This is a genomic window from Bartonella sp. CL63NXGY (genome assembly GCF_042194905.1).
Taxonomy (GTDB): domain Bacteria; phylum Pseudomonadota; class Alphaproteobacteria; order Rhizobiales; family Rhizobiaceae; genus Bartonella.
Genome location: NZ_JBHINK010000001.1, coordinates 1 through 115,343, shown reverse-complemented (window position 1 = coordinate 115,343; position 115,343 = coordinate 1). Strand labels below are relative to the sequence as shown.

The following is a 115,343-nucleotide window of genomic DNA, read 5'->3' as shown; positions in this document are numbered from 1 at the left end:
TGGGCAAATTACGCTTAAATGATGCGAGTTTTTCTTTTGAAATGGAAACATCTGCGGCTTTGGGGTTTGGTTTTCGCTGTGGATTTTTGGGACTTCTGCATCTTGAAATTATTCAAGAGCGATTAGAGCGTGAGTTTAATTTGGATTTAATCGCGACAGCACCTTCGGTTGTTTATCGCATGAATATGAATGATGGTTCTGTTAAAGAGTTGCACAATCCAGCGGATATGCCTGATGTGGTTAAAATTTCTTCCATAGAAGAACCGTGGATTCGGGCGACAATCATGACTCCTGATAATTATCTTGGGTCAATTTTAGAACTATGCCAAGAGCGGCGCGGGGTACAGGTTGGTTTGTCCTATGTTGGAACCCGTGCTATGGTAACGTATGATTTACCACTGAATGAAGTTGTTTTTGATTTTTATGACCGGCTAAAATCAATCTCAAAGGGTTATGCTTCTTTTGATTATCAAATGACAGATTATGCAGAAGGTGATTTAGTTAAAATGTCTATTTTGGTGAATGGAGAGCCTATTGATGCATTATCGATGCTTGTTCACCGCACGATTGCAGAAAAGCGCGGGCGTTCCATGTGTGAAAAACTGAAAGATCTTATTCCCCAGCATATGTTTCAGATTCCAGTTCAAGCGGCTATTGGTGGTAAAGTTATAGCGCGCGAAACGATTCGTGCTTTGCGTAAAGATGTAACAGCGAAATGTTACGGGGGTGATGTTACGCGTAAGCGCAAACTTTTGGAAAAGCAAAAAGAAGGCAAAAAGCGGATGCGCCAATTTGGAAAAGTAGAAATTCCACAATCAGCATTTATTCAAGCGCTCAAAATGAACAAATAATGAAAAAAGGAGTATTTTCTCTCATTGATTGCGCTTTTGCTTTTGTCGATTGGTTCAGGTGTTTAAAGGACACTTTAAATAGAATTGCGCCGTGCTTCATGTTTTTGTGTATTGCGTAAAGGTGTCACTTTCTCATGTAAAACAGAATGCTTTAAACAAAATGCGTTTGTGTTGCATATTTGTGCACGTATTTTAATAAATATCTCTCAATACACTCGACCTCATTTCACGATAGCGTGCGTAGAAAGTATAACGGTAAAGCTTCCGTGAATGACATAAAACTCATAACCATATTTATTGTCATAAAGACACATGGTGCTTGAGAAAATTCATTAAAGACATTTTTATTCTTTTCTTAAAGTGCTTCTTATCCATACACCAACAGTGTTTATGAGACGAGCAGGAAATGATAGTGATTGATTCACTATGAAAGGATTTGAAATGAGAGAATCCTTGTATTCGAGGTTATTATTCAAGTTAAAAAACGATGAAATATTATTATGCATTAATCTTGTGTCTAAGAACGTAAAAGATCATTAATGGATGTTTTTTCTCGTGTTTTTTGATCAACACGTTTTACAATAACAGCACAATAAAGGCTAGGTCCTGCTTCACCATTTGGTAAAGGTTTTCCAGGGAGAGAACCTGGTACAACCACTGAATAGGCTGGTACTTCACCAATAAAAATTTCACCTGTTGTACGATCAATAATCTTTGTTGATTTTCCAATAAAGACTCCCATTCCCAAAACAGCACCTTCACGGATAATACAGCCTTCAACAATTTCAGAGCGAGCACCGATAAAGCAATGATCTTCAATGATTGTTGGATTTGCTTGCAGTGGTTCCAAAACACCTCCAATACCAACACCGCCAGAAAGATGGACATGTTTACCAATTTGTGCACAAGAACCAACGGTGGTCCATGTATCAACCATTGTGCCCTCATCGATAAAAGCACCAAGATTGACAAAGGAAGGCATCAATATAACGTTGGGTGCAATGTAAGCAGAATGACGTACAATGGCTCCAGGAACGGAACGGAAATCAGCACTTTTAAAATCTGCCTCTTGCCAACCAGAGAATTTTGAAGGAACTTTATCCCACCAATGTGTCCCATTGATTCCACCAGTAATAATTTGCATAGGATTAAGCCGAAAAGAGAGTAAAACCGCTTTTTTCAACCATTGATGAACATGCCATTGTCCATTTTTGTGTCGTTCTGCAACACGGATTTCACCTTTATCAAGAAGGTTCAATGCATGTTCAACACTCTCACGTATTTCGCCTTTTGTGGTAGTATCGATAGAATCGCGATCATTAAAAGCTTGTTCGATAATAATTTCAAGTTGTGTGATATGGGTCATGACGAGAGTTCCGTTAAACAAGTTGAAAGCTTCAAGATTTATTCTCTATGAACTACGCGAAGAAATGTGTTCAGTCAATAAAACGATGAGGAAGTAGGACAGGTGTATGAAAAAAAGCTGTAAAGAAAAAAGAAAAGCAGAGCAAGAAAACTGGGCACCACTTCTCCATGCGAAGGATGCTCTACAACAAATACATAAAGTTTCTAATTCAGCACAAATGCGTTCGTCTACTTATCGTTTAGCCTATACCGATCAAGATTTTATGATGCGTCCAGAGCTGCGCTCACAACGTATTAGTCTTGAATTTTTAAAGCCGGAAATAACCCTTAAAGAATATGATATTCAATCAACAGTTGTTTTGTTTGGTGGTGCGCGTATTCCTGAACCTGGGCAAGCAGCGTGGGCTGCAAAAAATGAAATACAAAAGAAAAATTTGCATGCTATGTCACATTATTACGATGAAGCAAGAGAGTTTGCGCGTTTGTGCTCACTTTATTCTGCTACGACAGAATATCGTGAATTTTTGGTTGTTACGGGAGGCGGACCAGGAATCATGGAGGCGGGAAATCGTGGTGCTTGTGATGTTGGTGCCCCAACGATTGGCTTGAATATTATTTTACCACATGAGCAAGAGCCTAATTCGTATGTGTCGCCGCATTTGTGTTTCAATTTTCATTATTTGGGGATGCGCAAAATGCATTTTTTAGTACGAGCGAAAGCCCTAGCCATTTTCCCTGGCGGATTTGGGACTCTGGATGAACTGTTTGAGACGTTAACTTTAGTACAGACAGGGCGTATGAAACAGGTACCAATTTTATTGTTTGGCAAAGAATTTTGGAGCAATACTATCAATTTTGAGTATCTGTCTGCACAAGGTACAATCTCTCCTACTGATGTTAATTTTGTGAAATTTGTTAATACAGCAGCAGAAGCTTTTGAAGAAATTCGTTCTTTTTATAAACTGCCTTAACGACTTTTGAGACGCTCACTCTTGAAGGATCATTAATACTCTACTTTGGTTAAATAAAGTCCTGAGGGGGGGGCAACAACACCACAACGTTTACGATCTTTAGCATGAAGAGCTGCTTCGAGATCTTGAGCTGTCCAACGTCCAATACCCACTTCCATAAGGCTTCCTGCGAATGAACGGATTTGATGATGAAGAAAAGAACGAGCTTGTGCATAAAGAAAAATTTCTTCATCTTCTCTTTGAATATCGAGGCGTTCAAGGGTGCGAATAGGGCTTTTGGCTTGGCAATGTGCTGAACGGAAAGTTGTAAAATCATGTTGTCCTACAAGCTTTTGCGCAGCTTCATGCATGGCGTCAGCATTAAGAGGCTTTGGCAACCACCACACGCGTTTGGCATTTAAAGCTGGTGGAGAGCGACGATTGAGGATTTTGAAAAGATAATGGCGTTTGGTTGCGGAAAATCGTGCATCAAAGTCATCAGGGACATTTTCTACATTTAAGATTGAAATCGCCTCTCCCTGTTTACGTAAAAGAGCATTGAGCGCATCTCGTACAGTATGGGAGAGCCAGTTTTTTTCAAAATCAACATGCGCAACTTGTCCGGTAGCGTGTACGCCCGCATCCGTTCGTCCTGCTGTTGTTATGGTCAATTGTTGTCCACTAAAGCAAAAAATCGCTTGTTCAAGAGCTCCTTGTATCGTGTGAAGTTTTGCTTGACGCTGCCAACCAGCATAATTTGAACCATCATATTCAAGAGTGAGTTTAAAACGTGGCATCTTAAAAAACAGCAGAAATATGAGCACCTCGCAAAAAGGTTGCGCTATCAAGAATTTTACCGCCAGATCTTTGGAGAGAGGTTATTTCTATCCGTCCTTGCCCACAATGGATAATCAAAGAATCTGGTTCTATCCGTCCAATTTCAAGAGAAGGACCTGTTGTTAAGCGACTATCAAGAATTTTTACACGTTCTTCTCGTCCACCGATATTCATATTGCACCAGCAACTAGGAGAGGGAGAGAGCGCGCGAATATGCCTATGAATAAACTCTGCAGGTTTTGTCCAATCAATGCGGGTCTCTTCTTTTCTAATTTTGGCGGCATAGGTGATGCCTTCTTCTGATTGTGGGGTCAGTTTAAGTCGTCCTTTTTCAAGAGTGGATAAAGTCTCTACCATAAGTTCTGCGCCAATATGTGAAAGTCTGTTTGAAAGCTCAGCAGTGGTGGTGTTATCAGTAATGGGGATGGAGCGAGAAAGAGCGATAGGCCCCGTATCAAGTCCTTCATCCATTTTCATGATCATGATACCTGTTTCTTTATCACCAGCCATAATTGCTCGTTGAATAGGCGCAGCACCACGCCAACGTGGTAAGAGTGAAGCATGGGCATTAAAACAACCAAAACGCGGCGTTTCGAGAATAGCTTTGGGTAAAAGGAGTCCATAAGCCACCACAATAGCAGCATCAACAGAAAGTGCTGCAAATTTCTCCTGTTGTTCGATTGTTTTAAGTGTTTGAGGTGTAAAGATGGGAATAGATTTCTCTTTTGCTACGGTGTGAACAGCGGAGGGGATTAATTTAAGCCCTCGACGTCCTGCTGGGCGAGGGGGTTGACTATAAACAGCAACAACATCATGACCTGCATCCAGTAAAGCATGTAAAATAGGAACAGAAAAATCTGGAGTCCCCATAAAACTTAATCGTAAAGCCATTACAAAACTGCTTCCTGCATGTTTTTTTCTTTTGCGCGTTTTTTAAATTTTCGTATCACCATATCGCGTTTGATCTTTGAAATGTAATCAATAAAAAGGCGCCCATCTAAATGATCAATTTCATGCTGCAAGCAAGTTGCCAAGAGATCGTCTGCTTCAATTTCTGTTTGTTTTCCTTCACGGTTCTGATAGCGAACACGAAGGCGTTTAGGACGTTCAACCTCTGCAAAATAATCAGGAATAGAAAGACAACCTTCTTTGTAAATATTACGCTCATCTGAAAGCCATAAAATTTCAGGGTTGATAATAACAAGTGGTTTTTTCTGCTCATTTTCAGAATTTCCAGAGACATCTATAACCAACATACGTAGCGGTATACCAATTTGAATAGCAGCAAGACCAACGCCCTTAGCATTATACATGGTTTCCAACATGTCATCTGCAAGTTTTTGGAGAGATGAATCGACCTGCTCAACAGGTTTGGACACTTCCCGTAAAATCGGATCAGGTAAAGTAATTAAAGATCTCATTGGCATAGGCATAAGTAGAGATTAATCAATGGTTTGTTATTGGTCAATATTGAATAACGGATTCTTGCGTTTTTTTACAATAAGAGCGTTATATTACAATTTATGTTTGATTCGTTTTTTTCCATACTCGCTGGTGATTTTTTTTCTAAACTAGTGCTTTTGCTTTTATTTATACTTGTCTGTTTGGCATTTTTTATGTTGATACATTCTCATCGAAAAAAAGCATTTTTGGAAAATGAAATTGCTGAACGCGCACGTGAGGCACAAATGCAGATGGCTACCTTGCTGAAAACACAAGCTGAAATGCAAGGGCGAATGCAAACGATGGCGGAAATTTTTGGTCAACGGCAGGCTGAATTGAATAAATCACTCAGTGAGCAACTCAATGGGATGACAACAAGCTTAGGCCAAACACTTCAGGTACAGACTAAATCCACTTATGAAAATTTGAATCGTTTGCAAGAGCGTTTAGCAGTGATTGATGCGGCACAAAATAATATTCAATCGCTTACGGGACAAGTTGTTCAGTTACAGTCTATTTTAAGCAATAAGCAGACACGTGGTACTTTCGGTCAGGGGCGGATGGAAGCAATTATTGCCGATGCCTTACCAACAAACGCTTATGCTTTTCAGGCCGTTCTTTCTAATGGAAAGCGCCCAGATTGTCTCATTCATATGCCCAATAAAGCCCCTTCTCTTGTTGTTGATGCTAAATTCCCTCTGGAGGCTTGGAATGCTATGCGTAAGGCAGAATCAGCGCAAGAGCGTCAAGAGGCAGAACGCCAATTTCGTACCAATATGGAAGTCCATATTCGTGATATTGCACAAAAATATTTGATTCCTGGAGAAACTCATGACACTGCTTTCCTTTTCGTGCCATCTGAATCGATTTTTGCAACAATTTATGAGGACTTTGAGGCATTGGTACAAAAATCCAATAGAGCTCATGTGATTATTGTTTCACCATCTTTGTTGATGCTCTCTGTCCAAGTGGTACAAACCATTATGAAAGATGCGCGGATGCGTGAACAAGCGCATTTAATTCAATCAGAAGTAGCAAAATTGATGGAAGATTTTGGACGAATGGATATGCGTGTTCGCGCATTACAGAAGCACTTTCACAAAGCAGGTGAAGATATAGAGGGAATTTTGATATCGTCCTCCAAAATTATGAAACGGGCAAATCGCATTGAAACTGTTGAATTAAAAGAAAATTACTCTGAACCAACAAAAATGACAACATTAGCTCAGTCGCAAACATTGCGTTTTGCTGATGAGGAATAAAGCAAAGCAAGCTTCTTAAATATCACAAGTTAGATCATGTTCTTTATTGATTGGTAATCATTTTTTAGTATCTCTATCTTGTTTTATTTCTTAAACGAGAGGAATAGGAATATGCGACACCTTTTGTTTTTAGGGGCACTGGTGTTTTTGCTAGAGGGATGTGCAACAACCACTCCCATCCACACAAATAATGCTTGTGCTATTTTGGCACAAAAAAATGGTTTTTTTGACAATTGGGGTAAAGTGTCTCAAAGAGCGGAAATGCGCTATGGAATTCCTATGCCTATCATTCTTGCAACCATTAAGATGGAATCGAGCTTTCGTCACAATGCACGTCCTCCACGCAAAAAACTACTTGGTTTTATCCCATGGAAGCGTCGGTCGACAGCTTATGGTTATGCTCAAGCGCTTGACAGTACATGGGCAATGTATCTTCGCTCGACAGGAAAGTCTTTTGCATGGCGTACGAATTTCGCAGATGCTGCTGATTTTGTTGCTTGGTATCATCGCCAAAGTGTTCAACGCAATGGGGTGAGATTTGATGATGCATATAGCCTTTATTTAAATTATCATATGGGACATGGTGCTTATGCGCGTAGTGGCGGGCATGCCACTACGGCACTCTCACAGGCAGCACAGCGCATGGCAAGGATATCGAGGCTCTATGAACAGCAATTAAAAAGATGTGGATGGCATTAGGGAAGATTTTTGAAAATCTCAATCAGGGAATTGATGTGGTAAAATCATTTGAGGGAAAAATTTTTTATGATACGACAAGGCTGTCTCGTTTTTCTGATCATTCAATGAAATAAATTGTTATTTTTTAGAATAAACTCAAGTAACAGAAAGCTTTTGCAATACACAATATATTTGAAGATACTCTCGACATTTTTACCTCCTTTGTTTAAAAAATTTACAATGGAAACTATCTTCTATTTAGCGCTGGCATTTCGCATTGGGCTAAGTACTAGAGGTTATTGAAGAAAAATTTTAAAATATAATATCATTTTTTATTTTCATTATGCGTATTACTGGCTGATTATTATATGAATATTTTCTTTGTTAAGCGTATAAAATAGCAATTAAAACAAATGCAATTCGGGCATCATAAAAAGGGTAAAATATTCAATATAAAAAAACGAGAAATGCATTAAACGAAAAAACGTTGTTTTGTATAAAGAGGGCGCTACAGTCCTCAAAAGAACTAAGTATATTTAGTATTGTATGAAATAAAACATACTCGTCCATCCAGTCCATTTTAATTGAAAGACGTTATCTTATTGTATTGTAAAAACACTATCGTTTATAGGATGATAAGGTATATGCAACTTTACACACAATGAATATTCAGGGTAGGGAGTATTCAGAGAAAGATTTGTAGCGCCTATGAAGTAACAAGTCAGTCTCCAATGTTGTGATAGCTTTTGCATTTGAGAATATTTATGAGAAGCATTTTTATTCTTTTTCTTAAATTGTTTAAGCATATTGATTTATAAAGATAATATATCGTTATTCATATTAAAGTAAGAATTTCGAATGACGTAGGGTTTTATCGTTTCAGATCTCTTGAGGTTGAATCAATAAAACCATTGGTTTGCACATAACAAGCGCAATTGGCATGTGGATAAAAACTGTGAAAGAAAAGACTAAAAATGTTTTTTATGAACATTCTAAAATGTAAGAATTATCGCCAACATTGGGAATTAGCACAATAATGATGGCGCTACTTTGCTCTCACACCTCAACCTTTCTTGTGATGCGCAAGGAAAAAAATAATTGATTCAATATATTATTTAAGCGTTAATATACCTTAGTATTGAGCAGGTAGATGCTAATCAAAGTGAGTAATTTTTTTGGCAGGACATCTGATCAGATTAAAAATACTCAAAAAAAGCTCTAATTTTCAATAATTGAGAAGTATATTTTAATATTTTATTCTCTACTCTTTGTTTAAGTACTTCATACCTTTTAAAAAGATATCGGTAGCCGACATATTATGATTTTGTGGAAATATTGTGGTAAAGGAAATTCAAACTTTGTCCTTTAAGACAAGGCGTAGGTTAAACAGCACATTTTCTATTTCTGTGCAAAACATAAAAGAATTATCTACTTTCACGGTTGCAACAGTAAAATTTTATAATCCAACAAATGATTAAAAACGTATTATAATATCATTAAAATGCAAGGAACAAGCGCTATTGGAATTATGATTAAATAGCAAATAAACCTTTTAAATTGATGTACACATCCTTTATTATAATTGATTCCCTTGATAGAACAGTTTGTCCTTTTGGTGGAGCTAAGCGGGATCGAACCGCTGACCTCTTGCATGCCATGCAAGCGCTCTCCCAGCTGAGCTATAGCCCCTATAAAAACAAATTTTTCCAAAAGGACAGTATACAATTCCAACTTTTCTAGAACGATCAAAGTTGAAGATCAAGAAGAATTTACATTCAATGGAAAAGATGTCCTTTTTTATTTCTCTTAAGCATCGTCATCATTAGAAACACCGCCTCCGAGAATATTAGTAACGTCATCATCTTCATCGTCACCATCATGAGATAAAAATGTATCATCATCATCACCAAGATCTACATCACTATCTTCTAAATCAGGAAGATCGTCATCTTTAGAATCCTCATCATCCTCTTCAAGAAGCATAAAAGCAGATTTTTCAAGTGCTGTATCAAGCTCTTCAGTATCAACTTCTTCCTCATTGTTTGCTTCAGCTGCTGCAACTTCAAAGTAAGAACGCGGATAAGAAATTCCTGTATAGGGCGACACAATAGGATCGCGATTTAGATCGTAAAATTTTTTTCCTGTTTCTGGATCAACACGTTTAGTTCCAAGTTCTTGTTTTGCCATAAACCGTGCCTCTTTGATTAACTATTATTCCATTAAAAGATAAATTTTATGGTGCTTAATCGAAAAATAATACCTTTGTCAAAGATAAATACACTGTTCCACAGTGATTTTTTCATGACGTCTTTTAAAGCATGTGCTAAAGGATGCACAATTTCATAAAAGTTAGATAGAATTAAATAGAATTTCCATGCAAAAAGCAATCCCTATAACCACCTATAAATCGAGTAGTCTCTCTGGAAAAATTCAAATACCAGGAGATAAATCAATCTCTCACCGCTCTCTTATATTGGGAGGATTAGCAAGTGGTGAGACATATATTCATGGATTACTTGAAAGCGCTGATGTACTCAATACAGCTGCTGCTATGCAAGCTATGGGTGCCTGTATTATTAAAAAAGATGACTTCTGGATCATACGAGGAACAGGGAATGGTTGCCTTTTAGCTGCACAAAAACCTTTAGACTTTGGAAACGCTGGAACAGGTGCTCGTTTGGTTATGGGAATGGTTGGTCCGTATCATATGAAAACAACCTTTATTGGTGATGCTTCTCTCTCTAAACGTCCAATGGGACGTATCCTTGATCCACTGCGTCTCATGGGGGTTGAAATTGAGGCAACGCGCGACGATCATCTTCCTTTAACGCTTTATGGTCCGAAAATGGCTAATCCGATTCGTTACCGTGTTCCAATAGCTTCCTCCCAAATTAAATCAGCAATCCTGCTTGCTGGACTCAATACCGCCGGCATTACAACTGTTATTGAACCAGTTCTGACACGAGATCATACGGAAAAAATGTTAAAAGCATTCGGTGCGCAACTTGAAATAGAAAAAGATAACGAAGGTGCGCGTTTGATTCACCTTAATGGTCAACCCCATCTTACTGGGCAAACGATTCATATTCCGGGGGATCCTTCTTCTGCTGCTTTTCCAATTATCGCAGCCCTTCTTGTAGAAGACTCTGATATCACCATTGAAAATGTTTTGATAAATAACTCTCGAATAGGACTTATCGAAACATTGTGGGAAATGGGTGCTCAAATTGAATTTTTGAACCGACGTCAAACAGGTGGAGAGGATGTTGCTGATCTACGAATAAAATCATCGGTCCTTAGAGGCGTTACGGTGCCCAAAGAACGTGCTCCATCGATGATTGATGAATATCCTGCTTTGGCAGTAGCAGCAGCCTTTGCAGAAGGCAAAACAGTAATGCTAGGAATTGAAGAGTTGCGTGTAAAAGAATCAGATCGACTGTCTGCTGTTGCTCAAGGACTCAAAATTAATTGCGTAGACTGTGAAGAAGGTCAAGATTTTCTTATTGTTTATGGAAAAGGTTCTGCCAAAGGTTTGGGTGGTGGACATGTCTCCACACATCTTGATCATCGAATTGCTATGTGTTTTCTCATTTTTGGGCTTGTATCAGAAAAACCTGTTACTATTGATGATAAACGAATGATCGCTACGAGCTTTCCAGAATTTATTCCTTTTATAAAACAACTTGGGGGAAAAATCGCTTGAAGCCTTTTGTTATCGCCATTGATGGACCTGCAGCCTCAGGCAAAGGAACCTTAGCACGCAAAATTGCTGCACATTATCGCCTTCGCCATCTCGATACTGGTCTTACTTATCGTAGTGTTGCTCATACGCTTTTACAACAAAATTTAGCTCTTAATGATGAAAAAAATGCTATTATTTATGCTAAAGAACTTGATTTTAATACCTTAAATCCTTCTCTTCTTTCTTCTCATGAACTTGGTGAAGCGGCTTCAAAAATAGCAATTAATCCTGCTGTACGCAAAATTCTTGTCGAAAAACAACGCAACTTTGCTAAAGTTTTGCCCGGCTGTGTGCTTGATGGGCGTGATATCGGAACTATTGTTTGTCCTGATGCCGATATCAAGTTTTATATTCTAGCCAATGTCCAAACACGCGCCAAACGTCGCTACCAAGAGATTTTAAAAAAAGGTGTTCAAGCAAATTATCATGAAATCCTAGCTCAACTTGAACAGCGCGACAGTCGCGATATAACGCGCAAACAAAGTCCATTAAAACCAGCAAAAAACGCCCACTTGCTTGATACGTCAGAATTGAGTATAGAAGCAACATTTGAAGTTGCATGCAGTTTTATTGATCCAATCATAAAAATGCATATAATTGGATAAATTCGTTAAGGTAACTTCCAGCCTAGCGCTAACTTTTTTTCCTTTATTCAAGGAAAAAGGCTAAGAAGTTGCTTATGTTAACACTAACCCAGCGCTCATACCTTATAATACAAGGTATATATTAGGAGTTCTTATGTCACAATACAATCCCACAACAGCGGATTTTGAAGCCCTTTTAACAGAATCTTTTCAAACTAATGATCTTAATGAAGGATCTGTTGTTAAAGGTCGTGTTATTGCAATCGAAAAAGACATGGCCATTATTGATGCTGGTCTTAAAGTCGAAGGACGTATTCCTCTCAAAGAATTTGGAGCTAAAGCAAAAGATGGTTCTTTGCAAGTTGGCGATGAAGTTGAGGTTTACATTGAACGCATTGAAAATGCGATGGGTGAAGCTGTTTTATCGCGTGAAAAAGCACGGCGCGAAGAAAGTTGGGTCCGTTTGGAGGAAAAATTCAATGCTGGTGCACGCGTTGATGGAGTGATCTTTAGCCAAGTAAAAGGTGGTTTTACAGTCGATCTTGATGGTGCCGTTGCTTTCTTGCCTCGCAGCCAAGTTGATATTCGTCCCATTCGTGATGTTTCACCCCTCATGCATAATTCACAGTCCTTTGAAATTTTGAAGATGGATCGTCGTCGTGGCAATATTGTGGTTTCACGTCGCACTGTCTTAGAAGAAAGTCGCGCTGAGCAACGTTCAGAAATCGTACAAAATCTTGAAGAAAACCAAATCGTTGAAGGTGTGGTGAAAAATATTACAGATTATGGTGCCTTTGTTGATCTTGGTGGGATTGATGGTCTCTTGCACGTTACAGATATGGCATGGCGGCGTGTTAATCACCCATCTGAGGTGCTCACAATTGGCCAAACGATTAAAGTTCAGATTATTCGCATTAATCAAGACACGCACCGTATTTCTCTTGGAATGAAACAGCTTGAAAGTGATCCTTGGGAAAGCATCAGTGTCCGGTATCCGATTGGTAAAAAAATTACGGGTGCTGTTACCAACATTACTGATTACGGTGGTTTTGTTGAAATTGAACCAGGAATCGAAGGGCTGATCCATGTTTCTGAAATGAGCTGGACAAAGAAAAATGTTCATCCTGGAAAAATTCTGTCTACATCACAAGAAGTAGAAGTGGTTGTTCTTGAGATTGATCCTTCTAAACGGCGTATTTCTCTTGGCTTAAAGCAAACATTTGAAAATCCATGGGAAGCTTTTGCCAATAAATTTCCTGTCAATTCGCAAATTGAAGGAGAGGTTAAAAATAAAACAGAATTTGGTCTGTTTATTGGGCTTGAAGGCGATGTTGACGGTATGGTTCATTTGTCTGATCTTGATTGGAACCGTCCTGGTGAACAAGTTATTGATACCTATAATAAAGGCGATATCGTTAAGGCTGTGGTCCTTGATGTTGACATTGAAAAAGAGCGCATTTCTCTTGGAATTAAGCAGCTTTCCAGCGATAAAGTTGGAGAAGCAGCTGCTTCTGGCGAATTGCGAAAAGGTGCTGTTGTAACATGCGAAGTGATTGCTGTTAACGACAATGACATTGGTGTGAAATTGATTGATCACAACCTTGAGACAACCATTCGGCGTGCTGATCTCGCGCGTGATCGTGATGAGCAACGTCCTGAGCGTTTCGCAATTGGGCAAAAGGTTGATGCTCGCATCACAGCATTTGATAAAAAAACACGTAAAATTTCAGTATCGATTAAAGCTTTAGAAATTGCAGAGGAAAAAGAAGCTGTTGCACAATATGGTTCTACAGATTCAGGTGCTTCTCTTGGTGATATTCTTGGTGCAGCTTTGAAAAAACAAGAACAAGATTAATCATCAATCATTAAAGTTAGTGTTATTATTAAGGTCACTCATTTTAGGAGTGACCTTTTTATTTTCTAAAGAAATTGTCTGCTTATTTTTAAATTATTGAAACAAAAATTATAAATGCTTGCAAATAAAAACAAAAAGTTTGTTTTTTGTCTAACAACGGTTCACTATTCAGATAAAATGCTTAAAATTTAAATAAAAAACGATGTAATTGAATAACAATGGGACATTATGACGTGCATAAGACCTTTCATAAAGTGCTTTTTTTCTCAAAAAGAGAAAAAAGACCATTTTATTAATACGGATTTTCCTCTTCGTGCAATTTATAAGGTACAGGAAGATCTTTATAACTTAGGGCATGATATAGCTTCTGGTAAAGAAATTTTACTCCCTGAATATGAAGGAGTAGAAGATTTTCGCAAGAGATTGAATGAAAATGCTAAACTTATTCTTCATGCCTTTCATACCAGTGATTTTGCTGCCCGAAATGATGAAACCATCGCACCATCTGCTCAATGGCTCATTGATAATCATTACACCATTGATAAAACCATACAAAAGCTACGTCGTAATCTACCCAAGTCCTTCATAAAGCAACTTCCTCTTTCTACACACAAAGCCGGCATACCACGAATTTTTGCTTTAACTTGGCTTTATATTGCGCATACCGATAGCAGCTTTTCACAAGAAACACTCACTGCTATGACCAACGGATTTCAAGAAGTTTGTGCGCTCACAATTGGTGAATTGTGGGCTCTTCCTTCTGTTATGCAAATGCTGCTCATTGAAAATGTCCGTCGTCTTTCAGTCCGTATCGAAAAAGCGCGACATATGCGCCGTCTTGCTAGTCAAGTGGCTGATAAAATTTCTCTTGTAGAAAATAAAACAAATCTACACTCTCTTTTTACGCAGTATAAACCATTCACTGTTGATCCAACTTTTTCAGCACATTTATTCTATCGCCTGCGCAGTGCATCTGTCGATTCAACCGTAGCATTAACTTGGCTTGAAAAGCAATTGAAAAGCCAAGGCAGTAGCTTAGAGATTGCAACAGCTGATGAACATACCCGACAAGCAGCAGATGGTGTGACCATGGGAAATATTATCCGTGCTCTTAAAGCTATAGATGATGTTGATTGGACAGCATGGTTTGAAACAGTGAGTTGTGTTGATTCTATTTTGCGTAAAAATAGTGATTTTTCTGAAATTGATTCTCACTCACGCAATATTTATCGACAAGTCATTGAAAAAATTTCACGCTTTTCGCCTCTTAGTGAGCTGGAAATTGCACATAAAGTTGTAGAAATGGCAAATTCCACTTCTAAAGATATGCCTCATCATTCTTGTGTGGGGTGGTACCTTGTTGATGATGGTCGTGGCATATTTGAAAAGGCTTGTGGGTATATTCCGCCCTTTCTCATAAAATGGACACGCGCTTCTTGTTGCTCAAAATTGAGAGTCATCGCCGTTCCTGTCTCTTTTCTGACGCTTGCTCTTTTGCTGGTAATTTACGCCCTTTTACAAATATCTGGCATGACACAATGGATGTCTTTTTGCTTTACTGTATTGGCGCTTTTTCCTGCTATGGATGCTGCTTTTGCTTTATTTAACACTGTTGTTTCGTGGTTTGTCCCATCAAGACAGCTCATTGGTTATGAATATAAAGAAGGTATTCCAAAACATGCACGGACAATGGTTGTTGTACCTACTTTGATGACATCACGCGATGATATTGATGAACAAGTGCGCAATCTTGAAGTGCACTATCTTTCCAATCCTAAAGGTGCCATTCATTTTGCGCTCATTACAGATTGGGTGGATGCTCCATTGAGAGAAACGCAAGATGATCTTGATTTATTGCACTATGCGCAAAAGAGTATTGATAAACTCAATAGTCGTTATCATCGTGATGAACTTCCGCTTTTTTTCCTTTTACATCGCCGACGCCTTTATAATACAAGCGAAAAATGTTGGATGGGATGGGAACGAAAGCGAGGAAAACTTCATGAACTTAATCGGCTCTTAAGAGGCGATAAAAATACAAGCTTTTATCCTCCCAATCCACATCTTCCTATGGATTGCCGTTTTGTTATGACGCTGGATTGTGATACACGTCTTACTCCAGAGAGCGTCGCGAAACTTGTTGGAAAGCTTAACCATCCACTCAATCATCCCGTTTTTGATCCACAAAGTGGAAAGGTTGTAAAGGGCTATAGCATTTTACAACCACGCATTATTCCTTCTCTTACAACAGGAAAAAAAACATCAATTCTCCAACGGGTTTTTTCTATCAACCGTGGCATTGATCCTTATGTTTTTGCTGTTTCTGATACTTATCAAGATCTTTTAGGAGAAGGCACCTTTATCGGTAAAGGTCTTTATAATATTGATGCATTTGAACAAGCGCTTGATGGCAAAATTAAAGAAAATACTATTCTTAGCCATGATCTCTTAGAGGGAGGTTATGCTCGTACTGCTCTGGTAAGTAGCATAGAAGTCATTGAAGACTATCCAACCGCTTACAATATTGATGTTATGCGTTATCATCGTTGGGTCCGCGGTGATTGGCAGCTTTTGCCTTATCTTTTTTCCTACCGTCAAATAAGTTTCGTGACGCGTTGGAAAATGCAGGATAATTTACGTCGTTCTCTCACTCCACTTATGTGGTTAATCGCAGCATTTGCAGGATGGGCTTTTTTGTCTTTAAAGAGTGCAATCGTCTGGCAAATATTCTTGTTGTTTAGCTCCTTCATTTCACCCATTCTATGTGTATTAAAAACGTTTGTCTCATCTAATATAGATCATTCTTTGCGTGGACATTTTCAATTAATTGGGAACAAAATTGCTCTTACAAGCGCTGATATATTTCTTAAAACGACGTTTCTTGCTCATTCGGCGTATTTTATGACCGATGCGATTATTCGTACACTCTATCGTATGACGATTTCAAAACAGCATCTTCTTGAATGGCAAACTTCTGCCGCAACAAAATCAATGCCCAATAGTTTGCGTTTCTATGTTTTTACAATGGCACCAGCATCGCTTATCGGTGTTCTTACTATAGCACTCCCTCTTTTTTCTGATAGTTTTGCAAGCTTGGTTGCTTTACCTTTTGGGATAGCATGGTTTTTTTCACCCTTTATTGCTTGGATTGTGAGTCAACCTTCAACCTTTCAAGATAGCCTTTATCTTTCTTCAAAAGATGAAAAAAAACTCCGCTCTATTGCACGGCGGACATGGCTTTATTATGCAACCTTTGTCAACGAACAAAACAACTATTTGCCTCCCGATAATTTTCAAGAAGATCCTGAACCTCTTGTTGCTCAACGTACATCGCCTACGAATATTGGCGTTTATCTCCTTTCTATTATTGCAGCACGTGATTTTGGCTGGATTGGTTTTGAAGAGACCATCACCCGTATTGAATGTACATTACGCTCTCTTACAAAAATGGAAAAGTTCCGTGGTCATCTCTATAATTGGTATGAAACGGATACACTTAGGCCTCTTTTGCCTACTTATGTATCAACCGTTGATTCGGGAAATCTTGCCGGTCATTTGGTAACACTCTCTTCTGCGTTAAGTGAATGGGCTGAAAAACCGCCTCTTTTTTTTCAAAGTGATCGAGAAGGCTTATCGGATGTTCTTGCTATTCTTGAAGAAACTGTCAGAGAAATTCCAGATCATAAACCCAGTTTACGCTCTTTACGCCAAAAAATCGAAGAAAACATCACTCGTTTTCATGATTCTGTCTTCACTTTTATAGAACAAGAAAATACGATCCCTTCTCACGTCATAAATCTTTCACTTGCAGCCCACGATATTGTGCACTTAGTCGATGAACTTGACCACAAAATTCAAACGATAGAATCTGCTCGTGCACTTTCTTGGGCTAAATGCCTTATCGATACCTGTAACGCTTATCATCATGATGCGACTGCTCATTGTGATACTGAAAAATTACGTAAAAAACTAAACAGGCTGGCTATAGTGGCACGGCAAATAGCCTTTGATATGAAATTTGACTTTTTAGAACAGCCTAAACGGCATCTCTTATCCATTGGATATCGTGTTCAAGAAAACAAACTCGATGAAAATTGTTATGACCTGCTTGCTTCAGAAGCACGTCTTGCAAGCTTTTTTGCCATCGCAAAAGGAGATATAAAACTTAAACATTGGTTTCGTCTTGGTCGACTTCTCGTACCCATAGGTGGGAAAGGTGCACTCCTATCATGGTCTGGATCAATGTTCGAATATCTTATGCCATCTCTCATAATGCATGAACCTTTAGGGTCTCTCCTAGATCAAACAAATCGATTGATTATTCGTTGTCAAATACAATATGCCCATAAACGGGAATTGCCATGGGGTATTTCAGAAGCCGCATTTAATGCTCGCGATCATTTAATGAATTACCAATACGCTCATTTTGGTGTTCCAAACCTCGGACTCCAACGTGGTCTTTCACGCAATGCTGTCATTGCTCCCTATGCCAGCCTTCTAGCGGCACAATATGCTCCTGCTTGCGCTGTCGCTAATTTAAAACGACTTCGTGATCTTGGAGCTTTAGGAACATATGGTTATTATGACTCTGTTGATTTTACCCCTTCACGCGTGAAAACAGGGGAAAAATACGCCGTTGTACGCAATTATTATGCGCACCATCATGGCATGTCTATCCTTGCTCTTAACAATGTTATTTTTCAAGGGCGAATGCGTGATCGTTTTCACCGTGATCCCTTTATTGAGGCAACACAATTGCTCTTACAGGAAAGAGCGCCTCATCTCATTCCTATTATTCATACCAAAGCTGTTAATCGTATGCGCAATAAGTCTCAAGCATTTGATGCAGCCCCTTTGCGCATTATTACAAACCCGTTACTCAAACCACGAGCGACTTTACTTTTGTCTAATGGCTTTTATTCTACCATGTTAACAGCGAATGGTTCTGGTTACAGCCGTTGGCACGATTATGCGATTACGCGCTTTATTCCTGATGCAACAGAAGATCAACAAGGTACTTTATTCTTCTTGCGTGACACGCATAGTGGACGGTGGTGGTCTGTTACTGGTGAGCCAACACGTGTTATTGAAGAAGAAGCTGTCAGCATTTTTACAGATGAAAAGGCTGAATATACAAAAATGGTTGATGGTATTAAATCAACACTTGAATGTCTTATTACATCTGAAGGATGTGGCGAAGGGAGACGTATTCAATTGATGAATACGACAAATAAAGACCGATTCATTGAAGTGACTTCTTATGGTGAATTAGCGCTTGCCACGATGGATACAGACCAAGTTCATCCTGTTTTTTCCCGTATGTTTATAGAGACAGAAATTGCTGAAGAAGGTAAAACAATTTTTGCCAAAAGGCGCAAACGCTCGCCTAGTGATCCTGAAGTCTATGTTGCCCATTTTGTTTCTAGTACAACAGATATTCTCCAAGAGACAGAAGCTGAAACAGATCGCTCTCTGTTTATTGGTCGGGGGCGATCCATTCATCGGCCCGCTGCATTTGACCAAAATGCTCGTTTCAGTAACAGTCAAGGTTGTGTTCTTGATCCTGTTATGTCATTGCGATGCCGTATAAAAATTTCAGCCCATGAAAAAGCAGAACTTATTTTTTGGACCTTTGCTGCTCATACAAAAGAAGCGCTAAATAATCATATTAAACATTATCGACAACCTGATATGTTTCAAAAAGAACTTTCAATGGCATGGACGCGCTCACAAGTCGCACTGTATCAGAGCGGAACCCAGCTTAAAGAAGCTATTATCTATCAAAAATATGCAACACCGCTTATCTATCCAGAAAGAACGTGGCGTCTTCCTTCTGAAATATTAGCAAAAACGCTAGGAAAACAGTCTGATCTTTGGCCCATGTCTATCTCAGGAGACAATCCACTCTGTCTTCTTAGATTAAATAACGAGGGAAATATAACCGTACTGCGCGAGCTCCTTAAAGCACACGAATATTGGTGTATGCGCGGACTCATTGTTGATTTGGTCATTCTTAATGAACAAACATTTTCCTATATACAAAATACACAACGCGCTCTCGAGTGGGTCTGTGAAACTTATTATCACCACACGCAAAAAGCAGATGAACGCCAACATATTTTCATGCTTCGACGCGATCAAATGAGTGAACAGAGTTTTAAAACGCTTCTTGCATCAGCACGCATCGTTCTTGATGCCCAAAATGGCTCTTTATCTGAACAACTTAAACGACTTGATGAGAATGATTTTAATCTCACAATTCATAAAAATTATCAAGAATCTTATGATCAATTAGACTTGCCAAGATATAACGAAGGAAAGCAATTTACAACGCAAACTGAACAAAATCTTTTTTCTTCCATTGGTCTTATTAGCCAACAAAAACCATCCTCTTTTCTCCCAAATGGAGAAGATCTAAGATATTGGAATGGTTACGGTGGTTTTAATCAGCACAATCATTATGTAATACGTCTTCATGGACGTACCACCACACCACATCCGTGGATTAATGTCATTGCTAATCACAGATTTGGTTTTCATGTCTCTGCTGAAGGTGCAATTTTTACTTGGGCTAACAATAGCCGCGATTATCAACTAACTCCTTGGGCGAATGATCCAACGTCTAACCGGCCAGGAGAAGCTCTTTATCTGGTTGATCGCCAGTCTTTAAAACGTTTCTCACCCGTTTCTACTGTTGAATGTGACGAAAATATTGTCTATGAGGCTTGTCATGGGTTTGGATTCTCAACTTTTAAATCAACACATTCAGAAATCGCATTAGAACTGACTCATACACTTGATCCCGAAAAACCTATTCGCTTTTCACGTCTTATCCTTACGAATGAAGGGAAAAAACCACGTAGTTTACGCCTTTATAATTATGTTGAATGGGTTTTGGGAAATATCCGTACAAAATATGCCCCCTTTATTGTTTTCTCTTATGAGGCCAGATGGGGTGCACATTTTATTCAAAATCCCTATCACATCGAGAAATCTCAACAAGTTACATTTTTATCAGCATCCGAAATGCCAACCAGCACTACGACCAATCGCGCTGAATTTATTGGTGAAACGGGAACCGTAACACGTCCAAATGCGATCCGTAAAGCCGGTGCTCTTTCGAATACCATTGAAGCAGGATGTGATCCTTGTTCAGCATTCGCCTATGATATTGATCTTCAACCAGGGCAAACAAAAGAAATCATCTTCTATCTTGGCAGTGCTGAAAATAGGCAAGAAGCTGAAAAATTACTTAATCAAGTACGTGCAAGTGATTTTGAGATTCAGCTCACAAAACAAAAACAGCAATGGAGTGATTTTGTTTCTCCTTTCCAAGTCAAAACACCGGACGCTTCTTTTAATCTTATGGTCAACCATTGGCTTCCTTATCAAATCTACTCATGCCGCATCATGGCACGCGCAGGCTTTTACCAAGCTAGTGGTGCATTTGGTTTTCGTGACCAGTTACAAGATAGCCTGTCTTTGTTATTGCTGGAACCACAATTAGCACGTGAACAATTGTTAAATGCAGCAGCGCACCAATTTCTTGAAGGTGATGTGCAACATTGGTGGTTGCCTGACACAAATGCTGGTGTTCGTACATACATTTCTGATGATATCGTTTGGCTTGCATATGCAACAGCTCTTTATGTCAATACCACTGGCGATAATGCCTTTCTTGATACGCTCATTCCTTTTATTGAAGGTGATGTTCTCAAAAGTGGGCAACAGGATGCTTATTTTCAACCCACCCAATCCTCAAAGGTTGCAACAGTTTATGAACATTGTGCTTTAGCTTTAGACCTTGCCATTAAACGCTGCGGACCACATGGTCTCCCTCTTATTTTAGGTGGGGATTGGAATGATGGCATGAATTTGGTCGGTGTGGAAGGAAAAGGCGAAAGCATTTGGTTAGGATGGTTTCTTGGGCACACATTACAAGCATTTATCTCTTTAGCCAAAAAACGTGGTGACAATAGCCATATGCAAATATGGAGTACGTACCTTGAACATTTAACAAAATCCCTAGAGAAAAATGGTTGGGATGGTGCTTGGTATCGACGTGGTTATTTTGATGATGGAACGCCTCTGGGCTCTAAAGTCAATGATGAATGTCAAATTGATACCATTGCTCAATCTTGGGCTGTCATTTCTCAAATGGCATCGCTTGAGCGCCAAAAACAAGCAATGACATCAATGCTGGAACATCTCTATGATAAAAAAGGTGGACTCATTCGCCTTTTTTGGCCGCCTTTTGATAAAAGTACGCTCGAGCCTGGTTACATAAAAGGTTATCCTCCAGGAATTCGAGAAAATGGTGGTCAATACACGCATGGTGCCATTTGGAGTATTTTTGCGTTGGCTGAAATGGAACAAAACGATAAAGCTTATGCTTTATTTTCTATGATAAACCCAATTACCCACGGACAAGATCCTGAAATTTATCGTGTTGAACCTTATGTGATGGCCGCAGATATTTATGCTGTTGAACCACGATGTGGTCAAGGCGGTTGGACTTGGTATACAGGTTCAGCCGGTTGGTTTTATCGCGCCGCAACACAAGCTATTCTTGGAATACAGCGTCAGGGAGACCTCTTGTTTTTGCAGCCACATTTACCCTCTATTTGGCCAAAATATGAAGCAACAATGAAGTTTTATGATGCCGTTTATAGCATTAAAGTAAAATGGGGACCTAAAAATATGCTCTATGTTAATAGCAAAGAATATACCGAATTTCATACAGGGATAAAGTTACAAAAAACAGGTCAGCATGAAATTATACGTATTGTCAAATATTAAAGATGAAAGATGAAAAAAGAGAGCAGACTTTTTTATTCTTGCCCAAAACTGTAGAGTTGTTATATTGCACCGCCTATATTAGCCGTGTTGGTGCATAATATTTTAGATTTTATGAAACTGAAAGAAAAAGGTTATGAATCATCCGGATATTGCTAGACGTGTTTACAATCATACTTGGAAACTTGATCCCATTATTCGTTCACTTCTCGATACGGATTTTTATAAGCTTCTTATGGTGCAGATGATTTGGGGGTTATATCCTAATGTTGATGTTACTTTTTCCCTCATAAATCGCTCTAAAACAATACGTCTTGCCGATGATATTGATGAGAGTGAATTACGTGCTCAACTTGATCATGCTCTTAGTTTGCACTTTACAAAAAAAGAAATGATTTGGCTTGCTGGTAATACATTTTATGGACGCAAACAAATTTTTGAACCGGATTTTCTTCAGTGGCTTGAGAATTTTCAACTCCCAGAATATGAACTAACCCGTAAAGATGGCCAGTATATTCTTCATTTTTATGGTTCGTGGGCTCATAGCTCTATGTGGGAAATTCCAGCCCTTGCTATTATAAGTGAATTACGTTCACGTGCTGCTCTCAAAAAACTAGATCGTTTTGCTCTTGATGTACTTTATGCGCGTGCTAAAGCAAAAATGTGGAGTAAAGTTGAACGTCTCAAAAAATTGCCTGATATTAAAATATCTGACTTTGGGACAAGGCGCCGCCATTCTTTTTTATGGCAGCGCTGGTGTGTGGAAGCATTAAAAGAAGGGATTGGTAATTCTTTTACTGGAACTTCTAATGTTCTTCTTGCCATGGATACGGATTTAGAAGCTCTTGGAACCAATGCACACGAATTGCCCATGGTTATTGCGGCTCTCAGCAATAACGATGATGAATTACGCAGAGCTCCGTATCAAGTCTTGCAGGATTGGAACCGTTATTATGGTGGAAATCTTCTCATTGTTTTACCTGATACCTTTGGTACAGAAGCATTTTTACGCAATGCACCAGATTGGGTAGCTGATTGGACGGGTTTCAGACCCGATAGTGCGCCCCCTATTGAAGGTGGCGAACGTATTATTCAATGGTGGAAAGAAAAAGGAAAAGATCCATGCAAAAAACTTCTAATTTTTTCTGATGCTCTTGATGTCAATACAATTGAAAAAACCTATCATCATTTCCATGGTAAAGTGCGCATGAGTTTTGGGTGGGGCACGGATCTTACCAATGACTTTACAGGCTGTGCACCTCAGGAAATCGAAACTCTTGATGCTCTTTCCCTTGTTTGTAAGGTGACCTATGCCAATGGTCGACCAGCCGTGAAACTTTCAGATAATCCTGAAAAAACGATCGGTGATTCAAAAGAAGTACAACGTTATATCAATTTTTTTGGTAATACAAAGCGAATTGCTAGACCTATAAAGACGTAGTTTTCGGCTCTTTAAACAAGTATATTGCCTCAACATATTGTTTATAAGATTGATTTTTGTTCTGCCCTAAGGATGAGGATTCTTAACCTTTGCTGGTCTGAAATAGTTCGGCTGTTTTTTGAGCAGATTCTACTTAGTCTATCAACGCATACGCTTCACTTACATAAGGCGCGATAGATAAGACTTAAAAATATTCACTACGCATTAAAAAAATACTTAACGCGCTAGGGAAGTTTAGCCAAGGAGGCTTCCTTATATCATTTGTCATAAATAACAGTGTTATACAGCATAACAAGATACTATCATTTTGCATGTTGAATGAGCGTGCGCGAGTATCATAAGTTTTTCTCATTTCAATCCTGTTAAATCAAGCACACTAATCCCCTTGCATATATGAAGGTTTTCAAGTTTTAAGAGTTATTGTTGTAGTTTGACAGTAGGTTTTATACTAAGTGGAAAGAGGCGGGATTAAGTAGGAATACGTGGTAATTTGTTGTTTTATGTACAATTTTTACCATTAAATGCGCGTTTTATCAAAATAGATTTTGACACCTAAAATTACAAAAATTACCGAAAATCAGAAAAAAGTGCGTTTCCATAGTAAAAATGAGAAAAGGCTTTCAAAACCCTTTGAGAACACCTTTAAAACTCTTTGAAAAAAATAAATTGGTACAAAATCTAGTGTCAAAATATACAAAACCAGATGACAAGCTACAATTGCAACATTAGAAATTACTAAGGCAACATTGGAGGATGATAAATAGCATGGTGACTATCGGTATGCATTTTGCAAGGCAAGGATGATGGTGCTCAAATAGATTTTATACACTTTACAGGAGATTTTACTTTATCCATGTATGGTCTGCTATTATGAAATGAGTAAAGCGTTGAGAAATGTTTCATTAAAATAAATGTGTAAATAACATGATTTGGGAGACCTTTTGTTTTACGTGAGGGGCATGACTTCATTAAAAAACAGAGAATGCAATAATATTTTTATTTCGAATAAGCTTTATATCAAGACAGAGAAATTATTTATTCGCATATTATAATAAGAATGCGTGTATGTATAAACCATTTGAAAAATTCTGTTGTTTCTTATGAATTATTCTTAAGTTAAGAACAGATGTAACCTTAAAGATTGATATAATAGACCGGCTTCTTAACTGTATAAGTATAAAAATGAGGGTATTTAGTAAGCTTTGTATTATATCCTCATTAAGAGATATGAAAACAAACGAAATGTCTATCATATCAATGACTTTTCAATGATGTATATATAGAGATTCATACAAACATGCTTTACAAAAATAATGACTCTCTTCCATGAATGTGATTTCTCATTGTTTACCAAGTGAGAACATTTTGAGTGTTCGTAAACAATCTTCTTTGTTCATAAAAATTATTTCACAAACATATTATTAATTAATTGCGCTCAAAAAGCTTGCTATTTCATATGTATTTTGGATATGGAGAGCTTATATTCAAAACTTAAAAGTCCTCATAGTTTTTACAAATAAGTCGAAGCTAAAAAGAGTATCTCATAAAGCCTTTTTTATCATTAAGAAGATGGACGTGTTACAATATAAATGGCAATCAGCAATAATATAACCGCAACAAGTAAGGAAATCCATAAAGGAGGGTGTAGCATTACGAAAAAGGATAAAAATCCTCCTGTCATACTCATCATTGCAAAAACTTTAACGAATGGAGAGATTGCTTTTTTTTCTTCCCATCGCTTAATAGGGGGACCAAAAATACGATGATTATTCAACCATTGATGAAAACGTGGAGAAGAACGCGTAAAACACCATGAGGCAACCAATAAAAAAGGCACCGTTGGCATAATAGGTAATACGACACCGATAATACCTAATATAACCATCGCCCACCCTGCTATATAATAGCAGATACGTAAAGGGTGCGATATCTTCGAATCTTTTTTCATTCTCTCGTACTATTTTCCTCTACGCAAAACCCTATACAAAAACATTGTATCTGTTTTTTTCTGTTTACATGTCTGAGTGCACAATTACGCTCTACCCCTTCATGCGTAAGTGTCTTTGCTGTTATAAGTTCCTTGAAAATACCGAATAGCTTACACAATATGATAATCATTTTAAATGATTTCAAGAAAAGAGGAGAGATTTTAGAAAAACAAAAAAATAAAAAGGCTGCAGAAGAAATCAATGCAGCCTCTTAATTAAGAATGCAGTGTTGGGGGGGGAGAAAATGTACTGCACTCATCTGCTAGATATTAGGAGGAAAAACAACCTAGCACCCCAGACTCTAATTAAAATAAAAATGAGAAACAATATATAAAAATGCATGGCTGATATGCATGAATTTTAACACTTTCAAGTTTCTTGAACTGTGTTTCGACGAAAGAAAATCATCATGAAAATAGCCATAAAAATCAACGTCAAGATCAACACAATTGTGGAAGCAGAATCAGAGCCGATAAATAAGCTGAGATAAATCCCTAAAAAACCAGAAAAAGCTGCAACAAGTATCGCGATCATTAACATAAAAGAAAACCGCTTTGTGACAAGATAGGCAATTGCTCCTGGTGCTATCAGTAAAGAAATAACGAGCACGATACCGACAGCTTTCAAAGCTGCAACAATTGTAAGAGAAATCATCGTTAGAAGGGTATAGTGGAGTAGAGATATTGGTAACCCCATTGCACGTCCTTGAACTGTGTCAAAAATATACAGCATAAAGTCGCGCCATTTTGCTGCTAAAATAAAAGTGACAACAGCAGAAATGATTGCCGTCTGCGTTATATCAAGCCAGTTAACACCCAAGAGATTACCAAATAGAATATGATTCAAATCTAAGCTACTATAAATAGACGTGGCTAAAACAAGCCCTAAACCAAACATTGAAGAAAAGACCACGCCCATCACCGTATCCTGTTTGATACGGCTATTGCTCCCTAAAAAACCCGTTAATAGTGCACACACCATTCCTGCAACAAAAGCACCGCAAGTAATCAAAGTCATTGTAATATTCTCTGGACGCATATGCTGAAACCAAGCAAATGGCAAAGAAGTTAAAAATGCGATTACCCATGGTGTTGTCATATAACCAACAACAACACCTGGAAAAACTGCATGAGAAATGGCATCGCCTAACAGCGCCCATCCTTTCAAAATAAGAAAACAGGAAAGCATCGCCATGGGAATAGAAAGAATCATGACAATAAGCATACCCTTAAGCATAAAAGAAAACTGAAACGGAAGCAGTAATTGATCAATCATGATAATATTACACCCTTTTTTGCTGCATTTATGCGTAAGCGCGCGGCAATAAACCCATGTTTAGGAGCAAAAATAAAAGCTAAAACAAATAAAGATGCTTGAAAAAGCACAACAACCCCCCCCGTTTGTGCATTCAAAAAATAACTCACATAAACACCCAAGATACTTGTGAAGGTTCCAATTACAACTGCAATAACCAAGATGTTCACGAAACGATCACTTAAAAGATAGGCCGTTGCCCCAGGTGTCACAACAAGACAAATGACTAAGAACGCTCCAACGGTTTGCATCGCAGCAACGGTACAAGCGGCAAGCAATGTGAAAAAGAGAATCTTTAAAAATTTTACGTTTAATCCAATGGCATGCGCATGCGTCTCATCAAATAACGAAACAAGAAGATCTTTCCATTTCAAAAGCAATATAAGCAACGAAACAAAGCCGATAAAAGCCAATTGTAGAATATCTGTTGAACTAACTGCTAAAATATTTCCCAAAACAATCGTATCAATATTAACAGCCATTGGTTTTAATGATTTGAGAAACAACCCAAAGGCAAAAAAGGAAGAAAAAATGAGCCCAATAATGGTATCTTCTTTAAGTTTTGTCCGGTGGTTAAAAAAGAGCATTGCTGCTGCTGCAAGACCACCAGAAAAAAAAGCGCCAAGTGAAAAAGGTAACCCTAAAAGGTAAGCTCCTGCTACACCAGGAACAATCGAATGGGAAAGTGCATCACCAATCAATGACCAACCTTTTAACATCAAAAAAGCCGAAAGAAAGGCACAAACACACCCAACTAATCCAGAAACCCACATTGCATTCACCATATATTGATAGCTCAGTGGCTCAAGCAACCAAGAAATCATGCAACGTGCTCCACTCTTTCAATATCTTCACAAACGGCAGACTGCTTTCTTCCCATGAAAACATCATTTTTTTTTGTGGTTTGAAGATCAAAAATATGGTGGTGCAAAGACCCTCCAAAAGTTTTCTCCAGATTTTCCTTTGTAAAGATTTTTTCTGTTAACCCAGAAGCTAAAACGGTCCCTTTTATTAAAACTGTATGATCACAAAATTCGCGAACAGAACCCAAATTGTGAGTTGAAACCAAGATCACTGCTCCTTCTTTACGAAGATCTTGTAACAAAGCAATGATTTTATCTTCTGTTGTAACATCAACCCCTGTAAACGGCTCATCTAATAAAATAGCTTTTGCTTTCTGTGCAAGAGCGCGCGCTAGGAAAACACGCTTTTTCTGTCCACCAGAAAGTTCTCCAATTTGGCGCTTGGCAAAAGCCAACATATCAACGCGTTCTAAGGCAATACGAACGGCTTCATAATCTTGTGTACGGGCATAGCGAAAGAAATTCATATGACCATACCGCCCCATCAATACAACATCTTCGACCAAGACAGGAAAATTCCAATCAACATCTTCACTTTGAGGAACATAAGCAATGAGGTTTTTTTTCAAAGCTATATCAACAGGTAAATCAAACATGCGAATTTTTCCCTTTGAGGGGCGTACAAACCCCATAATCGCTTTAAATAACGTTGACTTACCGGATCCATTAACACCAACCAATGCCGTAATAGAACCCTTTGGACTTTCAAAATTCACTTCGCGTAAAGCTGTATGTCCATTACGATATGTTACCGTTACTCCTTGGGCAAATATTCCACATTCCGTCATTGGCTTTTTACTCCCTCTACTAAAGCATTGCTAATACGCCCACTCGTGACACGTAATAAATCAATATAAGTGGGTACCTCACCATTTTTCTCACTTAAAGAATCAACATAAAGAACACCACCGTATTTAGCCCCTGTTTCTCTGGCAACCTGCTTAGCAGGCGCAGGGGAAATAGTGCTTTCAGAAAAAACTGCATGAATATTGTATTTGCGAACCATATCAATAACATGCTTGACCTGCTGTGGTGTTCCTTGTTGGTCAGCATTGATGGGCCATAAATAAAGTTCTTTTAGATCAAAATCACGCGCCAAATAGCTAAAAGCCCCCTCACTTGTCACAAGCCAACGTTTGTCTTGCGGTACAGCTTCTAATTCAGCCCTAATTGGATCAATCGTTGCACGAATTTTCTGTTTATAAATTTCAGCATTCTGTTTATAAATTTCAGAATGTTCAGGATCATATTTTACAAAAGCATCGCGAATATTATCAACGTAAATCAAAGCAGAGGTCGGTGACATCCACGCATGAGGATTAGGTTTACCGCTAAAGGGGCCCTCACCAATTTTAATGGGTACAATACCTTTTGAAACAACAACACTTGGAACATCCTTGATATTTTGAAAAAACTTTTCAAACCAAAGCTCTAACTCTAAACCATTCCACAATACAAGGTTAGCTCCCTGAGCACGCATAAGATCGCGTGGGGTGGGTTGATATTCATGAATTTCCGCACCTGGTTTTGTAATGGATTCAACATCAGCGGCATCACCTGCTACATTGCGTGCCATATCAGCAATGATAGTGAATGTCGTAACAGCTTTAAATTTACCAGCACACAAAGCAAAATTGGGTGTAAAAAAAATAACACTTCCAAAAACTATGGTGAAAAACGTTCTTACGTTCATTGATTCTCTCTTTCCTTTATATGCCTTCTTTTTATTGCAAATAATTTGCATTATCATTTAGCAATAGCAGTTATCTTTTACATTTGCAATGAAGGATTAAGAGAAAAATAACTTTTCAAAATGTTTAAAAACAGTTTTTTCATATTGAAAAAATTGATGATTTAAGCAGCTTGTTTTGGTAAGGAGGTCCCCTTTCAAGAAGTTCTATAGCTCTTGAATGCCAAACAAAAAGGGAGCACTCAAAGATGCTCCCACTTCATGTAAAATATCTCATAAAAAATGAGAATACTCAGTAGCGTAAATATGCACCTGTCATTTTGGTAACATTATCCACGATCTTTGAGGCAAGCTTTTCTAAATCTTCATCCGTTAGAGTCCGTTCTATGGGCTGAATAGTTACTTCAATTGCAACAGATTTTTTATCTTCACCAAAGCTTAAATCTTCGAAAACATCAAAAACTTGCACTGAATGAATAAGTTTTTTATCGGCTCCACTTGCCGCCCGAATAATAAGAGAAGAGGCAACAGTTTTATCCGCTATAAAGGCAAAATCACGCCGCACCATTTGAAAAGGTGAGAGTTTCAAAGGAGGACGGCTTTTGGTCGTTTTTTTCTTTGATTCTGGAATTCGGTCTAGAAAAATTTCAAAGCCGCATAAAGGGCCACTGACATCTAACTTTTCTAATGTAGCAGGATGAAAAACACCAAAAAAACCAAGAATAATCTTTGATCCAAGTTTTATGACACCTGAACGACCAGGATGATACCAATCTGGTGCTCCAACTTCAATCTGCACTTTCCCAATATCCATATCACATGCTTCTAAAATAGCTAAAGCATCTGCTTTGGCATCAAAAACATCAACGACGGTTGCATTTCCATTCCAAAAGCGCCCAGCACCTTTAAATTGCTCTGTTCCGCGACGAATCCCACTAACAACACGGTGTTGTTTATCAGGGGTGTCGCCCTCATAAATACTGGAAACTTCAAACAAAGCAAGATCGGAAAAACCACGATCAGCATTTCTTTGTGCCGCCATAATCAAACCAGGTAAAAGGGAAGGACGCATCATTGACATATCAGCAGCAATAGGATTAACCAATTTAAGCTCTTCTTGACCTCCTCCAAAAGCAAGAGCTTGATTTTCAGAAATAAAAGACCATGTTACCGCTTCTTTCATACCGCGTTGCACTAAAGCCAAACGTGTAGCACGTGAACGAATTTGTGCGCATGTTACAATCTGATCTTTTTCTTCTACGAAGTTTTCCAAAGGAATAGGTTTAATTTTATCTAACCCATAAATTCTCATGATCTCTTCCACCAAATCGGCTTTACCCATAATATCAGGGCGCCATGATGGTACTTTTACCGTAACGATATCTCCTTTTCCTTCAACAAAAAATCCAAGTTTTGTTAAAATAGAGATGATTTTTTCAGGCTCTATTTCCAAATTTGTTAAACGTTTAATTTCAGAAAAAGGAAAAGCGATCTGTTTGATTTCTTGTTGCTGATAGCCAACGATCCTCTTCTTAGATACTTCACCACCACAAAGATGCAAGACCAATTCTGTTGCAATCTCAAGCCCTGTTTCTATAAAAGCCGGATCAACACCTCGTTCAAATCGATAACGTGCATCACTGATAAGACCTAATGCTCTTCCTGTTTGTGCAATGCTTTGCGCATCCCAAAGCGCCGATTCAATAATAACGCGATGTGTTGTTTCATCACAACTCGTTCTTTCTCCGCCCATGATACCGGCAATCGAAACAACTCCCTCGTCATCTGCAATGACACAATTCTTAGCGCCCAAATGATAGATTTTTCCGTTCAGGGCTTGAAGCTGTTCTCCCTCACGCGCACAACGTACACACAAATTACCTTTAATTTTATCTGCATCAAAAACATGGAGTGGACGACCAAGGTCAAAACTGATGTAATTGGTCATATCAACAAGCGCATTAATCGGTCTCAAACCAATTGCATTCAAACGCTGTTGCATCCACTGGGGTGATTCGCCATTTTGAACATTGCGTACTTCACGCCAAGCAAAACCTAAACATAATGATGAATCTTGCGAAAAATCTAATGAAACATTGAGAGGTGTTTCAAAGGAAGACTCAAATTTTGGTAAAGACAATTCTTTTAATTGTCCGATTCCTGTAGCGGCAAGATCACGGGCAATACCACGAACACCTGTGCAATCGGAACGATTAGGGGTCAAACCAATATCAATGACCGGATCATCTAAACCAGCATAAGCTGCAAATGAACCTCCAATAGGACTATCTTCTGGAAGTTCAATAATCCCATCATGCTCATTCGATAATTCAAGCTCTGCTTGTGAACACATCATCCCAAAACTTTCAACACCACGGATTTTTCCTACAGATAATGTTACATCAAGTCCTGGAATATAAGTACCTGGTAGTGCCAGAACACCAATAAGACCTGCACGCGCATTTGGTGCTCCACAGACAACTTGAACAGGTGTGGAAGTCCCTGTATCGACGGACAGAATCTGGAGTTTATCTGCATCAGGATGCTTTATTGCTGTTAAAACTTTTGCAATCACAAAACCTTTTAAAGAAGATCGATCATCAACGGAGTCAACTTCAAGACCGATAGCTGTTAGTTTCTCACAAATTTCATCCAAAGATGCATTTGTCTCTAAGTGATCTTTTAACCACGACAATGTAAATTTCATTTTAAAACCTCACATGAAAGCGATGACTAAGATCACACATTATCTATTAGGAAAAAAAGCAGGCATATCAAAGAAACGAAAGCCATAGTGGTCTAACCAACGCAGATCAGCATCAAAAAAAGCCCGCAAATCAGGCATACCGTATTTCAACATGGCAATACGATCAATGCCCATTCCCCATGCAAAGCCTTGATATTCATCGGGATCTAAGCCAACATTTTTCAACACATGAGGGTGCACCATTCCGCATCCTAAAATTTCCAACCAATCCTGCCCTTCTCCGAACTTTACGTCTGAACCAGAACGATCACATTGAATATCCACTTCCATAGATGGCTCGGTAAAAGGGAAAAAAGAGGGACGAAAACGCATTTTTACAGAGGGAACTTCAAAAAATTCTTTACAAAAGGTTTCATGTAGCCACATCATATGGGCAATGGTGGAGGTTTTATCGATGACAAGACCTTCTACCTGATGGAACATGGGAGAATGTGTTGCATCCGAATCCATGCGGTAAGTTTTTCCAGGAATAATGATCCGTATCGGTGCTTTTTGTCTTTCTAGTGTGCGAATTTGTACAGGTGATGTATGGGTCCGCAATAATTTTCGTTCTCCCATTTTATCAACATCAAAAAAGAAGGTATCATGCATTTCGCGTGCTGGATGCCCTTCAGGAAAATTCAATGCCGTAAAATTATAATAGTCTGTTTCAATATCAGGTCCCTCTGCAAGAGAAAAACCCAACTTCGTATAAATGGCAATAATTTCCTCAATCACTTGTGAAATAGGATGAATGCGTCCCCGTTCTATAGGTGAAGAGCGAATAGGCAAGGTAACATCAACTGTTTCACGAGAAAGACGGGCATCCATTGCCTGTCTTTTCAGAAGATCACGCTTTTGCGCCCATAATTCTAAAATACGATTTTTTAATCCATTAAGAACTGGTCCAACTTTATGACGCTCGCCAGCATCCATTTTTCCTAATTCTTTTAATTTTTCAGAGATACTACCTTTTTTACCCAATGCTGCAATACGCACTTCTTCAAGTGCTTTTTCATCACCTGCGGCCTCTAAGGCTAAACAAATTTCTTGTTCCAGACGCTCAATATCATTCATATTTTTGCCTATTTTTTAATAAAGAAAAACCCGCACTTGCAATAGCCAGCACGGGACCTCAAATAAATGAATGCTTTAAGAGAACACGACTGGCTTATTTGACAGCGCCTTCGAAAGCATTAGGTGTCGTATCTTTTAAATATTCTAAAGCTTTTTTTGCCGAAGCTACTAAAGCAGAAAATGCTTCCGCCTCGTGGATTGCTATATCTGAAAGAACTTTACGATCAACTTCAATACCAGCTTTTGATAAGCCATCAATAAAACGTCCATAAGTTAAACCTTCTGCACGAACAGCCGCATTAATCCTCTGAATCCACAAAGCACGGAAAGTACGTTTTCTATTTTTGCGATCACGATAAGCGTATTGCTTTGAACGATCAACCGCTGCTTTAGCTGCACGAATGGTATTTTTACGACGACCGTAAAAACCTTCAGCCTGTTTAAGAACTTTTTTGTGCTTAGCGTGTGCTGTCACACCTCTTTTCACACGAGCCATATTATAATCTCCTCAAAATCAAAAGCGTAAGGTTTAAATACCATTCGGCAAATAATGCTGAATGACTTTTTTAGCATCTTGTTCACACAAAACCATTGTTCCACGTGCATCGCGAATAAATTTATTCGAACGCTTAATCATGCCGTGGCGCTTACCGGCAGCTGCTACTTTAATTTTGCCTGACGCAGTGATTTTAAACCGCTTTTTAGCGGATGATTTGGTCTTCATCTTGGGCATTTTGCTACTCCGTACATTAATTTATTCAATCAAAAAATTTATTCACTCAAGCGGACCAACGCTTGAACAAGCATTTAAACAGCCACGGCATGCCCTGCCGGGCGGCTCTTAAAGACGTTTTCATAAGCTAGTATACACAAAATTGCAAGACCGTATTACAAAAAAATCGGCGCTCCATTGCCTTGAAGCTCAACTAAAGGTGCTGGAATTGCATTTGTTTTGATGGCTGCTTTACATAAATCGGCAATAATGCATTGCGTACATTGTGGTTTACGGGCTTGACAAATATAGCGACCATGTAAAATCAGCCAATGATGTGCATGGCGAATATAATGAACCGGTATAATCTTTAATAATTTTTTCTCAACAATTTCTGGTGTTTTGCCAAGCGCTAAACCAAGACGATTGCTTAAGCGAAAAATATGTGTATCTACTGCCAATGTAGGTTGACCAAAAGCAACATTCAAGACCACATTAGCCGTTTTGCGCCCTACTCCAGGAAGGGCCATGAGTGCTTCACGCGTATCGGGTACTTGACCGCCATAATAATCAATTAAATAGTTGCAAAGCGCATAAACATTACGTGCTTTTGCACGCCAAAGACCAATTGAACGGATATGATGTGCTATTTCTTCTTCTCCTAATGCAACCATTTTTTCCGGTTGATCAGCAAGGCGAAATAATTCTTTTGTCGCTTTATTAACGCTTACATCTGTCGCTTGAGCCGAAAGCACAACGGCAACCAAAAGCGTAAAAATATTTGTATAGATAAGATCACTCTTAGGCGCTGGGCGTTGCACAGAAAAACGGCGAAATATTTCTGCAATTTCATTTTCATTATATAATATACCAGATAAATTTCGCACTTTTGACAATTTTATGGTACGTTGAGGCATTGAACTCTCTTAAATCTTCTCTCTTGAAGTTATCATTCACGCTCGCCATATGAGAGAAATGCAGCGAACACTTTTATAGAGTGTGGTCAAGTAAAGCCGTTTTAAAGAGGATACTCATGAATGACACATGTGACGCCTTTCTCCAATCCCTTTCTTTTAGGGTTTGAAACCGTAGAAAAAATATTGCAACGTATCGGTAAAGCTGATGAGGCTTACCCAGCCTATAACATTGAACGTTTGCATAAAAATGATGATGCAAATCATATCCGGATAACTTTGGCTGTTGCTGGATTTAAGATTAACCATCTTAATATTTTGCTTGATGATAATCAATTGGTTATTCATGGTAAACAAACAGACAACCAAAATCATCAATATTTATATCGCGGTATAGCTGCGCGACAATTCCAGCGAACCTTTGTTCTCGCGGAAGGGATGCATGTTACAAATGCGGAGTTGAAAAATGGTCTTTTATCAATTAATCTGTATCAACCAAAATTAAAAAAAGAAATAAAACAGATTCCAATTAAAGTCAGTAGTGGTGAGTCATAAAAGTTAAGGCGTAAAGGAACAGTGAAATGGGAGAACATAAACAAAACTTGTCGTTTCAGAACACATCCTACTCTGATGCGGGACAGATTGCCTATTTAAAAAAAGTTTGTACAGATGATCTGGCTAAAAACTTTCCAGATCTTCCACCGATGACCCCAGGCATTACGATATGGGCTCTCTTTGGTGAAACAGGTTATCCTATCATTTTATCCGATGAGCGTTCTATCGCTCTTGCTGGAGCCAATGAGCATGAACTACAAATTGTAACTCTGCACTAGATTACCTTACGAGAAAAAGCTGTACTCTTTTATAAATTCTATCTGTTTTTTCGTAAAGGGTGTAATGTGGGTTATAATGAGATTAAGTATTGATTTATATTCATAATTAATTTTTTACAACTGGAATGAGAGTCCCGAATATCATAAGGTTCTCTCATTTGAGATCTTCTTATATTGAAACAATTAAAGTCACTTGCTTGATGTCATAAGCAGGGAGAGCCATGTGGATAAAAACACTTGAAGAAAGGAATAAAAATATCTCTTTTTAATTGTCTCAATTACCAAAGACATTCACAATATGGGGATGAAAAAATGTATGATGGTGTCAGTTTTCTTCTTCATAAGTGTGAAGATGTCCCTTATAGATTTATATTATTCACGAGGGCTGTTATACCATTCATGGGCGCTATCGTGAAATGGGCTCGAGTTACATTGAAAGATGTCTCTTTAAAATGAGTACATAAAGGCTATACAAGTGTATTTTGTTTGGTGTGTTTTGTTCTTCCTGAGGGGAGTAGCTCTATTGAAGAGTGTAAAAACAAAAGCATGAGATAATGCGTCATAATTATTTAAAAGATATTTCTATGAATGCGTTTGAAAGGTGTAAAGCTGAATTGTAAGGAGATGATAGATTTTTACCACGATGCCTTTATATTCTTTCCAAATGAGGCTGTCTTCTTGTTCCAGAAATTACGCAAACAGATAGATGCAATATACTGACCAAATCTGGCATACAAAAATCTGGAACAGTTCGTTCCACACTGAAGCGTTTTGATATTTGTCTCAAACGTGGACTTGCACAGGGATTAGATGTTGATTAACAGGTAAGAAAAAAACAAAGGCTTTATGAAAAAGTTTATACAGGGCTTTTAATTTTGTGCTTCAAATGCCTCAGTACGAGATATTTTGCTCTTTTGAATATTAAAGCTCTTGTTTTTATAATGAAGTTACAGCACAACAAGCAAAATGGAATTATTTGAGGGGAAAAAAATAATGCCTTCTTACCGTTCAAGAATATCAACCCACGGGCGTAATATGGCAGGAGCCCGCGGACTTTGGCGTGCAACAGGGATGAAAGATACTGATTTTGGTAAACCCATTATTGCGATTGCGAATTCTTTTACACAATTTGTACCAGGGCATGTCCATTTAAAAGATCTTGGGCAATTAGTCGCACAACAGATAGCTGTTGCCGGTGGTGTTGCGAAAGAATTTAATACCATTGCTGTAGATGATGGAATTGCGATGGGGCACGATGGAATGCTCTATTCTTTGCCCTCACGTGAGATCATTGCTGATTCTGTAGAGTATATGGTTAATGCACATTGTGCGGATGCACTTGTCTGTATTTCTAATTGTGACAAAATTACGCCTGGTATGTTAATGGCTGCTTTACGGTTGAATATTCCGACAATCTTTGTTTCTGGCGGTCCTATGGAAGCAGGTAAGATTAAATGGAAGGATCAAGATCTAAGGGTTGATTTGGTCGATGCCATGGTCGCAGCAGCTTCAGAACAAAATTCAGAAGAAGAAGTTGCTGAAATGGAGCGTGCAGCTTGTCCTACATGTGGTTCTTGTTCAGGAATGTTTACGGCCAACTCCATGAATTGCTTAACGGAAGCATTGGGGCTTTCTCTTCCTGGAAATGGATCAATGTTAGCAACACATGCAGATCGGCGGATGCTTTTCGAAGAAGCTGGAAAACAGATTGTTGCATTGGTTAAGCGTTATTATGAAAATGATGATGAAACAGTTTTGCCACGCTCTATTGCTTCACGCAAGGCTTTTGAAAATGCAATGACCGTTGATATTGCCATGGGGGGATCAACCAATACAGTACTGCATCTTTTAGCCGCGGCGCAAGAAGGTGAGGTGGATTTTACCATGACGGATATTGATCATCTTTCACGTCGTGTTCCTGTTTTATGTAAGGTTGCTCCTGCTGTTGCAAATGTACATATGGAAGATGTTCATCGCGCTGGTGGTATTATGGGGCTTTTAGGCGAACTGGATGCGGCGGGACTCATTGATACATCAACTTATACGGTTCATGCAAAAACAATGAAAGAAGCTCTTTACCGCTGGGATGTAAAGCAAACTAATGAGCCAACAGTTCGTGCATTTTATCGTGCTGCTCCAGGTGGTATTCCGACACAAACAGCTTTTAGCCAATCTTGTCGCTATGAGACCCTTGATCTTGATCGTGAAAAAGGTGTGATTCGCAATAGAGAACATGCATATTCACAAGATGGAGGATTGGCAGTTCTTTATGGAAATCTTGCAAAAGATGGCTGTATTGTAAAAACAGCAGGCGTTGATCAATCAATTTTAACTTTTAAAGGTCCGGCAAGAATTTTTGAAAGCCAAGATTCAGCTGTTTCAGCTATATTAACTGATAAGATTAAAACAGGTGAAATTGTTTTAATCCGTTATGAAGGTCCACGTGGTGGACCTGGAATGCAAGAAATGCTTTATCCAACGAGTTATCTCAAATCTAAAGGATTAGGCAAGGTTTGTGCACTTGTTACGGATGGACGTTTTTCAGGAGGAAGTTCAGGGCTTTCGATAGGACATATTTCTCCAGAAGCTGCGGAAGGAGGAGAAATTGCGTTAGTGGAAGAAGGGGATATCATAGAAATTGATATTCCAAATCGTAGAATTCATATGTTGGTGGATGACGTTGAGATGAAGCAGCGCCGTGCTAAGATGGAAGCAAAAGGAAAAGGCGCTTGGCAACCGATTGAGAAGCGTCAGCGTAAAGTTTCAAAGGCTCTCAAAGCTTATGCAGCGATGACTACATCTGCTTCAAAAGGTGCAGTACGTAGTATTTGATGAGTTGAATAGAGACAGTACTCTGATTTTTTGCATCTTTTGCACGATATTCTGAGCTAATTATTTTATGAGTTTATGAACTTATCAGAATATTTCGAGTCATGGATGAGTATGATTAAAAAGCTATCAATACAACTAAAAGCAGCTGCGGATTGCTTATTTTAGCAGCTATGTAAGATAGATAAAGATAGATACAGTATCATTACTTTTCATATCATATTCCAATCTTATACGAAATTACAATTTCCTGTTCTCATATTTATGGAAGATATTTATTGTACTGGTGGCATTATCTTGTTGTACCGTAAAACACTGTCATTTAGGACTGTGATATACGGCATCCTCCTTAAATATTAAGTGTTTCTTAGTGCGTGGTGAATATTCTTAGACTTGTTTGTAAAGCTTTTAGTTTAAGTGAATCACATGACTAGGAAATCAAGATAAATTCCTTAGAATCTGGATTGTTTGCAGACTTGATTCGAATGAAAATCTTTATCCTTTGAGATGTAAGAAGGAGTTTAAGGATATTTAGGAAAATAAAATGCTGCTGTGATATATCTGATTATATGTTCCATATGAAAACAGTAAAAGAGCTCTTTATAGCTTAAAATGTGAAGAAAATACGAGACCCATTATCCATGAATTTATTATGCAAAATGGGATGGTATCCCAACACCAACAGCTTTAAACTAGAAATGTTGCTATGATAACAATAATATCGATCGTGAAAAAGCATAATTCACTAAATATGGCGTATTTGCAAGGTGGAGGAGATTTCATGACAATCTTTACAAAAAACGACTATCTTGTAAAAATAGTCGATCTTGACCAATTTTTTGTATAAGAGCCAATATTAATCTAAGGGAATATGAAATATAATGCATATGGTTTTGCTTCTATAGGCAATTATACTTACAAAATATATTATGTAGAAAAGCGATGGGAATATGATAAATAACTGTTTATGCTGTGGTATATCAAAAATGGTTACGTTATCTCCTATTAAGAAGGTTTTTTAATAAAAAATAACATCTGTTTTCTATAAAGGGTTACTCTTTTCAAGCTGTTTGAGGTGGTAAATTGCTTCTAAAGCTTGTTTAGGAGAGAGTTCATCGGGATGAATATTTTTTAAAGCTTCGTGAAGTATACAATGTTTGTTTTTTGCTTCATTGACGGGAGATGTTGCTTTAAGAGAAAAGAGTGGTAAATCATCAATGAGTTTATGTCCTTTTCCAGCCATTTCGCCTTGTTCTAATTGATGGAGTACATCTGTTGCTCGTGTAATAACGGCTGGGGGAAGTCCAGCAAGCTTTGCGACTTGTACACCATAGGAACGGTCAGCGGCTCCTGGTGTGACCTCATGAAGAAAAACTACATCACCATCCCAATTTTTGACTTTCATGGTTACATTATGCAGTCTGTCAAGTTTTTCGGTAAGTGCAGTCATTTCATGAAAATGGGTAGCAAGAATAGCACGACAATGGTTAACTTCATGGAGATATTCAACAGCAGCCCAAGCAATAGAAAGTCCATCAAAGGTTGATGTTCCACGTCCTATTTCATCAAGAATAACAAGGGAATGGTGGCTAGCATGATTGAGAATCGTTGCTGTTTCAACCATTTCCATCATAAAGGTTGAGCGCCCCCGTGCAAGATCATCGGAAGCCCCAACGCGACTAAATAGGCGATCAACGACACCAATATGTGCTGAAGTTGCTGGAACGAAGGACCCCATTTGCGCCATAATAGCAATAAGAGCATTTTGCCGCAAAAAAGTTGATTTTCCTCCCATATTAGGCCCTGTCAACAGCCAGATTGCTGCATATTGCTGATTTTCTTGCACAGAGAGATCACAATTATTGGCAATAAAAGGTTCTGCTGCTTGTTTGCGGAGTGCTTGCTCGACGACAGGATGGCGTCCTGCTGTAATATGAAAGGTAAGTGAAAGATCAATTTTAGGGCGGCAATATCCTTGTTCTTCAGCAAGATATGCTAAAGCGACAGAGACATCTAAAATAGCAAGTGCTTCAGAGGCTTTACGAATAAAATCAACTTGTTCGGTAATTTCCTGAACGAGAATATCAAAAATCTCTAGTTCAAGTGTCAATGCGTGATTGGCAGCATGGGCAATACGGCTTTCAAGGTCAGCGAGCTCTGTTGTCGTAAAACGCATAGCGTTTGCCATTGTTTGCCGATGAATAAAACGCGCTTTAGCTTGTGGATTATTTGTAAGGGAAGATGCTTGTGTGCTGGTTACTTCAATGAAATAACCTAGAATATTATTATGCTTTATTTTAAGCGTCTTAATATCTGTTTCGTGGGCATATTGCGCTTGAAGTTCAGCAATGACACGGCGAGATTCATCACGTAAAGCACGCATTTCATCGAGCTCTTTATGATAATTAGAACGAATAAAACCACCATCACGTTTAAGGAGTGGGAGATCATCAGCTAATGCCTGTTCTAAATGAAAGTATAACGCTGTGGGTAAGTTTGAGAACACCTGTTGTACATCACTTATTTCTTGAGGCAGAAGCTCATTATCAAGAAGTTGATGCAATTCACGAATGATTTCAAAGCCGCGCTGGATTGTCGCCATATCACGGGGACCTCCTCGTCCAAGAGCCAAACGTGAAACGGCGCGGGGCATATCTGGTCCCCCCTTTAAAATAAGCTTTATCGCTTCTGCAAGAGAAGGATTACGTAGAAAAAAATCGATAGAATCCAAACGCGTATCAATAGCCGAAGGAGTGGTGAGGGGAGCAATAAGGCGGTCAATAAGAAGGCGTGATCCTCCTCCTGTTACAGTGCGATCAATAGCTTTTAATAAACTTCCATCCCATTGACCTGATGTCGTACGAATAAGTTCAAGGCTTAATCTGGTTGCGGCATCAATAAAAAGAGTCGCACTTTCATTTTGGCGCTCAGGCTGCATGAGGGGAGGGCGATGCGTGATTTGTGTTTTTTCGATATAACGAATAGCAGCTACAATTGCAGAGAGTTCGGAACGTGAATAATCGGCAACGCCTTCAAGAGTTGAGAGTTTAAAATAATTGCAAATATCGCGTTCAGCGGTGAGTGCATCAAAGAGACAAGCAGGTTGAGGTGAAACGATACGATCAAGAACACTAAAAAGTGACTTGTGAGATTTATCATGAAAAAATGAATCAGCAACAATGATTTCTTGTGGATCAACACGCATAATATCTGCTAAAAGTTTTTCTTGGCGGCTTTCTGTTACACGAAATATGCCTGTTGAGATATCAATCCAAGAAAGAGCAAATTCCTCTCCATCGCTAGTTTTTATACGGGAAAGTGTCATCAAATAATTTGCACGTGTTGGATCAAGGAGCTTTTCTTCTGTTATCGTTCCAGGTGTTACAAGGCGAACAACATCACGCCGAACAACAGATTTTGAGCCACGTTTTTTTGCTTCAGCAGGATCTTCTATTTGTTCACAAACAGCAACTCGGTAACCACAAGCAATCAGTTTTTGTAAATAATCATCAGCAGCATGAACGGGAACACCGCACATAGGAATATCTTGTCCTAAATGTTTTCCGCGTGCTGTGAGTGTGATTCCTAAAGCCTGAGCAGCTTCAATCGCATCATTAAAAAATAATTCATAAAAATCCCCCATTCGGTAAAAGAGAAGGGAATCATGATGGACGGCTTTGATTTCTATGTACTGCTCCATCATAGGTGTAAGACGTTCTTGAGAGGAAGCAGATGAGGAGGCAGGCTGTGGAATTAAATTATTTTTATGATTGTTTTTTTTATCCATTTGTACGAGGCCTGTTTCCTTTAAGTGAAGTTTTTACTCTTTTTTATTTACTTCAATATCTATTTATCTCTAAATTGCAACGCATCATCAGATTTGCTAAGGCAAGAATAGCGATTTCTAATATATGAATCAGATTTAATGACTATACGCATTATCAAGCAAAATTTACACTGTTTTTGGAGAAAATAAAGTGAGATGAAAAAGAGCGAGCAAGATCAGAAAATATCTCAAACTGTTTACAGTGCGAGCGAAAGAGAAGCTCTAGATTTTCATAGTCGTGGTCGACCAGGAAAGCTTGAGATTGTTGCAACAAAGTCTATGGCAACACAGCATGATTTAGCACTTGCTTATTCACCAGGTGTTGCCGTTCCAGTTAAGGCAATTGCTCAAAATCCAGCGCTAGCTTATGATTATACAGCAAAAGGCAATCTTGTTGCTGTTATTTCAAATGGTACAGCTATTTTAGGGTTAGGCAATTTAGGTGCACTTGCTTCTAAGCCGGTCATGGAAGGAAAAGCAGTGCTGTTTAAGCGTTTTGCGGATATTGATTCCATTGATTTAGAAATTGATATAAACGATACAGAAAGTTTTATCAATTTGGTGCGCCATTTAGAACCTTCTTTTGGTGGAATTAATCTTGAAGACATTAAGGCGCCAGAGTGCTTTATGATTGAAAGCCGCCTACGCGAGGTAATGAATATACCTGTTTTTCACGACGATCAACATGGTACAGCAATTATTGTTGCTGCTGGTGTTCTCAACGCTTTGACTTTAACAGGGCGCGATATGCAAAATACGCGGTTAGTCTGTAATGGTGCTGGTTCTGCAGGAATTGCTTGTATTGAACTGATTAAAGCGATGGGCTTTCGTTCCGAAAATATCATATTATGTGATACAAAGGGTGTGGTCTATGAAGGCCGCAAAGAGGGAATGAATCAGTGGAAATCTGCGCATGCTATTCAAACAGATAAACGTACGCTTATGGAAGCAATGGAAGGTGCAGATATATTTTTTGGGGTTTCTGCTAAAGGTGCTCTTACTCCTGAAATGGTAAGATCCATGGCACCCCAGCCGATCATTTTTGCTATGGCTAATCCCGATCCAGAAATTACGCCGGAAGAGGTTATGCAAGTGCGTCATGATGCCATTGTCGCAACAGGACGTTCCGATTATCCAAATCAGATTAATAATGTTCTCTGTTTTCCTTATATATTTCGTGGTGCGCTTGATGTGCGTGCAAGAGTTATTAATGAAGACATGAAGATTGCTGCGGCAAAGGCTCTTGCTAATTTAGCGCATGAAGAAGTGCCTGACAGCGTTGCGGAAGCTTATCATGGAAAGCGATTAAAATTTGGTCCTAATTATATCATCCCTGTTCCTTTTGATCCGCGTTTATTTACGGTTGTTTCAATAGCGGTAGCAAAAGCAGCAATGGAAAGCGGTGTTGCGCAAAAGAACATAGATGATTTAGAGGCCTATGAGCGCGATTTGAATGCGAGACGTGATCCTACTTCCTCGATGATGCGTGGGGTTTATAACCATGTTCGTCAAGCGCCAAAACAAATTGTCTTTGCAGAAGGTGAAGAAGAGCAAGTTATGCGGGCAGCCGTTTCCTATGTCCATCAAAAATTAGGACAAGCGATTTTGGTTGGTCGTGAAGAGCAAGTAAGAGAAGCGGCTGTTATCGCTGGAATTGATCTGGAGCGTGAAGGTATTTCTATTATGAATGCTAAGCTTTCTTGCCGTACAGATGCTTATGCGAATTATCTTTATAAAAAGATGCAGCGTCAAGGCTGGCTGTTGCGTGATTGTCATCATCGTATCAATAATGATCGCAATTATTTTGCTGCGTGTATGGTGGCACTAGGAGATGCTGATGCAATGGTTACAGGGGTGACACGCAATTATGAAACAGCGTTAATCGATATACGTCGTGCAATTGATGAAAAACCAAAAGAACGATTGATTGGTATTTCAATGGCTATTTGCCGTGGACGAATTGTGTTTATTACGGATACAGCCGTTTATGAAAATCCTAATGCTGAAGAACTTGCGGATATAGCGGAACAAGCAGCTTCATTTGTGCGAGGATTTGGATATCAACCACGGGTAGCATTTTTAGCATTTTCTACATTTGCTTATATGAAAGGGCAGACGACGCAGCAAATTCAGGATGCGATTAATATTTTGCATGAACGCAAAGTTGACTTTGAGTTTGATGGAGAAATGAGTGCTGATGTGGCACTCAATTCCAAATTGATGCAGCAATATCCATTTATGGGATTAACGGAGCCCGCTAACATTTTGGTTATGCCTGGATATCACGCGTCTTCCATTGCAAGCAAAATGTTACAAGAACTTGGTGAAGCAACCATCATTGGTCCTATTTTAATTGGATTGGAAAAATCTGTCCAAATTGTACCATTTAGTGGAAGCGATACAGATGTTGTCAATATTGCAATGCTTGCGGCTTATCATGCCGCAAAAGTCGTCTAAAGGAAAAAAGCCCCTACTATACCAAGAATATATCAAGGGGCTTTTTAATAACAAAAGAATAAACTTTTTAAGAGGGCTGTATTTGACTGTCTTTTTGTTCTTCAGAAAGACGCTTTTGGAAGAGTGCTGCAAAATCAATAGGATCAATCCACAAAGGTGGAAAGCCACCGTTTTGAGTAGCATCAGATATAATTTGGCGAGCAAATGGAAATAAAAGACGGGGACATTCAATAAAGACCAGAGGCATAACATGTTCTTGTGGAATGTTTTTAAGGTGAAAAACACCACCGTAAATCAATTCTACATGAAATAAGGTTTCAGTTTCATCATTGGCTTTGACGGAGAGAGACAAAACGACATCATAATTGTCATCACCAATTGGGTTAGCATTGACGTTAATATTGATATCAATTTGTGGTGATTTTTCACGTGCACGCAATGAACGAGGAGCACCTGGATTTTCGAATGATAAATCTTTTAAATATTGAGTTAATACAGCAAAAACCGGCTCTCCACCACTGTTATTCATTTCACCTTCGGCCATACGACGAACCTCTCTTATTATAATATGTATAATTTATTTTAGATCTAAAGACCAGATTGGTTATCACGCCTTGCAAAAGGTTGCAAGAAATGCGCTCTTTATCTTGAATATTTTTTTAGTTTGTTGCAGATTTTTTAGGCATTTCAATGGTTATCATCATTTTTGCGCCATGGAGATTCTGTCGTATCATGAATTGTGTAATCTTCTGCTTTAAGATCAATTATTTTTTCAGAGTCATTTTTTCTTTTAGTATTGGGATTCATTTTGTTTTTTAATGATATAAAGAAATGCCAAGCAACAGAGCGAATTGGTTTAATAAGAAGTAATATTCCCAAGAAATCACTTACAAAGCCGGGAAGAATAAGTAAAATTGCACTAAAGATGATGAAAGCATCATTAATAATATTATTCTCTAATGTGCGTCCTTGGACAAGTTCAGTTTGTATATTTTTTAAAAGGCTAATCCCTTGAATTCGCAATAAAACAACCCCAACTATGGTTGTGAGAATAACCAAAATCAAAGTTGCCAAAATACCAATTTCTTGACCAACAAAGATAAAACCAGCAATCTCGATTAAAAGAATGCAAAGAAAGATAACAACAAAAAAACGAGGATTTATAGAATAAAGTTTTATCACATGAAAATTTCCTTCTGGATGAGTAGGGGGAGAAATTCTTAAGAGCACTCCGTTTAAATACAAAATCTATAAAAATATTTGAATGATAAGATTCCTTATTTTACATATTTATTGATAAATGGTATTGACTGCAATGTTTATTAGAGACTTAAGCTTTGGAGATTGACAGCGCCTATGGAATTTGACGTTATACTTGTCATAGCTCTTGTTGTTATGGTTGTTATTTTTGTGCAACTCCGTAATGTATTAGGGAAACGAATTGGGTTTGAAAAGCCACCCTTTGATCCTTATTCACGTCGTTCTAAAAAACAGGTTGAAGCAGAAACGGCTGATAATATTGTTTCGTTCCCTCATCAGAAAAATTCACAAAAAGACGACTTTAGTGAAATTGATAAAATTTCACCGGAGGGGAGTCTTTTGAATAAAAATTTGCGGGAATTGCATAGAATTGATTCTCATTTTTCTCCTCAACTTTTTATAAAAGGTGCGCAAATTGCTTATGAAATGATTGTAACAGCTTTTGCCAAAGGTGATCGCAATCAGCTTAAAAGCTTGCTTTGTCAGGATGTTTTTGAGAGTTTTTGTACGGCTATTGAGCAACGAGAAAAAAATAAAGAAAGAATAGAATTCACTTTTGTTGGAATTAATAAGATCGAATTTATTGCGGCGGCAATACAAGAAAAGGATGAACTTTTAACGATACGTATTGTCAGTGAGATGATTTCTGTTACTTATAATGAACAGGGCGAGCGTATAGACGGTGATCCTGATGCTATTGTAGAAATCAGAGATATTTGGACTTTTGTTCGCAATAGTTTATCGTCAGATCCCAACTGGAAGCTTTTTGCTACAGAAAATGAAAATTAAAATACTTTTTGTTTTTCTTCCATAAGCATTCAATGATTTATGAGAAATTAAAATGTCCTCAAGTAAATGGAGACAAAAAAGAGATTTATTGGCTTCACAAGATCGCCTTTTATGGGAGATGGTGTGTCGTACGATAACACCGCTTCACGGTAAGATGCTCTCTTCTACTTCAGAAATTATTGCAAATATTAATGATAAAAATCAACCTGTAACTCAAATCTCCTCATTGTCTCAGGAAAATCAACAACCCTCGACAATTATTAAAAGAGAAAAGAGGGCAGTTACACAAGCACAAAAGATTCATTTCTTCGATCATGTTGCATATCGTAAAATTTCCCAAGGTCGTTATCCTCTTGAGGCGCGTCTTGATCTTCATGGTTATATGCAGGAAGAAGCTTATTTTTTCTTAAAAAAATTTCTACAATCCTCTCAGCAGAGAGGATTGCGTTATGTCCTTGTGATTACAGGAAAAGGACGATCCGTTGGGAGTGATGGAGCTTTGTATAGATTTGTTCCGTATTGGTTATCAACACCAGCTTTTCGATATTATGTCCACGCGTTTGAGCAAGCAGCACGTCAGCATGGCGGAGAAGGTGCGCTTTATGTTTGGTTGCGCCGTTTTATGTCGGGAGAAGGAATGTGATGTCATTATGGTCGTTTCAGGTTTAATATTTATTTATACTTATAATTTATTGTTTTCGTATATTTCGTAAGAGCCTTGAATACAATATTCCCTTCGTTATAATTTTTTATAAAGAATTATAAAGATATTATTTTACATTCTACGTATTGCTTCACGCTTTTGTTTATAGCATTCGTTAACGGGGCACATCCCTCACACAAAACAGAACGACATTGAATTGAATATATCCACAGGCTTGTTTTAAAGAAACATCTTTCAACGCTCTCAAGCTTATTTTGCGACAGTATCCGTGAAGAGTATAATGATAAATCCATGAAGCACCCCCCCTATCTTTATGCTTAGTAAAAGAGTAAGCTGGCATCATCATACACTTTACCATCTCCCAATGTTGCAACAACCCTTTAAGTCCTTGGTATTTTAAAGCGTTTATACAGAGGCATGCTTTTCTGTAAGTGTTTTTACTCTCCGCAGTTCTCATCTCGCGCGTGACGCCCAAACGAAAGATTTTGATCGATTCAATATAAGAGGACTTAAAATGAGAGAGATATAGATGGATCTCATTCAGGTTGCAAAGCGATAAATTATTTTTATAAACCACAGCATTACTCTATTAAATACACGAAGAATAAAAACATGAGAAATTGAGAACTGTATTATTCAAAAGACATTGCTATGGATAGTGTTAACAGCAGTACAACTAAATTAAAGAGAATCGTGAAAATAAACAAGAATATAACTTTACAACACATAGCTGCGCAGTAGCATCAAAAGATACAGTTTCGTTGAATAATTTCATGAAGAAATTTTTTCATTCATTAAAAGCTCCATCAAATTTCGTTCTCATAATAATTCGATAATTAAAATTTAATAACGAAGCGCAGAAGACGTAAAATACGAGATTCAATTGAGGATATTACACTCTTATCCGACGTCTTTCAGATATTGGTTGAAATGCTAGCTTAGCATGAAAGGCACAATAGGGGCTACTTTCATCAGAATCTGCACCACAAAAATGAAAATCTGCTGATAATGGATCGCCAACCGGCCATCTACATGTATTTTCACTCAATTGTAGAAGATTAAGTTGACGTGATATAGGCACCACTACATTGGATTTTGTGGACATATCAACTTCTTTTACATCTTCCACTACAAATTCTGTCTTTAAAGCTGTTTCTTCAATACTTACAGATGATGTGTTTACTGGCGATACCGTGGATGTGTTGCGACGCACACGTGGAGATGATGGGCTGCTGCTTCCCACGGGAGTTTTTTGCGCACGCGTGCTTCCTTGAGCTGTCTTACCACGTCCTGGTAACTTTAATCGATGTACTTTGCCGATGACTGCATTTCTGCTGACCCCACCTAATTGAGCAGCAATTTGACTTGCACTTAACCCTTCACTCCAAAGCTTTTTAAGAAGCTCAACGCGTTCACATGTCCAACCCATACCAGCACTCCATTCCGATTACGTCACTAAGATGCTCTCCCCCGTTGCATCTTCAAATGTTTAAATAATGTTTTCATTACGCTGAATGAAAGAACTTTACACTCTAAACAAGCATAAGAAAATCATCCAGCCTGTGGACTTACAAATCAAAACACATCATCTTGCTTATTATATTGTAAATTACAATATGCACTCACTCTATGACAAGAGTCTTTACCTCTTGAAGAGTTTATTTAGAATGTTTTCCCCAACTTGCAAATCAATCATAGGTTAAACTTTCACTTTTGTTTAAGGCTTTTCCCCAAAATGCTTATTTGTAGAACCTTCATTGACTTTTTTTCAATTGGTGTAATGATCTATTCTATAGGTGTAATCACTAATCGTAATGAAATGTTGAAAGCACCGTAACGAAATGTACCATGCTGTTTTATTTGTAGTGTTGCTTTGTATATATATTGAAAAGGTTAAAATATAAAGGGAATTATGATGGATGCTGTCTCTATACAACCACTTTATGAATGCTTCGCACGACGAAATTTGCATTTTGAACAGGGGCATGGTGTATGGCTTATTTCCGATAAAGGAGAACATTATCTTGATTTCACATCTGGCATTGCTGTTAATGCATTAGGGTATTCACATCCAAAATTGGTTGATACGCTCAAAATACAAGCTGAAAAACTTTGGCATGTTTCTAATATTTTTCAATCTCCTGAACAAGCATCTCTTGCCACGCGGCTTTGTGCAAATAGTTTTGCGGATAAGGTTTTTTTCTGCAATTCAGGTACTGAAGCATTGGAGTGCGCATTCAAAACGGCACGTCATTATTACTATGCTGCTGGTCATTCAGAACGCATTGAAATAATTACTTTTGAAGGGGCATTTCATGGACGTACACTTGCAGCACTTGCTGCGACTGGGCATGAAAAATATCTTGAAGGCTTTGGACCTAAAGCTGGTGGATTTATTCAAGTACCTTTTTGTGATGAAATCGCTTTGTGTAATGCTATTAATAAAAATACCGCCGCTATTCTTATTGAACCTATTCAAGGAGAAGGAGGAATACGAACGGTCCCTCATGAATATTTAAGATTTTTGCGCAAAATATGCGATGATAATGGTCTATTATTGATTTTAGATGAAGTCCAAACGGGTATAGGACGAACAGGAAAGCTTTTTGCTTATGAATGGAGTGATGTCACACCTGATATTCTTACCCTCGCAAAAGGATTAGGAGGGGGATTTCCATTAGGCGCTTGCCTTGCAACGGATAAAGTTGCAAAAAGCATGACACTTGGGACACATGGTTCAACCTTTGGAGGAAATCTTCTTGGAATGGCTGTAGGAAATAGTGTTCTTGATATTTTGTTAGAGCCAAGTTTTCTCAACCATGTTCAGCGCATGGGGGATAAACTAAAAAGTGGACTTTTGCATATTCTCAATATCTATCCTGATATTATCCGCGCAGTTCCGGGGATGGGGCTAATGTTGGGTATTCAATGTGTTGTGTCTTCAAATCTTGTCGTTAATGCTTTAGAAAATGAACATCTCTTAAGTGTTGCTGCCAACAACAATGTTGTGCGCTTATTGCCTCCTCTTATCATTAGGGAAGAAGAAATAGATGAAAGTTTGCATCGTATTGAAAAAGCAATAGCTTATCTTTCGCAAGTAAACAAAGAAAGACAAATATCACACACATGACAAATGCTCTTCGTCATTTCACGGACTTATCCATTTTAACGCCAGCAATAGCACGCGCACTGATCGATTATGCGAAGATCCTTAAAGCATCTTTTAAAGCAGGAAAAGGTTCAAAACCTTTTATAGGTAAAACACTTGCGATGATTTTTGAAAAACCATCCACACGAACCCGTATTTCATTCGATATCAGTATGCGCCAGCTTGGCGGAGATACAATCATGCTCACGGGTTCAGAAATGCAGCTTGGTCACAGTGAAACTATAGCTGATACGGCTCGTGTTTTATCTCGTTTTGTGGATATCGTGATATTACGAACAACAAAACATCAACGTATGCTCGAATTGGCACAATATGCACAAATTCCTGTCATTAATGCCCTTACAGATGATACACATCCTTGCCAAATTCTAGCAGATATATTAACCTATGAGGAGCATCGGGGGCCTATTTCTGGTAAAATATTTGCGTGGATGGGGGATGGTAATAATGTACTCCATTCCTTAATTGAAGCTGCAGCTCTTTTTGATTTTCATTTGCGTATTGCTACTCCAAAGGGCAGTGAGCCACAGGAAAAATTTATCCATTGGGCACGTGAACGAGGAGCACATCTTACACTAACCCATAATCCCCAAAAAGCAGCTCAAGATGCTGATTGTATTATGACCGATACATGGGTCTCCATGGGACAAGAATTTCGTGCTCGCAGTCGTTCTACTTTTCAGCCTTATCAAGTCAATGAATCTCTCATGAAATTAGCAAAATCTGATGCTCTTTTTATGCATTGTCTTCCTGCTCATCGCGGTGAAGAAGTTGTTGATTCTGTGATTGATGGACCGCACTCCGTTGTTTTCGATGAGGCTGAAAATCGTCTTCATGTTCAAAAAGCAATTCTTTCTTGGTGTTTACAAGATGCGTTTTTCTCTCCACAATAGCCTCCCTACAACAAATTATATAAAAAAGGCAAAGCTATGAGTGAACAAGCTAAAGATGAAGCCTCTCCCAACAACAACTTCTTGCATGAAGATGATAGTGTTATTCCCTTTCAAGTTGAAGAACTTGATATCCGTGGACGTGCCGTACAACTTGGGGAAACTTTAAATTCTATTCTTAACAGACATCAATACCCTGAACCGGTTTCTTATCTTCTGGCAGAAGCTTTACTTTTAACGGTTCTGCTTGGAACTTCTCTAAAACTTACGGGAAAATTTATTCTACAAACCCATTCCGATGGACCGGTTAATATGTTGGTGTGCGATTTTTCGCCTCCTTCCAGTTTACGTGGATACGCTCGTTTTGATAAAGAACAGCTGAAACAAGCCATAGACAATGGTCAAACCTCTTCAGAAACGCTTTTAGGAAAAGGCACTTTAGCCTTCACAATTGATCAAGGTCCCCATATGCAACCCTATCAAGGGATAGTTGCATTAGATGGATCAAATTTACAAGAAGCTTCTCGTATTTATTTTGATCAATCAGAACAAATTCCTACCGATATCCGTCTGGCTGTTGCTATATTAATTAATCGTGACCAACAAGGAAAACCGCAGAAAAGCTGGCGAGCTGGAGGTATTTTGATCCAACTTTTACCCCAAGAATCGTCTCATCATAAAATAGATGCCCCTCATCAAAAGCGAGAAGAAACGAAAACTCATGCCCAATTGGATAACCAATGGCAGGAATCTAAAATACTCACGGAAACGATTGAAAGTTCAGAATTAACAGATCCCCAAGTCGGTAGTAAACAGCTCTTGTTCCGTCTTTTTCATGAACAAGGTGTTAGAGTTTTTAATCCTTTTTCTCTTGTCGATCAATGTTCTTGTTCACACGAAAAAATTAAAGGAATCCTAGAAGGCTTTTCTATTGATGAACGCAATAAAATGGTTAAAAATAAATATATTTCAGTCACATGTGAATTTTGCTCAAAAACATATTGTTTTACACCGCAAGAATTTTTAGAAGAAAAAACATAATCAAATATTTTTCATAAAAAATGATGATTGCAACAAAAGCCTATTTTATTTGCGTCATAAAAGTTTGCGCATAAGCTCATATGAACTTCTAGAATATTTTTTGTCTTAGAGTTTTTTAATGTATACGAGTGATTTTTCTGTTGAGATCAGTAATTACGTTATAGAGTGCTTAAAAAAGAGTTCTCTGTAAAATATATTTTCTCCTCTCGAAAAAGCTTCTTTTATACTTTTTACATCTCAAAAGTTTATTTCTTACAATGAATTCTTTTATAATGTTCATTGATAGATTGATTATGTATTCATAACTTATCTTCTCTGTTAAATGAGACTTTTTGATTGTAGTCATATTTTCTTACTCGAATTTATCTTATTAAGAGTCAAAAAAGCTCATTAGTTATAATCATAAGAGAAATTATCGATAGAATAAGAATGTATAGACTCAATATGGACTTTATAGAGTCTATTACGAACAGATAGTGTAATGGGAATAAATATAACAATGACGCTGCGAAGGAACGGGTTTGTTATTTTATAAAAAAGATGAGAATAGTGGTGAAGTCCCCTCATAACAATGTGCATTTTAGATAAAAATGCGAAGACAAAATACTATATGACTTTGAAAATAATAGTTGGTTGCTGTCACTAATCTAACGATGGTTCTACAGCAATATTGTTTTTGTCCAAGTAATCAAAAATAAAGCTCCCAAACAGATATTTCTTTACACATGTTTTTGAATCAACAATGGTAATGCTCTTGTAAAATTTTTCTAAGAAGAATGCGGGTCCGTATAAATAAAATAGCATACATAGCATGATAAAACGTTATGTTTTTACAAACCTGCATTATTTTATTTTTCTTCTGTCATAATCGCTTGTTCAATTTTTGGTAGAATTTTTTTTTGATAAATTTGCCACGTTAAGGGACCAACATGTTTGGCAATAATGATGCTCTCTTTATTCAAGAGAAAGGTTTCTGGGGGGCCATATATTCCCCAATCAATGGCTGTATATCCTGAAACATCAAAGCCAATAAATTTAAAAGGATTACCAAAACTGTTTAAAAAACGCAGGGCATTTGTTTTATTATCTTTATAATTAATACCAATCAGATCAAAACGTTTATCTTGTGCAATTTGCATAAGAATAGGATGTTCTTCGCGACAGGGCAGACACCAAGAGCCCCAAAAATTGACCAATGTGACACGTCCTTTAAACTGTTTTGAATTGAGATAACTTTCTTTATCAAGAAGAGGAAGATGAATATTGGGAGCAGGTTTTTCAGCCAATGCGTTTGCGAGAAGAGAAGAATCTTGAAGGTGTTTTTTATCCATAAAGTTGAAAAAAAACACCATGAGAAGAAGAAAAAGAACAAATGGTCCAAAAAAAACAAGTAGAACAGGCAAAGATATATTTTTTTTAAGTTTGGAGGGATGTTTTTCATTATACTTTTCTTTTTGTGACAGCTCTTTTTTGTTTAGTTGTTGGAGAATTTTTTTTTGGTATAGAGCTTTGCAAAGAATATATCCAATAAGACATAAGAGAGATATTGCAGAAAGCACATAGCTTAAAACAACAATTTGCTCGTGTTTAAGGGTGCTAAGGAAAAAATCAATTTTCTGAGATAGATTTCCTAAAAGTCCGCTGTGGATGCCATTTAGGTCGAGCATGATGAAGCGTCCTGTTGTTGTGCACGACGGGATTTTTTAATCTGAAGTATTCGGATATAATGACTATTGATTTCATTTCGCATAGCCATCAAATAAAGCACAATAAACATAAAGATAAAACAAAAGAGCATTGCTATAAGGGGCCATAACATAGCATTGTCGATTGTTGATCCTCCAGCACGTAACAATGATGCTGGTTGATGCAATGTATTCCACCAATTAACGGAAAATTTAATAACAGGGATATTAACAAATCCAACAAGTGTAAGAATTGCAGTCGCACGAGCGGCTTTTACTTGGTTGTCAAAAGCACGCCCAAGCAGGATAATGGAGAGATAGATAAAAAGCAGAATTAAAACTGATGTTAACCGTGCATCCCAGACCCACCATGTTCCCCATGTAGGTCGCCCCCAAAGCGCTCCTGTCATGAGAGCCAAGGCGGTAAAAATTGCCCCAATAGGCGCTCCACATTTAAGTGCCACGTCAGCAAGATGATATTTCCAAATCAGATTTCCTAATGCCGCTGCACTCATCGTTACATAACAGAATGTAGACAACCACGCAAAGGGAACATGAAGGTACATAATCTTAACAGTAATGCCTTGTTGATAGTCATCAGGAGAATGCATCACCAGCATAAGCCCTAAGATAAGGAAACACAATGTTATGCCGGCCAACCAAGGTAAGACGATACTGCTTATTTTCATGAAAAGGGTGAAACTTGCAGGGAGTGACCTGATTTTATATGTACGAGATAGTTCATTCATAAAATTCATAATAGGCAGAGTTTTGCTATGCGGCAATCATCTTTTATTATTCTGATAAAAGTTTAAGCGTTATTGCAGCAACAAAAGAGCTAAAGAGACTCAAAAGAAGTGAAAAAGCACTGAGAAGAGCTAGGGAAGTGAGAAAAGAGGTATTTGGGTTTATTGGGGCTGTAGCAGCCGAAACACCAAAAATCATAATTGGAATGATCCACGGCAAGATAATGATAAAAATAAGCAAAGTACTGTGCAACAATGAGGTTGCGAGTGCAGCACCTATAGCACCAATAAAAATAATAGCTGGTGTTCCGCATAAAAGGGTGAGTATTGTTGTAAAAGTTATTGTTACATCTAAATGGAGCATGAGGGCTAAAATAGGTGTGGCAAAAATAAGAGGAAGCATCGTTCCTACCCAATGGGCAAAACATTTGGTAAAGACAATTAGAGTAAAACTTTGTCTTTGTCCTGAAAGGATAAATTGGTCGAGATTACCATCATCGCGATCGATTTGGAAAAGTTTGTTCAGATTGAGAAGCCCTGCAAGAAGGGCTCCAAACCACAATATACCTGGTCCTATTTGTGCAAGAATTTTGGGGTCTGGCCCAATGGCAAAGGGGGTTATGACAACAACAGCGATAAAAAACAATAATCCTGTTAGTGAAGAGGCTTGTAGCACTAATAATAGTTTAAGATCACGCCAGAACAGTGCTTTCATTTTATTCTCTCCTAGAGAGGTAAAAATTTTTCCAGAGCGATTTTATGGTTTTCTGGAATGCCTATGGAATTATGAGTTGCAGCGATAATCATACCACCTTGATTGAGATGACGCTGGAAAATACGAGCAAGGAGTTTTTGAGCATGGTTATCAAGCCCAGATATTGGTTCATCTAAAATCCAAAGAGGACGATAGGAGAGCAAAAGGCGAGCAATAGCTACGCGTCTTTGTTGTCCAGTTGACAGAGCGTTAAAGGGTAAATGTTCAAGGTTAGAAAGACCAATATCGGCAAGAGCTTCATGCGCAAAACGTAAATGTTGACCGTAAAAATCTGCCCAAAATTGCAAATTATCAATGACAGATAAAAGAGGTTTCATAGCATTTTGAGGACCAAGATAATGACAGGCAGTTGCAACAGGGTATATTTGATCATGGTCTTTAAGTATTATATGACCTTCAGCAGCTTCAAGAAGACCGACAATGATTCGGAGTAATGTAGACTTTCCGATACCATTAGGACCGGTGATTGTCATAAGTTGCTGTGAAAATAAACAAAAAGAAAGACCTTTAAACAGAATTTCTTCGTTTCTGTAAGCGGCTAAATCTTTGCCTGATAACACCATGTGATTGCCTATTTTGTTTTTATTTTCATATTCTTTATTGTATTATAGAATAAAAAACACATTTTTTATGCAATTGTACCTAGAATAGTTCTAGAAATAGTTCTATAAAGGATACCTTACATCAATATCTGGTGTAAAATGGTTTCTGGCGCTGATTTCCGCATTTGCCTATGAGAGGGTGGAGGGGAAATGGATAGCGGAGGTAATTGCGTCTGCGCTCAAGCTGCGACCTTGACTCGTAGTTTGTGTTGTTCATTCCTGGAAATTGGGTGGTTATAGTATTGAGGGTGGACAGTCATGACTCAAATTGATAGCTTTAATTGTCGCAGAGTATTAAATGTTGGTGGCAAAGAATATATTTATTATAGTTTGATCGAAGCGGAGAAGAACGGACTTGAAGGTGTTTCTCGTTTACCGTTTTCGATGAAAGTTATTCTCGAAAATTTATTGCGATTTGAAGATGGTCGCACAGTTAAAAAAGAGGATATCCTCAATGTTGCTAAGTGGTTAAACGACAAAGGGAGTGCTGGGGCAGAAATTGCTTACCGTCCTGCGCGTGTTCTTATGCAGGATTTTACAGGTGTTCCAGCAGTTGTTGATCTTTCTGCAATGCGTGATGCTATGGTTAAACTTGGTGGTAGCGCTGAAAAAATCAATCCTCTCATTCCCGTTGATCTCATCATTGATCACTCAGTTATTGTTGATGCGTTTGGCACTTCCATGGCTTTTAAGGAAAACGTCGAGCATGAATATGAACGCAATGGTGAACGCTATCGTTTCCTTAAATGGGGGCAGCAAGCCTTTCAAAATTTTCGTGTTGTTCCTCCAGGAACAGGGATTTGTCATCAGGTTAACCTAGAATATTTAGCACAATGTGTATGGATGAAGAATGAAGAGGGGTGTGAGACGATTTATCCTGACACCTGTGTGGGAACTGATTCGCATACGACTATGGTAAATGGTTTAGGGGTTTTAGGTTGGGGTGTTGGTGGTATTGAAGCAGAAGCAGCAATGTTAGGCCAACCTGTTTCTATGTTGTTACCTGAAGTGATTGGTTTTCGTCTAACAGGTAAACTTAAGGAAGGTGTAACAGCCACCGATCTCGTATTGACGGTGACTCAAATGCTACGTCGGAAGGGTGTTGTCGGTAAATTTGTTGAGTTTTTTGGTCCTGGTTTGGAGCATATGACACTTGCTGATCGGGCAACGATTGGAAATATGGCACCTGAATATGGAGCAACGTGTGGTTTTTTCCCAATTGATAAGGAGACAGTGCGTTATCTCAATATGACAGGGCGTGATGAAAATCGGATTGCCTTAGTGGAGGCTTACACCAAAGCACAAGGGATGTGGCATGATGAAATGGTAGCTCATCCCATTTTTAGTGATACAATTGAATTAGATATGGGAACTGTTGTCTCTTCTATGGCTGGTCCTAAACGTCCTGAAGGACGTATTGCATTGGAAAACGTTGGGCAGGGTTTTGAGAAGGCATTGGTCGAAGACTATAAGAAGACTTCTGGACAAGATAAGCGTTATCAGGTCGAGGGTGAAGAATATACGCTTGGTCACGGTGATGTGGTGATCGCTGCGATTACGTCGTGTACGAATACATCGAATCCAAGTGTTCTTATTGCAGCGGGTCTTTTGGCACGAAATGCTGTGGCAAAGGGGCTCAAGAGTAAACCATGGGTAAAAACTTCTCTTGCACCTGGTTCACAAGTCGTTGAAGCTTACCTTCAAAATTCGGGTCTGCAAAAAGATTTAGATGCACTGGGATTTAACTTAGTAGGATTTGGGTGCACAACATGTATTGGGAATTCTGGTCCTTTGCATCCAGCTATTTCCAAAACGATTAATGACAATGGTATAATTGCATCTGCGGTTCTTTCAGGAAATCGTAATTTTGAAGGGCGTGTTTCCCCTGATGTGCAAGCGAATTATTTAGCTTCACCACCGTTAGTTGTTGTACATGCGCTCATCGGGACGGTGTGTAAGGATTTAACCAAGGAGCCTCTTGGTGAAGATTCAAATGGCCACCCCATTTATTTGAGAGATATTTGGCCAACTTCTCAAGAAATACAGGAGTTTATCGAAAAAAATGTCACGCGTAAGGTTTTTGCCGAAAAGTATGCAGATGTTTTTAAGGGAGATGAAAATTGGCAAAAAGTTCAGATTCCTACGGGTTCTACCTATTCTTGGGATGAGCGATCCACCTATGTACGCAATCCACCTTATTTCGATGATATGCAGAAAACACCTGATATCTTACCAGATATTAGAGATGCACGGATTTTAGGTTTATTTGGTGATAAAATCACGACGGATCATATTTCTCCTGCTGGTTCTATTAAAGCAGCTTCTCCTGCCGGAAAATATTTAATGGATCATGGTGTTAAAGTAGCTGATTTTAACCAGTATGGAACGCGTCGTGGGAATCATGAAGTTATGGTGCGTGGGACCTTTGCCAATATTCGCATTCGTAATTTTATGTTAGGGGAAAATGGTCGAGAAGGAGGTTATACGGTTCATTATCCGTCAGCGGTAGAACAAACCATTTACGATGCAGCAATGGCGTATAAACAAGAAGGTATTCCGCTCGTTGTTTTTGCAGGTGTTGAATATGGTAATGGATCATCACGCGATTGGGCTGCCAAGGGGACCAATCTTCTTGGTGTCAAAGCGGTGATTGTGCAATCTTTTGAAAGGATACATCGCTCTAATCTTGTTGGTATGGGCATTGTCCCTTTTGTCTTTGAGGAGGGGCTAAGTTGGAAATCTTTAGGCTTAAAGGGAGATGAAAAGGTGACAATTGAAGGGATTCATAACTTGAAACCTCGTCAAAAGACTGTAGCGAAAATTACTTTTTCTGATGGTACGGTAAAAACCGTTCCATTATTATGCCGTGTTGATACTGAAGATGAGCTAGATTATTTGCATCATGGTGGAATTTTGCAATATGTCTTGCGTAAGTTAGCTGTTTAGATTCTTTTGTTTGTTAAGGAATATCTATTATTAGGCTATAAAGTTGCGGATCAAAGAGTTTAGCTTCGTTTTTTTATGACTATCTTTGAAAATCTAATTGACGTTAGCTTTGGGATTGCGTTATAAACCACACAAGTTATAGGCAGCTTTATAGTTTTGCTTGGGTTGGATTTATTTATATTGGTAGAGTTGTTATTGAGACTCATTTTACCAAGGTGTTGAAAGAGAGATTATATTTATGGCGAATACACCTTCTGCTCGAAAAGCGGTGCGCAAGGTTGCGGCGCGCACACAGGTTAATAAGGCCCGCCGTTCACGCGTTCGTACTTTTATACGTAAGTTTGATGATGCTTTGGCGGGTGGCGATAAGGCATCTGCGGAGATTGCATTTAAGAATTTTGAGCCTGAAATTATGCGTGCAGTTTCTAAAGGGGTTTTTCATAAAAATGCTGCTGCGAGGAAAGTATCGCGTTTAGCTAAACGGTTGAAGGCTCTCAGCGTTTAAACTTTTTCTCCTTTAATTGAGAAAAAAGCCAGTATCCATGAGGATGCTGGCTTTTTGTTTATTTTCAAAAAGTTTCTATTGAAAATAAGAATCGATAATGATTCTCCACTTGAAAAAGGAGAGAAAGTTTATAGAGGGGGGTATGGTTATCCACAAGCTTTGTGGATTTTTACAGAGTCTTTTTTGTCAAGCATTTTATTTTTTTTTTTAAATCTGAAGAGATTCTTTAATTATTGGTAAATTTAGAGAAAAAAAATGAATTGAATCAATATTTTTTTCAGTCCTCATTAATATAAGCATTTTTTTGGGGTTTTTTGATTTTATTTTGACCTCTTGCATTTTACCTCTGCTGTTTTGTATGGTTCTTATGAAGACTAAAAAGCATGAAGGGGTCACATCAGCGTATTATTCTGTACTTTGTTGAATACAAGATGTTTTGATTTAGGCTTTTCTAAACTTTTGTGTTGGAGAGGTTTTCTGACGGTTTTTTAGTTTTCTTAATGGATATGTTTACCATTTTAGAAGGGTGGGTCATATCATGAGTGCAAGTAAATCTTATTGGTCATCTTTGTTAGTGGGGTTGTGATGAGGCTATCCTAGGGGAGGGTGAGTAATCTTATTTGGGGTAGGGCGTTTTGCCTTCGCTAGATTTATTTTAGCTGTTTGGCAGGACAAAATTTTATTTTTATCAGGATGGAAGATGGTGGATAAATTGAACTCTAAAGCTAGTTCCTTTAAAAGGGTTTCGGTAAATATCCTGTCGGCAGAGAACATAATAAAGAATAGGATGACGGAGAGTGATGAGAATGTTTGTAGAAGTGCTCCTATAGGGCATTCTATTGTTTCAGAGGAGGAAAGTGCAGCGGCTTTTATACGTGTTATGGCGCAATTAAAGGTACAGGTTGGTGTTGAGGCTTATACCAGTTGGTTTGGGCGCGTGAAGCTTGCTGAATATAGTCATACTCTTGTAAAGCTTTCTGTTCCTACTGCTTTTTTACGTTCATGGATTAATAATCACTATGGTTCTCTTTTGACTCATTTATGGAAACAAGAGAATTCAGCAATTCTTCGTGTTGAAGTTATTGTTCGCGGTATGGAACGCGTTTCAAGAGATGTCGTTTGTAAAAGAAGTGTTCCTTCTGTTGTACTAGAGGAGCAGGCGACTTCATCTTTTGTTGAAAGTTGCGCAGAGCATTCAGTTAAGAGTTCTCAAACGGGAGTTTTTGGATCTCCACTTGATTCTCGTTATACTTTTGAAAGTTTTGTTGAGGGGGCTTCTAATCGTGTTGCTTTAGCTGCTGCGCGTTCTATTGCGGAGGGGCATAAAAGTGCTTTACGTTTTAATCCTCTTTTTATTCACGCATCTGTTGGCTTAGGAAAAACACATTTGCTTCAAGCGATTGCTGCTTCTGCATTGAAGCGTTTAACGTCTGCGCGCGTTATTTATTTAACTGCTGAATATTTTATGTGGCGTTTTGCAACAGCTATTCGTGATAATGATGCTCTTTCTTTTAAAGAACAGCTTCGTGATATCGACCTTTTAATTATTGATGATATGCAGTTTTTACAGGGTAAGTCGATACAACACGAGTTTTGCCATTTGCTTAATATGTTGCTTGATAGTGCAAAACAGGTTGTTGTCGCTGCAGATCGTCCACCAGCAGAATTAGAATCGCTTGATCTTCGCGTTCGCTCTCGTCTTCAGGGAGGGGTGGCCCTTGAAATTGAAGCACCAGATTATGAAATGCGTTTGCAAATGTTGCGCCAGCGGTTGAAGGTGGCACAACAAGATGATGGAATGGTATCAATTTCTGATGATATCTTGGAATATATTGCGAAAACGGTTTTAGGGTCGGGGCGTGATATTGAAGGTGCATTTAATCAGCTCTTGTTTCGTCAATCTTTTGAGTCTGATTTATCTTTAGAGCGGATTGATGAGTTATTAGGTCACTTGACACGTCCTGGTGAACCTAAGCGTATTCGGATTGAAGAAATTCAGCGTACGGTAGCACGCCATTATAATGTTTCTAAACAGGACTTGTTATCTAATCGTCGAACACGTACGGTTGTGAAGCCACGGCAAGTTGCAATGTATTTAGCAAAAGTATTGACTCCTCGCTCGTTGCCAGAAATTGGGCGCCGTTTTGGTGGGCGTGATCATACAACAGTTTTACACGCTGTGCGTAAAATTGAAGATTTGGTTTGTGGTGATCAGACCTTGGCTAAGGAACTTGAATTGCTTAAGCGGTTGATTGGAGAACAGGCTGTATAGTGTTTATCGTTTCTTTCCTTGGAGAGACTTTAAAGAATTTAATGAAAAGATTTATTTTTTCTTATGCAGGAGTGACTTGCCATTTTAAGAGAGGTTTAATAAACTCTAGCAGGCGATTCTTAAAGAGGGTCTATTCTTTAAGTCTAAAGAATTCTTATAGTTTTTAGTAAATCATACGGGGCTTTTATGCGTATTACAGTTGATCGCAGTCAATTTCTCAAGTCTCTTGGTCGGGTTCACCGTGTGGTAGAGCGCCGTAATACTGTTCCTATTTTATCGAATGTGTTGATTGATGCAGAAAATGGCCGTGTACAGTTAAAAGCAACAGACCTTGATTTAGAGGTTATGGAATCTTTTGCAGTTAATGTTAAACAAGCTGGAGCAACAACTGTTCCAGCACATTTGCTTTATGATATCATTCGAAAACTTCCTGATAGCAATGAAGTTGTATTATCCGTCGATGAGAATCAAGCAGGTACAATGTCTGTGGTTTCGGGTTGTGCACATTTTCAGCTTCAATGTCTTCCGAAGTCAGACTTTCCAGAGTCGCTTCCTGGGCAGTTTGGTTATCGTTTTTCTTTATCGGCATCAGGCTTAAAACATTTACTTGATTGTACACAATTTGCTATTTCTACTGAAGAAACCCGTTATTATCTTAATGGTATTTATTTCCATATTATTAATGATGATGTTTTGAAATTGCGTTTGGTTGCAACTGATGGTCATCGTTTGGCACAAGTTGAGATGGAAGCTCCTTCGGGAGTTGAGGGAATGCCTGGTGTTATTGTTCCCCGTAAAGCTGTAGGAGAATTGCAAAAACTTCTTTCAGAAGAAAATGATAGTGATGTGTGTATAGAGCTTTCAGAGACAAAAATTCGTTTTTCTATAGGCTCTGTGATTTTTACATCAAAATTAATTGATGGAACATTTCCAGATTATCAACGTGTTATCCCTCTTGGAAATGATAAAGAATTAATTGTTAATAGGCAGGACTTTTCTTCTGCCGTTGATCGTGTTTCAACGATTTCAAGTGATCGGGGGCGTGCAGTTAAATTAACGATTGAGCATGGACAGTTAAGGCTTGTTGTTAATAGCCCAGATTCGGGCAGTGCAGAAGATCAATTATCAGTAACTTATGCATCTGAACCGCTTGAGATAGGGTTTAATTCACGTTATCTTTTGGATATTGCTGGGCAGCTTTCAAGCGATGAGATGGTTTTTATGTTGGCTGAGGCTGGAGCACCCGCTCTGATTCGTGATAATGATGATGTGGATGTGCTCTATGTACTGATGCCTATTCGCGTTTAGGGGCGGTTGTTTTGCAATGTATGGCCAGTCATGTGCACAAAGTGGCAGTGAGGCAGCTGAAGCTTTTACGTTATCGCAATTATTCTTTTTTCAATATTCATTTTTCTGGTCAGCATGTGGTTTTTACTGGCCATAATGGTGCTGGTAAGACGAATCTTTTAGAGGCGTTATCTTTTCTTTCTCCTGGCCGTGGTTTGCGGCGCGCTGTTTATTCTGACGTTAGCTTTGTAGATGGTGGTGGAGGATTTGTTGTATTTGCGCGTCTTGAATGCGCTCTTTATGGTGAAGTAAAGATTGGTACAGCTTTCGAGGTTAGCGATAACAGTCGAAAGGTCCATATTAATGGTGTGAATGAGTCGAGTGATTGCCTAACAGATTATTGTCATATTAGTGTCCTAACACCGTCTATGGATGGTCTTTTTACAGGTCCTTCACTTGAGCGCCGTAGTTTTTTGGATCGTATGGTTTTGGCGATTGATCCCTTGCATAGGCGCCGCATAGCCGATTATGATAGAGCTATGCGCGCACGTAATCGTTTGTTTTTAGATGGAAATGAAGATTGTGCTTGGTTTGATGCTTTAGAAAAGCAGATGGCAGAACTGGCGACAGCTATTTCTGCGGCGCGTGTTGATGTTATTCGTCTTTTAAATGACATGTTTACGCAAATGCCATCACAGATACCTTTTCCACGAGCTTTTTTGCAAATTGATGGTTTTTTGGAAACAGCTCTTAGTGAAATATCAGCAACTGAAGTTGAAGAACAATTTTGTGATCGATTACGGCATAATCGCGCAATGGATCGTGCTGCTGGTCGGACGTTAGAAGGACCACATCGTGCAGATTTGCAGGTTTTTTATGCTGATAAAAATAGAGCAGCAACATCTTGTTCAACAGGTGAACAAAAAGCGCTGCTGACAGGTTTAGTTTTGTGTCATGCACGTCTAACAGGTATGATATCGGAAAGATCTCCCATTCTTCTTCTTGATGAAATGGCTGCCCATCTTGATTCGCATCGACGTGCTGCTCTATTTGATATTCTTGATGATTTAGCTGTACAAACATTTATGACAGGAACAGATCGTCTTTTATTCGATGACTTAAAAGGACGCGCAGAATTCTTTGAGATTAGGGATGGAGCTTTATTGCCGTAAAAACATGCTAAATATTTTTTTAATAAGTGATAGGTCTGAAAGAAAAGGCTTGCTATGTCAGAGATAATAACAATTTTAAATGGTCCTAATTTAAATTTTCTAGGTCAACGTGAGCCAGAAATTTATGGAACTGAAACTCTAGAAGATATTGAAAAAAGATGCAGAGAATGGGCAAAAAAAAATGATATTATAATAAATTTTTATCAAAGTAACTGTGAAGGGCAATTAGTAGCATGGATACAAGAAGCAATAGAGGCAAGTTCTGGATTGATCATTAATCCAGCGGCTTACAGTCATACATCTGTTGCACTTCTTGATGCCCTAAAAATGTTTTCAGGGCCGAAAGTAGAAGTTCATTTATCTCATATTTATCAGCGTGAAGCTTTTCGTCACCATTCTTATACATCTGCAGGTGTAGACGCTGTCATAACTGGGTGTGGAGGTGATGGATATTGGTTTGCACTTGAGTATATTGCAAAACAATTAAGCAAAACAATTAAATTGTGATAGATAAAGAGTAGGCGTTTAATAAGAGTAATATAGGCATTGAATTCTCTTGATAATTATTTTCAAATCTGTACAATGTGAGGTATATATTTATGACAATTTTTAGTGCGTATGACGGGGGTAAATAAAGGTGAAAAGCTTTGTTAGACAATTAGAAATGCTTGTGATTTTAGGGGGAGCACTGCTTTTGTCTGGTTGTAAAATTGATGTTATACAGCCATCAGGTTATGTTGCACGTCAACAGCTCATTTTGATCGTTGTTTGTGTGGTGGTGATGCTTTGTATTGTCATCCCAGTTATGGTGAGTGTGGTATTTTTAGCTATAAAATATCGTGCATCGAATATGAAAGCCGACTATTCTCCTGATTGGGCGCATTCAAATAAAATTGAAGCATTGATGTGGGGTATTCCAGTTGTAATTGTAATGGTTTTAGGTTCATTAACAGCTTATTATACCTATAAGCTTGAACCTACAAATCCTCTTCCAGTGGAAGTTGTGGGTGAAGGAAAGCCATTACAGATTGATGCTGTTGCTCTTGATTGGAAATGGCTTTTTATTTATCCTGAATATGGTGTTGCATCGATTAATGAGATTTATGCGCCTGAAGGACGTCAAGTTTTATTGCAATTAACGTCAGAGAATTCTGTCAATGCTTTTTGGGTTCCCAAATTGGGTACAGTTCTTTACGCTATGCCGCAGATGAATGCTAAGTTGCATTTGGTCGCTGAAGAGCAAGGAGTATTCAAAGGAGCCTCAGCAAATTACAGTGGTGATGGTTTTTCGAGTATGCGGTTTAAGTGGCATTCTGTGTCTTTGCAGGATTTTGAGGATTGGATTGTAAAAGCTCGGGCTAATGGTCGAGTACTTGATCGTGCATCTTATCGTCAACTTTCTATTGCGCCTCGTATGGGTGATATTGCTGCGAAGGAAAAAGATGCTGAAGTTCGTTATTTTGCACCTGTTGAGAAGCGGCTTTACTATCGTGTTGTTAATCGATGTGTCGATGAAAAGACGGTATGTAATGAAGATTTAATGAAACGTGCTGCTGCTCAGACGCTGTGGGGTGCACTATGTTCAGTATTTGATCCTGATGTTATTTAACAGAGTCAATAAAGTAAAGAGCCCTTTTAACAAAGGTTTCTTTTAAACTTGAATTTCATTTGAAATGGGTTGAGAAATGTTTGGAAGACTTACAGATCCTACGGCAGGTGCTTTTCATGCGCTTGCACATGAACCGATCGTTTTGTATACATGTATTGCGATTGTTTTGGTTGGTTTAATTGCTGTTATTGCTTTAACAGCACTTGGGTGGTGGGGAATTCTATGGCGAAATTGGATTACAACGGTTGATCATAAACGCATAGGTATTATGTACATCGTTCTTGGAATTATTATGCTTGTTCGCGGTTTTGCGGACGCACTTATGATGCGAACGCATCAAGCTTTAGCTCTTGGGAGTGAAACAGCTGGTTATTTGCCCCCTGAGCATTTTGATCAAATTTTTTCGGCGCATGGTACGATCATGATTTTTTTCATGGCCACGCCTATTTTATTTGGTCTTTTTAATTATCTTATACCGCTTCAAATTGGTGCGCGTGATGTTGCTTTTCCCTTTGCAAATAATCTAGGTTTTTGGATTACGGCTGCGGGGGCAATATTAATTAACATATCCCTAGGTGTTGGTAATTTTGGTCGTGGTGGTTGGCTGATGTACCCACCTTTTACAGAATTGCAAACGAGTCCAGATACAGGGGTAGATTATTATTTATGGTCACTTCAGCTTTCTGGTATTGCAACAACAATGGGATCAGTAAATTTTATTGCAACGATGATTAAAATGCGTGCTCCTGGAATGACAATGATGAGAATGCCTATTTTCTGTTGGAGTGCTTTTGTCAGCAATGTTCTTATTTTAGTTATTTACCCTGTCTTGGCTGTAGCATTTGCACTCTTGGCATGCGATCGTTATTTGGGCATGAATTTCTTTTCTAATGTTGGTGGCGGAAATCCGATGGTATGGATTAACTATGTTTGGGTTTTTGGTCATCCTGAGGTTTATGTTTTGGTTGTTCCTGCTTTTGGAATTGTTTCTGAAGTTGTGTCAACTTTTTCTTCAAAGCGCCTCTTTGGTTATACTTCGATGGTATGGGCCATGTTGGTTATTTTGATTCTTTCGCTTCTTGTTTGGGGACATCATTTTTTCACAATGGGTGGCGGTGAAGCTGTAAATACTTTCTTTGGTATTGCGACAATGATCATCGCAGTTCCAACAGGTGTAAAAGTCTTTAATTGGTTGCTTACGATGTATAAAGGTCGAATTCGCTTTGAGCCTCCAATGCTTTGGTGCATGGGCATGATCTTTACATTTGTTGGTGGTGGATTAACCGGTGTTTTATTATCTATTGTCCCTGCTGATTGGCAGTTTCATAATTCGCTCTTTTTGATAGCACATTTCCATCATACAATTATTGGAGGTGTGGTTTTTGCGTACTTAGCGGGGATTGCATTTTGGTTTCCAAAAGTTTTTGGTTATAAACCAAATCGCATACTAGGTATTGCATCTTTTTGGTGTTGGTTTATTGGTTTTTACCTTGCCTTTTTCCCCGTTTATGCGCTTGGTTTAATGGGGGCGACGCGTCGTCTTCAGCATTACATGGAACCTAGTTGGCAGCCGATGTTTATTATTGCTGCATTAGGTGCTTGTATTATCTTACTTGGTATTCTTTGTTTTGTGTTACAGGTTGTTTTGGCGATTTGGTACGGTATTAAGCATAAAGGTCACTTACCGGTAACATTAAATGATTCTTGGGGTGATGCACGTACACTTGAATGGTTTACCTCTTCACCGCCTCCTTCCTATAATTTTGCCCTCCTTCCAAAGATACAGTCTGATGACGCTTATTGGAATATGAAGAAAAGTGGTTATCAACGGCCGACAAGTGGATTTACAAAAATTCATATGCCATCAAATACATCTGCTGGAATTATTGCAGGATTCTTCTCATTAGTTGTTGGTTTTGCACTTGTTTGGCATATTTGGTGGCTTGTTGCGGTTGGATTGGTTGGTTTTATTGCAACGCTTGTGTGTCATTCATTAACAGGTGATCATCATGGTTACTATATTCCAGCTGAAGAAGTGCAAAAAACTGAAGATGCCTTTACGGCTGTTCTTAAAGAACAAGGAGTGACAGTATGAGTGCTGTAACAATGAATAACGCGAGTACTATAGATGAACTTCACCACGATAGTAGCTCGGTAATGACGTTTGGTTTTTGGGTCTATATTCTTTCAGACTTAATCCTGTTTTCGACATTGTTTTCAAGTTTTGCTGTATTTTCTGCTTCTTATGGCGGTGGTAAAGCGGGTAATGAGTTTATAGATTTAAAGTTTGTTTTGGTTGAGACTGCTTTCTTGTTGTTTTCATCCGTCACTTATGGCTTTGCAATGGTACAAGCACATAAAAATAACATCAGTGGTGTGCGTTTATGGATGGCTATTACCTTTGTATTGGGGTGTTGCTTCATTGGTATGGAACTTTACGAATTTCATGAACTTTTGAGTGAGGTTTTTTATTACGATCCAAATGCTTATGCGGGTATTGATCCTGCAACAGGTTTACAGCTTTTTGGACGGGAAATTCTCTCTGCTTATTGGTCAGCATTTTTTGCTTTGGTTGGCACCCATGGACTTCATGTAAGTGTTGGTCTTCTTTGGATGGTTGTGATGTTTTTTCATCTTCGTCGTAATGGTTTGGATCAGAACAATAAAACACGTTTAGCATGCCTTTCCATTTTTTGGCATTTACTTGATATTGTATGGATTGGTGTTTTCACCATGGTTTATCTATTAGGAGCGTTGTGATGAGCGTGCAAAATGAAACACATGGTCCCAGTACTGGTTCCTATTTGGTTGGTTTTATTCTGGCTGTATTTTTCACTTTGGGTTCTTTTGTTCCTGTGATGTATGGAATGATGGAAAGTTGGGCAGTTAGTACAAAGGTTGCGTATCTTATTGGGATGGCGATTATTCAGATTATAGTACAAATTGTTTTCTTTTTGCACTTGAATTCTGGTCCAGACGCCAAGTGGAATTTAAGCGCGTTATGGTTTGCTGCTATTTGCGTTTTTGTTATTATTGGGGGAACTTGGTGGGCTATTTCTCATTTAAATTATAATATGATGGGTGGTTCAGGACGTGTTATTGAACCGGAAATATCAAGTAGAGATGATTCTTCAGTGTCTGAGCAGTTATCAAGCAAAGATATATCCGTAAGAAAACAGCCAGAAAAGATACAGGGTTCAGAAATGCCCATTGGGCAGGATCTAAGTACGCAAACTCCTGTAGATCAAGAAGCTAGTTCAGAAATGCCCATGGGGCAGGGTCTAAGTACGCAAACTCCTGTAGATCAAGCACCTGGTTCAGAAGTACCCATGGGGCAGGATCTAAGTACACAAACTCCTGTAGATCAAGCACCTGGTTCAGAAATACCCATGGGGCAGGGTCTAAGTACGCAAACTCCTGTAGATCAAGCACCTGGTTCAGAAATACCCATGGGGCAAGGTCTAAGTACACAAACTCCTGTAGATCAAGCGCCTGGTTCAGAAATACCCATGGGGCAAGGTCTAAGTACGCAAACTCCTGTAGATCAAGCGCCTGGTTCAGAAATACCCATGGATCAAGATCCAAATACACAGTTTCCTGTGGAGTAGTTGTTAGAAATATCTATGGAGCTGATGCGGCATGTATCAGCTCGTAGAAGAAATTCGTAGGATATAAAGAAGGGAAGAAATACAAGATATCAGTGGATATGAGTATCATTATTTTGAATATACTTTTAATTTAAAAGAGAAAGTCCGTGGGGTATTTAGTCAAGCTTTAATTTTTGAGACAAATAGCTATTTGTAGAATATACAAAAAGTGATGTTTGTAAAATTTACTACAAAGAAAGAGAATGTGAGAAACAAGTTTTTATGTTGTGTGAGATAAAAAAACACGAAGCAGTAATGTTTTTAGATTTACAGAATTTATATTAAAGATAGCATTAAAGTTATTTGTAATAATAATATGCAATTGAAATCAAAAATTTAGAGAATAATCAGAAAACTTAATGAAAACCGTTGCAATGACAGTTATTGGTGCTGGTTCTTTTGGTACTGCATTAGCGATAGCTCTTGCCCGTAATGGTCATAATGTTTTACTTTGGGGATATAGTCCTCAACATATCAAAGAATTACAGGAACAACGTTGTAATCAAGTATATTTACCCGATATTCGATTTCCTGACAATTTATTACTTGAAGCTTCGCTTGAAACTGCAATAACGGCGAGTCACAATATATTAATCGCAGTTCCAAGCCATGTATTTCATCAAGTTTTGTGTAATATTCAGCCTTATTTAGATCAGTATTCACGTGTTATTTGGGCTACAAAAGGTTTAGAACATGGTACTGGACGTTTTTTACAAGAGGTTGCTCGTGAGATTTTAGGTGAAAAAATTCCTTTAGCTGTTTTTTCTGGACCAACTTTTGCTCAAGAACTAGCTATTGGTTGGCCTACTGCAATGACGATAGCAGCTTCTGATGTTGAGTTTGGTAAAGAATTGCAGCAACTTTTTTATTGTGACAAAAGTTTTAGAGTTTATAAAAGTTCAGATATGATTGGTGTTCAATTAGGGGGAGCAGTCAAAAATGTTATTGCTATTGGTGCAGGAATATCAGATGGCATAGGTTTTGGGGCAAATGCACGAATAGCTCTTATCACACGAGGACTAGCTGAAATCAGTCGTTTAGGGGGGGCTATGGGTGCTGAGCTTTCCACATTTATGGGAATGACAGGCTTAGGTGATCTGGTTTTGACATGTACTGATAATCAGTCACGTAATCGTCGTTTTGGAATACTTCTTGGTAAAGGAATAGATATAAAAGAAGCGGAAAAACAAATTGGTCAGGTTGTGGAAGGATACTTAAATACCAAGGAAGTACATACGTTGGCGCAGCGTATTGGGGTAGAAATGCCCATTGTAGAACAAATTTATCAAATTCTCTATTGTGGTAAAAACATAACTGAAGCGGCAAATACATTACTAAGCCGCACCCTCAAGGACGAAATACAATGATATCCTGTTTTTTAATAATTCAAATCGTAAAAAATAGAAACATGCTATGATAGACATATAAAATAGATTTTATTGATGGTTGTATAAGGTAGTCATATTCCAGCAAATTATAGATTCATATCATTCGATTCTTTATGAAACATGGCTGAAATATGAAAGTTTTTGCTTTTATCTAAGAGCTATCTCTTTGAAGATAAATTATCGTTTCCACTTACACATGTTTATGTAATGTAATGAACAAGATATTTCTATTGTCTCTTAAATTCATCTCACAATGATATTTGCAAACAGAATAATACAAGACTCATTAGGTAGAAGCATCTTATTTATGTAACGTATAAGTTAAGAATATCGGGGCAGGGATATTATGTATCTCTGTTTTTGTAATTCTTTAAAACAAGAAGACAATCTGTTTTGGGAAGAAGATGAAATTTTAAAGCTGAAAATCAGTTCCCATTTCTACAATCATTTTTAAATTCAGTTTTACGCTATCTAAAGCAATATCTTTTAAATAATGGAGATTATCTCACACCTTTATTTTTCTCATTTTTTAATGAAAGCATTTCTCTGATGTGTCAGGTAAAATAGAACGCCCAAAAAAACACGATAGCTGTTGTATATTCACGCGCTTGTTTTAAAGAGACCTCTCTTAAAACTTCCAAGTCCACTTCGCGACGGTAACCGTGAATAGTGTAACGATAAAGCTATTGTGCACATCCCCATCTTTACGTTTATGAAGGAGGAAGCCGAGCATCATTACACCCCCCAATGTTGAGACAGCTCTAAGCACTTGAAGCTGTTCAGTAGAAATATTTAAGTCTTTTATTTTCTCACATGTCAATTCTGTTTTTTATATGCAAGAAATGATTTTTGGAATTATAACTTTGAAAGTCTAAGATTGAAAAAAATATTATTGTACTTGTTTGTGGCTGTCATTTACACTGAAAAATAATGTGATTATAAAGATAAAAAATTGATTTATATAAATAATTCATTTTATTTTTGTATTGAGTTAATTAAAAATATGTGTTTGCTTGTCACAAGCGGGTTAGTATGTGGATAAAAATTATTAAAGATACTTCTAATGAATCATCTCAAGTGTCAAGGGTTGTTTCAATATTAGAACATGGCAAGTAAAATGACGGTGTCGGTTTGTCATCTGTATAAACATTAAAATGGTGGTAAAAAAAGGATTTTATGTACTTCACAGGGATTTTTTATACGTTCTACAGGTACCATTGTGAAATGGAATGGCGTGCATTGAGAGATATCTTTAAAAAATGCATGAAGGAGAAACAGCTATAGTGTTTTTGGGTGTTCTATTTTACCTGACACATCAGAGAAATGCTTTCATTAAAGAACAAGAAAAATAAAGGTGTGAGGTAAAGCGTAACCTCCATTATTAAAAAAACATTGATGTACATGCTTTTAAAATCGTAAAGCCTCATTAAAGAATAATAGTAAGATTAATGATTGATTTCTTTACGCCTTCATATTCGTCCTAAATTAGATTGTATTTGCGTTTCAAGAATAAATCAAACGGTAGGAATATTTTTTTCAATTTGCTACACAAAAGCTGAAACTAAGGATTTTAATAATTCTCTAATCTCTGTTTCAAACTACGGTAGCATGAGGGCTGGATATTGATTTATAAGCAACGACAAAAGCGTATGCTTTAGTAAGGTAAATAACGTCATAAAATACACACTTTATCAACCATGGATTGAAGAAATACTCCGGCTTTTTATAAAATATTTTGCGAAACAAGGCATCGTACATCTGGTTTTGTATTGACTTATTCTTACAAACATTTGCACATATGCCTTACGTCATATTATTATAAGTCAATACACTATTATATAGCTGAGAAAGTACTCAATACCCGATTAAAGCACTATGTACATGATTTATTTTCTTTTTTAGTGCAATGAAATAAATTTTATTCTTCTTGGGAATCGTCACTTTTTTTCAGTTCTTCAAGTATTGGCATAGACATGATGTTATAGCCTGAATCAACATAATGGATTTCACCTGTAACACCTGATGATAAGTCAGAGAGTAGATAAAGAGCAGATTTTCCAATTTCATGAATATTTACGGTACGCCGTAATGGGGCATTACGGCGTTGATGTGAAAATATTGCCCGCGCAGCTGCAATACCATTACCTGCTAAAGTTCTAACAGGACCAGCGGAAATCGCATTGACACGGATATTTTGAGGACCAAAGTCCGCTGCTAAATAACGTACCATAGCTTCTAAAGCTGCTTTAGCAACACCCATGATGTTATAATTAGGCACAACTTGCTGTGAAGCACCGTAGGTAAGAGTTAAAAGTGTTCCTCCATTGGGCATAAGCTTACCCGCGCGCTGGGCAATTTCAGTAAAGGAATAAGCTGAAATAACCATCGTGCGTTGAAAGTTTTCACGTGTTGTAACATCAACGTAACGTCCTTTTAGCTGAGTTTTATCTGAAAAACCAATGGCATGGACAATAAAATCAATTGTTTTCCATTCTTTTTCAAGTTGCTCAAAGACGTAATCAATATTTTCACTTTTTTCAACGTCACACTCTAGCACTAATTTGCACCCAAGTTTATCTGCTAGGGGATGAACACGTTTTCCAAAAGCATTTCCTTGATAAGTCAACGCTAATTCCGCTCCTGCTTGTGCGAGCTGACAGGCAATGCCCCAAGCAATTGAATGGTCATTCGCAATTCCCATAATAAGGCCGCGTTTGCCCTCCATCAAACCTTTCATATTATTCTCCGTAAGACCGTACTTTTTTCAATTACTAAGAGCTTTTGTTTATACATAACGTTGGAAAACAAGCGTTGCATTGGTACCGCCAAAGCCAAAAGTATTCGACAATACGGTATTCAGTTGTTGATGATCACGTCGTTCACGAACGATTGGCATATCAGCAAAAGCTGGATCAAGTTCTTCAATATGGGCACTTTCACAAATAAAATTATGATTCATCATTAACAATGTATAGATTGCTTCGTGAACACCTGCTGCTCCCAAGGAATGTCCTGTTAGAGACTTGGTAGCAGAAATGGGGGGACATTGATCACCTGCTCCAAAGACACGACGGATAGCTTCTATCTCAGGAGGATCACCAACAGGAGTTGCTGTCGCATGGGGATTGATATAATCAATTTTATTATTGACTGTTGCAAGAGCCATGCGCATGCACCGCTCCGCTCCCTCTCCTGATGGGGCAACCATATCATGTCCATCGGATGTCGCACCGTATCCAACGATTTCTCCGTAGATTTTTGCACCACGTGCTTTAGCAAGTTCTAAATCTTCAAGGACTAAAACGCCAGCCCCTCCAGCAATGACAAAACCATCACGATTAACATCATAAGCACGTGAAGCTTTGTGAGGAATGTCATTATATCTGCTGGACATAGCGCCCATGGCATCGAATAAAACAGATAGTGTCCAATCCAAATCTTCGCAGCCACCGGCAAAGATGCGCTTTTGTTTACCATATTGAATCATTTCGTAAGCATTACCAATACAATGATTGGAGGTAGCACAAGCTGAAGAGATTGAATAATTGATTCCCTTTATTTTAAAGAAAGTTGCTAATGTTGCAGATGCTGTAGAACTCATCGCTTTAGGGACAACAAAAGGTCCAACACGTTTTGGGCCTTTTTGGCGTGTAATGTCAGCAGCTTCTACGATTGAATGTGTTGAAGCACCTCCAGAACCCATAATAATACCCGTGTGTTCGTTCGATACTTCATGCGGTTCTAGACCCGCATCAGCAATCGCCTGATCCATGGCGATGTGATTCCATGCTGTTCCACGCCCATGAAAACGTAGAGCACGTCGATCTACGAGTTCTTCTATATTAATATCGGGTTTGCCATAAACTCTGCTACGAAAGCCTAATTCGGCATATTGAGGTGCGTAAGAAATTCCGGATTTTGCTTCACGTAAACTGGTTAAAACATCTCTAGGGTTATTTCCAATCGCGGAGACAATTCCCATTCCGGTTACAACAACTCGACGCATTCATACCTCCTCGTTCCATACAGAATAGTGAAAAGTTCTTTCTGACGGAAATAACGTTCAATCTTCTTTGAATAAAGCAACGCGTAAATCATTCGCCTTATAAATAGTCTCTCCATCTGCTTTTAGCCACCCATCAGCTATTCCTAAGACTAAATTTCCACGTCGAATACGCTTAAAATCTATTTCATATTCAAGAATTTTGGTTTGTGGAGTTACCATCCCTGATAACTTTACTTCACCTGTTGATATTGCTCTTCCTTTTCCTGGTTCGCCTAGCCAACCAAGAAAAAAACCTGTTAATTGCCACATACCATCCAGTCCGAGACATCCTGGCATGACGGGATCGCCTATAAAGTGACAATTAAAGAACCACATGTCTGGTGTAATGTCAAATTCGGCGCGAACCATTCCTTTATCGTATTTACCATCAGTTTCACTAATTTGAGTGATTCGATGAATCATCAACATTGGCGGTGCTGGCAATTGCGCATTACCTCTACCAAACATTTCGCCGCGAGCGCAGCTTAGAAGCTCTTCATATGTGTAGCGAGACTTTTGTTCAGCCATTGTTACTCCATTTATTTGCATATATCTTTAATTTCTGCGCTTTTCCCAACCTACTTTTAGAGCAAATTTTAAAGAGAGGGAAATGATTTTATATCATTTTTAATGACAAAAGCCTTTTTTTATGTATTCTACATAGGTAATTATTTAAAAATGGAATACAAGATTACACCATACTATTCCCATTTTTTTGTATTTTGATCTTATTTAGCAGGAATGTATTTGGGTTTGTAATATGTCAGTGAGTGCAGACAATTTAGATATGAATGAAGAGCAACAGTGCACAAAAGAGTGTGGAAAAATGGTGCAATATTATTCCATTTCTATGTTAGAAAAACGTTTGCGTCAAAATGGTCTGCGTCCAACACGTCAGCGGTTGGAACTTGCACATATGATTTTTTCTCAAGGAAATCGTCATATTACTGCTGAAGAGCTCTATGAGGAAGCGGTGAGGGCAGGTGTACCTGTATCTTTAGCAACGGTTTATAATACGCTTCATCAATTTACGGAAGCGGGATTATTACGGATTATTGCCGTAGAAGGCTCAAAAACTTGGTTTGATACCAATACCTCTGATCACTACCATTTTTATATAGAAGGTGAAAATCGTATTCTTGATATTCCTTACAATTTGGAAGAATCTCCCATTATTAGAAATTTGCCTAAGCCACCAGAAGGTATGGAAATTTCACATGTTGATTTAATCGTGCGATTGAAACCAAAAAATCGATCTTGTGATAGGCAGTGAGGATATTCAATAAGGAATAAAATTAAACTTATTGAGTTTGAGTATTCACCAGCCTTTTACTTTTTCATCAGGATAGATTCCCCATAACTGTGGTTGTTGAAGCCATCCGCGCGTATTATTAATATTTAGTTCGCACCATTGTCCATCACATTGGCGGATATTACCAATGACATTAGGTTCTACTTCTGCCACAAGTTCTGCGTTGTCGGTGGGGTTTTTTCGTAGCATCAGTCTTTTAGTTTTATCTTTTTGCCATGGAATAGTTATAGCAGTTCGCTTTCCCGATAAAAGTGATTGATACACCCATCCCTCATCGCCTTCGGCATCACGAATTTTGCGCCATTGATCATATTCTTGAATGATTTCAATAGGTAATCCCTTCTTTTTGTAGGTAAAAATGATAGAATAGTTGCTTCCTGGTCCGACGCGTACATTAACGCTGGTGGGTTTAATCGAAGCAAATCGCGGAAGTGGTAAACCACTGGGCCCTAAATTTTGATTAAATGTTTGTGCATGCAACAAATGAGGTGAACCTAATACAATGACTGTTGCTATTAAGATACATGATGCGAGTATTGAAACGCGAAACCAACGAGAATTTTGCACACCGAACTCCTTTATTTCATCATATATTGGAAATTTAAAATCTGAAAGATAAGACTGGAAACTGATAAAAAGTATGACACACTGCTCGTTAAAGAGATCTAAACGATGAGAAAATTGCTACAAAAATATCAAAATAAGGAAAACAAAAGCTTGTATTTCTTAGTGCGTATCTTGTTTATGAGGGGATAGATATAAATAAACATTGGATTTTTATGTAGCTGTACGCGTGATAAAACAGTAAAGTATTACTGGAGCCTTAGCAGTTTTTGTACAGGAAATTAGGGCTAAAGTATTGCATCTCTTTTCTGAGTTTGTTTCTCGAAGTAAAAGTGCATGTATGCATACTATGAACAAAGAGCTGTTCAGAAAGGGATTTATTGTGTGGCTTGAAAAGAAGTTTTGAATGAACAAAATAATACGATAAATAAAACATTTAAGCGTAAAAATATGAGCGACATTATAGAGTAGATTGATATATGAAGGGCTAATTTAAACAGGACACTTTTTCGTGATAATTCATTTATAAAATTTGCTACACTCTAATCTTATGCCATGATAATGCTTATCCGTATGGTAGATAAGCTGGCTCCATCGTTCTATTCACCAGCTTTCAATGTTATGCAGTTCCTATTATTTATGGTGTTCATAAGAAGCATTTTTGTTTTTTCTTAAATAGCTTTTATTCTATTTGCATACGAATCCCGCTTATGATGTACAAGAAGATAATCTTGATTGATTCAATATGAGAAGGCATTGAGAAACTGTACGTTATTCAGAATTATTAATTAATATGAAAAACAATTACTTATAATAACAAATCACTGCGTTAAAAACTTTAACTCGTTATTTAAATTGTAAAAATATTTCCATCAACAATGGTAATAAAAGGCACATTCATCCATCTTAAAATACAGTGTTTTCTCTATTTATTGTCAAATTTCTTTTTCTCTAACTCAGTATAGAAGAAAGTTGAAAGAAATAGAAGGGCTTATTCGATACAATTATGAGGGTAATTACATAAGTGATGAATAGAAGAAATTTATCAAGAAAAAAGAATTTATAGTTCAGTGGTTGAAATTCGTCATCCTTTAGAGAGACAGAATCAAGAGATATAAAAAGTTATGGAATTATATCGTTTCGTTACATAACTGAAGGGAAAGAGGATTATGAATTTGATATTATATTTTACACACAATCGCATATTGCGATAGTTATTTTTGTTTTGTAATCAGACCTAGGATGATCGAAAGATGTAGAATATTTAATGACAAAAAAGAAGTTCATCATGAAATTTGTACATAAGAAGCAGTGATGTAAGAGATATCCAGAAGGAGAAAATTATAGTGAAAAGTGATAATAAAACACCTCACACTCAATTCACATAGGAAAAAGTCGCTTAAATATCTAAAGTGTAGTTTGTTATCTATTTTTTGAAATATAAGAGTGAAATAAAAACCACCTCTATGATAGAAATCTTATTATTTTCAAATAACTAACATATTAGATAACATTGTACAAAAAAACCTACACACAAGCAATTTATTGCAATCGCCTATGAAGAAAAATTTTCTAGTAGCTTATTACCTATTGGTTATGCAGTTATATAATATCATAAAGTATATTACTTTACCGCAACAGTTCGTCCGTTACTAACAAAACCTTCTCTTTGTGCACGCTTACGAGCAAGCTTACGTGTACGACGAATAGCTTCAGCTTTTTCACGAGCACGCTTCTCAGATGGCTTCTCATAATAACTACGCATTTTCATTTCACGGAAGATACCTTCACGCTGCATCTTTTTTTTCAACGCACGGAGCGCTTGGTCAACATTATTATCACGAACGAGTACTTGCACTATCTATCCTGCTTTTTTCAGTGTCATAAATGATAGGAAAAAACCTACGTCCTTTTAAAGGCATATCCAAAAGGACAAGCACTTATATCATATAAATAAGACATTTGTCTATATCGCTTTTTAAAATTCTATTTTTTTTACAATAAAACGCTTTTTATAATGAATGATAGAATTTACGGTTATAAATTTATGAAAGTCCTTGTATTTGATCATTTTCGTCAAGATGAATTTTTTCAGCCGCGGGATAATGGGGTAGTCCCGGCATGGTCATAACATCTCCACAAATGACAACAATAAAACCGGCTCCCGCACAGAGACGAACTTCTCGTATGGGAATTTCAAAATCAACAGGAGCGCCGTATTGCTTGGGATCAGAAGAAAAAGAATAAGGTGTTTTTGCCATACAAATAGGGTAGACGCCAAACCCCTCTTTTTCCCAAGATTCAAGTTGTTTGAGAATAGGGGCTGAGATGATGGCGCCACGTCCACCGTATAGCTTTGTTATAATACAATTAATTTTTTGAACGAGTGGAATATCATCTTGATAGAGAACTTTAAAATCAGAATCGTGCTTTTCAATCAAGGTAACGAGTTCTTGTGCAAGTTCTATAGCGCCTTTTCCACCTTGTTCCCAATGCTTACAGATAATAGCTTTGTGTCCAGTTGTTGCAACTATTTTTTGTAATGTTTTTATTTCAGCATCGCTATCGCTGTCAAAATGATTGATAGCCACAACACAAGGAATACCGTAGTGCTTCATATTTTTTATGTGTCGTAAAAGATTGGCAGCTCCTTTTTCTAAAGCGGTAATATTTTCTTCTGTCAGGTTATTTTTATCCAGACCACCGTTCATTTTTAATGCACGAATAGTTGCGACGATCACTGTAGCATTTGGTACAATACCTGCTTGCCTACATTTGATATTGAAGAACTTTTCTGCTCCAAGATCTGCTCCAAACCCTGCTTCTGTGACAACATAATCCGCAAGTTTTAAAGCAGTTTTTGTTGCTATAACTGAATTGCAACCATGAGCAATGTTGGCAAAAGGTCCTCCATGAACGAGAACAGGATTATTTTCAATTGTCTGTACGAGATTGGGGTGTATAGCATCTTTGAGAAGAACTGCCATTGCACCTTCCGCATTGAGATCAGCAACGGTGATGGGCGTTTTATCATAACGATAAGCAACAATAATTTTTTTGAGTCTTTGTGTAAGGTTTTCTAAATTTTCAGAGAGACAAAGAAGCGCCATAATTTCTGATGCAACAGTAATATCAAAACCTGTTTGACGTGGAAAACCATTTGTTATGCCCCCCAATGAAATGACAATATCGCGCAATGCACGGTCATTCATATCAAGAACGCGTTTCCAAACAATGCGACGTGGATCAATGTTTAGAGTATTTCCCCAATAAAGATGATTATCTATCATTGCGGCAAGAAGATTATGAGCAGCTGTAATAGCATGAAAATCACCGGTAAAATGTAAATTAAGGTCATCCATTGGAATGACTTGCGCATAACCACCACCAGCAGCACCACCTTTTACACCAAAACAGGGACCTAAAGACGGTTCTCTCAAGGTAGCTATTGTTTTTTTACCAATAAGATTAAGAGCATCACTTAGTCCAACTGTTGTTGTTGTTTTGCCTTCTCCGGCAGGTGTGGGATTGATAGCTGTGACAAGGATAAGTTTACCGTCTGGATTTTTATTAAGCGATTTTATGTATTCAGAAGAAATTTTAGCTTTATCATGGCCATAGGGAATAAGATTTTCATGTGAGATACCAATTTTTTGTGCAATTTCAACAATATGTTGCTTTTTAGCAGTGCGAGCAATTTCAATATCAGTTTTAGGCATGGAAAAATTCTTTAAACTTATCTTTTATTAATATTCGAGATCTGTACCCCATGGGTTAATTAGAAAAATTCATAGAGAACAGAAAATATTAAGATATCATAGAAGTCGATGATATGCCATGCAAGAGATAATGCTAAAGAAGCACAAGAAGAGTTTTATTGTTTTTTAGGAAAAAGAATCACTTTGCTTTTAAGCAGTAAAAATACGTTTAATTCAATTAAAAATATTGCAGAAAGAAGCTGTGGTTTGCAACAAAATGCTGATGATATTAATGGATACCATAAGTGTTTTATAGTGGTACGTTTGAGAAGTAGTTTATTTATTCTTTCCAATAACAGACTGAAAAAGTTTTACATGGTGGTAACCCGGAATTTACGGCGGCACATTTGAAGTCCCTCTTAAGATGGGACTGCTAGGAATAAAATATCCAGCAACATCCAGTTATGGAACAGTTAGAAATAAGAACGTAAAAAATTACCTAACTGATTAGAGAGTATAATCCGGAAGAGACCAAAAACAAGCGCATAGATTGAAAAAAGAAAACAACAATACACGCTACTCATGCAATCGCTACGATTATTAGCTAATAAAAGCCCTTAGGGCTGAATTGAAGGACTCATAACATCTTATTCTAGCAAAATGGCTAAAGAAACGACTCACAACAGAATGAAATAACAAAATACAAAGATAGATAAAAACAAATCACAAAATAAAGAATTTAAAAAGTCTGCTTTATAAGTAAGATATTGATAGATGGCGCACCCGAAGAGATTCGAACTCCTGACCCCCAGATTCGTAGTCTGGTGCTCTATCCAGCTGAGCTACGGGTGCATATATTTCAATTTTTTACATTGTCTAAGACAAAGGGTTCCTAATCGTTTCATTAAAGAAATGCAAGTGAAACTTGGATAGTAATAAAAAAATCTCTCTTTTTTATGAGATATTTTAAAAATATTATGGCTTCAGTTGGTTTTGATATGAACATTTTTTTGTTGTGACCATACAAAGCAATATGAACGATAGTTAACTTGACGTTTTTATAGATGAAAGATAATCAAGCAGAGATGAGATCTGTTTTTTGCGGTGGGGGTAAGACACACACACCCGCTGTTGGGTTTTTGTGTAAAACGCCGATATTACTGTTGAAAACTATTTCAGATAAACATGACACAGCAAGGGCGGATGTATGGCGTTATTAAAAAAGAGCTTTCCATTAGTGTTTTTAATCGTTGTTTTAACGGTTACTTATTGGGCTGGAAAAAAGAGTGCAGAACAACCCATTTCTATGGTGGATAAAACAAAAGTATCAGATAAAACTTCAAATGGAAAAATGGGAAGGCCACCGGTAAATGTTGTCGTTGATCTTGTAAAAATTCAAGATTTTTATGAACAACTTAACGTTTTAGGGAGTGGAAAAGCTCTTGCAGAAGTTGAGCTTACCCCTTTATCCTCAGGTGTTATTGATAAGCTTTTTGTATCAGCAGGTACAAAAGTACAAGCCGATGATGTGATTGCAAAGCTTGATTCTAAAAAAGAAGAAATAGCGGCTGCAAAAGCAAAAGTGCAACGTGATAACAATGCGTTAACGCTTTCGCGCATTCTTAAATTACGCGCCAGCAATACAGCAACGGAAGTTCAAGAAATTATGGCACGCTTAGAGTTGGATAACGCAAATTTAGTTTTGCGTAATGCTGAATTAGATCTCGATCGGCGAACAATTCGAGCACCGATTCCTGGAGTTGTTGGTATTTTGCCCGTTGATGCGGGGAATAACGTGACCCTTAATACTGTAATAGGCCGTATTGAGAATAGAGAACGTATTTTGGTCGATATATGGGCCCCTGAACGATATGTGTCGCGCATCCATAAAGGAGATGAGGTAACGGCAACGTTAGTCGCGCAGCCAGATATGTCTTTTGTTGGTCATATTTATGCGATTGATAATATCGTTGATCCAGAAAGTCGCACACTTCATGTTCAGGTTGAAATCAATAATGAAAAAGATACGCTCATGTCTGGTATGTCCTTTTCTGTTGCCTTGCAATTTCATGGTGGTTCTTTTCCTGTCGTTAATCCTCTTGCAGTTCAATGGAATAGTAAAGGGTCATTCGTTTGGCGTGTGAGAGAAGGGAAAGTAGAGGCTATACCCGTATCAATTATTCAGCATAAAGCAGATCAAGTTTTCGTAAAAGCACCCCTAGAAAATGGTGATCAAGTTGTCATTCAAGGAGTGCAAATGCTTTATCCAGGAAGTAAAGTAACGATTGATGATCCAAAGTCTCATCAACAGCAATTACCAGCAGTTTACGGAACGGATATACAATGAGCCAAGAATTGAGCACAAAACAGCCTACGTCAAAGGTGGAGCAAGGTGGTCTCATTACCTTATTTATTCGCAGACCGGTTTTTACTTTTGTTTTAAATGCTATGATCATCATTGCAGGATTTGCAGCATGGTTAAATGTTGATGTAAGAGAATTACCCGATGTTGATACTCCCGTAACGACGGTTGTGACGATGTTTTCTGGTGCATCGGCAGAAACAATTGATCGTGAAGTTACAAAAGTTATAGAAGATGCTGTTTCTCGTATTTCAGGTGTTAAGACGATTTCTTCAACGTCTTCTTTTGGACGCTCCCGTGTGAAGATTAACTTTAATGTCGGTGTTGATTTGAATGTTGCAGCATCTGATATTCGTGATGCTCTCTCTCGTGTTACCTATTCTTTACCGAAAGATGCGGATTCGCCTTTGATTATTAAAGCAGATTCGAATGCTGCTGCCATGATGTATTTGGTTGTGACGTCACCAACAATGAGTGTTGATGATTTAACCACGATTGTAAACGATCAGATTGTTGATGCTATTTCTGCTGTTGATGGTGTTGGTGATGTACAGGTCGATAGTGCTCGCACAAAGATTTTTCAGATTGATATAGATCAAGCAAAACTTGCAAGTTATGGATTAACTGTAGCAGATATTTCACGTGTTCTTGCTGATATGACAACAGATGTGCCAGTAGGGTCATTACGCAATTCTAAGCAAACTTTAGTTGTACGTGCTACTGCACGTTTAACAACACCAGAATCTTTTGAACAAGTTGTTTTAAAGCCTCATGTGCATCTTGGTGATGTTGCGCATGTTACTTTATCGCCGGATATAGAAACAGTTATTCTTCGTATCAATGGAAAGACAGGTATTGGATTAGGTATCGTGCGTAAAGCACAATCCAACACTCTTAATATTTCTGAAGGTGTGAGAGCCGTTGTTGATAATCTCAAAAGTATTGTTCCTTCTTCTGTACATATAGACGTTATTAATGACGATGCAATTTTTATTAAAAGCGCTCTTCATGAGGTTGAAGTTGCGTTGGTCATTGCTATTTTGAGCGTTATCTTGGTCATTTTTCTTTTTCTCAGAGACATTCGTGTAACGCTGATACCTGCTGTATCTCTTCCTGTCGCTTTGATTGGTACCATTGCGGCTATTTATCTTGTAGGGTTTTCATTGAATATTCTCACATTTTTAGGACTTGTTTTAGCAACAGGGCTTGTTGTGGATGATGCCATTGTTGTTCTTGAGAATATTGTTCGGTGGCGCAACATGGGATTAGGTTCCAGAGCAGCAGCGGTGATAGGAACACGTGAAGTATTTTTTGCTGTTTTAGCAACAACATTGACATTAGTGGCTGTGTTTGTTCCTATTTCCTTTCTTCCTGGGCAAGTTGGAGGACTTTTTAGAGAATTCGGTTTTGTTTTGGCAATTTCTATTTTGCTTTCTTCAGTTGTTGCCTTAACGCTTTGTCCCATGTTGGCTTCACGTTTTCTCAAAGAACATATTGAGGATAAAGAGGAAGAGTCCCATCATTTTGCTTTTTTATATAAATTAGGTACTTTTTTTCATAAGGCATATACTTACAGTTTGCATAAGTGTTTAGAAAAGCCTTGGGCTGTTGTTTTTGCTTCACTTATTTTTGGGGGTCTTTGTGTTGGAGGCTATACGAAGCTACAACAGGAATTAACGCCAGCAGAAGACAGAGCTGTGATCTTTTTGGTTATTAATGGACCACAAGGTATTTCAACACAATATTTGAACGAGCAAATAGAGCAAATTGAAGCAAGTCTACAGCCATTACGTGATGCAGGGGAGATTGCTAACAGTTACTCTATCGCGGGTGCTGGCGGTTCACCCAATACTGCTTTTTTGATTTTATTGCTTTCATCTTGGGATAAACGTTTACGTAGTCAGCAAGAAATCGTGAAAGATATTAATGCAAAGGTTAAACAGTTTCCCGCAGTTTTTGTATTTGCTGCGCAGGGAAATTCTCTAGGTGTGAGCGGAACTGGGCAAGGGTTGCAATTTGCAATTCTTGGCAATGATTATGCAACATTACAACCCATTGCTGATAAGCTGGTGAGTGCTTTACAAGATGATCCGCGTTTTATTCGCCCACGCCTTACTGTTGATGCAACACAACCGCAATTTTTTATTGAAATCAATCGAAAAAAAGCCTCTGATTTAGGGATTGATATCGCCAATTTGGGCGATACATTACAAACAATGTTGGATGGTAAAAAGATTGGTTCCATTAATGTGGATGATCATTCTTACGATGTTAAATTGATATCGCGTACAAATTCTATGAAGAGTCCTAGCGATTTAGAAAATATTTTTTTAAAAACCAAAGACAATCGATATGTTCCTTTATCGGTTATTGCGCGTTTACATGAAAAAGCTATTGCTCCTCAATTAAAACGGGAAAAACGCATGAGTGCTGTTGTTTTAAGCGCAAATCTTGCTCCAGATATCGCTTTAGGGGAAGCTTACCAAACTGTACAGAAAATTGCTTCTCCTTTGTTATCAAAAGGAACCTATTTGGTTCCCTTAGGGGAAGCCGAAACGCTTAATGAAACATCTTCCAATTTTATGATTGTTTTTGGCATTGCCTTTTTGATTATTTTATTGATTTTGGCTGCTCAGTTTGAAAGCTTTATTTCAGGATTCATTATCATGGCCACTGTCCCATTAGGGATTGGTTGTGCTGTAATTGCTATGCTATTAAGTGGTGTGAGTCTTAATATTTACAGCCAAATTGGATTAATTTTGTTAATTGGTGTTATGGCAAAAAATGGTATTCTCATTGTTGAATTTGCAGATCAATTACGTGATCAGGGAAGAAGCGTGCGTGAAGCCGTAGAAGAAGCAGCAAACATTCGCCTTCGTCCAGTTTGTATGACAATGATTTGTGCCATTTTAGGAGGTATTCCTTTGGTTTTAGCCAAAGGTGCTGGCGCAGAAGCTCGTATAGCTTTAGGTTGGGTTATCGTTGGTGGCTTAGGTTTAGCAACTATTTTTACGCTTTATGTTACACCGGTTGTTTATCTTTTTTTAGGGCGTTTTATAAGACCAAAAGCAGAAGAAGATTTACGTTTAACAAAAGAACTCAATCAAGTTAAATGATGTATATGATAGAAAAGATTTGAAAATTTATTCTTGTAAAAATATCATTTTCGGATCTTATCCTTTATATTTTGTATATTCCTTCATTTTTATGTGAGCAGTGAAAATAGCGAGCAATAAAAGAGATGCTTTCTGCTTTGTTATTGTTTGGGCATAGATTTCATTATCAATAACCGTATAGGATAAGCTTATGGGAGATAGCTTTTCGATTCGAAATGAAATGGCTTTTGAAGCCACATTAAAAGCTTTAAGAAACCATGCCGCAAAGGATGGGGTCTATGATATTCGTCGGCATTTTGTAGAAGATGAACAGCGTTTTTCCCATTTTTCCCTCAGACTTGATGATCTTCTTTTCGATTTTTCAAAATGTGGTGTGACATTTAAAACATTGCAACTTCTAGATGATTTAGCGGTCGCAGCAGATGTGTTAGGCCGGCGTGATGCAATGTTTTCTGGTAAGGCGATTAATACAACTGAAAAACGCTCAGTTCTTCATATTGCATTACGTTTACCTGCTGATGAAATTTTCATGTTGGATGGTCATAATCTTATTCGCGATATTCAAGACGTCCTTGAAGATATGGAAAGATTTTCTGAAAAGGTGCGTGATGGAAGCTATAAGGGAAGCAGTGGCGAGAGAATAAGTGATATTGTCAATATTGGTATTGGTGGTTCTGATCTTGGTCCTGCAATGGTCACATACGCTTTAAAACCTTATCATGATGGTCCACAGTGTCATTTTGTTTCGAATGCTGACAGTGCCCATATTTCTGATACTCTCTCTATTTTGAATCCAGCAACAACGCTGTTTGTCATTGCTTCTAAAACTTTTACAACGGCTGAAACAATGGTAAATGCTCAAGTTGCACGTCAGTGGATTTGTTCACATTTAGGAGAAAAAGCCGTTTGTACGCATTTTGTTGCTGTTTCAAGTGCGCTTGATAAAGTGGCAGAATTTGGCATAGATTCCACAAGCGTTTTTAAATTTTGGAATTGGGTTGGAGGACGTTATTCAATTTGGTCAGCCATTGGACTTGTTGTTATGTTTGCAATAGGTGGTGGAAATTTTCGCAAATTTCTCAACGGTGCTTTGCAAATGGACCAACATTTTAAAACTATGCCTTTGCATAAAAATATTCCTATTCGTTTTGCTCTTTTAGGATTTTGGCATCGTGTTATTTGTGGTTATTCATCACGTTCGATCATTCCTTATGCACAGCGTTTAATACATTTTCCAGCTTATTTACAACAGCTTGATATGGAATCAAATGGTAAGCAAGTCTCGCTGGATGGAAAACCATTAAGTTTTTCAAGTGGTCCAATTGTTTGGGGGGATTCAGGAACAAATAGTCAACATGCTTTTTTTCAGCTTCTGCATCAAGGAACAGATATTATTCCTGTAGAATTTATTTTATTTATAAAAGGGCATGAGAAAAATTTACATTCTATGTATGAGATGTTGCTAGCAAACGGTTTAGCACAATCAAAAGCATTGATGAAGGGGCGTAGTATTGAAGATGCTCGGCATATCTTGATAAAAAATGGAGTTGGTGAGGGTGAGGCAGATCATCTAGCACTTCATAGAAGTTTTAAAGGAAACCGTCCTAGCATTACGTTGGTTCAAGATTTATTAACACCTTTTGCACTCGGTCGTCTTATTGCACTTTATGAACATCGTACTTTTGTTGAAGGGATTTTAATGAATATTAATTCATTTGATCAATGGGGGGTTGAACTTGGTAAAGAATTAGCAAACGAGTTACTACCAATTCTTCGTGGAGAAAGTAAAGCGGATAATCGCGATAGTTCAACATTAGGGTTGCTAGCACATATTCAAGCAAGACGTGCAAAATAAATATAATTTGACAGTAGGTTTTGCACTAACTAAGCAAAAGTAGAATGAGAGAGAAATATGAGATAATTCTTTAATTTTACTATGCGTTCTCTTATTATCTGAACTAGATTTATGTAACAGAAAATAAAAAAAGTGCAAAAATTGTAAAAAGGAGAATTTATTCGCAAAAACGATAAAGACCTTCGAGAGGTCTTTGAAGACCCTTTGAGCCCCCCTTAAAATCCTTCGAAAAAAATAAAATGGTACAAAATCTGCTGACAAGCTACAACCGGCAAACTACGATTAAAGACATTTTAATAATATCGTTTTATAAATTAATGGCGGAGAGAGAGGGATTTGAACCCCCGATAGAGTTGCCCCTATGCCGCATTTCGAGTGCGGTGCTTTCAACCACTCAGCCATCTCTCCATAATAAAGTGAAACAAAAATCGGCACTATTTGAGTGTATAAGGGGTAGATAACCTTCAATTGTTTTTGGTACAACCTTTTTTTCTTTTTTATGGGACTTTATTGACAGAGAATAGAAATTCCTTCATATATACAAAATATAAGCGTGGGGAAATCTGCGCATATTTGTGTTGAAGAAGGTTTTATCCTTCTTTGAGATTTATTACGACTGATAAAAAGCAGCCTATTTTCCCTTATTTCAAGGCAGAAATTAAATAAGAGCTGGAGTGAACGGAAGGATAAAAAATGTTCGCAGTCATTAAAACTGGTGGTAAGCAATACCGCATTGTTGCTAATCAAGTGGTAAAAGTTGAAAAAGTTAGTGGAAATGCGGGTGATGTTGTTGAATTCAATGACATATTAATGGTTGGGCAAGAAGGTAATGCGGTTATTGGTACCCCTGTCGTTGCTGATGCATTGGTGACAGCTGAGATTTTAGAACAGGCACGTGGGCGCAAGGTTATCGCATTTAAGAAGCGCCGTCGTCAAAATTCTAAACGCACGCGTGGCCATCGTCAAGAATTTACGAGGCTTCGTGTTTTAGAAATTTTAATGGGTGGTTCAAAACCTAAAAAAGTTGCTGCGAAACCGATAAAAGAAGAAGCAACTACACCACAAGAAACAAAAGCTGCTGCTTCTGTTGAGAAGACGGCTAAAAAAACGGTTGAAAAAAAGACTGCGCCGCAGAAGAAAGCGTCTGTAGCATCAAAGAGTAAGAAAGATTAAAGGAGAGCGTCTATGGCACATAAAAAAGCTGGTGGTTCCTCGCGTAATGGTCGTGATTCAGAATCGAAACGTCTAGGCGTTAAAAAATTTGGTGGTGAAACCGTTATTGCCGGAAATATTATTATTCGCCAGCGTGGTACACGTTGGCATCCTGGTAACAATGTTGGTATTGGAAAAGATCATACGCTTTTTGCATTATCAAATGGAAAGGTTTCTTTTCAACGCAAAGCGGGTAATCGTTCCTATGTTTCAGTCATTCCTATGCTGGAGGCAGCAGAGTAATCTGTAACACTCTCTAGCAATCAACAGGATTTCATTGAATTATAGTTGTGGTTTTATAAGTATTAAAAGGGAAAGATAGAGACTTATCTTTCCCTTTTTGCGTTGGTACTATAATAAATGTAGAAGATATACGAAAAAGGTAGAATTGAGGAAATGGCTTTTCTCAATGAGGGAAAAAGTTTGTGCGATGTTATGTTAGTATTTAGTACTGAACATATTGATATTATGATAGAATTTGTTGATAAATTTCTGTATAATAATAGTGAGAGAGACTTTCTTTTTATGCATGAAGAAGTGTCTAGTGATTTCTTATAAGAGAAGCAGTTTGTTTTCAGAAAATTATGAGAAATTTAATGAGAGCATTCTTTATGTAATCATTTTGATAAAGATGGGTCTTTTTATCGGCATTGTGGTATTGATGAGTTGTCATACTGTTTTTAGGTGGTAGTGTGGATAGGTGTGGCTATTCATTTAAAAAGACATAGGGATAAAAAATCCATAAGAAGGCAGCCAAAACTACTTTGAAAGTGACGTGCATTAAGGAATTTTCGGTAAATCAAGAGTGAAATTATATTTTTAAGGAGGACGGTGTTTAAAGATATAAAAATAACCAACGTGCAATCAGCGCCCTTCAAGAATATTTTTTCTGATTTCACTATTATTGTGTATTGTTGAAAATAAATAAGCATAAGAGCTAGAGCTAAGGCAATAATTGCTTTTCATTTTTTACTTTATTTATCTTATTTGTAGAGTTTTTCTTTATTTTAGTAATTGATGATGGTGCTTGGGGGGATGTTCGTACTTTGCAAATGTGCGACAGAGAGTATTGTGTATTTGCGATATTGATTGAAGTAAAGGTGTAGCTTAAAATATATAAATATTATATATCGAGGGTTTGATATCATAAGATGGGCAGCACGGAATTTTAAAGATGATAAGTTGCATGGAGCAATTTGTAATTATGTAATGAATTTATAAAGAGGGATAATAGGTTAAATAAACTTTGAGGAATCAATCAAAATATTAGCTGAAGTTACGGATGATTGGGAAGGATGCTTTCTTGTAGGAAAAATAATGAAAAGTTATGTTGAATAACTTAGGATAATGAGAGCGTTTCGAAAACATAGTTTTTCAGGTGATTGGTTCTGTAGAAAATGGGGTTTTGTCTTTGTAAAGTAAAAGAGTAAGAGGCAGATTTGCTTATAATGGTTTTAAGCACTTCGCTAGATAATAATATCCAATTGTTTTATCGGTTATATTGAGGTATTTAAGCACCTCACTTAGCTATATTCCGTAAAATATAAATAAAGCTGTGGTGGTATTTATAGCTTGTATTTTGGGAAATGCAGCTTTGAAAAGGAATGTGTCAGAGATATTGGTGTTCAAATGTGAGGCAATTTGAATTCATGATGAGATATGAGAAAGCAGAAGCAATGAATGTAGATTTTGCTGATGGTGAAATCTTGTCTATAAGATCTGTACAACTTGCAGCTGCTTTTGATCATAAAAATGATGCAATTTATGCTGCTGCTGAATTGCTTGTGCAGGTTGGTGCAGTTGATAAGTGTTATCTGGCAAGCATGCTTGCACGTGAAGAAACAACCAATACTTGGCTTGGAAATGGTATAGCCATTCCTCATGGTATGGCTGAAAATCGTGATTTAATTATCAAGGATGCTGTTGCTGTTATACAGGTTCCTGCTGGTGTTGAGTGGCAGGATGGCAAGAAAGCATATTTGGTTATTGCCATTGCAGCGTGTCCAGATCGCTATAGAGAAATTTGTAAAAAATTGACGTCTCTTTTATTTGATAAAAAACAGCTTGAAGTACTTGCAACCACTATGGACAAACAACAAATTGTTACAACTTTGTTTGACCAAAATATGAAGATAGAAAAAACTTTTATTGGTGACCTTTCTGTGTGTCAGGAATGGACTTTAGATTATCCAAGTGGTCTTCATGCACGACCAGCTTCTCTTTGGGTTGATTTTGCGAAAAAGGCTCAAAGTTCCATCAGAGTTCGCCATGGTCAATATACCGTTGAAATGAAAAATTTGGTTGGTTTATTGCAATTAGGAGCAAAAAACGGTGATGTTCTGATTTTTTCTACAGATGCTTCAGAAGGAGCACAACTTCTCAATGATGCCATTGCTATTGCAAAAAAAGTGAGTATTAGTGAAAAATGCCTGATGAGAGCAATGGAATCTCAAACAAAGGCTTTTCATGGTTGGTATCCACGCTCTATGCAAAAAGGCATTTCTGGTGTTGGAGCGAGTTCAGGATTAGCATTTGGTAAGATTTTTGTTTTAAGGCAAAATGATATTTCCATAATAGACCAGCCAATTGATTTTGCAGCTGGTGCAGCATGTCTTGAAAATGCTCTTACAAAAACAAAACATAAAATGGCATCTGTAATTTCTGATATTACAGTGCGTATGGGAGCAGATTCTGCTGCAATTTTTTCTGCGCAAATGGTTTTGCTTGACGATGAAAATTTAATAGCTCAAGCTTGTCGTTTTATAGCGGAAGGTCATGGTGTCGCTTGGTCTTGGGATAGAGCGGTTCGTCAATTTTCAGATATGTTTTTTAAGGTAGATAATCCTTTGTTAGCAGCACGTGCTGTTAATTTAGTTGATGTTGGTCGACGTGTTTTAGGTGAAATCAATCCATCCTATAGATCGTTCTTTTTAAATGATATTCCACATGGTGTAATTCTGGTTACAAATGACCTTTCTCCTTCTGATGTAGCACAACTTGATTGTACAAGGGTAAAAGGATTAGCAACAGCATGGGGAGGTCCATTATCTCATACAGCTATTTTGGCGCGTACTCTTGGTATTCCAATGGTTGTTGCTACAGGTGATGATATTTTAGCGATTCAGTCTGATATTCAGGCTATGATTGATGGCGATAACGGGTTTATTTACCTTGATCCTACGCTTGAAGACGTTAAAGATGCTCAAAGGCATATTGATACTGTTGCGCAAAAACGTGTCAGTGAAATAAGTGCGTGTAGATTACCAGCGCAAACGATAGATGGTCAAAGAATTCGTATCATGGCCAATGTCAACTACGCAAATCAGGTTCCTGTTGCGCTTGATTTGGGGGCTGAAGGTGTTGGACTCATGCGCACGGAATTTTTGTTTTTAGAGAATCCACATATTCCGGATGAAGAGCTACAATTTAATATATATCGGACGATGATTACAGCTGTAGGAGATAAGCCATTAATTATTCGTGCACTTGATATTGGTGGGGATAAACAGGTTACGCATTTACATTTATCTAAAGAGGACAATCCTTTTTTAGGTGTTCGAGGAACGCGGCTTTTGTTACGTCGACGTGATCTTTTGGTGCCTCAATTACGTGCTTTATATCGAGCAGCAAAAGAGGGCGGAGATCTATGGATTGTGTTTCCGATGGTCATGTCTGTTTCAGAGATTGTCGCTATAAAAAAGATTGCAGAGGAAATCCGCAACGATATTGATGCACCAAAATTAAAACTTGGTATTATGATCGAAGTTCCAGCAGCGGCCATTATGGCAGATGTATTGAGCGCCCATGTTGATTTTTTTTCAATTGGAACCAATGACCTAACACAGTATACAATGGCTGTTGATCGGCAAAATCCGTACCTTGTGTCTGAAGCTGATAGCCTTGATCCAGCAGTTTTGCGTATGATTTATCAGACTATTCAGGGAGCTGCACAAAATAAGTGTTGGGTTAGTGTATGTGGTGGTATGGCTGGAGATCCTTTTGGTGCAATGATTTTGACTGGATTGGGAATTAATGAGCTTTCTATGATATCTTGCGATATTTCTCCAGTAAAGGCGTGTTTACAGACTCATAGTTTTGAAGATATGAAAATTTTAGCACAAAAAGCATTACAATGTGAAACTGCACGAGCTGTACGTGCTCTAAGCAAGGATATAAGGTGATAGAGAACATTAAGGGGAAAAAACGAGCTCATTTTTCAGACTAATCAGATCTTTAGTGTTGTAAAATATTATCCTTTAGGACAATTATAAGCAGCATATTAATTTGTAATGGTAATTTATCGTGTTACATAATGAGAGCCTTAAATATTGTAGGGTTTTCTCGTTTTAAATTTCTCTATATTAAATTAATAAAAATTATTCTTTTATACATTACAAAGAGGAGTAATGTATGGATAAAAACACTCTAAGAAAGAATAAATGCCTTTTATGCATTCTCTCAAATCGCAATGGATGTTGTAATATTAGGTGATAAATAGCGTGATGGTACTTGGCTTTTACTTTTTATTTAAGGAAAGATGATGCTATCCAATAGATTTTATACCATTCATAGACACCGTATGAGGTAGATGTGACAAGCTTTAAGAGATGTTTTTTAACAAACGTGTGGATGAGAAAGAAAATAGTATTTTTAGAGTATTCTGTTTTGTTATGAGACCATATCCCACTTAAAGAATGCGATAATCAAAAGTATGAAGTAATACGTAATCTCTTTTAAATAATAGAGATTACTTTAGATATTTTGAAAACTGTAAAGCTGAATTTAAAAGTATATGGTAAAAATGAAAACAGGTTTGCATTTTTATGATTTTGTATTTGACCAAAATGACTATTTTTTCATTTCAGAAAATAAGATATATTCATACATATTAAATTAAAAATGCAAAGGTTTTTTTTGTCTGAATTTTATTTTCTTTAGTATCAACTAAATATAGAAGTGTGAAATTGAATAGAGGATTTAGAGTAGGGCTTATTCTGTAATCCTATGAAAGAGGAAACTGACACCATCACACTATTTTACAGCCCTCAATGTTGCAAGAATTCGTGCTATTTGAAAAAATACATAAGAGGCACTTATCCTCTCTTAAAATGTTCTTCCTCCACATACCATCCCCGCTTATGACGTATAAACGATAATTTATTATTATAAATCAATATTTATATATTATCTGAAACATAAAAGTGATTAGCAGGTAGATCTCATTTCAAGAGAGAGTTGTTTGTAATCAAAGTTACAGTGATTAAGTATTTTCATCCTTGGAGGCAAGAAGAAGGTTGAAAACGATTTTTATTGAAATGAAATTTATTATCTGAATAAACAATTTTAATATTATATACATATAAGAAGTTCATATCGTTATTATTCTATTTATTATTAGGGTAATCAATGGTGTTAAGTGAGAGATATTAATTATTTGGTTATGCAAAACCATGGACTGTATGCCAATTTTAAGAGAAGTATTTTTTTGTGAAGCAGAAAGTGCGTAAATGAGTATGAAAATTTATAACTGGTGACAATCTTTTTATTCCCATTATTGTATTCTACAAACCTATCCACGAAAAAAGTTTTTTCTTAAAAAGAAGGGATGTGCTTGTTATTCAACAGATATAAGCTCTTACTTTAATAAATGAATTTATTTTTTGGGTTTTGAATGTATAGTTTAGACTTGCACGTTATTTCTTTCTGGGTATAGTGCAAACTTCTGGAGAGGTGGCCGAGTGGTTGAAGGCGCACGCCTGGAACGCGTGTATATGGGAAACCATATCGAGGGTTCGAATCCCTCTCTCTCCGCCATTAATTTAAAACGAACTTTCATATGCTTGATATGACATAGTTTAAAAAGCTCAGCATTTGCAGGATTTTTTGCTGTTGCAATTGACCAGTTCGCGCCAATCTATACCTGTCATTATGTACACCTGGAAATTGCTGTTGAATTTCCATGAATTTTACACTTTTTAAGCTCCTCTCCTCTCGATCTTGAGATAACCTGATCTAGCATAAACGATCTCTTCAAATATCATTAAAGGATTTTTGCCATTATCACTAACTTCTGGTAGAGCTTTTAGAATTAATGGTGATCATAGTGCTATTTGCAATTTCGTTGCTTAACGGGCTAAATGCGTTTTATCCACATGAGAGGTAACAAACACCTCAGCTTTTCTCACGCAATGTGCTTATTTAAAATTAATGTCATGAATATTTGTACAACATTTTTATCTATACGATAATCAAAAAAAGGCTAACATAATATAATAATTGAATATCATTCATGCGGCGCTTTCTTTTATCTTTAAGCTTTGTATGTAAATAGATAGTCCGTGCAAAATAAATAAAGGGGCGCAAAAGCCTATAAATACACATAGGACGTATAATATAGAAAATGAAAAAAATTTTCCTGCATATAAAAGCACAATAGAGAATAAAGCTGTTATGATGCGTACACTGGCATCGCCTGCCAAAATCACCTCGGCTAAATTTTCATTAGGTGTGATAGCTTGTCCAATTGTTATTCCCGATATCCTAAAATAAAATTGCCCAATACCTAATAAAAACCCCATAATATAAAGGGAATATTGAGTAAAATTTAAATATAAAACAAAAGAGATTGCGATCACGGCAAAAGCCGGTGCCCCCCATACAAAAAAACGAATTAAAGATGGAAATTTCTGTAAATAATAAGATGAGATAAGACCATTGATCACAAAACCCAGTGCTGACAAAGCAAAAATAGAATTTTGAATAGCTGTAAATTTTATATTATCTGATGTTATAGAAGCAAGCACAAGTGGCAATAAAACAATAGGCCCCGTATAGAGAGAATTATTCAAAATACGATTAATCGTTAAAAAACGCAACGCAGAAATCCGCCAAAGGCACCTGAACCCAACTCCATAAGCTTTTTGAGATGGCTTTTTAATAGCTCTTTTACTCTGTTTAGTTGTTGTATAGACTTTATACGAAACCATAAGCAGGCATTCAAAAGATAGATAAATACAATAAAGGCTATGGCTATTTTGTGCCCCAAATGCGCAATTATAAAATATATAAGCAATGGGGATATAATAACAAAAAACTGACAGCAACTAGTGTAAAATGCAAAAATTCCAGCTTTTTGTTTGGGAGCTGGAACCAGCTGATTCAAGGCACTATTGTTATTTGGGTTATCAGCCCCCATCAAGAGAGCAAGTAAAAAAAATACAAATAAAATAAGTACTGGATTGTTCATAAATAATAAGAAAGACAATAAACAAGCGCAAGTAATTTGACTATAAAACCCAATTATAAAGCCTTGATAGTGCGCCAACACGTTTCCCAAACATAAGCCAGCAATTCCAATTGCGATTAAATTAACGACATTTAAAGTAGCAGACGCTTCTCCCGTTGTATCTTGGAATTGTAACAAAGAAAGGCCAATAGATAATACACCACTAGCACAAAAACTCGTCAAACAACCAATCACAATCATAAGAAAAACAGAATTACGCAATAGCCTCTTTCCTTTTAAACAGAGACTCAAGCCATTTTATGATTTTCTCCATTGTCGAATATGGTTCGGTACTAAATTCCAGTTTTTCATAAAAGTTTAGTTCAAATGCGTTATAGGCACTTATTTTTTGAAAGTCATCTGTCAGCATGAATTCTATACTTGGCAACGTTGTACCCATAGATTGAGATAAATAATAGGAAATTACTTTCCAATACATATAGGTATGCTCTCTTGCCAAATAATTTTCCAAGGCATATTTCAAGTGACAACCACTTAAAATATATTTCGGACAATGGTGCAACGGATAATAAATACAAATAGCACCGGCTTCATGTCTGGGACAAGAAGAAATATTAATATTTTTATCATTTCATAATATTATAAAAACGCTCAGTGAGCAGATCTTCCAAATTTAGTCTAGTCACAACAAGATTGGTTGCTAATTTTTGAGAGACATGAGACCAAGCCAATCTTACTACTAAAGTTCCAATAACCTTTAAGTCAGATTCTGGATAAGCTTTTTTAAAATTTTCCACCCATATGTCTCTGTGACATATAATAATTGGCTCATCTCGTCTGAATGAACAAGATGTAATTCTAAACCAATATTATCACAAAGTTTTGAGCTCTTGAATTCTCCGTATCCTAATCTGGTATTCTTAAATCATCATAGGAACTCAGAATTTTTAAGTATTCCAACTTTTATTAAACTTTGTAACAATCTATTGGAATCTCCCCTTCACTGACTTCGACAATTATTTTCTCACCACTACAAGAACAAAAAATTATCTTTGAATTTGTTTATTTTTAGAAAGAAAAATGAGCAACACTCTTTCTTAACTAAAAGAAACACGCTCTCTACCTTTTTCTTTATGATTATCAAAAAACTATCCCGTTATAATTTAACCATCCATTATTAGGAGAATATTCTGCGTTTAGCCTAATAAACTGTTATAATCAATGTTTCTCTCTGTTCTAAAAATCAGAGTTTTTTCTCCTAGAGATACTCATAATTTCTGTACAATCTTTCCAAAAAAAGCCCCCTTAAACATTGCTATTAACACGATCATCCTGAGAAGTTTTATACATACACACTGCATTCTATGTATTTTTTGGAAAATCCCTTTGAATCTCTATCGAGCCTTGTTTTGGCAGTATCATTTTTAATATATCATAAATATTTTTATTTAATTTAATTTTAGAAAACTTAGTCATTATCGTGTTTCATTAGATGATATGAGAAAGGTAGGGATTCAATAGTGTTGTCTTGCAGAAAATATTGCGTCCATTCTCTATTTTGGAGTTTGCTATATTTTCTTAAAAAAGGAGATTTTGTGATAATATCAAAAGGTTCAGGCCTTTTTCCTACAACGAGAATACATTTTGTTCTGTAGAGAGAAGACTTAGAAAAAACACTTAAGCTGGAAAGTTAACATAAATATAGAACTTACTTAATTCTGTTTATATGAGACGGGACATTGCAAGCTATAAACATAGGTTCGCCATGAAAGCAGAACTCTCATAGATGATTGTACATATTTTTTTGTATATGCTTAGGTCACTCTCGGTTGTCAAAAGCTCGCAAACTTTTAAGTGTAGACCAGAATTTTTCTCTATAAACTTCGATACTTTGTATGGGGGCAGGCTCCTCGAATGCAACAAAAGATGTGTTCTTTCCAAAACTTTTATAATTATCGCAATAAGTTATCAGGTCTTCCATTATATTTTTTGAGGTCAGCTTGTTGTAGAACCCAAATCTAAGCATATTTTTTGAGTATCCATTTACACCGAATAGGCAGAAAAGGCCTAATTGTGTTATTCATGGTTGCATTGAATTCTTTAAAAATGACTTGCTTCCATTTTTAATATTTGTCTATATTTTCAATTATTTGCGCTTCTGAATCCATTTTTTCTTCCCAATTGCTATATTTTATAAGAAATTGCTACGAATGATCCTCTCCAAAGCTGATAATTCATCATCACTGTGTCCCCAAATTGCTATAATAGCTGGGCAGGTATTTAAATCGATGGTTAGGGGGAGGGGCTCGTTTTCTTTAAAAAAGAGCGTAAAATGAACCACATTTTCCCAAGAATGAAGCTTTTGCCGCCATACGTTAACATCTTTTATAATATGACCGTCGATCTCGTTGATAAGGAAGATAATACGCCCTTTTTTCTTAAAGCGACTTGGGGTTTGCGAAAACACGCCTGCAATAAGGTTAACGGAGCTTTCAAGTAAACCATCTTCATAGCAATGCGCGAACAAGGTGGGTGCAATTCCTCCGTGGAGGCGGGCTCCTACTTCGATCATCACTGGACCACGAGCTGTTTGCATGATTTCCATATGCGCAGGTCCATATTCAATCCCCAGTGCGCGAATGCATTGTTTTGCATAAGAGATAAGAGGGGCATAAGAGGGATCTTGAGCATCAAGCACATCAACCGATTCATAAACAAAAGTACTTCCATTATGAATACCTTTTTTATATCGTGACAAACTACATATTTTTATAGCCTCTCCCTTTACAACGGCATCGACGATGTATTCCTCTCCCTCCAATCTTTCTTGGAGCAAATAGGCCTCGTTAGGTGCGCCAAAAATATTTTTTTTCTTCCAGTCGATTTCAGAGGTCCACGTTACTACTTCCTCAAGATTAGAGAAAAACAAAACACCATCACTCCCTGCAGAATCATTTGGCTTTACCACATAGCCGCTGTGGCTTTCAAAACCATCGAGAGTACAATCGTTTTTTGTAAGAATTTTTGATCGGATGTAAGATAAACCATTTTCACAAAGGCGTTTTTGCATCGCTGCTTTTTTCCGTCGCCAATCGGTAGTCAAGGGGTTATTCCCAAGACAACCATAATAAGCCGCCAATTGCTCTGCACAATAGATACCTCTTTCGGCACCCGCTATTACAGCCTCTATCGTGCCGATAGGAAAGCGTTTCTTTATCTCATCTACACTATGAAGCTTCGCTTCTGCCATGCCCTTTCCCTGATAAGAAAGCATAAAGTGTGAAAAAGGAGCTGCTTGAGAGACAACACCATAACAAGCATAGCCTAATTTTTGCAAAGCAGGGCCATAGAGGGCACCCGTGGAGAAAGGGTCGACAATAAGAATAGGTTTTCTCATACTTTGTTCCGCTGTGATAAAAGGAAAAGAACATAAATAAAGATTATTAGCCCTATAAGGGGCAGAAGATAAACAGCTGCTTGAGGACCCATAAGGGCAGAGCTTGTAAGAAGACCAAGAATGACATAACCTGCCGATTGGGAGAGAGTATAAAGCATACCGCTATAGCTTCCCACCAGCTCTGCTTGAGCCTCTGTTTTGGTTGCTTCAATCGTATGTTTGCGGGCATTAATTCGCATGGTATTCATTGAAAAGCCAATAAAAAAGCAAAAGACCACAGCCAAATAGGGTGATTGTGTGGTGCTAAAAATAAGATCAGCCATGCTCAACATAAGGGCTGGGAGAATAAATTCAAAACGAGGGATTTTGATAAAAGCAGCTAAAAAAGCGCCCACGCCCGCAACCGCACTGCAAAGCCCATAATATTCAGAACCAAAATTTTTCACACTCTGAAAAAGAATAGTTGCCAGCGTATTATAAGCGCAAATATGAAAGCCAATAAGTCCTATGCAGACGCATAAAAGTTTAAGTTCACGGGAGAGCTCATCCGCTTGCGGTGTAGGCGCTGTCTTCTTACCAGTTGCAAGTGTTGTGGTATCTGTGGCGTTATATTCATCGCAAAAGATAATATATCCGGCTATAAGGCTTATAATGATGTCAAACACACAAAGTGTCACAATCAAACCATTATAACCGATTTCAGCCGCTGCCCCTCGAGGGCTGGTCGCTTCTAAGAGATAACCACTCAGTGCTGCTCCCAAAAATGCGCCAATTTGCACCACTGTTTGCATAATGCGGGAAGCCTTTTGGGCGCTAATATAACCACTAAGTGCTAGTTTAGTATTATAAGTCTCGAGAGTGCTTAAGGTAATCAAAGAGAGATAGCCGATAGAGATAGAGACAACGATAAAACCAAAGGGGGAATCAGCGTAATGGAAAAGTGCAATCAATAAAAGAAGGCTATAGATAATGATTCGCCTTTTGTATAAATCGACCAACCGCAGTGAGGCTTTAATGCGCACAAGACCGCTTTTTTTCAAAAGATAGGGCATAAGGGTGCCCAAAGCCATGGTTACGCCTAGGAAAACCGATGAGGATGTTATGCGATAAGCATTCCAAAGATTACTTAAAAATAAAACCATATCAGAAAGATACAGCAGGACAACAAGCCCATAAAACCGAAACATCCGTTGTTTGTGCACATTATCCCCCCCCCATTTCAGAATCTCTTAAAAACACACAGTATTATAAATCAGCACACATGTTTACAAATAATAAATACACACACATATTACTGGGCATGTCAAGTTTTTTGGTAGGGAAAATTTGAACGCTGATGTTTATGGTAGTGATAGCTTATTATTCAGGAGAATGAATAGCGATAGAGGCTGGTATTTTTACTGCGTCTGTTGCGGGAGGCTTGCCAATAAGGGGAAAGCCAGATAACGAATATAACTATGTCCTAGAGATATATTTTGCGCTTTCAAGTTGATTTTATTTATACTCAAGGTTGAGGTTTTTCTATTGACCGTTGTTAGATGTTGTTGTGACAATAAACTTCGTTATCTATCAGAAACATTTATGGCATTAGCGCTAAGGTATTGTATTAAAGCCTTTACATAGTAGTCTGTCTGATAGAGAGGTATTATTGGTTCAGTTTTAGGAGGCTTTATTACGGCTGATTTGGGCGTCGTCGTTGTTTGAGGTCTTATTATAATATTCTTAATTTCAGTTTATGAATATACCGAAAAATATAGTGAAACATTTGATTTAAACGCTTTTGCAAGGCATATTTCAATATCTCAGCGATGTTTTCCAAGAATTGCTCTGCTGCTTTTTGACGGGATCGGATATCAAATGCTTATAGCGAGGGCAGTGGTTTGAGAAAAGATAGAGTTGATTTCATTAGCTTCCTATGGAGCGCAATCTAGTAGTAGCTCTTAAGGGACAATAATATACTGAGATCGAACTCATTTCTATACACTTACACGACGCTATAGGAGTAATCCTCAGAAACTCTACTAGAATTCGTCAAAAAATGACAGGTTATGGAGTGTGAACAAAAAAATATATTTTTTACAAATACTTAATCTCATTTTAAGTTGTCTAAAATATAACCTTATCTTAAAACTAAGTCTATATACTACCATTTATCATAAAGTTATACAAAATGCGGGAGTATTGTGTTTTTCTGTTTAGAGACGAGTTAAAAAACACCTTATTAAACATTAAGAGATTTCAGACATAAAACAATTTAACTTATGGAAAGTATATAGACAAAATGTATCTTGATAAAAAAGTTTATAATTCCATGGGGTCTCCAAAGAAATTTTCTGGTTCTTTGATTGTCTTATGCGGGTTTGAAGGGAGTGGAAAGACAACACAAACAAAAGAAATTGCTCGCCATTACTCAACAGAAAAACATATAATAAAAACTTTTCAACCCAGTTATTGGTATAGAAATAATCCAGAAATTAGAGATTACTTAGATAATGGAAAAGCAATTGATCCGTTGCTTTTAGCACTCTTATCAGCGACAGATAGACGCAAACATACGCTTGAAATTATTGAACCTTACTTCACGTCATCGCAAAATTTATTAATTAGCGATCGATATGTTTATTCTAGTCTTGCTTATTTTTATGCGCGAGAGCTTTCTGTTGAAAGTGTAGTTAAATTAAATCAAATCAATCTATTCCAAGACCTCATATTACATTTTATCTTCATTTACCGCCCACTACTATACTAGAGCGGTTGCAGAAAAGGGATGGTTTAAACTTAAAATACGAAGAAAAACTCTCTTTTATTGAAAAAGTTTACAAAGTATACAAAGTTTTATCAGAAATAGATGAGCGGTTTATAACAATTGATGGAACTGCTTCTGTTTCTTTAATTCATCATCAAATACGACATCATATAGATGAAGTTTGTTTTTTATTATGAATAAAATCATTTATTAATCAATTTATCCACGATAGATCCTCCTTTATGTATTCGTACTCTAAATCTGAAACTTTAGAGATATGATTGCAATAATTTAACTGTTCAGGAAAAATATCACGTTATATATTTTAATTAAAAAACTAACTGTAATGAGCTTGTTTTAAAAGATTTAGAGAAGGGGAGTAGAAAAGTTAGCAATATTTATTGTGAGGATAATAGTATGTTTATTCTTTTAGAGACGAAGTGTGGTGATAGAAGAACGACATGGAGGAATATACTCGAGCATATTTTAGTAGTGCACGGAATAATAAGGACAATAATGTGAGTGAAGCTTCCATACCGTAAAATTGTTTCACATATGTATAAAGGTGTAGCTTCTGAATAAAACGCACATAAAATATTAATTTTGTTTTTGTCCATAAATGTTCCGTTTTCATAGAAGAATTAATCATAAAACAGCACAAAGATTGTAAAAGCCTCAAAAAAGAAATTTTGCTTTCTTAAATTTAATGATCTAAAATGAAAATTGTAAGAATGCCTGTTTTTAAACAGGATGTATCATGCATATCGACTGGTATTCATTTTAGAGGATAATTTATGTTCACTTCAAATTTGAAGGAACGCATTGCTTTATTTGAAAATAGAACTTTTCTCTATTTTACTTTGAGCGGCTTATTTGCTACATTTGGAAGTGGACTAAATTATATTACATTGTCATGGCTCGCTTACAATCAGACGGGCTCAATCCGTGGTGTAGCGTTGATGATGCTTTTTCTTTGGACGCCTGGCATTATTTTTGCGCCTATTTTTGGCATATTGGCAGATAAATATAATCGTAAAACGCAGATTATTATTTCAAATCTTGTGAGAGGTTTGGTAATTGTAAGCTGGGTAATGCTTTGGCATTTTGGTATAGAAATTGAATTGATGGTCTTATCTGCTCTTTTGGGTATTTTTATCCCTTTTTATATGCCATCAGCTATTTCTTTAATTCAAAGTATTGTGCTGAAGGAACAGCTCATCAATGCAAATGCGACCATCGATATGGTTTATGAACTTGGCACTATCGTAGGTATGGGCTTAAGTGGATTTATACTGTCCTATGCAGGAACAAAAGGAACTCTTCTAATAGGTGGTATATTCTTTATCATTGCTGGTTTATTTAATTTTGCAATGAAGGTACCTAAAAACCGAAGATCTAAAAATCAAAACCAGCAAAATTGGTGGGAAAATTATACAGCATCCCTTCATTATTTTAAACAGAATCCGGCTCTTTTTGTACCTTATATAAGCCAGATGATTATTATGACTCTTTTGATGACCATTCCTGTTATTCTCGTTCCTTATATACAAGAGGTTTTACATGCAGATAGCAGTATCTTTGCAATATTTGAGGTGCTTTATTCTATGGGCGTATTGACAGGTGCGTTTTTTTCACCACTTCTTTGTAAAGTTTTATCTATCAGGAAAACATTAGCCATTTTATTAGCTTTTATGGCTATTGGCCTCGCTATTCTATCTGTTAATACACACAATTTTGTTGTTTTTCCTGTTTACTTTATGATTGGATTTGGACTTTCGAGTTGGGCTCTTTCGATTTCTTTATCACAACTCTCTTGTGATCCTGAATACCAAGGAAGATTGCAGGCAAGTTTTAATGGTATCTCTGGATGCTTGATCCTCGGAGTCTACCTCATTATGGCAAGCGATAACAGTAGCATATCACCTCAATCGATATATTTTTTTCAAAGCATTGTTGCGTTTGTTGGAATACTCATAGTGCTGTTTTATAGACATGAAAAACAATAAATTACGTTTAAGAGTGGTCAATATACGCTATTTTATAAACATTTACGCTGCAGCACATTTCATATTTTGCTTTTAAAGGAGAGTTGAGAAAATGTAAAAGTTGGTGCTTAATGAACAAAGCATAAATTGATGTATACTAGAGAATACTCTCTATTTTTTGATAATGATCTAAAAGAATTGATGCGTTTCTTTAATTCATCTCACTGTTGTTAAGAAGACGAAAACGTAACACTTTAAATCTTCTTGAAAGTTTTTTGTTTAAGCGTAGTAGAAAGTAAAGCAATGAGGTAATATCGTATCATATGGGGAGAGTATTGTATTATTTTTGTTTTTCAAAATCCATATGAAAAATTGTATCAATTTCATCTTCATTGGAATGGGTATTTCTACGACGATGCAAGGTTTGCACAATCTCTTTTTTTAAAACAGCATCTGTTTCACTTAAACGATGAATACTGAGTTCCAATTCAAGAGATAACGCCAAATCCACGCACAATTTAAGCTCTTCTCCAATGTCGAAACCGCGTTGATAGTCGTCATAAAGACCAACCAGTGTATCAGATAATTCTTTATCGCATAAAGAGGTCATGCTTAATTCCTCAACGTTGCGGGTTTCCATGCAGCTTTTTTAAGTATCACTCCACTATCATCACTTAAAATTGCCATGTATACGAACCTCATGGTTTTGTCAATTTTCTGCAAAATACGCGCTTTTAAATCAATGCCTATTAAAGATTTTATTACTCCAAGTTTTTGAAGCGCCCAATTGTAAATATGGATGGCAATGTGTTTACTATAGAACTTATAGCATTTAAAATACACTGCCAAAAGGCTTTTAATGTGCGTAGAGGAAGAGTATTCTGACGATAAACCAAACACCCTGAAATCTCTATTGCCAATTACAGCTAACTCAGTGTCATTAATATATAAAATAAGCAAACAGGGTTTGTAAACGTCTACCTTTTTAATAACGAGTGATAATCTCATTTTTTGTAGAATACCAATTATTTTGCCTATTTTATATTGATTTTTAGACATTGATAAACTTTTTACCTTATAAAAACCTATGGGAAATGCATTTGCATATTTTTGTAATAAGATTTCAGTGGTATATTGCACAGCATGGAATGAAGAGAATCGTATTAGGCTTTTTGCTTTTGAAAGAATATGACTGCGACTTGTGAGAAAGCCGTTGGCAAGAATTGGCTTGGCATGCAAACTGATAGAGTTGGCAGTGGCGCATTTAGTTTTTTCATTGGCCTGTGTCCAAATGTTTTTGACTCTGGAAAATAGCCTCGGATAGGCTTGAGTTTTTCCAAGGTTATATTACAGGAGCGCAGTTCAGTAAAATACCACGGCAATTGCATTTTTTGTGTAATTGTCATAATTTTCGCTCCTGCTTAAACGGATGCTGCAACATCTGTTTTTGTGGGGTTATGTATGTGATAACTGCTCTTTTTAAGGAGCAGTAATAATAGATATAAATCAATATAATTATTTAGTCAACAATTATATTGATTTTGGAGTGTTTTTTGGCTCGTCCGGAAGCAAAACCTAAAACTGAGTTGGCAAAACGTTTTCGTGAAGTGCGTCACGCTCTTGGTTTTACAGAGCGTAAGCAGTTTGCTGCACATCTTGGTATCACTGCTGGCTCTGTAGGAACTTATGAAACTGGTATAAGTGAGCCTACAGCCTCTGCGCTCTCCAAATATCAAGAAATTTGTGGTATTTCCTTAGATTGGCTTGTGACGGGCAATGGCGAGATGTTTTCAGATATGGCAAAGGCGAAAGCAGCTGGTTTTAAACCGCAAGCGATACCTGCTGGGCTGATGAAAAAGCTGGGACATTTAGTTTATACGACCTATCATGATGCAAAAATAGATCTTTCTCCTGAAGATGTTGCGGAATTAGCAGCAGAGCTTTATGGAAGATTGCAAGAGCTTATTCAAAACCTCAATGATATGGAAGAAGTCGAAGCCACTTTGCCACTTTTAAAATTACATTTAAAGCGTAAAATCGAAACTGAAAAGCATATCTAGAAATTTCATAAGATACGAATGAACAGCCTTTTAAAAAAATAAAACTTTTTTGATTTTCTGCTGTATAACCAAGTTTGGAATGTGAAAACCTCACGATCTTCGAGTCTTTTATTCAACCTGAAAAACGAGAAACTATCATTATAAATCAATATATTGTTCTGATTAAAAATAAAGCAGTTCATAAAAAGAACGACGGGTAGCAATACAAACAAAATTGATTCAAAAAGAAGCTAATATAGTGTCATTCCTGAAATATTTGTTGGTTGAGGGAAAAGATACTGACAACAGTGAAAATACAATGACGATGTTTTGTTCCTATAGAAGGGTAACAGACATATACGCGAGAAGAACGAAAGATCATTTATAGCACTTTTGTCTTTTTATGAAGAGGACAAGATGAGCACGTTGGAACTTTTTACAGAGCGTGCATCATTATATTAAAAAAGATTTCTTTCAAAGATATGCATTATATATTGAAACAGATTATCTCGCAACAAAGAGTGAGATTATCATGATAATCGTTATCTATTACATTGTGCTATAAGTTAAAAAAATCATAAATTTGTGTTTATAAGAACAGCTGTTTTATTGAGAAGTATTTTTACAAATTTATAAAAAATTATTTTTTACACTCTTGCCATTTTGCTGATGCGCTTTATTTGAAAAGTAGAATTGCTCTTTAGTGAAACTATTTTGTTAAGAGATAAACCGCAGTATTTTTAAATGGAGATTACGGTATATTTTCAAAGTCTTGTGTTTTTATTGATTTTTTAGCTTGAATCCCTCTAGCTAAAAGGGTTGGGGACTTTTCTAGATTTGATGTTGTTGCAGAGATTTTAGGGCGATGCCGTAAAGATAGCGGTATCGTAGGGGGAGAGTTTTGTCTTGATTTATTGGTTTTTGAAGTGCGCAAACAAGGGTTTTGCCGTGTGTGTTTTCGCACATTGTAATGATGTTGAACTCTGTTGGAGGAGGTTCTTATGAAAAAAAAATATTCCACACCAAATTTAATTAAAGTTGTCTCTCTTAGTACGGTAATGGCGACACTCTTATCCAGTGTTTCTCCTGTTTTTGCTGCTAATTTTGCATTCGTAGGAGGAAATAATAATAGCACAAGTCTTACCGGCGTTTCATATGCACATGGTAGTCATGGCAGTGTTGTTCTATCTGGTGATGACGACTACTGTGGTGTAGATAACGTTATTGGGCGTGGCGGCAAACAACAAGCGTCAGTTACTCAACGAATAACTGCAGAAGTCCAATATAACAGATTTATCACTGATCAAAAATTTGGTGATCGTAATCCTTATGGCACAACTACTGAAAAGGTCACTTGGGGTGGTGATAGTTGGACAAACCCTCGTGGTGGCTATATGGGGACGCTGACTGGTGGTATCCCTAGCGCGATGCCTGAGGCTTATGGTGTTTATTCTTTTGCTACCGGTTGTGGATCTGCTGCAACGGGGAATTATTCAACAGTATTTGGTGCAGGTGCAACGGCAAAAGCTGGTGGAGCGCAAGCTTTTGGTGTTTCCGCGCTTGCGGCTGGAAAAGCAAGTGTTGCTATGGGTGTGGGATCAGAAGCGTCGGGGGAATCTACGGTTGCTATTGGTGGGCTTGCAACTGCATTAGGTAAAAATAGCGTTGCTATGGGGACAAAGGCAAGGGCAGAAAAGAATTATGCGATTGCTATAGGCTCAGAGGCTGAAGCTCAAGCTTCAGGTTCTATTGCAATAGGGAGCAGACTCTCTGATAGAACTGAGACCGCTAATCCTGAAAGAAGAGTAATAGCGAAAGCTGAAAATGCGATTGCTATAGGTACGCACACATATGCTGAAGCGGAAGATTCTGTTGCTATTGGTGCAAATGCACAAGTAACTGTTTATGATGGTGTTGCTATAGGTGGAGGTTCTCTTTCTGATAGAGAAAAGGGGACTTTTGGTTATGATCCTGCCTTAAATGATAACTCGACAGAAGACGGTATGGCATGGAAAAGCACTGCAGGGGCTTTTAGTGTTGGTGAAGTTGGTGGCAGGGATAAGGGTAAACTAACACGACAAATTACAGGAGTTGCAGCGGGGAGTGCAGACACTGATGCGGTAAACGTAGCACAGCTAAAAGCTATGAGAGAAGTTATAGCAGGGGGAGGGGGCTGGAAACTTTCTGCTAACGATACCGATCCTATAGACGTGAATCCAGGAAGTACAATAGATTTTTCAGTGAAAAGTAAAAAAGACGAAGGAAAAGACAACTTAAAGATTGCAAAAAACACTGAAGGCACTAAGCATAAAATTGAATTTACTTTAAGTGATACTCTCACACTTACAAAAGTCACCACAGGCCAAAGCACGATGAGTGATGATGGCTTTTTTGTTAATGGTAAAGATGGTTCGCGCATGACTGTGGATGGCTTTTTTATTAATGATAATGGTCCAAATATAACTGTGGATGGTATTGATGCAGCCAAGCAAAAGATCACAAATGTAGCAGAGGGGACTGAAGATACCGATGCTGTAAATTATAAACAGCTGAAAGCTGTACAAGAGGCAACCAAAACGAGTTGGCAGCTTGCTGTTAACGGTGGAGATGCTACAGCTATTGGACCAAATGGCACAGTAAATTTCCAAGCAGCTGGAGATGAAGATAGAAAGAATATTAAGATTACAAAAGATAATGATCACAATGTCACATTTGATCTAGCTGATAATATTAATGTAATGAGTGTCACAGCAGGAGAAAGCATTATGAGTGCTGTTGGCTTTGGGTTTGAAGGTGGTGATGGGCCGAGCATAACTGTTAAGGGCATTCATGCTGGTGATAAAACGATTAAAGGAGTAGCGGCAGGGGAAGACGATACCGATGCTGTAAATTATAAGCAGTTAAAAGACTTTACAGCGGGAATTAAAACGGGTTGGAAACTTGCTGTTGAAGATGAAGAGCCTACAGATATTGGGGCAGAGAGTACAGTAAAGTTTGTAGGTGTTAATGCAGAGGATGGTAATGAAGAAAGTAAGAATATCAAAATTACCAAAAACGGTGACAATACTGTAAAGTTTGATTTGAATGATATTGTCAGAGTTAAACGTGTAATAGCAGGTAAGGCGAATGTAAGCGATGATGGCTTCGTGATTACTGGTGGTCCTAATATGACTACTGGGGGTATTTATGCTGGTAATAAACAAATTAAAGGGGTGGAAGAGGGAACTTTAGAGACCGATGCAGTGAATGTTGCACAATTGAACAAAATAAAAAATGAAATAGCAGGAAATAGTCTTGTTAAATGGGATGAAGTGCAGAAACTTATCACCATTGGTAAGGAAAAAAGTGGTACGAAAATTGATATCGCAGGTACTGATGGAGGGCGGATCATTACAAGCGTCAAAAATGGTGCAATTTCTGAAGATTCAACAGAAGCAATAAATGGTAGCCAGATTAATCAGATATCTGGAGATATTGCGAATTTCTTTGGTGGGAATGCAGCATTTGAAAATGGCGTCTTTGTAGGTCCAAAGTATAATTTATCTACAGTTTCTGCAGATGGTAAGGTAGTGCAGATGGTGTATACTGATGTTGGCTCAGCGTTGACAGGGCTTGATGTGAATGTCAAAAATGTAAATAGTCGTTTGACGCATGTTACTAATGAGTTTAATCAGAAATTTGATGATTTCTCTAAAGATGCTTTGCTTTGGAGCGAAAAAGAGCAAGCATTTGTTGCACTGCATGGACCAAATGGAGAAAAAACAGAAAGTAAGATTACTTACCTTTTGAATGGTGACATTAATGAAGACTCCACTGATGCAATAAATGGTTCCCAGCTTCATTCAGTGGGTAGTCAGATTGCTAATTATTTTGGCGGTGGAGCTAGCTATAAGGATGGAGAGTGGAGCAAGCCTACTTTCAAAATTTCTCAGCGTAATGAGGATGGCACTATTGTTGAGAAAAAGCATCATAATGTTGCTGATGCTTTTGAAGGTGTCGATAATTCTATCACAGATATTTATAATCAGATTAATAATGTGACAGAAAATAGCCTTGTAAAACAGGAAGGAGAAGATGGTCTTATTACTGTGGGTAAAGCAACCGGTGGTACTGAAATTAGCCTTGTAAATAAAGATAATCAAGAAAGAACACTTTCCGGTGTGAAAGATGGAGAACTTTCTCAAACATCAACGCAAGCGGTAAATGGTTCACAGCTTTTTGCTACGAATAAGAAGGTTACAACTGTTACTGGTAATCTATCAAAAGTTGCTGAAAATACATCGAAATATTTTGGGGGTAGTACAGATGTACTCGAAGGTATAGAACCAACTTTCCTTATTCAGGGGCAGACACATCGTAATGTTACGGATGCATTTACTGCTGTCAATACTTCTATCACAAATATTGATAATAAGATTTCCGATGTGGTAAAAAATAGTCTTGTTAAGCAAGACGGAGTTTCTGCTTCTATCACTATTGGTAAGGATACAGCTGGTACTGAGATCAATATTGCAGGATATGGTAAGGTCGCACGTTCCATTTCTGGTGTTAAGGCAGCAGAAAAGGGCGATGAAGCTGTTAACAAAGACCAACTTGATAAAAGCATAAAGGATATTACTAAAGATATTGAGACAGCAACTGCTGCTGCGGTTCTCTATGATAAAGATGAAGATGGTAATGTTAATTATAGTAGTGTGACTTTGGGCGGCAATAAGAATAACGAGCCAGTTGCTCTTCATAACGTCAAAAAAGGTAGCCTTTCTGAAAATTCCCACGATGCAATCAATGGTAGTCAGATTAATAAAATATCAGCAGATATTGCAAAGTTTTTTGGCGGTGGTGCAAAGTTTGTTAACGGTGCTTTTGAAGGGCTGAAATATACTTTATCGGCTATTGTAGGTGGTGAGGTAGGGAAGGCTAACTTTTATGACGTTGGTTCAGCTTTAACAGGTCTTGATAAAAATGTTCAAGATGTGAATCAACGCTTAACGAATGTGTCCAATGAGTTTAATCAGAGAATTGAAGATTTCTCTAAAGATGCTTTACTGTGGGATGATGAAGAAGAAGCATTTGTGGCACGTCATGAAAAAGATGGGCAGAAAACAAAGAGCAAATTGAAGTATCTTTTGGATGGTGAGATTGCTCAAGGTTCAACAGATGCCATTACGGGCAACCAACTTTATTCCATGAATAACCAGCTTGCTAATTATTTCGGTGGCGGTGCTAAATATGAGAATGGCAAATGGACAAATCCTACTTTTAAGATTGTTCAAGTCAATGCTGATGGTACGACTGTTGAGAAAGAGCACCATAATGTCGCTGATGCTTTTGGTGATATTAATAATGGGATGTCAAATATTAACAACCGTATTGATGATGTCATCAACAAGGTCGATACAGATGCTTTAAAGTGGAACGATAAAGAAAAAGCCTATGATGCTAATCGTGATGGCAAGCCGAGTAAAATTATCAATGTAGCTGATGGTAAAATTGTAGAAGGTTCGAAAGATGCGGTTAATGGTGGACAACTTTGGGAAACCAATGAACGTGTCACGGGTGTTGAAAAAGATGTTAAGCATCTTACCAACAGAGTCGACAATATTTCCACTACGGTTACGGATATTGGTGAAACGGTTTTCAATATTGAAAACAAAGTTAACGATATTGCTGAGGACGCTGTTCGTTATGACAGAGATGCAAACGGCAAAAAGACCAATAAAATCACATTAGCGGGTGGTGATGCCAGTGAACCTGTTTTGATTGATAATGTAGCTGATGGTAAAATTGAGAAGGGATCAAAAGAAGCTGTAAATGGTGGTCAACTCCATGACTATACTAAAGAACAGATGAAGATTATTCTTGATGAATCCAAGCACTACACAGATCAACGGGTTAATAATATTGTGATTGATGCGATTGATGATGCTGTTGATCAGTCTAAACAATATACAGATATGAAGTTTAACGTTTTAAACTACAGTATTGAGAGTGTGAAAAAAGAGGCAAGACAAGCAGCGGCTATTGGTCTTGCGGTGTCTAACTTACGCTACAATGATACACCTGGAAAATTAAGCGTTGGATTTGGTACTGGTTTATGGCGTAGTCAATCTGCATTTGCCTTTGGTGCAGGTTACACCTCAGAAAATGGAAAATACCGCTCTAACATATCCGCAACAACTTCTGGAGGTCACTGGGGTGTAGGTGCGGGATTCAATATGACATTGAACTGATAATAAACAAAATACATAAAAATTCCTTTTCACCCCTGTCTCATGAGGCAGGGGTGAATTGTTGTTACGTATGTAAAAATTATATATAAATTGATAAGCGCTATAACGACAAATACAGGTTTAAAAAACAGAAAAAACCTATACACTTTCAACAAAATGAACTTCTTATTTCAAAATAAGATAATAAGTTTTTCCATAAATTATAAGTTCATTATTTTTTCTTTAATTTTTAAATCTAAAAAATCTGTAGCGCTTTACAGATAGAAAAAAACTTTCGCTCTACTACAAATCTATTAAAAAGTTTTCTACTAAGATAAAAGTACACATTCAAATGTATTTCAACTTTACTGGAAGAAGTTATAAAACAATCCACTAAATCAACTCTACCCCTTGCAAAAAACAAACAATAAGTTTAAAAGTTAAAAAAACTAATCACCACAAAGAAATTTACTTTCTTAGGAAATGTAAAAGAGCAAAACACATTAACCATAAAAGCTAAAAACACAACTTCTCTATCTTTGCAGCCCGGTACTAAATTTTTGAATACGTTTAGAAAAACCAAATTTAGGAAACTTTATAGCGTTTAAATGTGTCTTTTTTGTGTTTATAGTTATTTCTTTCATTGGGGAGTTCATTATGAAAAAATTATATACAAAATTAACAGGGAGCAATTTAAAATTTTCCCGTTTTCCTTTTATTAAAGTCTTATCCTTGACTTCAATAGCTGCACTTTTAGCCAGTATTTCCCCTGTTTTTTCGAATGATCTTGATTCAGGAGAAGAGATTTCTGCAAACATAAGGAACACTGCTGAGATATATCCACAAAGTATTGTCTCTGTTTATGATAGCTATAACAGTGATTTGGATTCTTCTAGTGCATCACAGGAAAATTATTTAACAGCGCTGAATGTTTCTTTGACATCCAAGGTAAGTGCTGCTGATGACTATGCAAATTTTTTAACCAAAACTCTTACTGGTGTGAGCGATTATAGTCCTATAGTGAATGTTTTGGCAGAAGCCAGCGATTCAATACGTTCAATTGATATGAATGCTGGAAGTAAAAAAATAACAAGAGCAGCTTTAACTCCAAGAGTTGTAACGGGCGGTCAAATGACTAGGGGTGGGAATTTGGGTAATCCTCTTGTCCATGGTGAACGAGCTCAGGGAGAAGCTCATGATGCTATTGTTTACGGGCAGGTAGCGCAGACGAAGGCTGACCAAGGGATTGCAATCGGCTTAACTGCTTTAGCCGGTAGGAGTAGAGATACTAAAAATAGCATTGCAATCGGTTCTTCTCTAACCGATAGTTATGATGAAAAAGAGAGAACAGTTTCATTAGGTGATTTTTCAATAGCCTTCGGTAGTAAAGCACATAGTTATGCAAATGAAGCGATTGCTATGGGGTACAATGCATATGCACAGGAGCAGGCGCTGCAGGGAATTGCTATAGGCGCTAGCTCTAATGTGACGGTTGCGGCAGGTGTTGCTCTAGGAAGCGATTCTATATCCGATAGGGCTGCTGGTGAGCTTGGCTACACTTCTTTGTTGCAGGGGCCTGCAACAAACGTTGAGGCGCAATGGAAAAGTACGCGGGGCTCAGTTAGTGTTGGTGATTATAGTAAGGGTATAACCAGACAAATTACAGGCGTAGCTGCTGGTTCTAATATTACCGATGCAGTGAACCTTAAACAGTTGCAGGACTTAGAACAAGTTGTAAGACAAAACGGTTGGAAATTCTCTGTTGGAGATAAAAATGCTACAACTGTTCTTATGGATAGCGCGGTAGATTTTTCCGCTGGAAGTAGCAACCTAAATATTACAAAGGGCAAAGAGGACAATAAAGTAAAGTTTGATCTGGCTCAAGACATTGCACTGGAGAGCGTAAAGGCAGGTAAAAATACCTTCGATGCTACGGGCTTAGTAATTACTGATGGTCCGAAAATAACCACCGGAGGTATAGATGCTGGGGGTAAAAAGATTACAGGAGTGTCGGATGGCACTGGAGCGAACGATGCAGTTAATTTTTCACAGTTAAG

General features: G+C 37.6%; 78 protein-coding genes, 4 tRNA genes and 1 pseudogene (1 of these 83 running past the window's edge). 43 read left to right on the top strand and 40 right to left on the bottom strand.

Annotated elements, in window-relative coordinates; all coding sequences use genetic code 11:
* Positions 1-851, top strand: partial view of a translation elongation factor 4 gene (gene lepA / locus ACFIK0_RS00415; protein WP_375643000.1) — the end only. The gene continues 955 nt to the left of window position 1, outside the view; 851 of the gene's 1,806 nt are visible here — the last part of the coding sequence; the start codon falls outside the window, past its left edge; the stop codon is at positions 849-851.
* A 517-nt stretch (positions 852-1,368) separates the two neighbouring features.
* Here the strand turns inward: lepA and dapD are convergent.
* Positions 1,369-2,217, bottom strand: a complete 849-nt coding sequence (dapD, locus tag ACFIK0_RS00410) for a 2,3,4,5-tetrahydropyridine-2,6-dicarboxylate N-succinyltransferase (RefSeq protein ID WP_375663323.1) — start codon at positions 2,215-2,217, stop codon at positions 1,369-1,371.
* Positions 2,218-2,323: 106 nt separating this feature from the next.
* Here dapD and ACFIK0_RS00405 point away from each other — a divergent pair, with 106 nt between their 5' ends.
* Positions 2,324-3,187 (top strand): LOG family protein, encoded by an 864-nt coding sequence (locus ACFIK0_RS00405; RefSeq protein WP_375663322.1) that lies wholly within the window; start codon positions 2,324-2,326, stop codon positions 3,185-3,187.
* A 32-nt stretch (positions 3,188-3,219) separates the two neighbouring features.
* Here the strand turns inward: ACFIK0_RS00405 and truA are convergent, their stop codons facing one another.
* From truA to def, 3 genes are read right to left on the bottom strand one after another with little or no spacing between them, the layout of a single operon-like run.
* The gene (truA, locus tag ACFIK0_RS00400) at positions 3,220-3,963 is read right to left on the bottom strand and encodes a tRNA pseudouridine(38-40) synthase TruA (protein ID WP_375663321.1); all 744 of its coding nucleotides are present in this window, start codon (positions 3,961-3,963) and stop codon (positions 3,220-3,222) included.
* A gap of 1 nt (position 3,964) precedes the next feature.
* A complete protein-coding gene (gene fmt / locus ACFIK0_RS00395) occupies positions 3,965-4,894 on the bottom strand; it encodes a methionyl-tRNA formyltransferase (protein ID WP_375663320.1) in 930 nt (309 codons plus the stop codon).
* Positions 4,894-5,430 carry a peptide deformylase gene (gene def / locus ACFIK0_RS00390; protein ID WP_375663355.1) on the bottom strand — a complete coding sequence of 179 codons (537 nt, stop codon included), beginning with the start codon at positions 5,428-5,430 and terminating at the stop codon, positions 4,894-4,896. The genes fmt and def overlap by 1 nt, the downstream gene beginning before the upstream one ends.
* Before the next feature lie 96 nt (positions 5,431-5,526).
* On the opposite strand from def, the gene ACFIK0_RS00385 reads away from it, so the two are divergent.
* Both ACFIK0_RS00385 and ACFIK0_RS00380 read left to right on the top strand, forming a co-directional pair.
* Positions 5,527-6,708 carry a DNA recombination protein RmuC gene (locus ACFIK0_RS00385; protein ID WP_273790242.1) on the top strand — a complete coding sequence of 394 codons (1,182 nt, stop codon included), beginning with the start codon at positions 5,527-5,529 and terminating at the stop codon, positions 6,706-6,708.
* A 111-nt stretch (positions 6,709-6,819) separates the two neighbouring features.
* Positions 6,820-7,407, top strand: a complete 588-nt coding sequence (locus ACFIK0_RS00380; protein WP_273790243.1) for a hypothetical protein — start codon at positions 6,820-6,822, stop codon at positions 7,405-7,407.
* 1,592 nt (positions 7,408-8,999) lie between these two features.
* Here ACFIK0_RS00380 and ACFIK0_RS00375 read toward each other — a convergent pair.
* Together ACFIK0_RS00375 and ACFIK0_RS00370 are read right to left on the bottom strand one after the other, a co-directional pair.
* A tRNA-Ala gene (locus ACFIK0_RS00375) sits at positions 9,000-9,075 on the bottom strand.
* Between the two features lie 117 nt (positions 9,076-9,192).
* A complete protein-coding gene (locus ACFIK0_RS00370) occupies positions 9,193-9,573 on the bottom strand; it encodes a TIGR02300 family protein (protein ID WP_273790244.1) in 381 nt (126 codons plus the stop codon).
* Positions 9,574-9,760: 187 nt separating this feature from the next.
* Here ACFIK0_RS00370 and aroA point away from each other — a divergent pair, with 187 nt between their 5' ends.
* The 5 genes from aroA to pncB all read left to right on the top strand — a co-directional run bounded on the left by aroA (position 9,761) and on the right by pncB (position 23,804).
* Positions 9,761-11,089, top strand: coding sequence for a 3-phosphoshikimate 1-carboxyvinyltransferase (gene aroA / locus ACFIK0_RS00365; protein WP_375663319.1), 1,329 nt, complete (start codon positions 9,761-9,763; stop codon positions 11,087-11,089).
* Positions 11,086-11,733, top strand: coding sequence for a (d)CMP kinase (gene cmk / locus ACFIK0_RS00360; protein ID WP_375617510.1), 648 nt, complete (start codon positions 11,086-11,088; stop codon positions 11,731-11,733). Before aroA ends, cmk begins: the two co-directional genes overlap by 4 nt.
* 133 nt (positions 11,734-11,866) lie before the next feature.
* Entirely contained in the window at positions 11,867-13,567 is a 1,701-nt protein-coding gene (gene rpsA, locus ACFIK0_RS00355; protein WP_026500132.1) for a 30S ribosomal protein S1, read from the top strand.
* 228 nt (positions 13,568-13,795) lie between these two features.
* A complete protein-coding gene (locus ACFIK0_RS00350; protein WP_375663318.1) occupies positions 13,796-22,366 on the top strand; it encodes a GH36-type glycosyl hydrolase domain-containing protein in 8,571 nt (2,856 codons plus the stop codon).
* A 133-nt stretch (positions 22,367-22,499) separates the two neighbouring features.
* The gene (pncB, locus tag ACFIK0_RS00345; protein ID WP_273790248.1) at positions 22,500-23,804 is read left to right on the top strand and encodes a nicotinate phosphoribosyltransferase; all 1,305 of its coding nucleotides are present in this window, start codon (positions 22,500-22,502) and stop codon (positions 23,802-23,804) included.
* Between the two features lie 1,561 nt (positions 23,805-25,365).
* Here the strand turns inward: pncB and ACFIK0_RS00340 are convergent.
* The 10 genes from ACFIK0_RS00340 to nth all read right to left on the bottom strand — a co-directional run bounded on the left by ACFIK0_RS00340 (position 25,366) and on the right by nth (position 35,111).
* Positions 25,366-25,752 (bottom strand): YbaN family protein, encoded by a 387-nt coding sequence (locus ACFIK0_RS00340; protein WP_273790249.1) that lies wholly within the window; start codon positions 25,750-25,752, stop codon positions 25,366-25,368.
* 409 nt (positions 25,753-26,161) lie between these two features.
* Entirely contained in the window at positions 26,162-27,067 is a 906-nt protein-coding gene (locus ACFIK0_RS00335; protein WP_273790250.1) for a metal ABC transporter permease, read from the bottom strand.
* Positions 27,064-27,930 (bottom strand): metal ABC transporter permease, encoded by an 867-nt coding sequence (locus tag ACFIK0_RS00330; RefSeq protein ID WP_273790251.1) that lies wholly within the window; start codon positions 27,928-27,930, stop codon positions 27,064-27,066. Before ACFIK0_RS00330 ends, ACFIK0_RS00335 begins: the two co-directional genes overlap by 4 nt.
* Complete coding sequence (locus ACFIK0_RS00325; RefSeq protein ID WP_273790252.1) at positions 27,927-28,757, bottom strand: manganese/iron ABC transporter ATP-binding protein; 831 nt, start codon at positions 28,755-28,757, stop codon at positions 27,927-27,929. Before ACFIK0_RS00325 ends, ACFIK0_RS00330 begins: the two co-directional genes overlap by 4 nt.
* Positions 28,754-29,662 (bottom strand): metal ABC transporter substrate-binding protein, encoded by a 909-nt coding sequence (locus ACFIK0_RS00320; protein WP_375630541.1) that lies wholly within the window; start codon positions 29,660-29,662, stop codon positions 28,754-28,756. Before ACFIK0_RS00320 ends, ACFIK0_RS00325 begins: the two co-directional genes overlap by 4 nt.
* Positions 29,663-29,951: 289 nt before the next feature.
* Entirely contained in the window at positions 29,952-32,366 is a 2,415-nt protein-coding gene (pheT, locus tag ACFIK0_RS00315; RefSeq protein ID WP_375663317.1) for a phenylalanine--tRNA ligase subunit beta, read from the bottom strand.
* Positions 32,367-32,405: 39 nt separating this feature from the next.
* Positions 32,406-33,482, bottom strand: coding sequence for a phenylalanine--tRNA ligase subunit alpha (gene pheS, locus ACFIK0_RS00310; protein ID WP_375630537.1), 1,077 nt, complete (start codon positions 33,480-33,482; stop codon positions 32,406-32,408).
* A 94-nt stretch (positions 33,483-33,576) separates the two neighbouring features.
* The gene (gene rplT, locus ACFIK0_RS00305) at positions 33,577-33,978 is read right to left on the bottom strand and encodes a 50S ribosomal protein L20 (RefSeq protein ID WP_012754515.1); all 402 of its coding nucleotides are present in this window, start codon (positions 33,976-33,978) and stop codon (positions 33,577-33,579) included.
* Positions 33,979-34,011: 33 nt separating this feature from the next.
* On the bottom strand, positions 34,012-34,215 hold the full coding sequence (gene rpmI / locus ACFIK0_RS00300; protein WP_183193590.1) for a 50S ribosomal protein L35: 204 nt from the start codon (positions 34,213-34,215) through the stop codon (positions 34,012-34,014).
* A gap of 155 nt (positions 34,216-34,370) precedes the next feature.
* Positions 34,371-35,111 carry an endonuclease III gene (gene nth, locus ACFIK0_RS00295; RefSeq protein WP_375642992.1) on the bottom strand — a complete coding sequence of 247 codons (741 nt, stop codon included), beginning with the start codon at positions 35,109-35,111 and terminating at the stop codon, positions 34,371-34,373.
* Positions 35,112-35,231: 120 nt separating this feature from the next.
* Between nth and ACFIK0_RS00290 the strand changes: the two genes are divergently transcribed.
* The 3 genes from ACFIK0_RS00290 (at position 35,232) to ilvD (ending at position 38,773) form a co-directional block, all read left to right on the top strand.
* Positions 35,232-35,663: an Hsp20 family protein gene (locus tag ACFIK0_RS00290; RefSeq protein WP_012754518.1), complete on the top strand. Its 432-nt coding sequence runs from the start codon at positions 35,232-35,234 to the stop codon at positions 35,661-35,663.
* A 26-nt stretch (positions 35,664-35,689) separates the two neighbouring features.
* A complete protein-coding gene (locus ACFIK0_RS00285; RefSeq protein WP_012754519.1) occupies positions 35,690-35,941 on the top strand; it encodes a DUF1150 domain-containing protein in 252 nt (83 codons plus the stop codon).
* Positions 35,942-36,934: 993 nt separating this feature from the next.
* Complete coding sequence (ilvD, locus tag ACFIK0_RS00280; protein WP_375663316.1) at positions 36,935-38,773, top strand: dihydroxy-acid dehydratase; 1,839 nt, start codon at positions 36,935-36,937, stop codon at positions 38,771-38,773.
* A gap of 1,039 nt (positions 38,774-39,812) precedes the next feature.
* Here the strand turns inward: ilvD and mutS are convergent.
* Positions 39,813-42,557, bottom strand: a complete 2,745-nt coding sequence (gene mutS, locus ACFIK0_RS00275) for a DNA mismatch repair protein MutS (protein WP_375642991.1) — start codon at positions 42,555-42,557, stop codon at positions 39,813-39,815.
* A gap of 195 nt (positions 42,558-42,752) precedes the next feature.
* Between mutS and ACFIK0_RS00270 the strand changes: the two genes are divergently transcribed.
* The gene (locus ACFIK0_RS00270) at positions 42,753-45,053 is read left to right on the top strand and encodes an NADP-dependent malic enzyme (RefSeq protein ID WP_375637207.1); all 2,301 of its coding nucleotides are present in this window, start codon (positions 42,753-42,755) and stop codon (positions 45,051-45,053) included.
* A gap of 67 nt (positions 45,054-45,120) precedes the next feature.
* On the opposite strand, the gene secB is transcribed toward ACFIK0_RS00270, so the two are convergent.
* Positions 45,121-45,597: a protein-export chaperone SecB gene (gene secB / locus ACFIK0_RS00265; RefSeq protein WP_375630527.1), complete on the bottom strand. Its 477-nt coding sequence runs from the start codon at positions 45,595-45,597 to the stop codon at positions 45,121-45,123.
* A gap of 143 nt (positions 45,598-45,740) precedes the next feature.
* The gene (locus ACFIK0_RS00260; protein ID WP_375659778.1) at positions 45,741-46,235 is read right to left on the bottom strand and encodes an FxsA family protein; all 495 of its coding nucleotides are present in this window, start codon (positions 46,233-46,235) and stop codon (positions 45,741-45,743) included.
* Between the two features lie 174 nt (positions 46,236-46,409).
* On the opposite strand from ACFIK0_RS00260, the gene ACFIK0_RS00255 reads away from it, so the two are divergent.
* Both ACFIK0_RS00255 and ACFIK0_RS00250 read left to right on the top strand, forming a co-directional pair.
* Positions 46,410-47,102 carry a Tim44/TimA family putative adaptor protein gene (locus ACFIK0_RS00255; RefSeq protein ID WP_273790262.1) on the top strand — a complete coding sequence of 231 codons (693 nt, stop codon included), beginning with the start codon at positions 46,410-46,412 and terminating at the stop codon, positions 47,100-47,102.
* A gap of 52 nt (positions 47,103-47,154) precedes the next feature.
* Positions 47,155-47,745, top strand: a complete 591-nt coding sequence (locus tag ACFIK0_RS00250; RefSeq protein WP_375657964.1) for a Smr/MutS family protein — start codon at positions 47,155-47,157, stop codon at positions 47,743-47,745.
* Between the two features lie 913 nt (positions 47,746-48,658).
* On the opposite strand, the gene ACFIK0_RS00245 is transcribed toward ACFIK0_RS00250, so the two are convergent.
* Positions 48,659-49,195: a GcrA family cell cycle regulator gene (locus tag ACFIK0_RS00245; protein ID WP_375642988.1), complete on the bottom strand. Its 537-nt coding sequence runs from the start codon at positions 49,193-49,195 to the stop codon at positions 48,659-48,661.
* A gap of 486 nt (positions 49,196-49,681) precedes the next feature.
* Between ACFIK0_RS00245 and ACFIK0_RS00240 the strand changes: the two genes are divergently transcribed.
* From ACFIK0_RS00240 to ACFIK0_RS00230, 3 genes are read left to right on the top strand one after another with little or no spacing between them, the layout of a single operon-like run.
* Entirely contained in the window at positions 49,682-50,896 is a 1,215-nt protein-coding gene (locus ACFIK0_RS00240) for an aspartate aminotransferase family protein (protein ID WP_273790265.1), read from the top strand.
* Complete coding sequence (gene argF, locus ACFIK0_RS00235; protein ID WP_375630517.1) at positions 50,893-51,828, top strand: ornithine carbamoyltransferase; 936 nt, start codon at positions 50,893-50,895, stop codon at positions 51,826-51,828. The genes ACFIK0_RS00240 and argF overlap by 4 nt, the downstream gene beginning before the upstream one ends.
* Positions 51,829-51,864: 36 nt before the next feature.
* A complete protein-coding gene (locus ACFIK0_RS00230; RefSeq protein ID WP_375663315.1) occupies positions 51,865-52,866 on the top strand; it encodes an Hsp33 family molecular chaperone in 1,002 nt (333 codons plus the stop codon).
* Between the two features lie 848 nt (positions 52,867-53,714).
* Here ACFIK0_RS00230 and ACFIK0_RS00225 read toward each other — a convergent pair.
* The 4 genes from ACFIK0_RS00225 to ccmA all read right to left on the bottom strand — a co-directional run bounded on the left by ACFIK0_RS00225 (position 53,715) and on the right by ccmA (position 56,635).
* Complete coding sequence (locus ACFIK0_RS00225) at positions 53,715-54,329, bottom strand: DsbE family thiol:disulfide interchange protein (RefSeq protein ID WP_375637349.1); 615 nt, start codon at positions 54,327-54,329, stop codon at positions 53,715-53,717.
* 191 nt (positions 54,330-54,520) lie between these two features.
* Positions 54,521-55,300, bottom strand: coding sequence for a heme ABC transporter permease (locus ACFIK0_RS00220; RefSeq protein WP_375663314.1), 780 nt, complete (start codon positions 55,298-55,300; stop codon positions 54,521-54,523).
* A gap of 46 nt (positions 55,301-55,346) precedes the next feature.
* Complete coding sequence (ccmB, locus tag ACFIK0_RS00215; RefSeq protein WP_375630511.1) at positions 55,347-56,012, bottom strand: heme exporter protein CcmB; 666 nt, start codon at positions 56,010-56,012, stop codon at positions 55,347-55,349.
* 11 nt (positions 56,013-56,023) lie between these two features.
* Entirely contained in the window at positions 56,024-56,635 is a 612-nt protein-coding gene (ccmA, locus tag ACFIK0_RS00210) for a heme ABC exporter ATP-binding protein CcmA (RefSeq protein ID WP_273790270.1), read from the bottom strand.
* A gap of 297 nt (positions 56,636-56,932) precedes the next feature.
* Here ccmA and acnA point away from each other — a divergent pair, with 297 nt between their 5' ends.
* The 11 genes from acnA to gpsA all read left to right on the top strand — a co-directional run bounded on the left by acnA (position 56,933) and on the right by gpsA (position 71,479).
* Positions 56,933-59,620 (top strand): aconitate hydratase AcnA, encoded by a 2,688-nt coding sequence (gene acnA / locus ACFIK0_RS00205; protein WP_375663313.1) that lies wholly within the window; start codon positions 56,933-56,935, stop codon positions 59,618-59,620.
* A 238-nt stretch (positions 59,621-59,858) separates the two neighbouring features.
* Entirely contained in the window at positions 59,859-60,125 is a 267-nt protein-coding gene (gene rpsT, locus ACFIK0_RS00200; protein WP_273790272.1) for a 30S ribosomal protein S20, read from the top strand.
* Between the two features lie 700 nt (positions 60,126-60,825).
* On the top strand, positions 60,826-62,397 hold the full coding sequence (dnaA, locus tag ACFIK0_RS00195; protein ID WP_273790273.1) for a chromosomal replication initiator protein DnaA: 1,572 nt from the start codon (positions 60,826-60,828) through the stop codon (positions 62,395-62,397).
* A gap of 186 nt (positions 62,398-62,583) precedes the next feature.
* Complete coding sequence (gene dnaN, locus ACFIK0_RS00190; protein ID WP_273790274.1) at positions 62,584-63,705, top strand: DNA polymerase III subunit beta; 1,122 nt, start codon at positions 62,584-62,586, stop codon at positions 63,703-63,705.
* A gap of 20 nt (positions 63,706-63,725) precedes the next feature.
* On the top strand, positions 63,726-64,856 hold the full coding sequence (gene recF, locus ACFIK0_RS00185) for a DNA replication/repair protein RecF (RefSeq protein ID WP_375663312.1): 1,131 nt from the start codon (positions 63,726-63,728) through the stop codon (positions 64,854-64,856).
* Between the two features lie 54 nt (positions 64,857-64,910).
* Positions 64,911-65,363, top strand: a complete 453-nt coding sequence (gene aroQ / locus ACFIK0_RS00180; RefSeq protein WP_375630506.1) for a type II 3-dehydroquinate dehydratase — start codon at positions 64,911-64,913, stop codon at positions 65,361-65,363.
* A gap of 130 nt (positions 65,364-65,493) precedes the next feature.
* Positions 65,494-66,465 (top strand): ubiquinol oxidase subunit II, encoded by a 972-nt coding sequence (gene cyoA / locus ACFIK0_RS00175; RefSeq protein WP_273790277.1) that lies wholly within the window; start codon positions 65,494-65,496, stop codon positions 66,463-66,465.
* Between the two features lie 76 nt (positions 66,466-66,541).
* Complete coding sequence (gene cyoB, locus ACFIK0_RS00170) at positions 66,542-68,560, top strand: cytochrome o ubiquinol oxidase subunit I (RefSeq protein WP_273790278.1); 2,019 nt, start codon at positions 66,542-66,544, stop codon at positions 68,558-68,560.
* On the top strand, positions 68,557-69,225 hold the full coding sequence (locus tag ACFIK0_RS00165; RefSeq protein ID WP_375654271.1) for a cytochrome (ubi)quinol oxidase subunit III: 669 nt from the start codon (positions 68,557-68,559) through the stop codon (positions 69,223-69,225). The genes cyoB and ACFIK0_RS00165 overlap by 4 nt, the downstream gene beginning before the upstream one ends.
* Positions 69,225-70,073 (top strand): cytochrome o ubiquinol oxidase subunit IV, encoded by an 849-nt coding sequence (gene cyoD, locus ACFIK0_RS00160; protein WP_375663311.1) that lies wholly within the window; start codon positions 69,225-69,227, stop codon positions 70,071-70,073. The genes ACFIK0_RS00165 and cyoD overlap by 1 nt, the downstream gene beginning before the upstream one ends.
* 398 nt (positions 70,074-70,471) lie before the next feature.
* Complete coding sequence (gene gpsA, locus ACFIK0_RS00155; protein WP_375663310.1) at positions 70,472-71,479, top strand: NAD(P)H-dependent glycerol-3-phosphate dehydrogenase; 1,008 nt, start codon at positions 70,472-70,474, stop codon at positions 71,477-71,479.
* 1,939 nt (positions 71,480-73,418) lie between these two features.
* Here the strand turns inward: gpsA and fabI are convergent.
* From fabI to fabA, 3 genes are read right to left on the bottom strand one after another with little or no spacing between them, the layout of a single operon-like run.
* The gene (gene fabI, locus ACFIK0_RS00150; protein ID WP_273790282.1) at positions 73,419-74,237 is read right to left on the bottom strand and encodes an enoyl-ACP reductase FabI; all 819 of its coding nucleotides are present in this window, start codon (positions 74,235-74,237) and stop codon (positions 73,419-73,421) included.
* A gap of 48 nt (positions 74,238-74,285) precedes the next feature.
* Positions 74,286-75,506: a beta-ketoacyl-ACP synthase I gene (fabB, locus tag ACFIK0_RS00145; protein WP_375630494.1), complete on the bottom strand. Its 1,221-nt coding sequence runs from the start codon at positions 75,504-75,506 to the stop codon at positions 74,286-74,288.
* Between the two features lie 57 nt (positions 75,507-75,563).
* Complete coding sequence (gene fabA / locus ACFIK0_RS00140) at positions 75,564-76,073, bottom strand: 3-hydroxyacyl-[acyl-carrier-protein] dehydratase FabA (protein WP_273722474.1); 510 nt, start codon at positions 76,071-76,073, stop codon at positions 75,564-75,566.
* Between the two features lie 232 nt (positions 76,074-76,305).
* Here fabA and irrA point away from each other — a divergent pair, with 232 nt between their 5' ends.
* Positions 76,306-76,818 (top strand): iron response transcriptional regulator IrrA, encoded by a 513-nt coding sequence (gene irrA, locus ACFIK0_RS00135; protein ID WP_273790284.1) that lies wholly within the window; start codon positions 76,306-76,308, stop codon positions 76,816-76,818.
* A gap of 45 nt (positions 76,819-76,863) precedes the next feature.
* Here irrA and ACFIK0_RS00130 read toward each other — a convergent pair whose 3' ends face one another.
* The 4 genes from ACFIK0_RS00130 to ACFIK0_RS00115 all read right to left on the bottom strand — a co-directional run bounded on the left by ACFIK0_RS00130 (position 76,864) and on the right by ACFIK0_RS00115 (position 81,971).
* Positions 76,864-77,424, bottom strand: coding sequence for an SH3 domain-containing protein (locus ACFIK0_RS00130; RefSeq protein ID WP_026500127.1), 561 nt, complete (start codon positions 77,422-77,424; stop codon positions 76,864-76,866).
* A gap of 1,621 nt (positions 77,425-79,045) precedes the next feature.
* A complete protein-coding gene (rpsU, locus tag ACFIK0_RS00125) occupies positions 79,046-79,279 on the bottom strand; it encodes a 30S ribosomal protein S21 (RefSeq protein WP_012754552.1) in 234 nt (77 codons plus the stop codon).
* A 187-nt stretch (positions 79,280-79,466) separates the two neighbouring features.
* A complete protein-coding gene (locus ACFIK0_RS00120; protein WP_375663309.1) occupies positions 79,467-81,140 on the bottom strand; it encodes a formate--tetrahydrofolate ligase in 1,674 nt (557 codons plus the stop codon).
* Between the two features lie 754 nt (positions 81,141-81,894).
* Positions 81,895-81,971: transfer RNA gene (locus ACFIK0_RS00115), tRNA-Arg, on the bottom strand.
* A 355-nt stretch (positions 81,972-82,326) separates the two neighbouring features.
* On the opposite strand from ACFIK0_RS00115, the gene ACFIK0_RS00110 reads away from it, so the two are divergent.
* The 3 genes from ACFIK0_RS00110 to pgi all read left to right on the top strand — a co-directional run bounded on the left by ACFIK0_RS00110 (position 82,327) and on the right by pgi (position 88,452).
* Positions 82,327-83,466 carry an efflux RND transporter periplasmic adaptor subunit gene (locus ACFIK0_RS00110; RefSeq protein ID WP_375630490.1) on the top strand — a complete coding sequence of 380 codons (1,140 nt, stop codon included), beginning with the start codon at positions 82,327-82,329 and terminating at the stop codon, positions 83,464-83,466.
* Positions 83,463-86,597 (top strand): efflux RND transporter permease subunit, encoded by a 3,135-nt coding sequence (locus ACFIK0_RS00105; protein ID WP_375663308.1) that lies wholly within the window; start codon positions 83,463-83,465, stop codon positions 86,595-86,597. Before ACFIK0_RS00110 ends, ACFIK0_RS00105 begins: the two co-directional genes overlap by 4 nt.
* 190 nt (positions 86,598-86,787) lie before the next feature.
* Complete coding sequence (pgi, locus tag ACFIK0_RS00100; RefSeq protein WP_273790288.1) at positions 86,788-88,452, top strand: glucose-6-phosphate isomerase; 1,665 nt, start codon at positions 86,788-86,790, stop codon at positions 88,450-88,452.
* Between the two features lie 318 nt (positions 88,453-88,770).
* Here pgi and ACFIK0_RS00095 read toward each other — a convergent pair.
* Positions 88,771-88,860, bottom strand: a tRNA-Ser gene (locus ACFIK0_RS00095).
* 285 nt (positions 88,861-89,145) lie between these two features.
* On the opposite strand from ACFIK0_RS00095, the gene rplU reads away from it, so the two are divergent.
* From rplU to ACFIK0_RS00075, 4 genes are all read left to right on the top strand, one after another.
* Positions 89,146-89,625 carry a 50S ribosomal protein L21 gene (gene rplU, locus ACFIK0_RS00090; protein ID WP_273790289.1) on the top strand — a complete coding sequence of 160 codons (480 nt, stop codon included), beginning with the start codon at positions 89,146-89,148 and terminating at the stop codon, positions 89,623-89,625.
* Positions 89,626-89,637: 12 nt separating this feature from the next.
* Positions 89,638-89,907, top strand: a complete 270-nt coding sequence (gene rpmA / locus ACFIK0_RS00085) for a 50S ribosomal protein L27 (RefSeq protein ID WP_100130483.1) — start codon at positions 89,638-89,640, stop codon at positions 89,905-89,907.
* A 1,406-nt stretch (positions 89,908-91,313) separates the two neighbouring features.
* Positions 91,314-93,845 carry a phosphoenolpyruvate--protein phosphotransferase gene (ptsP, locus tag ACFIK0_RS00080; RefSeq protein ID WP_375663307.1) on the top strand — a complete coding sequence of 844 codons (2,532 nt, stop codon included), beginning with the start codon at positions 91,314-91,316 and terminating at the stop codon, positions 93,843-93,845.
* A gap of 1,543 nt (positions 93,846-95,388) precedes the next feature.
* Positions 95,389-95,478 (top strand) — tRNA-Ser (locus ACFIK0_RS00075).
* A gap of 473 nt (positions 95,479-95,951) precedes the next feature.
* On the opposite strand, the gene ACFIK0_RS00070 is transcribed toward ACFIK0_RS00075, so the two are convergent.
* The 5 genes from ACFIK0_RS00070 to ACFIK0_RS00050 all read right to left on the bottom strand — a co-directional run bounded on the left by ACFIK0_RS00070 (position 95,952) and on the right by ACFIK0_RS00050 (position 101,494).
* On the bottom strand, positions 95,952-96,539 hold the full coding sequence (locus ACFIK0_RS00070) for a hypothetical protein (RefSeq protein ID WP_375663306.1): 588 nt from the start codon (positions 96,537-96,539) through the stop codon (positions 95,952-95,954).
* Positions 96,527-97,171, bottom strand: coding sequence for a hypothetical protein (locus tag ACFIK0_RS00065; protein WP_375663305.1), 645 nt, complete (start codon positions 97,169-97,171; stop codon positions 96,527-96,529). Before ACFIK0_RS00065 ends, ACFIK0_RS00070 begins: the two co-directional genes overlap by 13 nt.
* A gap of 1,558 nt (positions 97,172-98,729) precedes the next feature.
* Positions 98,730-98,936: a YqcI/YcgG family protein gene (locus ACFIK0_RS00060; protein ID WP_375663304.1), complete on the bottom strand. Its 207-nt coding sequence runs from the start codon at positions 98,934-98,936 to the stop codon at positions 98,730-98,732.
* A gap of 165 nt (positions 98,937-99,101) precedes the next feature.
* Positions 99,102-100,307 carry an ATP-grasp domain-containing protein gene (locus ACFIK0_RS00055; protein ID WP_375663303.1) on the bottom strand — a complete coding sequence of 402 codons (1,206 nt, stop codon included), beginning with the start codon at positions 100,305-100,307 and terminating at the stop codon, positions 99,102-99,104.
* Entirely contained in the window at positions 100,304-101,494 is a 1,191-nt protein-coding gene (locus ACFIK0_RS00050; protein ID WP_375637347.1) for a hypothetical protein, read from the bottom strand. Before ACFIK0_RS00050 ends, ACFIK0_RS00055 begins: the two co-directional genes overlap by 4 nt.
* 1,094 nt (positions 101,495-102,588) lie before the next feature.
* Between ACFIK0_RS00050 and ACFIK0_RS00045 the strand changes: the two genes are divergently transcribed.
* From ACFIK0_RS00045 to ACFIK0_RS00035, 3 genes are all read left to right on the top strand, one after another.
* Positions 102,589-103,056 carry a dTMP kinase gene (locus tag ACFIK0_RS00045; RefSeq protein ID WP_375660152.1) on the top strand — a complete coding sequence of 156 codons (468 nt, stop codon included), beginning with the start codon at positions 102,589-102,591 and terminating at the stop codon, positions 103,054-103,056.
* Positions 102,984-103,250 carry a hypothetical protein gene (locus ACFIK0_RS00040; RefSeq protein WP_375660156.1) on the top strand — a complete coding sequence of 89 codons (267 nt, stop codon included), beginning with the start codon at positions 102,984-102,986 and terminating at the stop codon, positions 103,248-103,250. The genes ACFIK0_RS00045 and ACFIK0_RS00040 overlap by 73 nt, the downstream gene beginning before the upstream one ends.
* Positions 103,251-103,847: 597 nt before the next feature.
* The gene (locus ACFIK0_RS00035) at positions 103,848-105,059 is read left to right on the top strand and encodes an MFS transporter (RefSeq protein WP_273790295.1); all 1,212 of its coding nucleotides are present in this window, start codon (positions 103,848-103,850) and stop codon (positions 105,057-105,059) included.
* A 319-nt stretch (positions 105,060-105,378) separates the two neighbouring features.
* Here ACFIK0_RS00035 and ACFIK0_RS00030 read toward each other — a convergent pair whose 3' ends face one another.
* From ACFIK0_RS00030 to ACFIK0_RS00020, 3 genes are all read right to left on the bottom strand, one after another.
* Positions 105,379-105,648, bottom strand: a complete 270-nt coding sequence (locus ACFIK0_RS00030) for a hypothetical protein (RefSeq protein ID WP_012754562.1) — start codon at positions 105,646-105,648, stop codon at positions 105,379-105,381.
* 2 nt (positions 105,649-105,650) lie between these two features.
* Positions 105,651-106,097 (bottom strand): hypothetical protein, encoded by a 447-nt coding sequence (locus ACFIK0_RS00025; RefSeq protein ID WP_375663302.1) that lies wholly within the window; start codon positions 106,095-106,097, stop codon positions 105,651-105,653.
* 104 nt (positions 106,098-106,201) lie between these two features.
* A complete protein-coding gene (locus ACFIK0_RS00020) occupies positions 106,202-106,444 on the bottom strand; it encodes a hypothetical protein (protein ID WP_375654266.1) in 243 nt (80 codons plus the stop codon).
* A gap of 147 nt (positions 106,445-106,591) precedes the next feature.
* Between ACFIK0_RS00020 and ACFIK0_RS00015 the strand changes: the two genes are divergently transcribed.
* The 3 genes and pseudogenes from ACFIK0_RS00015 to ACFIK0_RS00005 all read left to right on the top strand — a co-directional run.
* Complete coding sequence (locus ACFIK0_RS00015) at positions 106,592-107,098, top strand: helix-turn-helix domain-containing protein (RefSeq protein ID WP_273790298.1); 507 nt, start codon at positions 106,592-106,594, stop codon at positions 107,096-107,098.
* Positions 107,099-108,078: 980 nt separating this feature from the next.
* Positions 108,079-113,307, top strand: a complete 5,229-nt coding sequence (locus ACFIK0_RS00010; protein WP_375663301.1) for a Vomp family autotransporter — start codon at positions 108,079-108,081, stop codon at positions 113,305-113,307.
* A 636-nt stretch (positions 113,308-113,943) separates the two neighbouring features.
* A pseudogene (locus tag ACFIK0_RS00005) lies at positions 113,944-115,343 on the top strand (hypothetical protein); the annotation flags it as partial.

Excerpts from the sequence above, each read along its gene's own strand:
- ACFIK0_RS00120 (WP_375663309.1), bottom strand. The coding sequence starts at position 81,140 with ATGCCTAAAACTGATATTGAAATTGCTCGCACTGCTAAAAAGCAACAT.
- fabA (WP_273722474.1), bottom strand. The coding sequence starts at position 76,073 with ATGGCTGAACAAAAGTCTCGCTACACATATGAAGAGCTTCTAAGCTGC.
- ACFIK0_RS00255 (WP_273790262.1), top strand. The coding sequence starts at position 46,410 with ATGGAATTTGACGTTATACTTGTCATAGCTCTTGTTGTTATGGTTGTT.
- rpsA (WP_026500132.1), top strand. The coding sequence starts at position 11,867 with ATGTCACAATACAATCCCACAACAGCGGATTTTGAAGCCCTTTTAACA.
- ACFIK0_RS00325 (WP_273790252.1), bottom strand. The coding sequence starts at position 28,757 with ATGACGGAATGTGGAATATTTGCCCAAGGAGTAACGGTAACATATCGT.
- ACFIK0_RS00380 (WP_273790243.1), top strand. The coding sequence starts at position 6,820 with ATGCGACACCTTTTGTTTTTAGGGGCACTGGTGTTTTTGCTAGAGGGA.
- ACFIK0_RS00050 (WP_375637347.1), bottom strand. The coding sequence starts at position 101,494 with ATGTTTCGGTTTTATGGGCTTGTTGTCCTGCTGTATCTTTCTGATATG.
- ACFIK0_RS00370 (WP_273790244.1), bottom strand. The coding sequence starts at position 9,573 with ATGGCAAAACAAGAACTTGGAACTAAACGTGTTGATCCAGAAACAGGA.
- pncB (WP_273790248.1), top strand. The coding sequence starts at position 22,500 with ATGAATCATCCGGATATTGCTAGACGTGTTTACAATCATACTTGGAAA.
- ACFIK0_RS00105 (WP_375663308.1), top strand. The coding sequence starts at position 83,463 with ATGAGCCAAGAATTGAGCACAAAACAGCCTACGTCAAAGGTGGAGCAA.
- ACFIK0_RS00020 (WP_375654266.1), bottom strand. The coding sequence starts at position 106,444 with ATGACAATTACACAAAAAATGCAATTGCCGTGGTATTTTACTGAACTG.
- gpsA (WP_375663310.1), top strand. The coding sequence starts at position 70,472 with ATGAAAACCGTTGCAATGACAGTTATTGGTGCTGGTTCTTTTGGTACT.
- ACFIK0_RS00350 (WP_375663318.1), top strand. The coding sequence starts at position 13,796 with ATGACGTGCATAAGACCTTTCATAAAGTGCTTTTTTTCTCAAAAAGAG.
- ACFIK0_RS00245 (WP_375642988.1), bottom strand. The coding sequence starts at position 49,195 with ATGGGTTGGACATGTGAACGCGTTGAGCTTCTTAAAAAGCTTTGGAGT.
- ACFIK0_RS00045 (WP_375660152.1), top strand. The coding sequence starts at position 102,589 with ATGTATCTTGATAAAAAAGTTTATAATTCCATGGGGTCTCCAAAGAAA.
- ACFIK0_RS00025 (WP_375663302.1), bottom strand. The coding sequence starts at position 106,097 with ATGTCTAAAAATCAATATAAAATAGGCAAAATAATTGGTATTCTACAA.
- rplU (WP_273790289.1), top strand. The coding sequence starts at position 89,146 with ATGTTCGCAGTCATTAAAACTGGTGGTAAGCAATACCGCATTGTTGCT.
- dnaA (WP_273790273.1), top strand. The coding sequence starts at position 60,826 with ATGGTGGATAAATTGAACTCTAAAGCTAGTTCCTTTAAAAGGGTTTCG.
- rpsT (WP_273790272.1), top strand. The coding sequence starts at position 59,859 with ATGGCGAATACACCTTCTGCTCGAAAAGCGGTGCGCAAGGTTGCGGCG.
- ACFIK0_RS00035 (WP_273790295.1), top strand. The coding sequence starts at position 103,848 with ATGTTCACTTCAAATTTGAAGGAACGCATTGCTTTATTTGAAAATAGA.
- truA (WP_375663321.1), bottom strand. The coding sequence starts at position 3,963 with ATGCCACGTTTTAAACTCACTCTTGAATATGATGGTTCAAATTATGCT.
- dapD (WP_375663323.1), bottom strand. The coding sequence starts at position 2,217 with ATGACCCATATCACACAACTTGAAATTATTATCGAACAAGCTTTTAAT.
- nth (WP_375642992.1), bottom strand. The coding sequence starts at position 35,111 with ATGCCTCAACGTACCATAAAATTGTCAAAAGTGCGAAATTTATCTGGT.
- ACFIK0_RS00340 (WP_273790249.1), bottom strand. The coding sequence starts at position 25,752 with ATGAAAAAAGATTCGAAGATATCGCACCCTTTACGTATCTGCTATTAT.
- aroA (WP_375663319.1), top strand. The coding sequence starts at position 9,761 with ATGCAAAAAGCAATCCCTATAACCACCTATAAATCGAGTAGTCTCTCT.
- ccmB (WP_375630511.1), bottom strand. The coding sequence starts at position 56,012 with ATGAAAGCACTGTTCTGGCGTGATCTTAAACTATTATTAGTGCTACAA.
- ACFIK0_RS00335 (WP_273790250.1), bottom strand. The coding sequence starts at position 27,067 with ATGATTGATCAATTACTGCTTCCGTTTCAGTTTTCTTTTATGCTTAAG.
- rpmA (WP_100130483.1), top strand. The coding sequence starts at position 89,638 with ATGGCACATAAAAAAGCTGGTGGTTCCTCGCGTAATGGTCGTGATTCA.
- ACFIK0_RS00010 (WP_375663301.1), top strand. The coding sequence starts at position 108,079 with ATGAAAAAAAAATATTCCACACCAAATTTAATTAAAGTTGTCTCTCTT.
- cyoB (WP_273790278.1), top strand. The coding sequence starts at position 66,542 with ATGTTTGGAAGACTTACAGATCCTACGGCAGGTGCTTTTCATGCGCTT.
- secB (WP_375630527.1), bottom strand. The coding sequence starts at position 45,597 with ATGGCCGAAGGTGAAATGAATAACAGTGGTGGAGAGCCGGTTTTTGCT.
- pgi (WP_273790288.1), top strand. The coding sequence starts at position 86,788 with ATGGGAGATAGCTTTTCGATTCGAAATGAAATGGCTTTTGAAGCCACA.
- fabB (WP_375630494.1), bottom strand. The coding sequence starts at position 75,506 with ATGCGTCGAGTTGTTGTAACCGGAATGGGAATTGTCTCCGCGATTGGA.
- ACFIK0_RS00110 (WP_375630490.1), top strand. The coding sequence starts at position 82,327 with ATGGCGTTATTAAAAAAGAGCTTTCCATTAGTGTTTTTAATCGTTGTT.
- ACFIK0_RS00165 (WP_375654271.1), top strand. The coding sequence starts at position 68,557 with ATGAGTGCTGTAACAATGAATAACGCGAGTACTATAGATGAACTTCAC.
- pheS (WP_375630537.1), bottom strand. The coding sequence starts at position 33,482 with ATGAATGATATTGAGCGTCTGGAACAAGAAATTTGTTTAGCCTTAGAG.
- ACFIK0_RS00320 (WP_375630541.1), bottom strand. The coding sequence starts at position 29,662 with ATGAACGTAAGAACGTTTTTCACCATAGTTTTTGGAAGTGTTATTTTT.
- def (WP_375663355.1), bottom strand. The coding sequence starts at position 5,430 with ATGCCAATGAGATCTTTAATTACTTTACCTGATCCGATTTTACGGGAA.
- aroQ (WP_375630506.1), top strand. The coding sequence starts at position 64,911 with ATGTCAGAGATAATAACAATTTTAAATGGTCCTAATTTAAATTTTCTA.
- dnaN (WP_273790274.1), top strand. The coding sequence starts at position 62,584 with ATGCGTATTACAGTTGATCGCAGTCAATTTCTCAAGTCTCTTGGTCGG.
- ACFIK0_RS00285 (WP_012754519.1), top strand. The coding sequence starts at position 35,690 with ATGGGAGAACATAAACAAAACTTGTCGTTTCAGAACACATCCTACTCT.
- ACFIK0_RS00220 (WP_375663314.1), bottom strand. The coding sequence starts at position 55,300 with ATGAATGAACTATCTCGTACATATAAAATCAGGTCACTCCCTGCAAGT.
- ptsP (WP_375663307.1), top strand. The coding sequence starts at position 91,314 with ATGATGAGATATGAGAAAGCAGAAGCAATGAATGTAGATTTTGCTGAT.
- ACFIK0_RS00405 (WP_375663322.1), top strand. The coding sequence starts at position 2,324 with ATGAAAAAAAGCTGTAAAGAAAAAAGAAAAGCAGAGCAAGAAAACTGG.
- ilvD (WP_375663316.1), top strand. The coding sequence starts at position 36,935 with ATGCCTTCTTACCGTTCAAGAATATCAACCCACGGGCGTAATATGGCA.
- cyoD (WP_375663311.1), top strand. The coding sequence starts at position 69,225 with ATGAGCGTGCAAAATGAAACACATGGTCCCAGTACTGGTTCCTATTTG.
- fabI (WP_273790282.1), bottom strand. The coding sequence starts at position 74,237 with ATGAAAGGTTTGATGGAGGGCAAACGCGGCCTTATTATGGGAATTGCG.
- rplT (WP_012754515.1), bottom strand. The coding sequence starts at position 33,978 with ATGGCTCGTGTGAAAAGAGGTGTGACAGCACACGCTAAGCACAAAAAA.
- ACFIK0_RS00060 (WP_375663304.1), bottom strand. The coding sequence starts at position 98,936 with ATGCTTAGATTTGGGTTCTACAACAAGCTGACCTCAAAAAATATAATG.
- ACFIK0_RS00230 (WP_375663315.1), top strand. The coding sequence starts at position 51,865 with ATGAGTGAACAAGCTAAAGATGAAGCCTCTCCCAACAACAACTTCTTG.
- ACFIK0_RS00240 (WP_273790265.1), top strand. The coding sequence starts at position 49,682 with ATGGATGCTGTCTCTATACAACCACTTTATGAATGCTTCGCACGACGA.
- ACFIK0_RS00055 (WP_375663303.1), bottom strand. The coding sequence starts at position 100,307 with ATGAGAAAACCTATTCTTATTGTCGACCCTTTCTCCACGGGTGCCCTC.
- ACFIK0_RS00030 (WP_012754562.1), bottom strand. The coding sequence starts at position 105,648 with ATGACCTCTTTATGCGATAAAGAATTATCTGATACACTGGTTGGTCTT.
- fmt (WP_375663320.1), bottom strand. The coding sequence starts at position 4,894 with ATGGCTTTACGATTAAGTTTTATGGGGACTCCAGATTTTTCTGTTCCT.
- ACFIK0_RS00250 (WP_375657964.1), top strand. The coding sequence starts at position 47,155 with ATGTCCTCAAGTAAATGGAGACAAAAAAGAGATTTATTGGCTTCACAA.
- mutS (WP_375642991.1), bottom strand. The coding sequence starts at position 42,557 with ATGGATAAAAAAAACAATCATAAAAATAATTTAATTCCACAGCCTGCC.
- recF (WP_375663312.1), top strand. The coding sequence starts at position 63,726 with ATGGCCAGTCATGTGCACAAAGTGGCAGTGAGGCAGCTGAAGCTTTTA.
- ACFIK0_RS00290 (WP_012754518.1), top strand. The coding sequence starts at position 35,232 with ATGACACATGTGACGCCTTTCTCCAATCCCTTTCTTTTAGGGTTTGAA.
- ACFIK0_RS00385 (WP_273790242.1), top strand. The coding sequence starts at position 5,527 with ATGTTTGATTCGTTTTTTTCCATACTCGCTGGTGATTTTTTTTCTAAA.
- pheT (WP_375663317.1), bottom strand. The coding sequence starts at position 32,366 with ATGAAATTTACATTGTCGTGGTTAAAAGATCACTTAGAGACAAATGCA.
- ccmA (WP_273790270.1), bottom strand. The coding sequence starts at position 56,635 with ATGGTGTTATCAGGCAAAGATTTAGCCGCTTACAGAAACGAAGAAATT.
- ACFIK0_RS00270 (WP_375637207.1), top strand. The coding sequence starts at position 42,753 with ATGAAAAAGAGCGAGCAAGATCAGAAAATATCTCAAACTGTTTACAGT.
- acnA (WP_375663313.1), top strand. The coding sequence starts at position 56,933 with ATGACTCAAATTGATAGCTTTAATTGTCGCAGAGTATTAAATGTTGGT.
- irrA (WP_273790284.1), top strand. The coding sequence starts at position 76,306 with ATGTCAGTGAGTGCAGACAATTTAGATATGAATGAAGAGCAACAGTGC.
- ACFIK0_RS00330 (WP_273790251.1), bottom strand. The coding sequence starts at position 27,930 with ATGATTTCTTGGTTGCTTGAGCCACTGAGCTATCAATATATGGTGAAT.
- argF (WP_375630517.1), top strand. The coding sequence starts at position 50,893 with ATGACAAATGCTCTTCGTCATTTCACGGACTTATCCATTTTAACGCCA.
- rpmI (WP_183193590.1), bottom strand. The coding sequence starts at position 34,215 with ATGCCCAAGATGAAGACCAAATCATCCGCTAAAAAGCGGTTTAAAATC.